Below are 108,995 nucleotides of genomic sequence, written 5' to 3'. Positions count from 1 at the left end.
TACTAAGTCTCAAGACTTGGGAGAGTAGGTCACTGCAAGGTCTGCCAAAAACACATCGTCTCTTTACGATACAAAACAAACAAAAGGCCCGGTTCGAAAGAACCGGGCCTTTTGCGTTTACAGCCCAGATCACAAAACGAGCCTTCGGATTCGAGGACAAGCTCAAGTGGAAACCGACTTTTCCGCCGACTGCGGCAAGTGTTTTGCCCTTTGTTGCACCGCGCTGTCCTTTCAGCGCGGCAGTCAGTTCGGGCATGACAAGCTCGCCGGAGAACCCTGCCAGTATCTCGCGGGTGACTTCCGCTGCAAGATTCACGCCCGGCGTGAACAGCTAGGTTACGATGGCTGTGAGGCTTTTGACTGCCTAGGCGCCGGACAGCGGGCATCGGCGATCTTTGCGGGTGAGAATTGGCGGCGTGATCCGGCCGTTGCGCGGCGGCTTTATGCCAGTTTTTCGCTGCTGTTGCGTATCCAGGAAATGCGGCGGGCGCTGGAGACGGCGGCGGATCTCGATCTGCGCGCCGATCTCCATGATGAGCGGCTGGAGCTGCTCCGAACGCTTTCGGCCCAAGGCGAGAGCCGGCGCGAAGATATTGCTGACGAAGCGAGCCGGACCCTTAAGGAATGCCGCGCGTTCCTGAAGCGGCTAGCATCGGAGCTTGCGGCATAGGCGAGGAGGCCGGAGCGTGGCTGCTCCAATAAAGACTTAGAGATACGCGCCATAGATCGTGACAGGTCCTCCCCTGTGCTGCGCGGGCCTCTGACATTGACTGCTGTTGCGCATCCCGCAAATGCGACGAGCGCTGGAGGCCGTGGCGGTCTCGATGTCCATCCTCTAGCTGCATAAAAGTGGCTTGTCTTTCTTGGAGCACTTCCGACCTAGGGCAGAGGCTGGCGTGAAGATGTCCTCGGTGAGGCAGGCTGGAAGCTCAAGGAATGCCAAGCGTTTCTGACGCGACTGGCATCGGAGACCGGCGGCGTAGCGCGTGGGGTGGAGCGTGGCCGTGTTCGAACAAGGATCGGAAGGTTCGAGGCCAAGAATGATTGCCGGTGCAACGTGTTCCAAAGGCGTCTGGCATGTGCTGCTGTTGCGTGTCCAGGACATGCGGCGGGCGCTCGAGACTGAGGCAGATCTTGATCTGCGGGCCGATCTCCACGATGAGCGGCTAACCCTTCTCGATACGCTCTCGGCGCGGGCCGAGAGCCAACGCGAAGACGTTGCGAATGCAGCGAGCGGGACGCTCAAGGATTGCCGTGCGTTTCTGAAGCGACTGGCATCGGAGCTAGCGGTGTCGGCAGGAGACAGGGGCTGTGGGTTTCGGTTCGCGGTCGGGCGGACGCGCTGTGACGTCTGCAAGGCATCGCAGTATGCACAACTAGTCCGTGCTTGTTCTTCGCGCTTTCTCACCTCTGATGTGCAATCTCCAAATGCGGCAAACAAGGCGCTAGAGGGACGTCGAACGTCGCTGGGCGCGTGGCATCGGGGTGCGCGGCGTAGGCGGGTGACAGGATTGGTTGTTAGTCCCCAGCGCCCGCCGAGGGCACGCGATGACATATCACGGCCGATACGGAATGGTCCGGCTGCCGGTTGGCATCGAAATCCTTTCTCGCCGGGCAGCAGTTCGGATGTGCTGAGGCAGGCGGCCGCGAACCGATAGCAGCCAATGCCCGCTTGCCAGTGGTGCTTTCGTCGCTGCTACCTGGCAAATGCCCGTGACTGTACATTCATGCTGGTGCGAACAGCCCATCCACGATGGTTGTTAGTAGACCGTAATGCCCCCGGAGCAGGGCGAAAGTCGTTGGCCATCTCTGCGGCACGCCCTGACGCTGGAAGGCGACCATGTTGCAGAGGGTTGATGGCGATTTCTTCTGGTCTTCTTCTGCAAGAAATGCACAGGACGCGCTTGTGACGGCGTCCGGGTTCGACGTCACACGCAGATAGCCGTTAGGAGGATATGGCCACAGGTAAATAATGCGGTTTGTGCCCGCCGGGAATTTTCGTGCCGTCGGCAATTGTCGCACAGAGAGCGGGCCTGCGTGCAGTGACGCGGTTTAAGGTTCGGATACGTGTTGTTCCTAATGTGCGCGCGTGCCCTTTGCAGTCATTCGCATCACGGACCATGATCGGGAGCTTTGCGACGAGCACGGTATGGTCCTGATCCGCTCCCAGTTCGTTGATCTGCTCAAAGCCTGCTCCGGGTCTCAGGTGCTGCTGTACCAAAGTGTTCGACAATCCGAGAGGGCGAAGGTCCCAGTCGGCTATTTCGCTTCAGCTTCCATCGATAGTATTCTGCCCGGTGCCGATGGGTCGAGGCACGTGGTCTTCCTGAGGAACATTCAGAAACTCGATCGACAGTTCGACGAAGATATCGGCGATTCAGACCCCAGCGCAGAGGCGCAAGGATGGTTTGCTGCTGCCGATGTTCGCGAAGTCACCGAGGAGCACTATGCGCGGTTGATCTCGACTGCGTCCCAACCAAGATTTGTGATGCCTACCAGCGGAGACCGGGTCACTATTCCGCGCTTTCGCACGCGCCGTGAGCGCATGCGCGATCGAAAGTTCAGGGAGCGTGTTTACAGGGCCTATGCCGGCCGCTGTGCCATTAGCGGAGACACGCTCATGTCCTTGGACGGACTATGCGGTCTCGAGGCCGCACACATTGTACCAAGGTTGCTTTCGCCTCACGAACGGGCTTCGGCGGGCATTCTCCTCGCGCCGACCTGGCACTATCTGTTCGACTGCGGAAACATCGTCATTCATGACGATTTCCGCTGGTCGCCAGTGGTCGAAGATCGGAATACGCGGGGCATCGTGGATAGGCGGCTGTTTCTTCCGGCATTTCAGCATGACTGGCCTGATCTGGCGCTTCTTCAACAAAAACGCGCGCTGTTTGGCCGGTGAAGCCGAGCCTCCAACTTCCCAACCGAAGGGAGTTGCGGAGCATTACGGATGTCTGATGAAGCACAGGGCAAGGTACTGCAACGCAGAGGCCTCTGATCTTCAATTATTATAGCATGACGCCATCACGCCATAAAGTGACGGTTCCTGCGGAACATTACGTAGTGAGCTGGCAGAGAGGGTCGCTGCGGACGCGGGCACGCGGGAATATCGTGGTGCTTGGGGTTGACCTCAGGCCGAGGAGCGCCATGCTGAGGCCCATTTTGATCGTCATTGCGATGGCTATGCAGCTGCTCTTCCGTCTTTTCTTCTTCGTAATCTTGCTCGCAACGCCCGCGCTTGGGCAGGCGCCGGCGTCCACGAGTACACCAGCCGCCACCGAAACCACTGGCGCCGAATCAAGCCAGGTCGTCGATGATCTCGTGCGCATTCTTGAGGATGACACGGCGCGGGCGGCGTTGATCGAGCGGTTGAAGCAGGCGGCGCCGGCGGCGACCGAAGAGACCGCGACTGAGGAAATCCTGCCCGATCTCAGCATTGCACGGCAGTTGGCGGAATATACGCGCAGCGTGGCGCAGGGGGCGTCGGCGACGGTCCGGGCGGTCGGCGGGATTTTCGTCAACTTTCGCCAGGCGGTCGATGGCACGCTCAATGCGGACTATGAGATGCTCGGGGCGCTGGCGGTCAATCTGGGGATCGTGCTGACGGGGCTTTTTGGCAGTTTCTGGCTTTTGCGGCTGGCAACGCAACCGCTCATGGCGCGGATATCGCGCGGTGCGGCCAATCGCAATATCTGGCAAAAACTCGGGATCATTGCCGCCGGGACACTGGTCGATACGCTGAGCGTTATCGTGGCCTGGGCGTTCGGCTACGTGCTGGCGCTCAATTTCGGCACGACGCCGCGCGGCGAGATGGGCATCAATCAGAGCCTGCTTCTCAACGCCTTTCTCGTCGTGGAAGTGTGCAAGCTGGCGGTGCGAATTCTGCTGGCGCCGCGACATACGAGCCTGCGCTTCCTGCCGGTGACCGATGACAATGCGGCTTATTGGTCGTTCTGGTTGGCGCGGCTGGTTTCGTTGCTGGGCTATACTTTCATGTTCGTGTCGCCGATGCTGGCCTCGGCGATTTCTCCCGCGGCCGCCACGGCCGTGCAGATTCTGATCATGATTACGGTGGTGACCGTGGGCGTCATCATCGTCTTGCAGAACAAGGACGATGTGCGGGTCTGGCTTTCTGAACTCGCCGTGCGCCGGGGCAATGCCGGGCTCTGGCGTGTACTGGCCGCCGTGGGGCAGCAATGGCATGTTCTGGCAATTGCCTATCTGCTGGCGCTATTGGTTGTCTGGTTCGCCAATCCCGACGAGGCGCTGCCTTTCATGCTCGGGGCGACGGTGCAGTCGTTGCTGGCGATTGTCATCGGCTCGCTGATCGCCGGTTTCATCGGTCGTTTCGTCAATGTCGGCCTGCGGCTGCCGCCAGATATCAGCCAGCGCCTGCCGCTGCTCGAGAACCGGCTGCAGGCCTTCGTGCCGGCCGTCATGGCCGTGGTGCGCTGGGTGGTGATCGCGGGGGTGGTCATCTCCGTCGGGCAGGCCTGGCAATTGTTCGATTTTGCCAACTGGATCGGCAGCGACGAAGGACTGGGCGTAGCCGGGTCGGTGGTTTCGGCGGCGCTGATCGTGCTGATCGCCATTGTTCTCCACGTGGTGGTGGCGTCCTGGGTAGAATATCGGCTGAGCGCGAGTTCGGGTAAAGCGCCGACGCCGCGCGAAAAGACGCTGCTCAATCTGTTCAAGAATGCTTTTACGGTGGCGCTGGTGATCTTTGGCGTCATGCTGGCCCTGGCGCAGATCGGCGTGAATATCGCGCCGCTCCTCGCCGGTGCGGGTGTGGTCGGTCTTGCCATCGGTTTTGGCGCGCAAAAGCTGGTGCAGGACATCATCACCGGCATCTTCATCCAGTTCGAAAATGTGATGAACGAGGGCGATGTTGTGGAGGCGGCCGGGCGCTCGGGTGTCGTCGAAAAGCTGACGATCCGTTCGGTGACCATTCGCGACATGACGGGGACGGTACACCTGATCCCGTTCTCCTCGGTGGACCAGGTTTCCAATATGATGCGCGGTTTCTCCTTCTATATTTCGGAGGTCGAAATCGCCTATGACAGCGACATCGAGGGCGCCAAGCAAGCCATGCGCGATGCCTTTGCGCTGGTCATGGAGCATCCGGACTATAAAAATGTCATTCTGGACGATCTCGACCTGCAGGGGCTGATCGCCATTACGCCGGCTTCGGTGACACTGCGCTCGCGCATTAAAACGCTGGCGGGCAAGCAATGGGGCGCGGGGCGTTTTTATAGCGAAACGCTGATGCGGCTTTTTGGCGAGCGCGGCATTGAAACGCCGACGCCGAAGATGCGTTATGTGCCTGGCAAGGACGGGAAAAGCCTACCCGAACTGCCGCCGGTGGACGACGATCAGGGTTGAAATCATCGTGATCAGGCCAGGGCCTTTGCCTTAAGGTGATCTTAATCGGGTGCGTTAATTCTTTGATACGCGCGCCCGATGCTGTTCAGCCGGCGCGCCCGTGACTTTCAGGTAGCGCGTATCACGAGGCTCGACATGATCCGATCCAGCGGACTTTCCGCCTTTGGCAAAGCCATTGTGGCTTTTTCCCTTGTTCTTGGCATGGCTGCGCCGGCCCATGGCAATAGCGCCGATTTCGTGCGCGGCCTCTGGCCGGATGCGCAGGCCATTGGCGTGAGCCGGCAGGCGTTCGATGCCTCTTTTGCCGGCTATTCCCCGAGTTCCAAGGTGATGGAGTTGACGCGCAAGCAGCCCGAATTCTCCCAGACCGTGCAGCAATATATCGACAAGCGCGTGACCGCCGCACAGGCGGGCAAGGGCGCCGCGATGCGCAAGGAATGGGCGCAGACCCTGGCGGGGGCGCAACAGCGCTTTGGCGTGCAGCCCGAGATCGTGCTGGCGATCTGGGGCATGGAAACCAATTTCGGTGGCTTCATGGGTGGCAACAATACCATCCATGCGCTGGCGACGCTGACCGAGGGCGGATATCGCGCCGACTTCTTCCGCAAGGAGCTGCTTACCGCGCTGCGCATCGTCTCGGACGGGCATATTGCGCCCAACCAGATGGTCGGCTCCTGGGCCGGAGCCATGGGGCATACCCAGTTCATGCCTTCGAGTTTCATGCGCTATGCGATCGACTACAATGGCGACGGGCGCAAGGATATCTGGAATTCGGTGCCCGATGCGCTGGGTTCGACCGCCAATTATCTCAACGCCTTTGGCTGGCGACCGGGCGAGACCTGGGGCTATGAGGTCAAGATTCCGGCCGGTTTCGACTTTGCGCGCGCCCGACAGATGGAAAAGGCGCCGCTGAGCCAATGGCAGGCGATGGGGATTTCGCGCGTTTCCGGGCGGGCCTTTCCACGGGCGGGCGATGTGGGGCGGCTCTATATGCCGGCGGGCGCGAGCGGCCCGGCCTTTTTGCTTTTGCCCAATTTCGATGTGATCAAGCGCTACAACAATTCGGACAGCTATGCGCTCGCCGTGGGTCATCTGGCCGACCGGATCATCGGCGGCGGAAGTTTTGCGACGCCCTGGCCGACGGGAGACTATGCACTCAACAAGGCGCAGCGGGCCGAAGTTCAAAGCCTCCTGAGCCGCGCCGGCTATGATGTCGGGACGCCCGACGGCGTCGTCGGGCCCAAGACGCGGGCGGCGGTCATGGCGTTCCAGGCGCGGGCCGGATTGCCCGCGGATGGGCATGTTTCGGGGCTGCTGCTCGATCGGCTGAAGCGCTGATCATGGTTCTGGCGCTCCAAAGCGTGATAATCTGTTAACCTCTCGTTAACCTTTGGGGGCGCAGACTCCCGGGGCTTAAGTAGAGGGCAGGCCAGCGCCAAGGACGGTGCGCCTGCCCTCGCCCATTCCGGGCTGGAGCTTTCCCAATCTTTCCCGTCATGGCATGGACCACCGGGACAAACCCGGTGGTGACGATGGAAGAGAAGATTTCAGATCGCCGCCTTCATTCTCCCACGTCACAAAATGTCCGGCATTACTCCTCATAGTGCCGCCAATCTCCCAGCCATCATCAGTTTCGCAATGATCAGACTTCGTATTCTCTCCGCGCTTGTGGTTCTTGTCTCGCTGCTGCCTGTACAGGCCTTTGCGATTTCCATGATGGACCCGTTCAACCTGCCGACATCGATGGATGCTGGCACGTCCAAGATCGGGGACGCCATTCCCTATGCCGATGGGCCGCGGCACAAGCTCGACATTTATGGGCCGGAACAGCGCGGGGCGCCGGCGCCGGTGGTGTTCTTCATCTATGGTGGCGGCTGGAACCGGGGCGAGCGCAGCGACTATCAGTTTGTCGGCCGGGCCCTGGCCTCGCGGGGCTTTATCACGGTGATCGCCGATTATCGGCTGGTGCCGGAAGTGCGGTTTCCGGATTTTCTCTATGACAGCGCAGCGGCGATGCGTTGGGTACAGGACAATATCGCCAATTATGGTGGCGACCCCAATCGGCTGTTTCTCGCCGGGCATTCGGCCGGCGCCTATAATGCGGTGATGCTGGCGCTCGACCCGTCCTACCGGCAGGAATTTGGCGTGACCATGCCGATCCTGGCCGTTGCGGCGCTGTCGGGGCCCTACGACTTTTACCCCTTCGAATATAGCGAAGTGCAGGAGGCCTTTGGCTATGCCCCAAATCCGGAGGGGACGCAGCCGATCAACCTCATCACCTCGTCGGCACCGCCCATGTATCTGGCGAGCGGCACGACCGATCCGATCGTGCGCGTGCAAAATACCAATCATTTTGCCGAACGGTTGCGGGCGCAGGGTGTTTGGGTGACGACGCAGTATTATGAGGGCTTTGGACATATGGAGCCGGTGATCGCCATGGGCGCGCTCTGGCGCTGGCGCATGCCGGTGCTCGACGATATGGTCGGGTTCTTCCAGCGCTTTGGAGCTTTCCCGAGCGGGGTGCCCTATTTGGTGGCGACGCCGGAAGCGCCGGAACAATTGCCTGAGGCAATCGCGCCGATGGATCAGATCGTCTCGCAGCTTAATTCGATGTTCCAGCCGATCGAGGAGTGAGGCCGTTCCGTCGTCACCACCGGGCTTGTCCCGGTGGTCCATGCGGAGGCGAGATGGATGGCCGGGACAAGCCCGGCAATGACGACAGGAGGAGGAGCCGGTGCTGGCCTAGAAGCTTCAGTGCTGCGGTTCGATAACCACCGACGCAGCCGAGCGTTTGTTGGGGCCGTGGTAGACGGCTTCGATATTGTTGCCGTCGGGATCGATGACGAAGGCAGCGTAGTAGCCGGGGTGGTAGTCCCTTTCGCCCGGAGCGCCGTTGTCGGTGCCGCCGGCGGCGAGCGCGGCTTCGTAAAAGGCGTTCACGGTCGCCTGGTCCTTGGCCTGGAAGGCTAGATGGACGTGGCTTGGGAGAATGTCGTCCTCGGTCTCGTCGACGAAAAGCTCATCGATCTGGAACCAGTTCTTGCCCGAAGCGGTGATGGGGATGTTGAGAACGGCGAAGACGGCTTTGTAGAATTTCAGCGTCTTTTCGAAATCGTGCGCCCGCAGATGCACATGGTCGATCAGGCGGCCGGTGTGGAAAGCCATTCTTTGTCCCTTTGTGCTGGCCCGGGAATGGCGATCTATGCCATCCGGCCGCTCTCAAGATGGGCCCCGGCCTTCGCCGGGGTGACAGTCAGCGGTGGAACCGCCGGACAGCAAAACGCCCGGACGAGCCGGGCGTTCCTGGGGCTTTATTAGACATCGCTGGACGGAAACCGGTTTCCACTTTTCCGCGCGATGCCTAGATCGAAAATCGCCTATTCGGCTTCGTCGGCCGAGGCCGAATTGAGCTGGCCATACTTTTCCGGGCCGATCTTTTCGAGGAGATCGAGCTGGGTTTCGAGGAAGTCGATGTGACCTTCCTCGTCCGTAAGAAGGGCCTCGAACAGGTTCTTGGAGACATAGTCGCCAAGCTGTTCGCAGAGCTCGCGACTCGCCTTGTAGGCGGCGCGGGCATCATATTCGCCGGCAAGGTCGGCTTCGAGAACTTCCTTGATGGTCTGGCCGATTCTGAGCGGGGCCACGCGCTGCAGATTGGGATGACCTTCGAGGAAGATGATGCGCTCGATCAGCCGGTCGGCGTGATGCATCTCTTCGATGGATTCAGCGCGTTCCTTGGCTGCAAGTTTCTTGTAGCCCCAATCATCCAGAAGGCGGAAATGCACCCAATACTGGTTGACGGCGCCGAGTTCGAGAAAAAGGGCTTCGTTAAGCCGCTCGATGACTTGTGCTTCGCCTTTCACGACGTACTCCACTGCGTTGCTGCTTAAGCTTCTCCAGCCCAGTCTGGAACGTCAAAACGTCCCCAGGCGGATGGGCATGCTGGGCGTGATAATTCTCTGTGACCTGGACGATAATGTCCACCACATTCGGCACACAGCCCGCGCATTTCGCACGTCGGTTGAGCTCAGAATAGACCTTTGCGGGAACCACCAATTGCCATGGGTCTGCCTTGAGAAGATCCAGAACAATGTCCTCGATCTCTTGCGAGGTGATCATATTGCACTGGCAGACAAGCATTGGTGGGGCCGGAAAGTCGTCTCAACGGGCGGCAATAAACGCCCAACATAGTTGAATGTCAACATCATAAATTGCCGCAGCGCGGGCCTGCGAACCTCGGTGGGGCCGGGCCGCATCGCCGGTTCAGCTGCCCGCCAGGGGCGCTGCGTCCGAAAACTGGCGCCCTTTGGCAACCCCCTTGCCGTGTGCCCGTTAAGCACGGACGATTTCGGTTTTCGCGACGGGCACTTATGCAACAGACAGCGCCGCACCGCTTTCACATCATCCTCAATGCCAATTCCGGAACGGTGCTCGCGACCGGCATTTCCGTCGAAGCGCTCAAGGCGCTGTGCGCGGAAGCCGGGCTCGATGCCGAGGTGGATGGCGATGTGGAAACCCCGCTGATGCAGAGGGTGGAAAGAGCGGTAGAGGCCGGTGCCGAGGTGATCGTGGCGGCAGGCGGGGACGGTACGATAACGGCGCTTGCCGGCGCACTGGCGGGGACGGAAAGAGTGCTGGGCATATTGCCGCTCGGGACGGTCAATGCGCTGGCCAAGGATCTTGGCATACCGCTCGAGGTGAAAGCGGCCATTGCCGCGCTGGCCTCGGGCGTGACGCGGCAGATCGATGTGGGCGAGGTCAATGAGCGCGTCTTTCTCCATAAGGTGGTAATCGGGGTGATCCCGTCGCTGGCGGCGGCGCGCGAGCATATTCGCGGGCAGGGCACCTGGAGCTCAAAGTTTGCCTTCATGCGTTTCCTGCTGCACCGCTTGTCGCGGGCGCGGCGCATGGCGGTGGCGATCAACCCGGAGGATGGTCCGGAGCATATCGTGCGCGCCAAGGCCGTCGCCGTCGCCTGCAACGAGTATGAGCAGGGGCTGGGAAAGGTCTTTTCGCGTAGCGAGCTCGATGGCGGACGGCTCACCATTTATACGCTGAGCTCGTTGACGGTGGGCGATTTCGTGCGGCTGGCGAGCGGAATGGTGCTCGGCACCTGGAGGGATGCGCCGGCGCTGAGCATCGAATCTTCGCGCGCCGTGATCATCCGCAGCCGCAAGAAACTGCTCAAGGTGATGTTCGACGGCGAGGTGGAGACGCTGCATAGCCCGCTGCGCTTCAAGATAAGGCCACAGGCACTGACCGTGCTGGTGCCGGCCGGGACCGGAGACAATGCGCAAGGAGGGGCAGCATGAGGATCGTCCATATTTCCGACCTGCATTTTGGGCATCACGATCCGGCGGTATCGGCGGGACTGGCGCAGGATATCGAATTGCAAAAGCCGGACCTCGTTGTCGCAAGCGGCGATTTTACCCAGGTCGGCACCAAGGCCGAATTCATCGCGGCGCGAGAATTTCTGGACACGCTGACGGCCCCGGTCTTTGCGGTGCCCGGCAATCACGACGTGCCGGCGATCAACATTTTTCGACGGTTTTTAAATCCCTATGGGCTCTATCGGCGCTATATCGCGAGGGAGCTGGAACCGTTCCTCGAAATGGACGGCGTGGCGTTTGTCGGGATGAAGACCTCGCGGCGGGCGCGGCTCGAATGGAACTGGGGCCATGGGACGATTTCGGAAGATCAGCTCGAACATCTCGAAAGCCGTTTCGCCAAGGCCTCGCCCGATGCGCTCCGGGTGATCGTCGCACACCACCCGGTGATGTTTCCCACCGAGGCCATGGTGCAGCGCACCAAGCTCGTCAAACGGGCCGACGATGCCCTCGCGACGTTTTCGCGGCTGGGTGTGCGGCTGGTGCTCTCGGGGCACTTTCACCTCTCCTATGTGCGCAAGCACGAGCATCCCGGCGACATTAGGGAAGGCGCGCCCACCGGCATGCGGACGGCAGCGGCGGCGCCGATTCTCGTGGCCCAGGCTTCTTCGGCCATTTCGACCCGGCTGCGTGGCGAGCCCAATGCCTATAACCTGATCGACATCAGCCCGGAGAAAATCACCATCACGGTGCGCGAATGGCGCGACATGAAGTGGTTTACCCGCGAGAAGGCTTCCGAGCCGACGTGACGGGGCGGGGCGCATCCCGCCATTCGCCGGGCGCTAGGCCCTCCACCGTCCAATCGCCGATCTGCCAGCGCACGAGCCTGAGGGTCGGAAAACCGACGGCGGCGGTCATGCGGCGGACCTGGCGGTTGCGGCCTTCGGTGATGGTGAGGGAGAGCCAGGTGTCGGGAACGCTCTTGCGATAGCGCACCGGCGGGTTTCGGTCCCAGAGTTCAGGCGGGTCGATCAACTTTGCCTTGGCGGGAAGCGTGGGGCCGTCGTTGAGGATGACACCCCTACGCAGTTTTTCGAGGGCTTCTTCTGTAGCAGTGCCTTCCACCTGCACCAGATAGGTTTTGGGCAGCTTGAAGCGGGGCGAGGAAATCTCGGCCTGCAGTTTTCCGTCATCGGTGAGAAGCAGGAGGCCTTCGCTATCCTTGTCGAGGCGCCCGGCGGGATAGACTTCGGGCACTTTTACGAAATCAGCCAGCGTCTCGCCCGGATTGCCGCCGGAAAATTGCGAGAGCACGTTGAACGGCTTGTTGAGAAGGATGAGGCGGGCCATGGCGCAGTGATAATCGATCACGGCGGTGTTGACCACGCTCAAGCATTTGTTGGCCTGAGGTCTTTTGTTGGTCGCAATGGCTGGGCTAACATCGGATGGCGGCCTCAGTGTGCAGTTCTTTTGGGAGAGAGCGATGAAAGCGATCCGTACTTCGAGACGAGCCGTGTTGGTGCTGGCATCAGCCGGTGCTGTGCTGGCTCTGCCGGCAGCGCCGGTGCTGGCGGGCCCCGCCTTTGACGCCTGCGCCGCGGAGGCGTCGAGCCAATATGAGGTGGGGTTTGAATCGATCGGGCGGGAAACCTGGGACATCGACACCTCGGCCGCGATCAAGGCCTGCAGCGAGGCGCTGAAGGAAGAACCCGATTCAGCCCAGGTCAAGGGCTGGCTGGCGCGCGCTTACTTTGCCGATGGCGATACCGAGAAGGCCGTACCGCTTTTCCAAGAGGCGGCTGAGGGCGGCCATGTGATCGCGCTCGCCATCTATGGCGACATGCTGACGACGGGCGATGGCGTCGAGACCGACATGGAGCGCGGGGCGCAATTGCTGCTGGAGGGCGCCGAGGCCGGCTTTGCCCTGGCGCAGAACTCCATGGGGCTCTCCTATGATTTCGGCGAGGGCGTCGAGCAGGACTATGACGAGGCGGCGCGCTGGTATCGCGCGGCGGCCGAGCAGGGCATGGCCAAGGCGCAGTCCAATCTGGGGCTGATGTACCAGGAGGGCCTGGGCGTGCCGCGCGACTATGTGGCGGCGGCGGCCTGGTTCGAAAAGGCCGTGGCGCAGGGGGACGTGTCGGCGCAGGTCAATCTCGGAAAAGTTCTGCAGGATGGGCTGGGGCAAGATGTCGATATGGGCCGCGCCGTCGAGCTCTACCGGCTCGCTGCCGACCAGGGCGACATGTATGGCCAGAACAATCTGGCGTTCCTCCTGGAAAACGGCGAGGGCGTGGAGCAGGATGTGGCGGAGGCCGCGGAACTCTATCAACTGGCGGCCGACCAGGGCATGGCGCTCGCCAAGCACAATCTGGCGCTGCTCTATGAAGATGGGCGCGGCGTGAAGCAGAACTATGCCAAGGCGCTGCAGCTTTACGAGGAAGCGGCCGAGGGCGGGGAAATGCGCGCAGCGGTCAATCTCGGCCTCCTCTACATGGATGGGCTGGGGACCGAGGTCGACTATGCCGAGGCGCTGAAATGGACCCAGATTGCAGCAGACAAAGCGCAGCCGATCGGGCTCAATAATATGGGCCATATCTATGAAAACGGGCTCGGGGTCGACGTCGATCTCGACCGCGCCAAGAGCTATTACCAGCAGTCGGCGGATCTGGGCTATCAGCTCGCCGTGGACAATCTGGCGCGGCTCAATAGCGGTGGCAGTTCGGGTAGCGGCAAGACCAAGTCGAAGTAGGGTCTTGCGGAAATCGACAGAGGGGCCTCGGCTAGAACTCGCCGGGGCCTTCTTCTTTTTTGATCTCGCTTTCGGCCAGCTTTTTCCTATGCCGCGCGGCGATGACGGCGGCGGAAGCGGCGGTGCGGTGGGCGGTCGAGAAGAATTCGCGGTGGGCGAGGATCAGGACCGTGGCAAGGCAGGCGGCGACGGCCAGCCATTCGGAGATGAACCAGGCGACGGTGGCGACCGAGAAATAGTAGGCGCGGATGCCGGAATTGAAATTCTTGGCGCCGAGCGCGTTCATGCGGGTGATGGCGTCGATCTCTTCCTCAGAGGTGACCCGGTCATGTTCGAGGGCGCCGAGCATGATGCAATAGTGGTTGAACTGGCGCAGCGACAGGGTGAAGGCGAAGAAGGCCAGGACGAACATGGTCAGCATGACCATGAGGTGGATTTGCACGTCGGCGGTGGAGAAGGTGTGGTCGACCGAGATGGTATCGAGTGTTTCCATCAGCGTCGGCAATTGGCCGAAGACGGCGAAGACTGCGAGCACCAGCAGCACCGAAGTGGAGGCCAGGAAGCTCACCGAGCCCATGATATTGCCCGACAGGATAGCGTCGAAGGGGCTTTCGCGGCGCGTCGCATTGGTGACCCAGCGACGGCGCTGCATGTTCATTATGGTCGAGAGCGAGGGGCGGCGGCGCTCGATCAGCGGCACGATGAGATTATAGGCGTAATAGGCGACGAGCGGAAAAAGCGAAGTGAAAAGCGTTGCCGTCATGCCGGGCCCCCGAAGCGTTCCAACACAGTTTATAGCGGGCGCGGGTGGCGGCGGAAGAGTGCGTCGATCTCGCCGAGAACTTCGGGCGAGAGCGTCAGGTTTACCGCGCCGAGATCGACCGCCAATTGCTCGGTGCTGGTGGCGCCGATGATGGTCGAGGTCATGAAGGGGCGGGTGCGGCAGAAGGCGATGGCCATCTGGGCGGGGTCGAGGCCGTGTTTGTTGGCGAGGGCGAGGTAATCGCGCGTGGCGGCCTCGGAAAATTCGTTCTGGCGCCAGAACCCCTTCTGGTAGTCCTTGCGGCTGCCCTTGGGCGTCTGGCCGCCGAGATATTTGCCGGTCAGCATGCCGGCGGCGAGGGGGGAATAGGCGAGGAGGCCGACATCTTCGTGGTGGCTCAATTCGGCCAGGTCATGATCGAAGAGGCGACGGAGGAAATTGTATTCGTTCTGCACGGAAGCGAGGCGCGGAAAGCCCTTGGCTTCGGCGATGCGCAGCCACTGGGAAATGCCCCAGGTGGTTTCGTTGGAAACGCCGATGGCGCGGATTTTTCCTGATTTGACCAGTTCTCCAAGGGTTTCGAGCATGTCTTCGAGATTGGCGAGAATGTCGGCGGTGTCCTGCTTGTGCGGGGCGTAGCGCCAGTAGTTTTCGAAGTGATAGTGTCCGCGGCTCGCCCAATGGATCTGGTAGAGATCGATATAGTCGGTCTTGAGGCGTTTGAGGCTCCCGTCGACCGCGATGCGGATCGAGGCGCCGTCGGCGCGCTTGCCTTCGCGGAGGAACGCATTGCCGCCGCCGCCGATCTTGCTGGCGAGGACCCAGCTTTCGCGGTCCTTGTTGGCGGCGAACCAGTTGCCGATGATTTCCTCGGTGCGGCCCGAGGTTTCGGGGCTCCCCGGGACGGCATAGAGTTCGGCCGTGTCCATGAAATTGATGCCGGCATCGCGGGCCATGGCGATCTGGGCGTGGCCTTCGTCTTGCGTGTTCTGGCTGCCCCAGGTCATGGTGCCGAGGCAGATGTCGGTGACCTCGATGCCGGTACGGCCGAGTTTCTTCATTTCCATGGTGGGGCGTCCCAAAGTGCTCAATTGCAGCGGGCTGGACAGTAGATCGTCCAGCGTGCGGGACGGTAGACCGTTCAACACGAAGGGGAAAAGACGGGAACCGCGTTCGTAGAAGTTTTCCACATGCCTTGCGCTGCAAAGCCCTGATTTTCCTGATGTTGGGGCCGGATGTCAAAAAACCGTCACCCGCGCCGCTTTGGGGGTTGAGGTCTTGGAAACTACCCCCTATATAGCCCTCACACCGCGCCGAGGCGCAGTGATTGACGCGGGATGGAGCAGCCCGGTAGCTCGTCAGGCTCATAACCTGAAGGTCGCAGGTTCAAATCCTGCTCCCGCAACCAATAAAGGCCCACAAGACAATTCGTCTTGTGGGCCTTTACCTTTTTGGGCCATGTGTTTCGCTGATCTGTGGCAAAGGCCTGTTGCTTCGGCTAAGGGATGGACAGTCTCGAATAAAAGCGCGGGTCCGTTCCTTGTCAGCCATTGTTCCTGTCATTCTCGCCGGGGGTCAGGGGACCCGTCTGTGGCCGAAGTCGCGTTCGGCGCGGCCCAAGCAGTTCATCGATCTCGTGGGGGAGACGAGTCTCTTTCAGCAGAGTCTGGAGCGCGTGAAGGATGCCGGGCGCTATGGGGCGCCCATCGTCATCACCAATGCCGAATATCGCTTCCTTGTCGCCGAACAGGCGCAGGAGCGGGGGATTGCGCTGGGGGCGATTCTACTCGAACCCGTGGCGCGGAATACGGCGGCGGCAATTGCTGCGGCAGCGCTGGTGGCGGTGAGCCAGGATGAGAATGCCGTCATTCATGTGCTGGCATCGGACCATCTGATCTCGGCCAGTGCCGAATATTTTGGTGCCGTAGACAATGCTGCGCTGGCAGCACGGGACGGGAACCTTGTCACTTTCGGCATTACGCCTGACCGGCCGGAAACCGGCTATGGCTATATCGCCATTGGCGAGGCACTGCGCCATGGCGCGCACAAGGTCGGGGCATTCGTTGAAAAGCCCAATCTTGAAAAGGCAGAGGCCATGCTGGCCCAGGGTGGTTTTGCCTGGAATTCGGGCATGTTCATGCTGCCGGCAAAACTGTTCCTCGCTGAATGCGAAAAGCTCGCGCCCGAAGTCTATTCTGCGGCGCGTGGCGCAGTGGCCGGGGCCAAGAGCGATCTCGATTTCATCCGGCTCGATGAGGCGGCGTTTGCGGCCTCGCCCAATATTTCGGTCGACTATGCGATCTTTGAACGCACCGACAAGGCGGCGGTGCTGCCCGTGTCGTTCGAATGGTCTGACCTCGGCGCCTGGGATGCAGTGTGGAAGGGGCAGAGCCGGGACGCGGCTGGCAATGCCGTTTCCGGGCCGGCGATGATTTCCAATTCGACCAATTCGCTCATCGTTACCGAGACGGCGCATGTGGTCGTCGATGGGCTCGATGATGTGGCTGTTATCGCCACGGAAGATGCGGTTTTCGTCGGGCGGTTGAGCCAGGCGCAGAATGTCGGGGCGATAGCCAAGGCGCTGAAGGCCGATGCGGCGACGCGGGCGCTGACCGAGACACACAAGACTTCCTATCGGCCCTGGGGCGGGTATTCGTCGATCCTGATGGGTGATCGGTTCCAGGTGAAGAAGCTGTTTGTGAAACCTGGCAAGAAGCTGAGCCTGCAAAAGCATCATCACCGGTCCGAGCACTGGGTGGTGGTGCGGGGCACGGCGGAGGTGACGGTGGATGGTCAGGTGACCATGCTGAGCGAGAACCAGTCGATCTACTTGCCGCTCGGCTGCACGCATCGGCTGGCCAATCCGGGCAAGATCGAGCTGGAGCTGATCGAGGTGCAGACCGGGTCTTATCTCGGCGAAGACGATATTATTCGCATTGAGGATGAGTTTGGGCGGAACTGATTAGCTTCGCCAGCGTCAACCACAGTGTCATCCCCGCGAAAGCGGGGATCTCCGTTTCTGAAACAGGGATTCCCGCTTTCGCGGGAATGACACCGTGGAACATGCGACGCGCTGACGCCGTACTTCAGCAGGCGACGACATTGACGGCCAGGCCACCCTGGCTGGTTTCCTTGTATTTTTCGCTCATGTCATTGCCGGTCTGGCGCATGGTTTCGATGCAGGCGTCGAGAGTGACGGCGTGGATGCCGTCGCCCTTGAGGGCGAGTGAGGCGGCGGTGACGGCTTTTACGGCGCCAAAAGCGTTGCGCTCGATGCAGGGGATCTGGACGAGACCGCCGACGGGGTCGCAGGTCATGCCCAGGTGATGTTCGAGAGCGATTTCGGCGGCGTTTTCGATCTGTTCGGGCGTGCCGCCGTGAATGGCGCAGAGGCCGGCGGCGGCCATGGACGAGGCGGAGCCGACTTCGCCCTGGCAACCCATTTCGGCGCCGGAAATGGACGCGTTATGCTTGAGAATGCCGCCGATAGCGGCGGCGGTGAGGAGAAAATCGTGCACAGCGGTGCGGCCCATGCCGGGCAGGAATTGCGTGGCATAGCGCAGGACTGACGGAATGACGCCGGCAGCGCCATTGGTGGGCGCGGTGACGACGCGGCCGCCGGCAGCGTTTTCCTCATTGACCGCCATGGCAAAAAGGCTGAGCCAGTCATTGCCGCTTAAGGGGTCGATCTCGTTGCGACGCCATTTTTCGGAGAGCTGCTCGTGCAGCGCCTTGGCGCGGCGGCGAACCTTTAAGCCACCGGGCAATTGCCCATCCTGGGTGAGGCCGCGGTCGATGCAGCCGGACATGGCGGTCCAGACTTCGTCCAGGTCCTTGTCGAGCTTCTGGCGCGAAAGGCGCACTTCCTCATTGGCGCGCTTCATGGCGGCGATGGAAAGGCCGGAGCGTCTGGCCATGTCGAGCATTTCGGCCGCATTGGCGAAGGGCCAGGGCACGTCCTGCTTGATGGTGGGGGCGTCCTTGAGTGCAGTCAGCTCGTCCTGACTGACGACAAAGCCACCGCCGATGGAGAAATAGACCCGGCGCAGCAGCAATTGGCCGTCGCCATCGAGAGCGCAGAACTGCATGCCATTGGGGTGGCCGGGGAGCGGCGTGCGCGTATCGAGCACGAGATCGACGGCGGGGCGGAAGCGATAGGCTGGGTGGCCAGGCGGCTCGATCTGACCGGTCTCTCGAATTCTTGCGACGATCGGCTCCATCTGGTCGGGATCGACATCGCGCGGGTTTTCTCCGGCGAGGCCGAGGATGACGGCGCGGTCGCTGCCATGACCGATGCCCGTATAGGCGAGGGAGCCGTGGAGGCTCGCGGTAATCGCGGCAGGCCGGGCCTGTCGGGCGCGGGGCCAGTTGCCCTCGCGCAATTCATCGAGGAAACGGCCGGCAGCAGACATCGGGCCCATGGTGTGGGAACTCGATGGTCCGATACCGATCTTGAAGACGTCAAAGACAGACAGGAACATGGCCCATCATACTCATTGTTCCAGAAGCGGCAACAGAGCGTGGCAGGGAAGCGCAATTGCGTTCGGGCCGAACATGCCGATATCGCTGGGAGCAAGAGCAAGGAGACGCGTTATGACCGCATATCAATTCCGTTCTGCCGAAGGTGCGGCCGCCGACGCGCCGCTGATCTTCCTGTTCCATGGCACTGGCGGGGATGAAAACCAGTTCTTTGATTTCGCCGCTGAGCTCGTACCCGGCGCGGCGCGAGTGGCGCCGCGTGGCGATGTCAGCGAGCAGGGCGCGCTACGCTATTTCCGCCGCACCGGGGAGGGCGTCTACGACATGGCCGATCTCGCTCAGCGCACCGCAGCGATGACCGCGTTTTTGCGCGCGGAAGTGGCCAGGCGCCGGCCGGCAAAAGTGCTGGGGCTCGGCTATTCCAACGGCGCCAATATTCTGGCCTCGGTGCAGTTCGGGGCGCCGGACCTGTTCGACGCCACCGTGCTCATGCATCCGCTCATTCCCTTTGCGCCGCCGGTGGCCGACTTTACGGGGCGAAAAGTCCTCGTGACGGCAGGACAATATGATCCCATAGCACCGGCAGGGTCGAGCCAGGCGCTGGCCGACTATTTCACCGCCAATGGCGCCAGCGCCGAAGTGGTCTGGCACAATGGCGGGCATGAAATCCGGCGCGAAGAACTGCTGGCGGCGCAGACGTTTTTACGCACTTAGTTATTTGTTTTTTCCTGCCCCATCGGCCTATTAACGAAGTCTAGAGGCCCGCGCCGCGATAGTGACGGGTGGGCCTCAGCCATTCTGCCGTCATGGGTCGCCGCATATGTCGCTTCTTCGCCTCTTCACCGACAGTCTGCGCGCCCGCGTGTTGCTGCTGGTGTTGCTCGGTTTCGCCAGCGTTGCCGTGCCGGCTTTTTTTGCTTTCCAGTGGGTCGTCAATTCGACCGTCGTGCAATTGGGTACGCTCTTTGCCGAAAAGCAGGTGCTTTATGACCGGCATCGCGGGCTCGGCACGCTGGTGCGCGAGGTATCGCTCGCCGAAGCGCTGGCGGGCAGCCAGGCGGTGCGCGACTGGGCGCAGGACGAAACCAATCCCGAACGCCGGGCACGCGGCATTGCCGAACTGGAGCACTATCGGCGCTACTTTGCCGATGGCTCCTATTTCTTCGTCGTCGCGGCCTCGGGAAACTACTATTTCAACGATAGCGCCAATGCCTATGCGGGCAATCAGTTTCGCTACCGCTTGCGCGAGGAAAACCCGGACGATGCCTGGTATTACTCGACGTTGGCTTTGGGCGAAGGGTGCCATCTCAACGTCAACAATGACGCCAACCTGAAGGTCACCAAGGTCTGGATGAACTGCGTGATCCGCGAGGGGCGCGAAGTTCTGGGGCTCCTGGGGACCGGCATCGATCTCACGTCCTTCATCCAGGAAGTCGTCAATGTGCCGCAACGCGGCGTCACCTCGATGTTCGTCGACCGGCAGGGGATGATCCAGGCGCACCGGGACGAGACGCTGGTGAGTCTCGCTAATTTCGGCGATGAGGTCGGCAGCAAGCGATCTGTATTTTCGCTGGTCTCGGGGTCGGGGGATGCGACGACGCTGCAAAGGCTCTTCGACGATGTGACCGGGGGCGACATGCTCGCCGATTCCGCCTTTGTGACGGTCAATGGCAAGGAAACGCTGGTGGGCGTCGGTTATCTCGACAAGCTCGGCTGGTACAATGTCACCTTCATGGACATTGATACGATCATCGACCGTCGGTTGTTCGTGCCCATCGGGCTGCTTCTCGCCACCATGATGGTGGTGGTTGCGGTGGTGCTGGTGCTGATGTTCCGGAACCAGGTGCTCGACCGGCTGACCAAGCTCGAACATGTGGTGCGCAAGGCACGTGCGGGGGATTATGGACCGGCGCTGAGTATGGGGGCGGGGCGACAGGACGAAATCGGGCGGCTGTCATCGGCGCTGACGCAGATGGCGGCGCGGGTGGACGACCACACGCGGCTGCTCGAAGCGAGGGTGCGCGAGCGCACGCAGGAACTTGAAAGCCTTGCCTTCCGCGACGGGCAATCGGGCATTCTCAATCGCCGCGGCTTTGCGGCCGCCCATGGCGATCTGGCGGCCAGCAGCGCCGGCTACGGCATTCTTCTCGTCGATGTCGACCATTTCAAGCAGATCAATGACAGCCACGGCCATGCGGCCGGCGACCTCGTCATCGTTGCGGTGGCGCGGCGTATTCAGGAGACGGTGGGGGCCGGGGGGGCTTGCGCACGCTGGGGCGGCGACGAATTCATCGTGCTCTTGCCCGATTGCCGTCCGGGAGAACTGCGTGCGCGCGCGCATGACATCATGCGGGCGGCGATCGGCGAACCGATCGCCACGACCCCGGGACGCTCGATCGTGGTGTCGCTCAGTATCGGGGCGTGCCTTGCCGAAGGCGGGGACAAGCTCGAAGTCGCGACCGACATGGCCGACGCGGCACTCTATACCGCCAAGCAAGCGGGGCGCGGCCGGGTCGTGGTGTTCGACAAGGACATGCGGCCGGACCCTCGCCGCAACGTCGCCTGACTTTCGCACATATAGATCAAAACTTGACGCCCGGCTCGATTGGGGCCAACCGGGTATTGCCAATTTTTGAAGGGATGAGAGATGTTTCGCTTCGCCTTGCTGTTCGCCATGGCTTTCTTTGCAAGCTTCAGCCTGCCGGCGGTGGCGGCGAGTTTCGATTGCGCCAAGGCCGCAACGCCCTTCGAGCACGCAATCTGCGACAGTCCCGAGCTTTCGAGGGCCGATGATCGGCTGGCCAAGACCTATCAGACTTCCATTGGCGGGCTTTCGGAAGCAGCCCTGGCTGATGTTAGGGGCGATCAGCGGGCCTGGCTCGATTTTGCGCGGCGCGCCTGCGCGCCCGATGCCAAGCCGATGACCAGCGGCAGCTATGACGAGAATCGTCTGCGTTGCCTGATCAATGTCTTCAATAGCCGCAGCTCTGCGCTCGAAGACAGCCGAATGATCAATGGCCGGCGCTTTTATATGCGGGCCTTGTTTGCCGCCATGCCCGATCCCGATGCGGAAAATGCCGATGCCTTCTGGGCTGTTGCGCAGCATGAACTGAGCTATGTGCAGGTCGATTCCGCTGAGCCGTTTGCCGCGGCCTTCAATGCCTATGTCAAGGAAGAGGCGCTGAAGCTGTCGGGGGTTTTTGGTGCCAATGGCGAAATCAATGATGACGGTTCGAGCGATACCAGCAATTCGATCAGCGTCGCCGAGGCCAGCGGCAGCCGGGTCGATCTCAATGTCGGCACCTATTGGTATGGGCATGGCGCAGCGCACGGAAACTACTCCAAGACCTATCTGCACTACCTCGTGCATGAAAACCGGCCGCTGGCGGCACGCGATATCTTTACCGGCAAGCGTTGGCAGGCCGGGTTGCTCGACCTGACCGTCGAAGCCCTGAAGGCCGAGCATGGCGACGCGCTGATGCTCGACGATACCAGCTACATTGCCGATGCCGTCACGGATCCCGCGCGCTGGGACCTTTCCGATCCCTATGCGCTGATCCTGCAATTCCAGCCCTATGAAGTTTCGGCCTATGCCTATGGCGCGCCGACGGCGCGGATCAGCCTTGAAAAGCTGGCGCCCTATGTCTCAGAGGATTCGGACTTCTTCCGCTACTAGTGCGCGAGTTCTGGAAAGAGGCTGCGTTCGGAGAGAAACGGGTGGACGGCAAGGGCGGCCTTGATGGCGACCAGGGCTTCGTCCCGCCGGCCCATGGTGTGGTATATGAGGACACGGCCGGCGAGGGCGCCGAAGTGGCGGGGCTCGCGGGCGAGGGTCTCGCTGATATCGGCGAGGGAACCCTCGTAGTCGCCATTGAAGAATTTTGCGGTGGCGCGCAGGTTCCAGCCTTCGGGATAGTCCGGATAGTCAGCGATCAGCGCGTCGATCAGGGGTATCTGTGCGCCGGGACCGCCGAGGCCGAACTGGCTGATGATTGCGGCAAAGCGGGCGGCAACCATCTTGTCGTCGGGCGCCGTCCAGAGTGTCCAGATTTCCTCGGCAATGGCACGGGCGGTGGCTTCGTCGGGCGCGATTCTGAGGTTTTCGAAGAGGATGTCGAAGCTCGCCTCCTCGTCTTCGCTCCAAAAATTTGATTGGGCCAGCACGATCTGGGCCGGCGTCACGGCCAGCAGCATTGCGGCAAGCAGGGGGCGGACAAAGGGGCGCATGGACGAAGCTTACGCCTTCTGTGGGCGAGGACAAGCGGGAGCGCGATTGACAGAGCAGCCGGCCTCGGCATGCTGAGGAGGCAATTGCCAAAGGGACGACCACGCCATGAATGACCTCATCCACCATATGATCTCCTCCGGCCCGCGGCCGGTGGCGCCTTTCAGTCATGCGGTGGAGGCGGGCGGCTTCGTGTTCGTGACCGGGCAGATGCCCACCGACCCCGCAGCGCCGGACGCGCCGCTGCCCGAGGGCATCGAGGCGCAGACGCGGCGTGTGATCGACAATCTCAAGGTGGTGCTGGGCGGCGTCGGCCTGGGCCTCGGCGATGTCACCATGGCGCGCATCTATCTGACCCATTTCGAGCGTGACTATGCGGCGCTCAATGCGCTCTGGCCGAGCTTTTTCGAGCCGGGCAAATTGCCGGCGCGGACCACGGTGGGGGTGACGGCGCTGGCCGTCGGGGCACTGGTCGAGATCGATCTCGTGGCACGGCGGCCGGCCGTCTAGTGCGTCTGGCGTGGGGCGCATTCGGGAGAGGCACCTCACAAGTCATTTCGTGTCTTGCAAATTTTCCGCGAACTGCGATCAACTGTGACGATCATACGAACGACGGGGAGGGTCGGGCGTGTCATTTGCTTTGCGTGTCACGAGGGTGATCGACGAGATCAGCCGTCGCGTTGGACTGGTCGCGGTGTGGCTGGTTCTGTTGTCTGCCTTGGTCAGCGCCTTCAATGCCATATTCCGCTATTCGATCAGCGCCATGATTTCGCTCGAGCGCAGCATGGGTGGCGGCGTTTTCGGCGGCATGGTCTGGATCTATACCAACTATTCCAACGTGCTCTCCGAGAGCGTTTGGTACATGTTCGGCGGCATGGTCATGCTTGGCGGCGCCTGGACGCTGAAGATGAACGAGCATGTGCGCGTCGACCTCCTCTATGGCGCGGTGAGCGAGCGGACACGGACCTGGATCGATCTTTTGGGCGGGCTCTTCTTTCTGATGCCGCTCTGCATTTTGCTGATCTATTTCACCTGGCCCTGGTTCATGCAGGCCTGGGTGCAGAACATCACCTCCAATGCCGCGGGCGGGCTGCCGCGCTGGCCGGTGCGGCTGATGCTGCCGGTCGGTTTTGCCGTGCTGATGCTGCAGGGCATTGCCGAGATCATCAAATGCATCCTGGCGCTGACCACCAACTATGTCCGCGAATTTGCCTATGAGAAGCCCGTCCAATGATCGATCTTATTCGCGAGAACATGGCGCCGATCCTCTTCGGCGGCCTGGTGTTGTTCCTGCTCATCGGCTACCCGGCGGCCTTTTCGCTGGCGGCGGTGGGGCTCTTCGGCGGGCTTGCCGCTATTGAGCTGGGGCTGATCGCCCCGACCTTTCTCGGCAATCTCACTTATCAACTTTATGGCGTGCTCTCGAACGAGCTGCTGCTGGCCATTCCCTTTTTCACCTTTATGGGTGTCATTCTCGAAAAGAGCGGGCTAGCGGAGGATTTGCTCGACGGGTTTGGACAGCTCTTTGGTGGCATTCGCGGCGGGCTCTCCTATGCCGTGATCATCGTCGGGGCGATCCTCGGGGCCATTACCGGCACGGTGGCGGCTTCGGTGATCGCCATGGGCCTGATCTCGCTGCCGGTGATGATGCGCTATGGCTATAATGTCCGGCACGCGACCGGCGTGATTGCGGCTTCGGGCACGATTACTCAGCTCATTCCGCCTTCGCTGGTGCTGATCGTTCTGGCCGATCAGCTGCAGCGCTCCCCGGGTGAAATGTATATCGGGGCGACCGGGGCCTCGATCGTGCAGGTTTTGCTGTTCATGGGCTGGGTCTTTATCCTCTCCATCATTCGCCCCGAACACGTGCCGGCGCTGCCGCCCGAGGCGCGGACGCTGCGCGGCTGGCCGCTCTGGGCGAAAATCATCCGTGGCACGGTGCCCTCGCTGGCGCTGATCTTCATCGTGCTGGGCACGATCCTCTTGGGGCTGGTGACGCCGACCGAGGCGGGGGCCATGGGTGTTGTCGGCGCCATGCTGCTCGCCTGGATGAATGGGCGGCTCAAATGGCAGGTTACCTGGGATGGCATGGTCTCCACCATGCGCCTCACGGCCATGGTGGTTTTTATTTTGCTCGGCGCGCGCGTCTTTACCCTGGTGTTCCAGGGCGTGGGGGGCGGTCACTGGATCGAGGAACTGCTGTCGAACCTGCCGGGCGGAGTCGTTGGCTTTCTGATCTTCGTCAATATCTTCGTCTTTATTCTGGCCTTCTTCCTCGATTTTTTCGAGATCGCCTTCATCGTCATTCCGCTGCTTGCGCCGGTGGCGGATTCGATGGGCATCGATCTCGTGTGGTTCGGCGTGATGATCTGCGCCAATATGCAGACGAGTTTCATGCATCCCCCGTTCGGTTTTGCGCTCTTTTACCTGCGGGGCATTGTGCCGCGCGACAAGGTGAAGACGACCGATATCTATATGGGCGCGATCCCCTGGCTGGTGCTGCAACTGATCCTCGTGGGAATCTTGATCGCGTTCCCGGAGCTGGTGACCTTCTTCCTCGACAAGGGGCCGGAGGTTGATCTCAATTCGGTGGAGATCGTCTTGCCGCCGATGGGTGGCGGCGAGGTAACGACGCCGAACTTCACTGCACCGCCGCCGCCGAGCTTTGGGGCGCCGCCAGCACCGACGTTCGAGGCTCCACCGCCGCCGAGTTTTAATTGAGGGCTCGGCCTTCTTTCCTCTCCCGCTTGCGGGAGAGGGGGACCGCGCGTCGCGCGGTGGAGAGGGGTGCTAGAGGGTGGAGGTTGGGTTGCGGGCACCGGACTTCATACGCGACAGGGCAAAGACTCTGCGGCGGGCGATGACGCAGCCGGAGCGTACTCTTTGGGCGATGCTTCGGCGCGATCAGTTGGGGCTACATTTTCGGCGGCAGCACCCGGTCGGGCCCTATGTGCTGGACTTCTATTGCGCCAAAGCGAAGCTTTGCGTCGAGGTGGATGGGCCGTCACATGCGGATCGTTTGGAGTACGATCAGCGCAGGACGGTTTGGCTGGCTACCGAGGGCATCCGCGTATTACGGTTCACGGACGACGAGGTAGAGCAGCGCCCAGCGGTGGTCATCGCTGCGATCCTGCGCGCGGCTCCCCCCTCCACCGCCTGATGGCGGTCCCCCCCCCCCGCAGGCGGGGGAGGAGTCCAGACTGAGGGTCTTGCGTTAGAGCGCGTTGGCGCGCTGCTGGCTTTGCATGAAGGCGTCGTAGTTCAGTTCGGCGATCTGGTTCCAGAGGTAGTGATCCTTGCGGAAGGCCTTGATGGAGTCCCAGATGGTCTTGAAGTGTGGGCTCGATGCTTCGAGTTCAGCATAGGTTTCATTGGCGGCCTTAAAACTGGCTTCCATGATTTCCGGGCTGAAGGGGCGGAGCTGGGCGCCTGCGGCCACCAGCTTCTTGATGGCGGTGGGGTTCACATAGTCGTATTTGGCGAGCATGTCGGCGCTGGTCGCCTGGCAGGCGGTCTTGAGCAGCGACTGGTAACTGGCCGGCAGCTCTTCGAACTTGGTCTTGTTGATCAGAGCGTGGACGGTCGGGCCGCCTTCCCACCAGCCGGGATAATAATAATAGGGCGCGACCTTCTGGAAGCCGAGCTTTTCGTCGTCATAGGGGCCGACCCATTCCGCCGCGTCGATGGTGCCTTTTTCGAGCGCATTGTAGATTTCGCCGCCGGGCATGGGGGTCGGGATGACGCCGAGCTTGGAGAGGATGGTGCCGGCAAAGCCGACGCGCATTTTGAGGCCCTGTAGGTCGGCGACGGAGTTGATTTCCTTGCGGAACCAGCCGCCCATCTGCGCTGCGGTATTGCCGCAGGGGAAGCCGACGATGTTGTAATTGGAAAGGAACTCGTTGGTGATGTCGAGGCCGCCGCCATAATAGTACCAGGCGCTCATGCCGCGGGCATTGAGCGAGAAGGGAATGGCGGCCATGGCGGCCCAGGCGACGTCCTTGCCCGAGAAATAGTAGCCCACGGTATGAGCCATTTCGATCGAGCCTTCGGATACCGGATCGACCACTTCGAAAGCAGGCACCAGTTCGCCGGCGGCGAAGACGTCGATGGTGAAATTGCCGTCGGAGGCTTCGCTGACATATTTGGCCAGCGTTTCGCCGCCGCCATAGATGGTGTCGAGGCCGGGTGGGAAGGACGAGGCCAGGCGCCAGGTGATTTTGGGCTGGCTTTGGGCAATGGCCGGCATGGCGAGGCCGGCCGACGCAGCAACGGCGCCAGCGCCAACGGCACCGGCCTTGGAAAAGAATTTCCGACGATCCAAAATGGTTCTCCCTCAATGGGGCCGGCTATCCTCCTGCCAGCCTTACTGAAACAATACACGGCGGCGTGAGCGAGTAAAGCGGCGGCGAAACGCGGAAACGCGGGTGGATGGACTGGCGGGGCAGGCGCCGAAAATGCTAAGGGCAGGCCGGAACATTGAGGGAGAAGAGCATGTTCGTTGTCGGTGGAGAAAGCCTGGTCGATCTGGTGCCGGTATCGGCGGCGCCGGGAGCGGAACGGCTGGCTTTGCCGGGAGGCTCGCCCTTTAACTGTGCTATTGCGCTGGCCAAGCTCGGTAATGAAACCGGCTTTCTGTGTCCCATCAGCCAGGACGAATACGGCGAGTTGTTGCTCAGGCCTCTGGCTGAGGCTGGTGTTTCGCTGTTGCTGAAAGATCGTGTGCCGGAGCCGACGACCAAGGCCGTGATCACTTTTAACGCCAAGATGCAGGCAAGCTATGTGTTCGAGCGCGGCGCCGATCGCGCTTTTACGCGCGAAGGCCTGCTGGCGGCGCTGCCGCCCTCGCTTGAGCTCTATCAGATCGGCGGCTTTGCCCCGATGCTGGAAGAGGACGCGGAAAAGTGGCTGCCGGTGGTGAAGGCCGCCATTGGCCGCGGGGCGACGATTTCCTTCGACATCAATGTGCGTAAGGTGGATGACGAGGACGGCTATCGCCGCAGGCTCGAGACGTTCCTCGACCTCGCCCACATCATAAAGCTCTCCGAAGAAGATCACGAATGGCTGGAGCCGGGCATTGATATCGAGGAGCATGCAAAACTACTCCTCGACCGGCCCAATTGCGAGCTGGTGGTCGTCACCCTCGGCGAGCACGGCTCGCGGGCGTTCTCCAATGTCGCCAGCGCCGAGGCGGGCATTTATGCGCCGCCGGTCTTTGGCGACACGGTGGGCGCAGGCGATAGCCTGATGGCTGGCATTCTCACCTGGCTCAACGAAACCGGGGCGCTGAAGCTTGGAAAGCTGGGCACTCTGGACGAGGCGGCGTTGAAGACGACGCTACGCTTTGGCGCAGTGGTGGCTGGGCTCAATTGCGCCGAAAAGGGGTGCAAGCCGCCGACCCGTGCACAGGTCGATGCTGTACTCGCAAGCAGTTGACCACTGATACCATTGCGATTTTCGACTCGCTCTGATGTGATCGCCCAACGTCGTCCGGGGGACAGTCATGAAGAAGCGTTGGTTGGCCTTGGCTGTCGTCGCGGTGGTGGGGGTCGGGGTTGCAGCCTATTTTCTCAAGCCCGTCGAGGGGCCGGCGCGCGACCTGACGCTTGTCGGTGATGCGGCGCGCGGTGACTATGTCATGCGGCTGGCGGGCTGCGTTGCCTGTCATACCAATGCCGCCGATGGCGGAGCCGAGCTGGCCGGCGGGGTGGGGCTCGAAACGGCTTTCGGGACTTTTGTGCCGCCTAACATCACCTCGGACCCAGAGGCAGGCATTGGCTCCTGGACGCTAGAACAGTTTTCCGACGCGCTCAGCAATGGCATGGGGCCGCAGGGGCACCTTTATCCGGCTTTCCCCTATGAAAACTATACGCTGATGACCGATCAGGACGTGGTCGATCTCTATGCGGCGATGATGGCGACGGAGCCCGTGGCGACGCCGTCTGCGCAGAGTTCCGTGCAGTTTCCGTTCAATGTGCGGTTGCTCATGGCTGGCTGGAAAAACCTGTTCTTTTCGCCGCGGCGGTTCGAGCCGGAGGCGGAGAAGGACGAGGTCTACAATCGCGGCAAATATCTCGCCATGGGGCCGGGCCATTGCGTTGCCTGCCACACGCCGCGCAATGCCTTGGGCGCTCTGGAATGGGACCAGGCTTTTGCGGGATCGCCCGGCGGCACGGGCGGCCGGGCTCCGGCGCTGACGCGCGAGGCTTTGGTTGCTGAAGGCTATGACGTAGCGACCCTGGCGCAGACGCTCAAGGACGGGTTTACGCCGGGCTTTGACGTGTTGGGCGGAGCGATGGGCGAGGTGATCGTGGATTCGACCTCGTTCTGGACGGACGAGGATCTGAATGCGGTCGCGGCGTATCTGATGGCGGAGTAGACAGTACGCTACCACCGGCCCTTGGCCCCGAGCCGGGCGAAGAACTGCTCGCGGTGCCAAGCCAGAGCTTCGCGATCAGGCCAGGTCGCAACCGCATCGTTGAGCGCCAGCAGGCCCGTACGATTGACGGTGTCGGCAATGTCCGGCCGCATCGCGTGCATGTTTATGATGATTTCGAACTGCGGGCCTGCGGTCCAGGCAAAGCGCTGGAACAGCACCCCCGGCTCGGGGTCGAGAAACAGAAAATTGCTCACATGCAGTTTGCCGCCTCTGTCGGGCGGGCGGATGATGCAGGCGACGCCATTGTCAGTGGGCACATCGGAAAAGCTGCAGCGCCGCTCATACTGGCGCGCCAGTTGGTTGGTGAATTGATAAATTGCGACGACGAAGTTGTCGCTGGCCGGAGCGTCGTCGATCTCATTCTGGCCGAGGGACCGCGCGATAATCTGCTCGAAGTCGTTTTCGGAAAGTTCCACGATGCTCGTATCCGTCCGAGGTTCGTCGATGAACGAGAGCGTTTCGGGGAAAAGGCGCAGACTGGCGATATGAACTAGCGCTCCACCTTCGCCATCCTCGCTCAGGCGGTCGAGAATGCCGAGTGCCACATAACCCTGCTGGGCAGACGGCGGGATAGACGCGACGATGATCTGTTCTCCAAGCCGCGCCGCGAGGGACAACATGGGGTCTGTGGTACATGCGAAAAGCTCGGTACCGCCATCGAAAAGCGGTCTGTCGAGACTGGTGAAGAGGATAAGCTTCGACAAGGAACGCCCCCCGACGTTCCCTTATCTTTAAGCAGGAATACTACCCGCACAACTACGTAGTTGCGTGGCCGTGCGGGAAGCGAAAGACCCCAGCGTGGTCGGCGGGGTCTTGAAGGGTGTCAGGCGATCGAAATGGTTCAGGCGGTGTAGGCCCTAACGTTCTGCCTCTGCTCGCCGAGGCCTTCGATGCCCAGGTGCATGACATTGCCCGGCTTGAGCCAGACAGGTTCGGGCTTGATGCCCATGCCGACGCCCGGAGGGGTGCCGGTGGTGATGATGTCGCCGGGCTGCAGGCTCATGAACTGGCTGACATAGGAAACGACCTTGGCGACGCCAAAGATCATCGTCTTGGTGGAGCCGTTCTGGTAGCGGTGGCCGTCGACTTCAAGCCACATAGAGAGGTTCTGCGGGTCGGCGACTTCGTCCTTGGTGACCATCCAGGGGCCGATGGGGCCAAAGGTGTCGGCGCCCTTGCCCTTGTCCCAGGTGCCGCCGCGCTCGGTCTGGAAGTGCCGCTCGGAGACGTCATTGCAGACGCAGTAGCCGGCGACGTGATCAAGGGCGTCGGCCTCGTCGACGTAGCGCGCTTCCTTGCCGATGACCACGGCGAGTTCGACTTCCCAGTCCGGCTTGATGGCGTTCTTGGGGATGATGACATCGTCATTGGGGCCGATGATGGCGCTCGTGGCCTTCATGAAAATGATCGGCTCGGCTGGGATCGGCGCGCCGGTTTCGGCGGCGTGGTCGGCATAGTTGAGGCCGATGCAGATGAATTTGCCCACGTTCGCGACGCAGGGGCCGATGCGTTCGGAGGCGTCCAGCCTGGGCAGGAGATCGATGTCCGTTGCTGCAATTTTTGCCAGGCCTTCGGGGAGAAGGGTCGCACCGCCAATGTCCGATACGACGCCGCTGAGGTCACGAATGGAACCGTCCTTGGCGATGATGGCAGGCTTTTCTGACCCTTTGGGGCCAACGCGAAGCAGTTTCATGGGGCAAAGCTCCTCTTTCTCTGGCCTCGCTGATAGAGGCTAACATGTTAGTCTGTCGAGTGCGACTTTCGCTTGGTGCGTTCGCTTCTCACGATTTGGGACGAATGATGCCCTTCTTGAGCAGGATATTGCCATAGAGCCGGGTTTCGCCTGACTGAACAACCGCAGCGGCCTTCTTGGCGCGATCGTAGAAAGCGAAGCGTTCGACGGTCGAAAAGCGCATTTCCGGTTCGTGGCGCGTGATGATCGTCTGGAAATCGTCGTAGATGGGCTGGCGGGCATGGGGATCGCCGACGACGGCCATGCCGATGGCGGCCTGATCGACAAAATCGTCGAGCGGCATGACGGTCAGGATCGCTTCGAGGAGGTCCGTGGCGGAAATGCCGTCGGCGCGGTGGACGGTCGGCCCAAGAAATTCAGCGGGGAAATTGGCGTCGGCAATGACGATCTCGTCGCCATGGCCCATGGCGCGCAGGGTGGCGAGGAGTTCCGGGCCGAGCAGCGGCGGAATGTTTTTCAGCATTTTGGTCTCCGGGAATTGTCTGTTGTCGCGTCAGCCGAACGGGAAATAGTCGGCGTCGAGCACGGTTTCGGTGCCGTCGGCAAAGATGCCGGGGTTTTGCTGGGCGAAGGCAAAAAGCTCGACCATGACGGCGTCGATATGGGCGCGGATGGCGGCGATGGCCTGGGGCGTATCGGCAGCGACGATGCCGTCGAGAATCGCCTGATGTTCGGCGATGGTCAGAGCGAGGCGGCGCGGGGTGATGATGAGCCGGCGGGCGCGGTCGAGATTGGCGCGGGCCTTGTCGATGATGGCCTTGACCTTGGTCATCCGCATGGTGCGGAAGATGATGTCGTGGAAGGCGACGTCGATCTGGTGGAAGGTTTCGGCATCGTCGCGGGCGGCGGCGTCGCGTTGCTCGGCCATATTGGCGTGCAGCGCTTCTATGACCTCGGCGTCGTGCTTGCCGATGAGGACGCGCAGGGCCTCGCTTTCGAGGCCCTTGCGGATCAGCATATATTCGCGGACATCGGCGATCTTCACCAGCGATACGGTCGAGCCGCGCTGGGGGGCGATGTCGACGAGGCCTTCTTCGGCAAGGCGGGCAAAGGCCTCGCTGACCGGGAAGCGCGAGACTTCGAACTGGGCGCAGATGGCCGACTTGTCGAGCACCGCGCCGGGGGGCAGGGCCAGGGTGACAATGGCCTGGCGCAGGGCCTGGGTGACCTCGGCGGTCACATTGCCGCGCGCGAGGGTCGGGGGCCGTGTCAAAAAAGAGTAGGAACTTGTATGGTTGTTCATGCTAACATGTTAGTTAGTGTGCAGCCGTACCGCAATGGCCCCAATCTGACTGCGATGCGGAACGGCGTAAAGCACGAGTTGAGACCTCATACCACCGGAATGACGCCGATGTCCGAGACCATGACCCGCCCGCAGGGCAAGACACTGACGCTCAACAGCGCCGACAATATCGCCGTGGCGCTGGCCAATCTCGATATCGGCGCCGAAACGGCGCAGGGCGTTTCCATCGTTCGCCGCGTGCCGCGCGGGCACAAATTTGCCACAAGGCCCATTGCGGCCGGCGAAGCGGTGGTCAAGTTCGGGCAGATTATCGGTTTTGCCAAGGAAGGCATTCCGGCCGGCGACTGGGTGCATGAGCACAATTGCGGCATGGGCGGGCCGGATGGCTCGCTGGAGCATGATTATGCTTTTGCCGAGGGTGTGGTGCCGGTCGAGTTTCTTACAGGCACGCAGCAGGCGACGTTTCAGGGTTATCGCCGCTCCAATGGCAAGGTGGGCACGCGAAACTATATCGGCATTCTCACCTCGGTGAATTGCTCGGCCACGGTCGCAAAATTCATGGCGCAGGCGATCAATAATTCGGGTGTGCTCGACGACTATCCCGAGATCGACGGCATCATTCCCTTCGTCCATGGCACGGGCTGCGCCATGGACAATCAGGGCGAGGGCTATCAGATCCTGCGGCGGACGCAGTGGGGCTACACGGCCAATCCCAATCTTGGGGCGGCGCTGCTGGTGGGCCTCGGCTGCGAAGTGTTCCAGATCGAGCGCATGAAGCAATCCTATGGGATGACCGAGACGGATACGTTCCGCACCATGACCATCCAGGAGATTGGCGGCACGGCCAAGATGATCGAATGGGGTGTCGAAAAAATCAAGGAAATGCTGCCGATCGCCGCCAAGGCGCGGCGCGAGACCATTCCGGCTTCGGAACTGACACTGGCGCTGCAATGCGGTGGTTCCGATGGCTATTCTGGGATTACGGCCAATCCGGCGCTGGGTGTTGCCGCCGATATTCTGGTGCGCAATGGCGGCACGGCGATCCTGTCGGAAACGCCAGAGATTTATGGGGCCGAGCATCTACTTACCCGCCGCGCCGTCAATCGTGAAGTCGGCGAAAAGCTGATTTCGCGCATCAAGTGGTGGGAGGATTATACCCATCGCAATGGCGGCGAGATGAATAACAACCCGTCGCCGGGGAACAAGGCGGGCGGGCTGACCACGATTTTGGAAAAGTCGCTGGGTGCGGCGGCCAAGGGCGGTACCTCGCCGCTGACAGCGGTCTATGAATATGCCGAGCCGGTGACCGAAAAGGGCTTTGTGTTCATGGACACGCCCGGCTTCGACCCGGTTTCGGCGACGGGGCAGGTGGCGGGTGGCGCTAATATTCTGGCGTTCACGACGGGGCGTGGCTCTGCCTATGGCTGCAAGCCGGTGCCTTCCATTAAGCTGGCGACCAATTCAGAGCTTTATGGCCGCATGACCGACGATATGGACGTCAATTGCGGGGATATCGTCGAGGGTGTTTCCATCGAGGACAAGGGGCAGGAGATCTTCGATCTCATGCTGCGCGTCGCCTCGGGCGAAGAGACCAAGTCGGAAAAGCTTGGCTATGGCGACAATGAGTTCGTGCCCTGGCAGGTTGGGGCGGTGATGTAGGAAGCGCCGCTGGCGGCACCTCGCCCTCATCTTCTTCCCTTAGCCTGGAGGGGATGGGGGTACACGCTAGGCTCGGAACAGCAAATTGGCGCAGCCCCCAAAAAGCAACAGGGCCCGCACCGGAGTGCAGGCCCTATGAAATCAAACCGTGAACCGGTTCTCAGCCCTGGCGGGCCTTGAAGCGCTTGTCCACCTTGTTGATGATGTAGACGCGCCCGCGACGGCGGACGAGCTTGTTCGCGCGGTGGCGCGTCATCAACGCCTTCAGCGAGTTGGTGATCTTCATCGTCTTATTCCCTGGTCAAATAAAAGGGGCGCCAGAGCGCCCAAAAACTGCGCTCTTCATAGGGAAAAGCCTCCGGTCTGTCAACGCGCCCGACAAAGAGTTTTACCCCTTTCGACTCCGGCCATCCCTCGCCCCCGTTAACCGGCAGGTCAGCCTTGATAGGCTAGAGTTTTTGCCGGTTCCAGGGGGCTGGGAATGGACAAAATAGTCAAGCACGGCGTCGTCGTCGCCGATCCGGTAGAGAACATGGCTTCGCTGATCGCTGCCATGGTGCGTGGCCTCGGCCATCGCATGGTCCTGGAAATCACGAACCCGCGCGAACTGAAAGCTGTCCTAGACAGCCGCTCCTATAGCCTGATCATCCTCGATGATATGATGGGCCAGCCGGACGCCGTCGAACTGGTCCGCCAGATGCGGACCGATATCGAAAGCCCCAACCGCACGACAGCTGTCATCATGATGTCGGCAGCACCGGACATAACCCGCATCGCCGAAGCGCGCGATGCCGGGGTCAGCGAATTTCTGAAGAAGCCTTTCTCGGCCACCGATCTGCAAAAGCGCATTGCCGGCCTCGACATCATGCCGCGCGAATTCATCGATGCCCCCGACTATGCCGGCCCCGACCGACGGCGGCGCAAGCTCACCGCCGGCATCGAGGATCAGCGCACAATCTCGGAAACGGAAACTTAAGCGCCAGCCTTCGGCGCGCTACGCGGCGGAATGTCGTTCGAATAGATATTGTGCAGGCCGACATTGAGAATGTCGCGCTCGCCGCACAGAGCCATTGTGGTGTCGAGCTCCTTGCGGATGATTTCGAGCACGCGCGTCACGCCCGCTTCCCCGCCAGCCCCGAGACCATAGAGCATCGGCCGGCCGATAAAGGTCGCCTTGGCGCCATAGGCCAGCGCCTTGATGACGTCCTGGCCCATGCGAATGCCGCTATCGAGATAGACTTCCGTCTGGCGGCCGACCTTGTCGACGATCTCGGGCAGAACCCGGATGGTCGAAGGCGCGCCATCAAGCTGACGACCGCCATGGTTGGAAACAACGATCGCATCAGCGCCGTTGTCGACCGCCGCCTGCGCGTCATCGACATCGAGCACGCCCTTGACGATCACCGGACCGCCAAAGCGCTCCTTGATCCAGCGTACGTCCCCCCAATTGAGCGTCGGATCGAACTGGCTCGCCGTCCATGCCGAGAGCGAAGCAAGATCGTGATCGCCGCTGACATGGCCGACAATATTGCGGAAGGTGTGCCGCTTGGTCCCCAGCATGCGGGCGCACCAGAGCGGGTGTTGCATCATCTGCCAGATCGAGTAGGGCGTGAATTTTGGCGGCGTCGACAGGCCATTCTTGATGTCCTTGTGGCGCTGCCCGAGGATCTGCAGGTCCATCGTCAGCACCAGCGCCGAGCACTTGGCCGCCTTGGCGCGGTCGATCAGGCGATTGATGAAGTCGCGGTCGCGCATCACATAGAGCTGGAACCAGAACGGCGCCGTGGTGTTCTCGGCAATGTCCTCGATCGAACACACGCTCATGGTCGAGAGCGAAAAGGGAATGCCGAACTTTTCAGCAGCCTTTGCCGCCTTGATCTCCCCATCGGCCGTCTGCATGCCGCCGGTCGCAGCCGGCGCGATGGCCACGGGCATGGTGATTTCCTTGCCCAGCATTTTCGTCTTGAGGTTACGACCCTCAAGATTGACCGCCACCTTCTGGTTGAGCTTGATCTTGTTAAAATCGCTCTCGTTCTCGCGATAGGTGCCCTCCGTATAGGAGCCACTATCGGCATATTCGAAGAACATTTTTGGCACGCGCCGGCGCGCCACCCGCATCATTTCGTCAACGGTGAGAATCTTGTCGATGGCGGTCATGGCCGAGGCTCCAAAAGCGCGTTCGACCTGCCCTAGCAACTAACATGTTAGTCGTCAACTTTGAGGCGTCCCGCAGGGCAAATCGCGCCGGTGGCGCGATTTGAGCCGAGAAGGCCATGAGCGCTATGCGCGAATGGCGCAGCATTGAAGACCGAGAGCCACCCTCAAATCACCCCACCGGCGCCGTCGATCGCCTGCCGATCATCAGCGTCGAAAAAATCACCAGGAACGCGAAGACCACCATGCTCCCGGCCACCACATGCGCCTTCTCCCATTCCAGTCGCTCGACAAAATCGTAGATGGCGATGGACAGCACCTTGGTCTGGCCCGGAATATTGCCCCCGATCATCAGCACCACGCCGAATTCGCCCATAGTATGAGCAAAGGCCATGATGGCACCGACGAGATAGCCGGGCATGGCGAGCGGCAGCGTCACGCGCAAAAATCGCTGTCTCGGTGAGGCGCCCAGCGTATCGGCCACCTCCATCACCTCGGTATCGATAGCGGCAAAGGCATTGCGCAGCGGCTGTACCATGAAGGGGAGCGAGGCAATGGCGGCGCCGATAACGAGACCGCCAAAGGAAAAGGCAAGGGTCCGCGCGCCCCACAGCCCGGCAAGAGCGCCGCCCGGGCCATTGGGCCCGAGCGCGAGAAGAAGATAAAAACCGAGCACGGTTGGCGGCAGCACCAACGGAAGGGAGACGACAGCTCCCACCGCCTCCTTGCCGCGCCATTGGCTGCGCGCCAGCCACCAGGCAAGAGGCGACCCGACCACCAGCAGGACCACCGTGACGCTGGCGGCCAGCGCCAGCGTCAGCAGAACTGCGGAAAGCAGCGGGTCGCCACCGATCATGGTACCGAATAGCCTGACGCTTCGATCACCGAAACGGCTTCGTCGGACTTGAGGAAGTCAAGGAAAGCGACGGCAGCCGGATTGTTCTCGCCGGTCTTGAGCAGCACCGCGCCCTGCGCGATCGGCTCATGCAGCTCAGCCGGCACCAGCCACTGGTCGGCCTTGCCGAGCACCTGGCTTGCCGCGACAAAACCCAGTTCGGCATTGCCGCTTTCGACGAATTGCAGCGTCTGGGAAATGTTCTCACCCTGCACAAGTTTCGGCGTCAGCGTTTCAAGCAGACCGAGTGCGGTCAAGGTTTCAATCGCCGCCTTGCCATAGGGGGCCGCTTCCGGATCGGCAATGGCGAGCTTGTTATAGTCGCCCTTGAGCGCTGCCTCGCCATCGGTCACGTCACGCCCCGGCGCATAGAGCGCCAACCGGCCCTCGGCATAGACAAAGGCAGTGCCTTCGACGCCAAAACCCTCGTCGATCGCCTTCTGCGGACGCGTATCGTCAGCCGCAAGGAAAACGCCAAAAGGGGCAGCCTGGGTGATCTGGGTATAGAGCTGGCCGGTGGCCCCAAAGCTCAGCTCGACCTGATGCTCGCCCTTGGCCTCAAAGATTTCGGCGAGCTCTTCCGCCACGGCAGTGAAATTGGCGGCGACGGCGACATTGACGGTTTCGGCAAAGGCCGGGACGGAACTCATGGCCACAAGGGCAAGGGAAAGCAGCAGGCGGGACACAGAAGCCTCCGATATGTTTGGGTGGCCATATCGATGGAGGAAAGGCCTCGCTTTCGCAAGCGATATGTTCATGTGGAAATATCGGAAACCACTGCCCTCAGGGCTTTGACGTCATTGGCGATAGCGGCTTCCGTCGCCTTCTCCATGGCGCGATAACGTGCCAGCACATCTTCCCCGAGCGGGGTAAGCGACGCGCCACCCTGCGCCGCTCCACCACGGGCGGTTTCGACCAGCGGTTTTCCGAACCCCTCGTTGAGCGCCTGCACCAGGCTCCAGGCCCGCTTATAGCTCATGCCCATTTCCTTGCCGGCAGCGGAAATGGAACCTGTCCGAGCGATGCCTTCAAGCAGGTCGGCCCGGCCGGGCCCGACATAGGCCTTGTCCGTGAGGACAATGCGGAGATGGCCGAGGCCGGAAGGGGGCGAAGGCTTGTTCATGCGAAAACCCGAGCCCCCGAATGACTTAGCCGCGCAGTGCGCTCGCTTCCTTGGCCAGCGCCTCAATACGGGCAAAATCGCCGCTTGCCAGCGCATCGGCCGGCATGATCCAACTGCCGCCCACGCAGATGACATTGGGGAGGCTCAGATAGGTCTTGGCCTTGGCCGGATCGATGCCGCCGGTCGGGCAGAAGGTGATATCGGGCAGCGGCGACGCAAAGGCTTTCAGCACCGGCGCGCCACCCAGCGCTTCGGCCGGGAAGAATTTGAGGAACGAGTAGCCACGCTCGGCCGCCGCCATGGCTTCGGTCGGGGTGCCGATACCGGGCAAAAGAGGAATGGCGACGTCGTCGGCCGCATCGAGCAGACGCGGCGAAGCGCCCGGCGATACCATGAAGCGGCAACCGGCATCGACCGAAGCCTTCATATGCGCTGCGTGCCGCACCGTGCCCGAACCAACGATTGCACCGGTCACCTTGGCCATTTCTTCCATGACCTTCAGCGCATTGGGCGTGCGCAAAGTCACTTCCAGCACCGGCAGGCCACCGGCCACCAGCGCCTCGGCCAGCGGCCGCGCCTGGGACACATCATCGAGAATGATAACGGGCACGACGGGCGCCAGCGAGAGAATGGAACGAATGGCGTTTGCGTCCTGCGGCATGGGCATCACTTCCAGAAAAGCAAAGGAAAGGTTCGCCGAAGGGTTAGGCCCAAGGCCCCGCTCCTGCAAGCGCCATTGCGCAAAAAAACCACGCAAGGTTGCCTATGTCGCTGGGCGACCGTAAATATTGCGAAGGCCCGCAAGAGGAGATCGCATCATGCAATTCGACAGCTTCACTCTCGACGGCCTCAGCGTCACGCTGATCGGCCTCGGCATCCTGCTCATTCTGGTTCTGTTCGCCGGCGCCAAGACCATTCCGCAGGGCTACAATTATACTGTCGAGCGTTTTGGCAAATATACCCGCACGCTCAAGCCGGGCCTTAACCTCATCATTCCCTTCATCGACACGATCGGCAAGAAGATCAATGTCATGGAGCAGGTGCTCGACGTCCCCCACCAGGAAGTCATCACCCGCGACAATGCTTCCATCACCGCCAATGGCGTCACCTTCTACCAGATCCTCGATGCGGCCGCCGCCGCCTACGAAGTCTCCAATCTCGAGAATGCCATTCTCAACCTGACCATGACCAATATCCGTACGGTCATGGGCTCGATGGATCTCGATGAACTCCTGAGCCACCGCGACGAAATCAACGAACGCCTGCTGCGCGTCGTCGATACGGCAGTATCGCCCTGGGGCGTGAAAATCACCCGTATCGAAATCAAGGACATCGACCCGCCCAAGGATCTCGTCGATTCCATGGGCCGGCAGATGAAGGCCGAGCGCGAAAAGCGCGCCACGATTCTGGAAGCCGAAGGCCGTCGTCAGGCCGCCATCCTCAAGGCGGAAGGCGAAAAGCAGGCTCAAGTGCTCGAAGCAGAAGGCCGCCGCGAAGCCGCCTTCCGCGATGCCGAGGCCCGCGAACGGTCGGCCGAAGCCGAAGCCAAGGCCACCCAACTCGTGTCCGACGCCATCGCCTCGGGCAATGTGCAGGCGATCAACTACTTCGTCGCCAACAACTATATCGAGGCCCTGGGCAAGCTCGCGACCTCGCCCAACCAGAAGGTGCTGATGCTGCCAGTCGAAGCGTCGAGCGTCATCGGTGCCATTGGCGGCATTGCCGAAATCGCCCGCGAAACCTTTGGCGGCAGCGCCCCTACACCCCCGGCCCGCCCGGCTTCGCGTCCGCCCACCGCCGGCCAGCCGCCGCGCGAACCCGACCAGTTCTAGGCGAGGCACCATGGCGCTCATCGCGTTTCTTGCCGCCAATGCCCCATGGGCCTGGATCATTGCCGGGCTCATCCTTCTCGCGCTCGAACTCTTCGTGCCGGGCGGCTATCTCCTGTGGCTGGGTATCGCGGGGCTCATAACCGGGCTTGTCGTGCTGTTCGAGCCCATCGCCTGGCCCTATCAGTGGCTGATGTTCGGTGTGCTGGCCCTCGTCGCCATCGTCCTCTGGACGCGCTGGAGCCGCAGCCGTCCCAGCCAGTCCGACCGACCCTATCTCAATCGCCGCGCCGACAGCTTTGTCGGCCACGAAGCCGTGCTCGAGCAACCCATTGCCGGGGGCTTCGGCCGTCTGACCCTAGGCGATACGATCTGGCGCATTTCCGGGCCCGATCTGCCCGCGGGGCAGCGCATTCGCATCACCGGCAGCGAAGGCGCCGTGCTGCTGGTCGAGGCAATTTGAGACAGAAGGCAAGTATTCGTTAACCATAAGCTGAAAGGATCGCGCGCGGGGCGCCCTCTTTGCCCCCGGTTTTTCGGAGCGCGATTTGCCTTTGTCGCAGCATATCAGGAGCCTGGCCTTGGGCCTGGTTGCCGGCCTCATGGCCGGCACGGCTTTTGCTGCGCCTGCACTGCTCGCAACCGAACCGGTCGATGAAACGACCACCGGCGGCATTGCCGCGCCGCGCCCCCAGACCGCCTCCGATCCCACGCTTTCCAATGCCCGTCTGCGGCCGGGCGTCTACCCCGCCCAGCCGGTCCCGCCCGAATTCGCCATTGGCCCGGAAACCAGCGAAACCGCGCCGCTCGACTGGTCGGTGGGCCTGCGCGGCACCTATCTCAATTCCAATGGTACAGGCAGTTTCGTCACCCATTTCCTGCCGCGCTTCACCTATACCCATGCCGGCGGCATCGCCACCATAGTGGTCGATGGCAGTGCTGATATAGCCAAGACCGGCGGCCAGGATTTGCCGACCCTCGCCTCTGGTAGCCTGACCATTTCGGGCTCCGCGCCGATCGATTCGGTCACCACAGCCTCGGTCTCCGCCAATATCGGCCTCAGCCAGGACCTGCCGGGCACGGCCGGACTCTCGCCCTCGATCATCACCCCGCCGCAGATTTTCACAGGCGGCGCCGAATTCGGCGTTACCCGCCAGTTCGGCAAGTTCAATGTCGGCGTCGGCGCGGGCATCGACCGCACCGTCTATGGCCCAACCGACCGCACCGATACCGGCCTAACCGACAATGCCGAACAGAACTATTGGGCCGCCAGCGCCAATCTCCGGCTCGGCTACCAGATCACACCCATCTTCGAGGTATTCGGGGAAGGCGAAGTGCAGCGCGATATTTTCGATGTGCCGACGGCCAGCCTCGGCACCTATCCCAACGCCACCAATCGTTCGCTGCGCGCCGGCATTGCCGGCAAGTGGAACAACATCTGGTCGGCCAGCGCCTCGGTGGGCATTGGCGAACGCGTCTTCGATGAAGCGACGCTCGGCGCCATTCGCGCCCAGCTCTATGGGGCAGAAGTCAGCTACACGCCCGATTCAACGGTGAAACTGACCGCCGGGCTCGAAACCGCACTCGCCCCGGCCGGCGCCGACAATCCGGGCAATGCCCGCATCCAATATACCGCCTTCACCAATGCCCAGTATACGGTCAATACATGGCTGCGCCTGCGCGCCTCGGCCAATTGGAGCAATTCCGAACTCGTCGGCACCGGCACCACCGAGCGCCGCCTCGGGCTCGGGGCTGGTGCCGACTATGTCTTCAACGCCCATACGAGCCTGAATGCCGATTACGGCTACGGCAATACCGACAATTCCAACGGCAACACCCAGACCCATCAGGTGAGCCTGGGCGTCACGATCGCACGCTAGGGAAAGAGGGAGGCTCCCCCTCGCCCGGCGTCATTCCCGCGGAAGCGGGAATCCCTGTTTTACGCCAAGATTGAGATTCCCGCTTTCGCGGGAATGACACCGTGAGATTGTCCCGCTTCGCCCTAGAGCTGCTCTTCGAGATCGAGCTTACGAAGTTCGCGGATGAAGCCGGGACGAATGTCGTCGCGCTCCAGCGCATAGACCACATTGGCCGTCAGGAAGCCGATCTTGGAGCCGCAGTCGAAGCTCTTGCCGACATATTTGACGCCGGTGAAACTCTGCTGGTGCATCAGGGTCTGCATGGCGTCGGTGAGCTGGATTTCGCCGCCCGCGCCCTTGGTCTGCTCAGCAAGCAGCGAGAAGATTTCCGGCTGCAGGATATAGCGGCCCGAAATGATGAGGTTTGACGGCGCGTCTTCCTTCTTGGGTTTTTCGACCATCTGGGTCAGCTTGAAACCCGTGTCCGGGCCATCGCCGCGCCCGATGACGCCATAGGACGACACCTCGTCATGCGGCACTTCTTCCACCGCGATGACATTGCCGCCAGTTTCCTCATAGGCATCCATCATCTGCTTGAGGACGCCCGGCTCGCCCTTGAAGAGCATATCGGGCAGGAGCAGCGCAAAGGGATTGTCCCCAACAATATCGCGCGCACACCAGACGGCGTGGCCGAGGCCCAGCGGCTCCTGCTGGCGAGTAAAGCTGGTGCGGCCCGCCGAAGGCAGATCCTTTTGCAGTTCACGCAAGGCTTCGTCCTTGCCGCGCACTTCCAGAGTCGTTTCCAGCTCGAACTGCCGATCGAAATGGTCCTCGATGACGCCCTTGTTGCGGCCGGTGACGAAGACGAAATGCTCGATCCCCGCTTCGCGCGCTTCGTCCACCGCATATTGAATCAGCGGACGGTCCACCACGGTCAGCATTTCCTTCGGCATCGCCTTGGTGGCAGGCAGGAAGCGGGTTCCGAGGCCAGCGACAGGAAAGACGGCGGTGCGGACGCGTTTTGACACGGATTGTTCCCTTGCTTTGTCGATCTGAACTTAGGCGTAGACCTAAATCGACATCTGTTACATATCCTTGCACAACAAAAGAGCTTTTGCGGCAGGAGTACGGCCAATGACGGTTTTGGTCACAGGTGGTGCAGGCTATATCGGCAGTCACATGGTTCTCAATCTGGCCGATGCCGAACAGGACGTGGTTGTCCTCGACAATCTCGTCACCGGCTTCGACTGGGCCATCGACGGTCGCGCCCAGTTTGTACAAGGCAATGCGGGCGATATCGACTTCGTCGTCAGCCTTATCGAAAAATACGGCATCACCGAAATCATTCACTTCGCGGGTTCGATCGTCGTTCCTGAATCGGTAACCAATCCGCTAAAATACTATGCCAACAACACCGCCACCTCGCGCAATCTCATCGAGGCAGCAGTCAAGGGCGGGGTAAAACACTTCATCTTCTCCTCGACCGCCGCCGTCTACGGCATGACCGGCCTGGCTCCCGTAGTGGAAGATACCCCCCTCAACCCCATGTCGCCCTATGGCCGCTCAAAACTCATGACCGAGTGGATGCTGGCCGACGTCGCCGCAGCCCATCCCATGACCTATGGCGTGCTGCGCTATTTCAACGTCGCCGGCGCCGACCCGCAAAAACGCTCGGGCCAGTCGACCCCGCTCGCCACCCATCTCATCAAGGTCGCCTGCCAGACTGCCCTCGGCCAGCGCGAAAAGATGGACATCTTTGGCACCGACTACGAGACACCAGACGGCACCTGCATCCGCGACTATATCCACGTCACCGACCTGATCGCCGCCCACGCCCTCCTCCTCTACCATCTGCGAAAAGGCGGAGAAAGCACGACGCTCAACTGCGCCTATGGCCAGGGCTATTCCGTGCGCGAAGTGGTCGAGACCGTCCGCAAAGTCTCGGGCATCAACTTCCGCGCCGACGAAGGCCCGCGCCGCGCCGGCGATCCCGCCTCGATCACCGCCACCGGACAGAAGGTGCGCGCCCTGCTCGGCTGGAAGCCCCAGCATGACGATCTCAACGAGATCGTCGAAACGGCCTATGCCTGGGAACGCCACCTGATGACCCGCAACCGCTGAGGTCTGCCATGCGCCGCTTTGCCGCCCTGCTCGTCTTGCTGATGACCAGCCCGGCACTGGCGCAGTCCGATTTTTCCGGTTTTCTAGCCAGCCTCAAACCCGAGGCCGTGGCCTCGGGTGTCAGCGCCTCGGCCTATGACGCGCTGACCTCCGGCCTCACGCCCGATCCACGCGTCCCAAAACTCGTCGAAACCCAGCCCGAGTTCACCACCCCGGTCTGGGACTACATCGAGACCCGCGTGAACGCCGGCCGCATCTCCCGCGGCCAAGCCGCGCTCGAGCGCAACGCGACCCTCTTCTCCACCATCGGCCAGCACTTTGGCGTCGATCCCTACCTCCTCGGCGCCATCTGGGGCATCGAGACCGATTATGGCGCCGTGCTCGGCAATACCGACCTGATCCGTCCCATCGTCCGTTCGCTGGCCACGGTCACCTTCCAGCACCGCTCCCGTTATGCCGAGGACAAGGCCGATTTCTTCGCCGCCCTGCGCCTTGCCGAACTCAATGGCGGCACCTCGCCCATCGGCTCCTGGGCCGGCGCCATCGGCCACCTGCAGGTCAACCCCAGCAATGTCATCGCCCATGGCGCCGACGGGGATGGCGATGGCCGCATCGACCTCCACAATTCCCTCGCCGATGCGCTGGCGACCTCAGCCAAATTCCTGCTCGACCTCGGCTATCAGCCCGGCATGGATTGGGGTTTTGAGGTCGAAGTTCCGCAAGGTTTCGATTATCTCCTCGCCACCCGCGACCAGCTCCGCCCGATCAGTTTCTTCGCCGAACGCGGCATTACCCGCGTCTCCGGCCGCGCCTTCGCCAATCCCAATACCCCGGTCTTCCTTTATGTCCCGACCGGCCATACCGGCCCCAAATTCCTGATGACCGGCAATTATCTGGTCTTAAAAGGCTATAATTTCTCAGACAGCTACGCCATGGCCGTTGCTCACCTGACCGACCGCCTCAAGGGCGGCGGCAGCTATGTCACGCCCTGGCCCCGCGACACCGCCTTCCCCAATCTCGCCCAGCGCCAATCCATTCAGCAGTCCCTCAAGGCACTCGGCCTCTACGATGGCGCCGTCGACGGCCGTCTCGGTCCCATCACCCAGGCCGCCTATGCCCGCTTCCAGGCAGCCCGCGGCGAGATCGCCGACGGTTTTATTACCCGCGCCGCCGCCGAAGCCCTCTCCAGCGCAACACGGTAACGCCATGGCGAGCGCATGGTTTTGTTGACCTCTGTCTGCTAGACCCAAAAGGAATATCGGACCGAGCCATGAAGCGAATTTTTGCCCTTTTGCTGATCGCCCTCATCGCCACCGTTGAAGTGGCACCGGCTTTCGCGCAGGCAGAAACACGCATCGAGGTCGCCCAGCAGCAGAAGCGCCGCACGCTCTTCGACGTCCTCTTTGGTGCCGAACCGCAACAGGCTCCGCCTCCGGTGCAGCAGACCCAGCCGCGCCAGGCCGCCCCCGCCGCGCTGCCCCCGCCCAAGCCACAGGTGGAAAAAGCCGAGAACGCCACGCGCCTCGCCGTCTTCGGCGATTCCCTCGCCGTCGACCTCGCCAAGGCGCTCGAACGTTTTTACGCCGAGGACCCCAATCTTCTGGTCATCAACCAGGGCGTCGGCTCCTCGGGCTTCGTCCGTGACGACTATTTCAACTGGAACAAGACAATCGGCGAGCAGATCGCCGCCGACAGTTTTGATCTCGCTGTCGTCATCATCGGCGTCAATGACCGGCAGGAAATCCGCGTGGACGGCCAGTCCTACAATTCCCTGACCCCGCAATGGACCGCGGCCTATCAGGCCCGCCTCAACGACTTCCTAGGCCAATTGCGCGCCGCGCGAAAACCGGTGATCTGGGTTGGCCTGCCGCCCATGTCCAAAACTGAATATTCCGCCGCCATGAGCCAGATCAGCGCCCTCTACAAGATGGCAGCCTTTTCCGGCGGCGCCGAATATCTCGATATCTATGAGCGCTTCCTCGGCGAAGACGGCAAATATTCGTCGCAAGGCCCCGATGTGAACGGCCAGAACGCCCGCATGCGCAAGGATGACGGCATTCATTTTTCTACCGCCGGCGCCGACAAGCTGGCTTTCTATATCAGCCAGTCCATCCGCACCTTCTATCGCGGCGGCGGCATCACCGTCGCCGTGGCCGACCCGCTCCTCGGCACCGACGCAGCTGCCATGCTCCGCCCGCCCTATCAGGGCCAGGGCCAGACCCGTCTTCTCGAAGTCGCCGGTGCCGTGGTCCCGATTAGCCGCGCCCCGCAGCGCGCCGCCGATCTTCTCGTTGCCACCCCGCAGCCGGCTTCAGATATGGGCTTCTCCTTGGAGCAATTGATGGCCGCCCCTATAGGCCGCGCCGACGCCTTTGGCGTCGGCATTGATCCCAGCGAAACGGAGAACGAAGGCCAGCAATAGGGTCGTCAGCTTTCGACATCCTTCTGGGACCAATGCCACTTCGCGTTGCTTGCAACTCTCCAAAACAAAGGCCCCGAACGCTGTCCGGGGCCTTTTCCAATTCAGTCGCGCCATTCGAGAGTAGCTCTTATGGCCTTCTCACCTAAATCGCTCCACCGGAGCGATTGCCTTTGGCACGGCGCGAAGTCAGCTCGAACCGGCGCCATCCTGGCGGACAAAGGCGATGCGCAGCATGTTGGTGGCGCCCGGCGTGCCGAGCGGAATGCCCGCTGTGATGGCGATGCGGTCGCCGGGGCGGGCAAAGCCTTCCTGGTAGGCGATGACGCAGGCACGGTCGACCATGTCTTCGAGGCTGACGGCATCTTCGGTCTGCACGCAATGGACGCCCCAGACCACCGACATGCGGCGGATGGTGCGCATATTGGGCGAGAGCACGATGATGGGCTTGCTCGGCCGTTCGCGGGCAGCACGGATGCCGGTGGAACCCGAAGCTGTGTAGGTGACGATGGCGGCGAGGTCTAGCGTCTCGGCAACCTGGCGCGTGGCGGCCGAAATGGCGTCAGCGGCGGTGGCTTCCGGTTCGGTCTGGGCGGCGCGGATGATGCCGCGATAGTTGGCGTCGCTTTCGACGGCAACGGCCACCTTGTTCATGGTCGCGACGGCTTCGATCGGGTACTGGCCCGAAGCCGACTCAGCCGAGAGCATGACGGCGTCGGCGCCTTCGAAGACGGCGATGGACACGTCGGACACTTCGGCGCGGGTCGGGACAGGCGCAGTGATCATGGATTCCAGCATCTGCGTCGCCACGACCACTGGCTTGCCATAGCGGCGAGACATGCGAATCATGCGCTTTTGCAGGCCCGGAACAGTTTCGAGCGGCAGTTCGACACCAAGGTCGCCACGGGCGACCATGATGGCGTCGGAGAGTTTTACGATTTCTTCGAGGCGATCGATGGCCTGCGGCTTTTCGATCTTGGCCATGACGCCGGCACGGCCCTGCACGATCTTGCGGACATCGATGATGTCTTCAGGACGCTGCACGAAGGAGAGCGCGATCCAGTCGGCCTCGGCCTTGAGGCCTTCGAGAAGGTCGGCGTGATCCTTTTCGGTCAGGGCACCGGTCGGCAGCAGGGTGTCGGGCAGGGAAACGCCCTTCTTGTCCGAGAGCTTGCCACCATAGATGACTTCGGTCTCGATGACGCCGCCTCCGACTTTAGTAGCCTTGAGCTGCAGCTTGCCGTCGTCCAGAAGGAGGCGGTCTCCGACAGAGACGCTTTCGATGATTTCCGGATGCGGGAGATAGACGCGCTCGGAATTGCCGTTGTCGTTCTTGTCGCTGTCGAGCGTGAACTTCTGGCCCTGGACCAGGTTGACCGAACCTTCGGCAAACTTCCAGACGCGCAGCTTGGGACCCTGCAGGTCGACCAGAATGCCGAGCGGGTGCTTCAGGCGCGCTTCGACGCTGCGGATGCGCGCGACGGTCTGGTGCAGAAGCTCGTGACTGGCATGGCTCATATTGATGCGGAAAACGTCCGCACCGGCCTTCGCCAGTTCCTCGATCATCTTTTCCTCGTTGCTTGCGGGCCCGAGGGTGGCGAGGATCTTCGCGCGTCTGATCCGTCTCATTGCGTATCCGTGCTCTATCTGTTCGGCGGTGGCGGCGGGAGAGGCACCACCTGGTCGGCATCATTTTCGGGGTCAACCAGGAAGGCCGGCTCCTCAAGATCTTCACCTGCATCCGGACCGACCACATTTGGCGCGCCCGCGCTTTCGGTCAGCTGCAGCGTCCAGTCCGTCCGGTTCTGGGTATCGATTTCAAAGAACCCGGTGCGCTCATAGCCCCGCGCGAGGCAATCCTCAACCCCGAATATTGTGAAGGTTTCGTCACGCGTGCACATGAAGACCTGGCCATCCCAGGCGCCGCCGCCGATATCGTCGACGGCGTAGAGGTAATAGAAGCGCCGTTGCAGGTCGCCCTGGTAGAGCGTGCGGCAATCGCCGGGCGGGGTCTGCCACCAGCCTTCACTCATCCAGCCACGTTCGGCGCGATAGCCAAGGGCCACGGAGAGGATGTTTGCGGTCTCGTTGCAGATGCGCAGATCGGCATAGGCCGGCGCAACCGGGGCCAGAAAAAAGCCGCCCGCAAGCAGTGGCAAAATCGTCAGGCCGAGGCGGAAGCGATGCAAGGGCGAGCCCTGGGTCATGGAAATACCGGAGTGTTTGAGCCGATGGACGGAGGCGGGTCAATGGCTATTGCGGGGATTTGACCGAATTGCGGGCATGCAATGCGCGCTTCTGTAGAGAATCGGTCAGTCAAGGGCTTGAACCGCGCCGGCCCTTGGGGTTCAAGACAGCCAGAACAAAAAGAGGTTTACGATGGCCGTCGAAGACAGCGTCGCCCAGGACCAGCTCCGCGCCTTTATCGAGCGCATCGAGCGGATGGAAGAAGAAAAGGCCGCCATCGCGGCTGACATCAAGGAAATCTACGCCGAAGCCAAGGGCAACGGCTTTGATACCAAGATCCTCAGGAAGATCGTGACGATCCGCAAGCAGGACGCCAATGAGCGCATGGAGCAGGAAGCCCTGCTCGAACTCTACATGTCGGCTCTCGGCATGGTCGAAGGCGCTTCCGACCACTGACATTTTATGCGGCTCAGCCCGGTCAAGCCGGGCTGAGCGAGGCAGCGGTAAGTTTTATCGAGCGCCAATAGGTGTTCGAGACCCGTTTCCCCGGCGAGATGGCATCGGGATAGTCGAATTTCAGGTCGACAAAGCCATCGTCATCCAAAGCACTTGCCGGGATTGAAATAGCAAAACGCTCGGTCTTGTCGGGCGTTACGGCGATTTCGCCGATGTCATGGTCATTGGCAGAGATGAGCACGCGTTGCTGAGCCGGGCCGGGCAGACCGACGCCGGTTAATTCCAGCATCAGCGTCAGTGGGCCTTTTGCGTCGATGGCAAAGCGGAGGCGCGAGGTTTCGCCGACCGAATGGGTGCCGTCGCCGGCTGGGCCGGTCCAACCGCAAGGACGGAGTTCACGGGTTTCGTCGCCCTCGGAGCGGAAGTTCAGTTCCGTGCCCAGCACATATTCGCCGGTAACCGGCTGCTGCAGGCAGGTGGTGGTGCGGTCGATATAGTAAGCGCGGTAATTGTCCGAGACATTGGGGTGTATTGCCTGCCAGAGGACGGCGAGTTCGAAGAGCGCCAGGATGGCGGCGAGGGCATAGGCACCGAGGGCGAGCGGCGAGCGATCAGACAAGCGCAATATTGCCTCCGAGCCAGGCGAGGGTAACGCACCAGGCGCCGATGATCAGGCCCAACAGACTGATGGCGAACACCATGCGGTTTTTGCCGAGGATCGTCGCCGCGGTGATGGTGATCGGGGCCATGCCGGCCATGAAGCGGAGCATGGAGGCGAGACCCGCGGCCAGCGGAATGACGATGCAGAAGAGGCAGAAGACCACGGCTGGCCACTGTTTTCGGACGGCGAGGACGGCGGTGATGATCAGGCCGGTGACGGCAGCAAGGGCGAGGATCTGCGAATTGCTGAGGAGTGCGCCATTGTCGGGCCAGTTCACGAGGCCTTCCCAGAGATAGGTCGCGGGATTGGCGATCATCCGGCCCCAGGCGCGCTGGGTGTGGCTGAAGGCAAGGCCGTCGCCGACCCAGTAATTGAGGAAGGCGACATAGGTGAAAAAGCCGAGCGGGGAGATGAAGATGGCAAGGACCAGTTTGGGCTGGCCGAGGAGGCCGCCGATGACGCCGCGCCACGTGACCTTGTCCCGCCGATAATCCATCAACGCCCTAATGCCTATGGAGAGCGAGGCGAAGACGCCGACGATACGCGTGCCCGAGAGCAGAGCCGAGGCTGCGGCGGCGCCGAGATAGTCGGAGCGGCCAAGGGAGCGAAAGACCAGGGTCGTCAAAAGGACGAACATCACCTCGGTGAAGAAGGTGGTGAAATAGAACGAGACGGGGCCCGAAAGCATGAAGGCGGCGTAGAGTGTATAGGCCCTGATGTTTCGACCCAGCAACGGCCAGGCGATGACGACCGCGGCATAGGCCGTGACGATCGAGAGGAGGCTGGCGAGCACGATGGTCGGTAGCGGGATCAGCTTGCCGATCAGCCCGACAAGGATCGGATAGAACGGAAAAAAGGCCCAGTTGCCGGCCGAGACGCGTGAGGGGACCGGGAAGGTGTCGTAGCCGGTTTCGGCCATGCGCACATACCAGGTGCAATCCCAGCGGCAGAGTGCGCTGAAATATTGTGTCCATTCGGTATCGGGCTGGGCATAGCGGAAGGCGAGGAAGCGGATCAGCGTGCCGCTCAGCACGAAGACGAGCGGCAAAAGCAGGATGAGCGCTGTCGGCCTATCCTGCCTGAAATCGGTATTGGGCGAATACACGGCGCCTCCAGCCATGAGAGAATGCGTGACTTTGCATAAAGCGTAGCGGCGGACATCTGCGCGCCGCGCAACCCTGCCATGAAATCTATCCCACGCAACTTTAAGTGCGTGTCGTGCTTTTAAGGAGATGCCCGCAGCCAGAGTGCTCCAGAAAAATGTCGAACGGCCAGATCCAAGAAGCCAGCGTCGCACTTCAGACCAATTTCCGCCCCCCGCAGCTCGCCGTCATCGTCCCCTCCTATAATGAGCGGGGCAATATCGAGTTGCTTTACGAAAAGGTCGCTCTGGCGCTTGGCGACACGCCTTGGGAGATGATCGTCGTCGACGACAACAGCCCCGATGGCACGGCCGACGTCGTCAACGAGCTGAGCCGCGTCTATGCCAATATCCGCTGCGTCCGGCGTTTTGGTCGCCGGGGTCTGGCCTCGGCCTGTATCGAAGGCATGGCCGTTACCGCGGCGCCCTATGTCGCCGTGATCGATGCCGATCACCAGCACGACGAAACCATTCTGCCGCTGATGTTGACCGAAGCCCTGAACGGCGCCGATCTTGTCGTCGGTTCGCGCTTTGCCAAGGGTGGTTCGGCTGGTGATGGCCTCAGTGCGACGCGCCTCTCGGGTAGCAACCTTGCCAATCGTCTTGCTGGCATGATTGCCGGGCAGGCGGTGAGCGATCCGATGAGCGGCTTTTTCCTGATGCGCCGAGAGGCGGCACTGGAAGCGGCGCCGAAGCTTGCCAGCGACGGCTTCAAAATCCTCATCGACCTGATCGTGACCTCGGCCCGCATGGGCAAGCCGCTCAAAATCGCCGAAGTCCCCTACACCTTCCGCCCGCGCCATGCGGGCGAGAGCAAGATGAACCCGCTGATCGTGATCCAGTATTTGGGTCTCTGGGTTTCGAAGATGACCGGTGGCGCGCTGCCGCCGAGTTTTTTGCTGTTCGGTCTCGTGGGCGGCACGGGCGTCGTGGTGCACCTGGCAACGCTGTGGTTCTTCACCACGGTGCTGATTCAGGGCGAGGTCGTTTCGCAGACAACCGAGTTTCTGGTATCGCAGATCGCCGCGACCCTGATCGCCATGGCCTGGAATTTCGTGCTCAACAACAACCTGACCTATGCCGATCGCAAGCTCAAGGGCAGGCGGCTGATCACGGGTTTCCTGAGTTTTTGTGCGATCTGTGCGCTGGGCGGCATTGCCAATATCTCGGTCGCCAATGCGATCTATCAGTGGGATCACCAGACCTTTGTCGCCGGCCTTTCGGGCGCGATCATGAGCTCGGTGTTCAACTACGCGGTGACCCGCGCTTTCACCTGGAAGTAAGGCGAGGCTGCTTCCCAAAACAAAAATCCCCGCGCGAGCGGGGATTTTTTATGCGCGGTGCGAGATGGCGTCAGGCCTGCGCCAGAGCGGCTTTCATGGCCGCTTCGTCGTAGCCAAGGGCTGTGAGCGCCGTCTGGACGATGCCGTGGCGATCAAGGCCGGCGGCGGCGTACATGTCGTTCTGGCTCGAATGTTCGTCGAAGCGATCGGGGATCATCAGCGGGCGGAAACGCACCTTGCCGTCTAGAAGGCCGTTTGAGGCGAGGAAGGTCGCGACATGGCTGCCGAAACCGCCAATGCTGCCTTCTTCGGTGGTGATCAGCACGTCGTGGGTCTGGGCGAGGCGAGCGGTCAGCTCTTCGTCGAGCGGTTTCAGGAAACGTGCATCGGCGATGGTCGGGTTGAGGCCGAGGGCTGCGAGTTTGTCGGCGGCGGCCATGACCTCGCCGAGGCGGGTGCCATAGGACAGGAGGGCAATGGTGCTGCCCTCGCGGATGATACGGCCCTTGCCGATGGGCAGAATCTCGCCGTGGGCGGGCATGTCGACGCCCATGCCGTCGCCGCGCGGATAGCGGAAGCTGATCGGGCCGGCGTCATAGGCGGCAGCGGTTGCGACCATGTGGCGAAGCTCGGCCTCGTCTGAAGCTGCCATCTGCACGATGCCGGGAATGGCGCCGAGATAGGCATTGTCATAATTGCCGGCATGGGTCGGGCCGTCGGCGCCGACAAAGCCGGCGCGATCGATGGCGAAGCGCACCGGCAGGCCCTGAATGGCGACGTCGTGGATCACCTGGTCATAGGCGCGCTGCAGGAAGGTCGAATAGATGGCGCAGAAGGGGCGCATGCCTTCACTGGCAAGGCCGGCCGCGAACGTGACGGCGTGCTGCTCGGCAATGCCGACGTCGTAGATGCGCGTCGGAAAAAGTTCGGCGAACTTGTCGAGGCCGGTGCCGTTGGGCATGGCGGCGGTGACGGCGACGACGCGCTTGTCGGCTTCGGCTTCCTGAATAAGGCTCGAGGCAAAAACCGAGGTATAGGAGGGCGCGTTGGACGGCGCCTTGGTCTGGGCGCCAGTGATGACGTTAAATTTTGAGACGCCGTGATACTTGTCGGCCGAGTTTTCGGCCGGGGCATAGCCCTTGCCTTTCTTGGTCACGACGTGGATCAGTACCGGGCCCTTTTCCATCTCGCGCACATTGTCGAGCACCGGCAGCAGGTGGTCGAGATTGTGCCCGTCGATGGGGCCGACATAGTAGAAGCCGAGCTCTTCGAAGAGCGTGCCGCCGGTGAAGAAGGAGCGGGCAAATTCTTCCGTCTTGCGGGCCGGCTCGTGCAGCGGCTTTGGGAGCTTGCTGACGATGGATTTTGCCGCGTCGCGTGTGCCGCGATAGGCCGGGCTCGACACGAGCTGGGCCAGATATGCCCGCAGCGCACCGGTTGGTGGTGCGATGGACATGTCGTTGTCGTTGAGGATGACCACCAGACGGGCGTCCATGTCGCCGGCATTGTTCATGGCTTCATAGGCCATGCCCGCGGACATGGCGCCATCGCCGATGACGGCAATGACATTGCGCGGGGTGCCGAGATGCTCGCTGGCGACCGCCATGCCGAGGCCGGCGGAAATCGAGGTCGAGGAGTGGCCTGCACCAAAGGGGTCGTATTCGCTTTCGGCGCGGCGGGTGAAGCCGGAAAGCCCGTCCTTCTGGCGCAGGGTGCGGATGCGGTCGCGGCGGCCTGTGAGAATCTTGTGCGGATAGGCCTGGTGGCCGACGTCCCAGATGATGCGATCGTGCGGCGTATCGAAAACCGCGTGCAGGGCGACCGTCAGTTCGACCACGCCGAGGCCGGCGCCGAGATGCCCGCCGGTGACGGACACCGCGTCGACCATTTCGGTGCGCAGTTCATCGGCAAGCTGGCGCAGCTGCTCACGCGGAAGGGCGCGCAGGTCGGCGGGCGATTGGACCGTGTCGAGCAACGGGGTCTGCGGCTTTTCGGCCAAGCGGGGGCTCCTTGGGAAGCGGCGGCAACACGAGTTGTTTAGGCGCGTGCCTGTGCCAATGCAAGGACCGGCACCACGAGGCACCGGTCACATCAAACGCTTGAAATCAAAGAAAGTGGCGTGGATGCGGCGCCTATTCGCGTTTTAGTTGGTTGCCGGTGCGAAACGGGCATTGCCGCCCATGGTCGTGTCTTCGCCGGCACCCATGACGATGACATAGCGGCCCATTTCCGGGGTCGGATCGAAATCGGCCTCGTCGCGATCGAAGATCACGGCAAAATGGTTCGAGCTCAGGCTTACCGGGGTCGCAAAGACGTCGGCGACGTGTTCGAAATCGGGGGCGACGAGGTCGGGTTTGCGCATGCCGCCAGCAGCGACAGGGCGCGAGACATGGTTGGTGAGCGCGGCGACGAGGTCGGACGGCTTTGCGGCTTCGACGGCGTCAAAGGTGCCGGAGAAGAGGTTTGCCATCTCGGTGGGCGAGGGCGGCAATGCCGTCAGCTCGGTCGGCATCGGCGTGCCGACGGAAGCGAGGACGGAGCGCTGCGACGCGGGCGGAATGGAGCCGGTCACGGTTGGGCCGAGCGAGGCGATAACCGGACGGCCGAGGCCTGTGGGCTGCGGTGCATAGGCGGTGAGGGTGACTTCGGGCTCGTCGGCGCGTGGCGGCATGGGGACAGGCGCGTCGGTAAGCGCGGCGAGCGCGGTGACAGCATCGCCGGCGGGCAGGGCGGCGGCCGTGGCGACGCGCAGGGTTTCGGACTTCATCAGCGGGATCGGCGCCGTGGCTGGAGTCGTCAGTTCCGCGGCATCGAGCGGTGCGCTGCCGACTGTCGAGAAGGGCATGAAAGCGGGATCCGCCGGAACGGGAGCGGCGGCCGCTGCCTGCGGCGCGACTGCGGCAACAGTCATGCTGGCCGGGCGCTGCGCGGGGATTGGCGCCACGTCGGGCGTTGCCATCTGGGGAGCAACAGAGGCGACCTGAACCGGAGCCGGTGCTGCTGCAGCGACGGGGGCCGGCGCACTGCCCGGCTTGCCGCCGAAGAGGACGTCCATCAGCGTCTTGCCGTTACCGCCGCCGGCATCGGCGACCATGGTGCCCGAGGAACCGCGGCCATTGCAGGGATAGGCATGGCACTGTTTCCACTCGGCGAGGGCGATGTTGTAGCCTTCCTGCGAGAGCGGCTTGCCGTCGGTCGGCAGGTGCATGGTGCGGCCGTCGGGGAAAATTTCCTTGAGCTGGGCGCGGGTCATGCGCGGCCAGGCGCGGACGGAGCCGACGTCGAGATGGACGAAGGGGCTGCCCGAGGTCGGATAGTAGCCGACGCCGCCGACCTGCTTACTCATTGCCACGGCACGCAATTTTGAGAGATTCACGCCGGGGATGAAAAAGTCCATGGCGGTGCCGCGCATATGCTGGGAATTGTCGGCAACGCCCGAAGATGTTTCTGCAAGCATGGCGTTGGTCTTGGGGGAGCGATAGGCGGAAACGATATTGATCGGCTGCGTACCGCCAACCTCTTGATAAACCTCCCAAATCAGGTCGAAGAGGCGGGGGTCCATCTTGGTGGGTTCGTTGCGGCGCCAGTCGCGCAGGAACTGGTTGAGCTCGTTAAGGCCCGATTGCACATATTTGCCGTCGCGCTTGAAGACGATCCGCGCCGTTTCCTTGGTGTGCGTATAGTAGAGATAGAGGGCGCGCTCGGTGGCGGCCATGGCGGGTCCAACGGCAAAAATGCCGGTCGCACAAATAGTTACAAGCGTTACTGCGACAAAACGCAGAAAAACACCACGCTGCAAAAAGGAAATCCCCGTCACGCCTAACTCTGCCCGGTTCAATGCCAGTATCGTTCGACGTTAGCGTAAAAATCGTGCGATTTTATTAACGCTAACCAGGTGTGAACCGACCAGGTGGCCCCCTCACGCCTTCGTTATTAAGGGCAAAAACGGGCGCAACCAAGGCGAAAATGCTAACAGACTGTTACCGCTTGGCGTAACCGGGGCCACAATCGGTCAGGGCGAAAGCTCTTCGGGGACGTTTTCGACCTCGGCCACGATGGTCGGAGGGGCGGAATGGGCGAGGCCCATGGCTTCGATGAGCTTTTCATTGTGCCCATAAACGTCGCCATAGGAGCGGATCGCTCCGTCGGCGCTGACGCGCAAAGTGAAGTAGGCGAGGTGGACCGGAATCTGGGTTTCCGGGTTCACCCAGCGCTCATTGGGGCCGAACATGGCTTCGAGCGAGGCGCGGCTGATCTTTGGCTCGTTGACCATCAGGGCGTCGGCAAATTCCATCGGGTTCTCGACGCGGATGCAGCCATGGCTGAAAGCGCGGAAGGAGCGGGCGAAGAGCGACTTGGACGGCGTATCGTGGAGATAGACGTCGTGCTTGTTGGGGAAGAGGAATTTGATCTGGCCCAGGGCATTGCCGGCGCCGGGGCGCTGGCGGACCTTGAAGGGGAAGTAGGAGGTGGAGACCTGCGACCAATCCACCTGCCAGGGGCTGACCGGGGTGCCGTTATAGAGGAGGTCCATATTGTGGCTGTCGGTATAGCCGGGATTGCGCAGCACGGCCGGCGCGATCTCGCCCTTGATGATCGAGGACGGGACGTTCCAGTAGGGATTTACGACCAGGTGCCGGATATTGTCCGAAAAAATCGGGGTCTGGTTCTTGGTGGTGCCGACGACGACGCGGGTGCCGTATTCCTCGACGCCATTGCGCTGAATGGAGAGGCGGAATTCGGGGATGTTGACGAAGACGTTGAACTGGCCGAGATCGGCCGGCATCCAGCGCCAGCGTTCCATATTGGCCAGAATGTCCTCGCGGCGCGTGGCATTGCCGCCGTTAAAGGCCGCGATGGTCGCCGAGCCGATGATGCCGTCGACTTCGAGGCCCTGGCTTTCCTGGAAGGATTTTACGGCAGTGACGAGGGTGTCATCATAAACATTGGTGGCGCCTGCCGGCAGCTCGAGGCGGGCGCGGATGGCGTGAATGCGAGCGTCGGAATTGCCGGGGCGCAGCGTCGGACCATTGTCGATTGGTAATGGGCGCACGGTGGCGCTGGCGCCGAAATTGGCGAGAGCGGCCTTGAGGGCCAGGAATTCAGGGTGCTTTGGCTCAAGCTCGGCAAGGATCGGGGCCGGGTCCTGGCTCTGGGCAAGGCGCTCAAGGAGGGCTGCCTGATCGAGAGGCTTTGGGGTGATGTCGAGGTTTTCGCTCACCGACTGGGGGCGGATGCGGCCATTGTAGATGTGATTGGCATAGCGCAGGACCGCGCCGGAGAAAGCCGTTTCGAGGCCGGCGAGTGCCAGCGGGTCGGTGCTGCTGGCGCGGGCGAGGTCGATATCCGATGTCAGATAGTCGCTCGGACGCAGGCCTTCGGTATCGGCCTTTTCAAAGAGGGCGATGATCTTCTGGGCGGCTGGCGAGAAGGTGACCTTGCCGCCGACGCCTTCGCTGAGCCAGATCGGTTCGAAATGGCGTTCGCCATAGAGGAAATAGAGCTTTTGCGCCTCTTCATAGGCGCGCGAGCCGGCCTTGGCCGCGCCATAGGCGGAGGAGAGACCGGTCTTGATGGTGCGGGCGAGATCGTTTTGCGGCGGAGCGATGACCACCGGCTGAATGGCAGGGGCGGCCACTTCCTGGCCGATTGCCGCCTGGCCAATGGAGGTCGCAGCAAGCACCGCAACGAGACTGACCAATAGCTTACGCATCTTCGCTCCTAATCACGCCGGAAACGCCTCAGAATCCAAGAGATTCGGGCACATCAGGGGTAAATTCATTACTCATGAAACCTTAACGGGAGCAATCGCTCCCATAAACGTGATGTTCATCTGTGGCGGAGACGCAACGCGGCCGCGGCGGGCGTCATCCGGGCGCGCGATCCAAGCCCTTGAAATTTATCGACTTGGGTAAGGCGGGCGGCCTTTGGGCTGTGCGCGGCCTGTCGAACGGCAAGGCGGATTGACTCGATATATGCATGGATATACATATGCATCATGATGCAGGAAGACGTGTTTCAGATGTTGGCCGACCCCACGCGGTTTCGGATTGTCGAAGCGCTGGCGGACGGAGAGCGGGCCGTGGGCGATCTGGTCCGGGCGGTCGATATCGATCAGTCCGGCGTTTCGCGGCACCTGCGGATTCTGGGCGAAGCCGGCTTTGTCGCCATGCGACCCGATGGGGCGCGGCGGCTCTATTCGCTCAAACCCGAGCCATTTCAGGCGATCGAGGACTGGGTGCGAAACTATCGCAAGCTTTGGGAAGGTCGGCTCGATCGCTTCGATGCGGCGCTGGCGCGACGGCAGGGAGAGCGGCAATCGGGGGAGGAGACGTGATGGACGAGGGCAGCGCATTGGGCGCGGATACGATCCGGTTCGAGCGGGTCTATGACGCGGCGATAGAGGACGTCTGGGCGCTCTGGACCACCAAGGACGGGCTCGAAGCCTGGTTCGGTCCGGAGGGCATGCGCATGGAAGTGTCTGTTCTCGATCTGCGGGTCGGTGGCGCCTTCGAACACGTGATGACCGCGGTGGGCGGCGAGCAGATCGCTTATCTCGCGAACCTCAACAGGCCGCCGAGGGCAGAGGTGCGCGGCCGCTTCGTCGAACTGGCGCATCTGCGGCGGCTGCGCATTCGCTTCGATATCGATTTTGTGCCCGGGGTCGAATCCTATCCCTATGACATGTTGGTCGAGCTTCATGCCGAAGGGGGGCGCGTTCGGATGGTGCTGACGGCCGATCGTCACCCAGACCCCGAAATGACGCGCGGCGCCACCATCGCCCTCGTCAGCCAGCTACAGCGCTTTGATCTGGCCCTCGCGGCCCGCGCGACAAGGGAGCAATGAAGGCCATGAGACCTCTTCTCTATTCGATCAACGTGACGCTCGATGGTTGCGTCCATCACAATGCGATACCGGCAGATCCGGCGCTGCAGGAGGAAATGCTGCGGGCAACGCATCGCCATGCGACCGAGAGCATCGGCCGGGCCGATGCGCTGCTCTTTGGCCGCGTCACCTATCAGATGATGGAAGGCGCCTGGCGGCTGGATACGCGAACATCGACGCCGCCGGACTGGACGGAGCCTTTTGCCCGGAAGATCGATGCGATGAAGAAATATGTCGTTTCGTCAGCGCTCGACCGGGTCGACTGGAATTCCGAGCTCGTGCGGGGAGATCTCGGCGAAGCGGTAACAAAACTCAAGCAACAGCCGGGCGGCCCGATTTTTACGGGTGGGGTGAAACTGCCCCTGGCGCTGGCGGAGCTGGACCTGATCGACGAATATGAATTCGTAATGCAGCCCATACTCGCCGGTCACGGACCCACCTTGTTCGCCGGGCTCTCCAAATATGTCGAGCTGAAACTGCTCGACCGGAAGGAGCTCAGCTCCGGCGCTGTGGCGCTGCGCTACGAGCCGAGACGATAGCCATTCCGCCGCCAGAGATGCGCTACGGCTACGAGAATTGATCCCTCGCGTCCAGGAGGGATGGCACAGGCGGCTTGCCAATTGGCACTGGTGGGACCAATCTTGCGCCGGAAGACGCGCCCTTGGCGCGCCAGGGAGCAAATCGAGATGAGCTTGATCGATGCTGGCGACGGTGCCGGAGCGGGCACTGCCACGAAACCATTGGGCTTTAGCCGCCGCTCTTTCCTTATAGGCCTCGGCGCATTTGGTGCGCTGGGCCTTGCCGGATGCGCGGCGACCGGGGGAATGAGCGTAGCCGAGGCGGAGCGGGTCTATGGGCCGCTGCCCAACGAGCGCTTTCCGGTGCCGGCGGTCAACCTCAACAAGGTCGATCCCAAATATCTTCGCCGGCGGGTGCGCTATGATTCCAAGGAGGCGGTCGGCACGATCATCGTCGACCCCCGCCACTACTACGTCTATCGCATCGAAGGCGATGGTTACGCGACCCGCTATGGCGCCAATGTCGGGCGGGCGGGGTTCCTGTGGAGCGGCGAGGCCTATATCGGGCGCAAGGCCGAATGGCCGATATGGACACCGCCGAAGGAAATGATCGCGCGCCAGCCGGAGGCCGCACCCTATGCCAATGGCATGAAGCCGGGGCTCGACAATCCGCTAGGGGCGCGGACGCTCTATCTCTACCAGAACGGCGCCTATACGCTTTACACGATCTATAGCACGATCATGCCCGAGACGATTGGCAAGGGCATTTCCAGCGGCTGCGTGGGCCTGCTGACGCAGGACATGGTCGATCTCTATGAGAAGACGCCGGTCGATACCAAGGTGATCGTGCTGAAGGCCTAGTTGCCTCGTGATGAGTTGCGGGCAGGGCCGCGGCTACGAGCTCGACTGTCCCTTTTCCCACCGCGTCATTCCCGCTTTCGCGGGAATGACGCGGTGTTTTTTTGAAGGCTTTGGTCGCTCTATTACTGCGGGGCCTTGCCGAAGACCAGGGCGGCATTGACGCCACCAAAACCGAAGGAATTGGAGAGGGCGTAGTCGATTGCCTTGGCGCGCGGCTGGTTGGGGACGAGGTCGAAGGGGGCGGCTTCTTCGATCGGGTCTTCGAGATTAATCGTGGGCGGAAGCTGGCCGGTTTCGAGCGCCTTGATGGAGAAAACGGCTTCGAGGGCGCCGGCAGCGCCGAGGAGGTGGCCGGTGGCCGACTTGGTCGAGGAGATGGAGAGGTCCTTGCCGCGATTGGTGAAGACGGCGGCGAGGGCGGCGATTTCGGCCTGGTCGCCGACGGCCGTGGACGTGGCGTGGGCGTTGACATAGCCGATCTGCGACTGGTCGAGGCCGGCCATGGAGAGGGCATTGCGGATGGCGACCTGGGCACCGGCGCCATCGGGCGCGCCGGCAGTCAGGTGATAGGCATCGGCGGAGGTGCCGTAGCCGGCGAGAACGGCGAGCGGCTTGGCGCCGCGGGCGCGGGCATGGCTGAGCTTTTCAATGACGAGGGTGGCGGCGCCTTCGGAAAGAACAAAACCGTCATGGCCCTTGTCGAAGGGGCGCGAGGCCTTGGCGGGGTTGTCGGCGTGGGAGGCCGAGAGGGCGCGGGAGGCGCCGAAGCCACCGAGCGAGATCGGGTCGACCGAGCCTTCGGCGCCGCCGACGACGGCCACTTCGGCTTCGCCGGTCATGATCAGGCGCATGCCATCGCCGATGGCCTGAGCCGAGGCGGCGCAGGCGGTGACCGGGGTGCCGATGGGGCCGCGGAAGCTGTGGAGGATGGAAAGCCAGCCGGCGGCGAGATTGGCGAGGAAGGAGGGGACCGTGAAGGGCGAGAGGCGGCGCGGGCCCTTGGTGTTGATGGTTTCAACGGCGCGGGCCATGACCGGGGAGCCGCCGACGCCGGAGCCGATGATGGTGGCGGTTGCGGCCTGATCGGCCGGGTTTTCGGGGTGCCAATTGGCCTGGTTCAGGGCTTCGGCGGTGGCGGCGATGGAATATTGGATGAAGACGTCCATCTTCTTGATCTCCTTGCCGTCGATGTGATCGGCAGGATCGAACCCGGCTTCATCATTGGCCTTGGAGGGGACGAGGCCGGCGATGTGGGAGACGAAGTCGGTGGTGTCGAATCGGTCGTTGCGGACGACGCCGCTGCGGCCGGCGAGGAGACGCTGCCAGTTGGTTTCGACCCCCACGCCAAGGGGGCTCACAACGCCCATGCCGGTGACGACGATGGGGTCCTGGGGATCGGGGCGCAGCATGATTTTTGGTATCTCCTGTGTATATGCACGATGTGATGTGCAATTGGGGCGAATTGAGGGTGTTCGCCTAGAGTTTGGCGAGGTGGCGGAGGCCGGTGAGGGTCGTCTGGAAGTCGGGGTTCGTCAGCACGGTGCGCAGTTCGTCCTGGGCCTGACGCCAGATGGGGACGGCGGCGTCGAAGATTTTTCGGCCTTCGGGGGTGAGGGCGATGCGGCGCATGCGGGCGAGATCGCCGGGGCCGGCGGAGACCAGTTTGCGGCGTTCGAGTACGGCGAGGTTTCTTGAGAGGGTCGTGCGGTCTACGGCGAGAAAGGCGGCCATTTCGGTGATCGAGGCGGCCGAATTGGTGCTCAAAGCGCCGAGGATATTGAACTGGGCGGCGGTGATGCCGACGCTGCGCAGTTGGTGATCGGCGCGACGGGTCAGAGCCCGCGCCGCCTTGCGCGTGTTCATGATCAGGCAGTCGTCGAGCGCGTAGTCCATGGCGCTGATTTAGGTCGTGCATATGCACATGTCAAATTTGCGCGGGGTGTAGACAAGGTTTTTGGGCGTCATACACTCGTCATGATCGCGGTTGGGCGATCTTGCGCGGTGGCCCGTGTGGTCATCGCCGGTAGAGGGTAAAAATATGAAAGCCAGACGTTTGGGATCGTCGCTGCTTGTGGCCGGCGTCGCGATTTTTGCTGCAAGTGTCGCTGTGAGGGCAGAGACCGTGGATGAAGTGACGGTACAGAACGGGGCGCGGGCTGTGCCGGCGACGGTGGTGGTGCCGGATGGGGAAGGGCCGTTTCCGGCCGTGGTGATGAACCACGGGCATGGCGGCGGGCGACAGGAGAATGGCGGCTTCGGCCGGATTGCCGAGGCGCTGGCCGACAAGGGCATTCTGACGATCCGCATGGATTTTGCCGGATCGGGCGACAGCAAGGTGCCGTTCACCGAGGGCTATCTCACCAATATGATCTCGGATTCCAATGCGAGCCTTGGCTATATTCTGGAGAACTATGCAGTCGACAAGGATCGGCTCGGGATCTTTGGCTACAGCATGGGCGGGCGCATTGCGCTGACCATCGGGGCTTCGAGCGACAATCCCTACAAGGCCATCGGGCTGCTGGCGCCTTCGGCGGACTGGGGGCAGGAGATGATGGTTGGGTTCCTTGGCGGGCAGGCAGAATATGACCGGCTTTATGCGGAGTCTGGCGGGGACAAGGGATATGCCGAGTTCACGACGCAATGGGGACAGGTGCAGCAACTGAGCCGGAAGTGGTTTGACGACATGATCGCGTCAAAGCCGCTGGAGCTGGCGGGAAGTTTTAAGGCCCCGATGATCGTGGTGCATGGCGACAAGGATGATGTCGTGCCGGCGGCGGTCAATGAAGCGGTGATTGCCGCCTATCCCGAGGCGAGCTTGGTGGTCGTGCCGGATGCGGATCATGGCTATGGGTTTTACAGCGACCAGCCGGATGTGACGACGCAGATCGACACCACTTTTGCGGAATTCTTCGCCGGAAATCTCTGATAGACCTTGATGGAGGGTGGCGACTTCGCTGCCCTCCGCTTAGAATATATGCACTGCGATATCGTCGCTATCGGATTGATATTGCGTCATTTTGGTGGTGCAATAGACATATGTTTCGAAACCGCGTCGATCTTCAGCACGGCTTTCCTGAGGCGGCGTAGCTGATGTTTACCTATATTCTCAATCGCCTGGGCATGATGCTCGTCACCCTATGGGCGATCGTCACCCTGACGTTTTTCCTCATGCATGCGGTGCCGGGCGGGCCGTTCGTTTCCGAGCGCATGCTGGCGCCTGAAATCGCGGCGGCGCTCAATGCCAAATATGGGCTGAACCTGCCGATCTGGGAGCAGTATCTCAATTATCTCGGGCGGATTCTGACCTTCGACCTCGGGCCCTCGTTTAAGTATCCGGGCGTGTCGATCAATTCGATGATCGCGGCGGGCTTGCCGGTGACACTGCAGACGGGGCTGCTTGCGGTGATCTGCGTCGTGGCGCTGGGTGTGCCGTTGGGGGTGATTGCGGCGCTCAATCGCAATCGCTGGCCGGATACGACGGTGATGTTCATCGCGACGCTCGGGGTGGCCATTCCGAGCTATGTGATCGCGACGGTTTCCATCTACGTCTTTGCGCTAAGGTTGGGTTGGGTGCCGACCTTTGGGCTCGATGATTGGCGCGGCTACTTCCTGCCGGTCTTTGCGCTGTCGGGGTTCTGGATTTCCTTCGTTTCGCGGCTGACGCGCTCGTCGCTCCTCGAAACGCTGGAGCAGGACTTTATGACCACGGCGCGGGCCAAGGGGCTGCGGAAGGGGCAGATCCTTTTCAAGCATGGGCTGCGCAATTCGTTGTTGCCGGTGGTGACGGTGCTGGGGCCGGTGGTGGCCAATCTGATCACCGGGTCCTTTGTCATCGAGCAGATTTTTGCCCTGCCGGGGATCGGGCGGCAGTTCGTGCTCTCGATCACCAATCGCGACTATACCGCGATCATGGGCATCACCATTTTCTACGCCGCGATCCTGATGGTGATGATCCTGATCGTTGATCTTCTCTATGTGTGGCTCGATCCGCGCATCAAACTGACCAAGGCTGCCGCATGACCGATATTTCACCGGAAATGTGGGCCAAGGTGCCGGCTGCGGAGAAGGTGACGCCCGTTGCGCCGCCCGCGCCGACCTATGGGCAGGAAGTGCGTCGCCGGCTTTGGGCCAACAAGCCGGCCGTGGTCAGCATTGTCTTCATCATCCTCTTGGTGATCGCGGCGTTCTTTGGGCCGTATCTGTCGCCGCACACCTATTACAAGCAGGACTTGAAGCTCGCGAATATTCCGCCGTTCTTCGAGACTTATGCGGTGACGGATGGGGCGGGGGAGACGACGCGGTTTTTCCTCAATGCTTCGAACTTCAACCTCTATGAGGTCGATGCCGAGGGGAACATGCTCGGGCTCTTGCGTGGCGGCCGCAAGGACATGATCAAGAAAAGCCAGCCCTATGAGTTTGGCGATCAGACGCTGACGCTCGACTATTCGAAACTGCCGGTGCGGCTGCTGCTCGAAGATGGTAGCGAGGTGCGGCCGAGTGGCTGGAGCTGGAACAAAACCTATCTCTTCGGCACCGATCAATTGGGGCGCGATATCCTGGTGCGTCAGCTTTACGGGGCGCAGATTTCGTTGACGGTGGCCTTCGTCGCGACGCTCGTGAACTTCTTCATCGGCGTCTTTTATGGCGGCATTGCCGGCTATATGGGCGGCAAGGTCGATGCGGTGATGATGCGTTTTGTCGAGATCATTTCGACCATTCCGCTGACGCTTTATGTCGTGCTGCTCATGGTGGTTTTTGACTCGGGGCTCCTGTCCATCATCGTTGCCATCGGCTCGGTATTCTGGGTGGATATGGCGCGGATCGTGCGCGGGCAGATCCTGAGTTTGAAGAGCCAGGATTATGTCGCGGCGGCGCGGACGATGGGGGCGTCGCCGGCGCGCATCCTGACGCGACATCTGCTGCCCAATTCCATCGGGCCGATCATTGTCACCCTGACCATGCTGATCCCCTCGGCCATCTTCATCGAGAGTTTCATGAGTTTTATCGGGCTTGGCGTGACGCCGCCGCTGGCGAGCTGGGGTTCGCTGACTTCGGAGGCGGTGGAGACGCTGCGGGCCTATCCGCATCAACTTTTCTTCCCCGCAGCGGCGATTTCGCTGACCATGTTTGCCTTCAACTTTTTGGGCGATGGGCTGCGCGATGCGCTTGATCCGAGGGTTGGGCGATGAACCAGCCAATTCTTTCGGTTCGGGATTTGACGACCTCGTTCTTCACGCGGCGCGGCGAAGTGCAGGCGGTGCGTGGCGTCAGCTTTGACGTGCATGAGGGCGAGATGCTCGGGCTCGTCGGCGAAAGCGGCTCGGGCAAGTCGATCACCTGCATGTCGGTGCTGCGATTGCTGAAGGCCGGCGGAACGATCAAGGCGGGGTCGGCGACGTTTGAGGGGACGGATATTCTGTCGCTCGACGAAGAGGCGCTTTCGGACCTGCGGGGCAATCGGATCGGGGTAATTTTCCAGGACCCGATGACCTCGCTCAATCCCACTTTGACGGTGGGCGAGCAGGTGATGGAGGCGGTGCGGCGGCATCGCAAGGCCAGCGCGGCGGAAGCGCGGGCGCGGGCGGTGGAGCTGTTCGAGCTGGTGCGCATTCCGTCGGCAGCGAAGCGGCTTGATTCCTATCCGCATGAATTTTCGGGCGGTATGCGGCAGCGCGTAATGATTGCCATGGCGCTGGCCTGCGATCCGAAACTGCTGATTGCCGATGAGCCGACGACGGCGCTGGATGTGACCATTCAGCGGCAGATTCTGGCGCTGCTCAAGGATTTGCAACGGCGGCTGGGCATGTCGGTCATTTTGATTACGCATGACCTTGGTGTCATTGCCGAGGTGACCGACCGGGTGCTGGTGCTTTATGGCGGGCTGATCATGGAGACGGCGCCGGTGCGCGATCTCTTCGCCCGCCCGGCGCATCCCTATACAGTGGGGCTCCTTGGGGCGGTGCCGGATCTGCGGGATGATACGCATCGGCGGCTGACGCCTATTCCGGGGAGCCCGCCGAACATGCTGGCGCCGCCGCCGGGTTGTCCGTTTGCGCCGCGCTGTCCGCATGCGATGAGCCAATGTATGGCGGCTTTGCCGCCGCTGTTTGGCGGGACGCATCAGTCCCGGTGTTGGTTGCAGCACCCTGAGGCGCCCAAGGTAGATGCGGTGCATGAGGTGGCGGCATGACACAGCCTCTTCTTCAACTGCGTGATCTTCACAAGCATTTCCGGCTTCCCGCTGCGCCGTTTGCGCCGAAGCCTGTTTTGCGGGCGGTGGATGGGGTCGACCTCGATCTCATGAAGGGCGAGACGCTAGGGCTGGTGGGCGAGTCCGGTTGCGGAAAGTCGACGCTGGCGCGGACGGTTATTCGGCTGCATGAACCGACGTCGGGCAGCATTGTCTTTGACGGGCAGGAGGTCGGGAAAGCGCCGGAGGGGTTGCTGGGGAATTTCCGGCGGCGGGTGCAGATGATCTTTCAGGACCCCTATGCCTCGCTCAATCCGCGCATGAGCGTGGGTGACCTCATTGCCGAGCCGCTTGAAATTGCCGGGGTGGGGACGGCGGCAGAGCGGCGCAAGAAGGTGACGGGATTGCTCGATCGCGTGGGCCTGCCGAGCGACTCGGCGCAGCGCTTTGCGCATGAATTTTCTGGCGGGCAGCGGCAGCGTATCGGGATTGCGCGGGCGATTGCGCTCGAGCCTGATCTTGTCATTTGCGACGAGCCGATTTCGGCGCTCGACGTGTCGGTGCAGGCGCAGGTGGTCAATATGCTTGAGGACCTGCAGGCCGATCTGGGGCTGACTTATCTGTTCATCACCCATGACCTTTCCATGGTCCGGCATATCTCGGACCGGATCGGGGTGATGTATCTCGGGAAAATCGTCGAGCTGGCGAGCAGTGCCGATCTCTATCATCGGCCCTCGCACCCGTATACGCGGGCGCTGCTCTCGGCCATTCCGGTGCCGGACCCGGAAGCGGGGCGGGCGGCAGAGCCCATGCAGGGGGAAATTCCGAGCCCGATCGACATTCCATCCGGTTGCCGCTTCCGCACGCGCTGTCCGCTCGCCACAGAGCTTTGCGCGAGGCAAGAACCGCAACTGACCGATATTGGTGGGGGGCATCTGGCCGCCTGTCACTTCGCCGGGGAACTGGCGCAACAAGCAAACGGGGTAAGGGCCCCGCTACAGGAGAGAGTGCAATGAAGAGACTGGTTCTGCCGCTCATAACGGCGGCGCTGCTGGCTTCGGCCGGCTCGGCCTTTGCCGCCGGCGAATTGACCTATGTGGTCAACAATGAAAGCGCCAAGTACGATCCCGGCACCACGGCCGAGACCTTTGCTTCCCCGATCATCGGCAACACCTTTGAAGGCCTCGTGCGCCTGAGCCCCGAGGGCGAAGTCGTGCCGGCTTTGGCCGAAAGCTGGGACATCTCCGAGGACGGCCTGACCTATACGTTCCACCTGCGTGATGCGAAGTGGTCGGATGGCGAGCCGGTCAAGGCGTCGGACTTCGTCTATGCCTGGAAGCGCGTGCTTGATCCGGCAACCGGCGCGATGAATTCGCAGATGCTCTATCACATCGTCGGCGCCGAAGAGGCTTTCGGCGGCGGGGACGCTTCGGCGATTGCCGTGTCGGCGCCCGATGACAAGACGCTGACCTTCACGCTCAAGCAGCGCGTGCCCTATATGCTGCAGCTTCTCAACTACCCGACTTTCTATCCGGTGCGTGAGGATGTGGTTTCGGCTGATCCCGAAGGCTGGACGCGCAACCCGGCGACCTTTATCGGCACTGGCCCGTTCCGCGTGACGGCGTTCAATCAGGGAGAGTCGGTCGTCTTTGAAAAGAACCCGAACTATTATGACGCCGATGCCGTCAGCCTCGACAAGCTGACCTTCCGCCTGATCCCCGATCCCGCGACGGCGCTGGCCGCGTTTGAGGCGGGCGATGTCGACGGTATCGAAGCCGTGCCGGCGCCGGAAATTCCGCGTCTCTCGGTTGAATCCGAAGGTTTTATGATCGTGCCGGCTCTGGGCACGACCTATGGCTTCTTCAACCCGCACCAGGCGCCGCTCGACAATCTCCATGTGCGCAAGGCGCTCTCCATGGCGATCGACCGCTCGGAAATCATCGAATTCGTGCTGCAATCGGCCGACACGCCGGCCCTCGGCCTCGTGCCGCCGGGCATGAGCCTGGCTGGTGAAGATTTCACCGAGGGTCGCGATACCTTTGGTCTCTCGGAAACCGCCGATGTCGAAGGCGCCCAGGCGGAACTGGCCGAGGCCGGCTATCCCAATGGCGAAGGTTTCCCCAAGACCGTCTATGTGACCTATTCCTCCCCGCCGATCGAAAAGCTGCTCGAAGCCATCCAGCAGATGTGGAAGGAAAACCTCAATATCGACGTCGAAATCCAGGCCACCGAATGGCAGGTTTTCTATCCCGAAGTGCAGAAGGTCGAGTACCAGATCGCGCAGATGGGCTGGGGCGCCGACTATCCGCACCCGATGACCTTCCTCGACAACTTTGTCACCGGCAGCGCCAACAATCTCAACAACTGGTCGAATGCCGACTATGACGCGGCGATCGAAGCGGCGAAGGCCGCCAGCGACGAAGCGACCTCGCGCGATGAAATGCGCAAGGCCGAGGCTATCCTGATGAACGATCACGTCATCCTGCCGCAGTACCACCGGTACAATTACATGATGATGAGCCCGGAAGTGACCGGCTTCTGGCGTTCGCCGCTCAACGTGCCTTATTTCCGCGACGCTCAGATCGCACAATAAACCAATCGCTCCCGCCGGGTTGTCCGGCGGGAGCTCTCTTTCATGTCTGGACTTTTAACGTGACCATCCCTGTCATTCTCGAAACCGAACTCGGCAATTTCACCATCGCAGTCGACGAAAAGAACGCGCCGATTACGGCTGCCAATTTTCTTGCTTATGTCGATGGCGGCTATCTCAACGACGCGACGGCCTATCGCATCGTGACCGATACCAACGAGCCGCAGAAGCCGATCAAGATCGAGGTGGTGCAGTGGGGTTATCGCGCGTCGGAAGAAAAGCCGGCGCCGTTTGCTCCCATTGCGCACGAGACCAATGATGTCTCGGGGATCAAGCACAAGAACATGACCGTCTCCATGGCGCGCTTTGCGCCGGGCTCGGCGGCTTCGGAGTTTTTCATCTGCATCGGTGATCAGCCCGAGCTGGACTTTGGCGGCAAGCGCAATGCCGATGGGCAGGGGTTTGCGGCGTTTGGGCAGGTGACCGAGGGCGAGGATACGGTGCGGAAGATTTTCGCGAAGGCTGCGGCCGAGAGCGATCATCCGGACGTGCCGGTGAAGTTTTCGCGGGTGGCGCGGGCCTGAGGGCTGCTATCGGGGCGGTGCGTGTGGCTCCACCCCCTCCCAGCCTCCCCCATCTAGGGGGAGGTGTTGCATCGAGTGTGGGTGGGGCTTCCACTCACACGATGTCATTCCCGCGAAGGCAGGAATCCCGGGCTTGAAACAGAGATCCCCGCTTTCGCGGGGATGACACCGTGGGTGGGGGAGCGGCGGTGTTTAGACCCGCTGTCTGCGTTGTCCGGCCATCAGCAGATCCGGATCGAAAATGCCCGTCGCAATGACCTGTTCGATGCGGGCTATGTCGTCCGCGATGTCGATGCCCTGCTGGGCCAGCCACTCATCGGAAAAATAGGTTTGGGCGTAGCGTTCGCCGCTGTCGCAGATCAGGGTGACGATGGAGCCGGCTTCGTTGTTTCGCGCCATTTCCGATGCGGCCCAGAGGAGGCCGATGAAATTGGTGCCCGTCGAGCCGCCGACGCGGCGGCTGAGGCGTTTGGAGAGGACGCGGGTGGCGGCGATCGAGGCGGAGTCGGGGATTTTGAGCATGGCGTCGACGACGTTGGGCACGAAGGAGGCTTCCATGCGGGGGCGGCCGATGCCTTCGATGCGGCTGCCGCGCTGGCAGCGGCAGGCCGTGTTCGTCTCTGTCCAGCCTTCGTAAAAGGCGGAAAATTCGGGGTCGGGCACGCAGAGCTCAGTCTCAAAACTCTTGTAGAGAATGTAGCGGCCGATGGTGGCCGAGGTGCCGCCGGTGCCGGGGCTCATCACCACCCAGCGCGGGATGGGGTGACGTTCCATGGCCATCTGGCGGAAGATCGACTCGGCGATATTGTTGTTGCCGCGCCAGTCGGTGGCGCGCTCGGCAAAGGTGAACTGGTCGAGATAGTGGCCGCCGGTGCGGGTGGCGAGGTTTTTGGCCTCGTCATAGATTGCCGAGGGCTCATCGACGAAGACGCATTCGCCGCCATATTGCTCGATGGCTTCGATTTTTGTGCAGGAGGTCGTGCGCGGCAGCACGGCGTAGAATTTGAGGCCGAGGAGGCGGGCATAGTAGGCTTCGCTGACGGCGGTGGAGCCGGAGGAGGCTTCCACCAAAGCCGTATCGGGGCTGATGACGCCGTTGCAGAGACCATAGAGAATGAGCGAACGGGCGAGGCGATGCTTCAGGCTGCCTGTTGGGTGGCAGGATTCGTCCTTGAAGTAAAAGTCCACGCCGGGAAAGCCGGGCAGTGCCACGGGGATGAGATGGGAATCGGCAGAGCGCTGGGCATCGGCGTCGAGCATGCGAATGGCTCGGCTGGTCCAGGAATCTTTGTGTTCTAAATGATTTGTCATTTTGGGAACAAATTGCCATCAGAAGTTTATGTAATGGTACATTGTTCTTTTGGTTCGGTCAATTTTAGATTCTGATAGGGCCGGTTGAACCTCGGCTGCGCCGGAGGTTGAGGGCCGCCATTTGCGGAGCCCGGGGAAATGGTTCTGCAGCGCGAGCGCATGCTAAAGCACGCAGCTTGATCAAAATTTCGTTCTAAAAATCTCGATTAACACACTTGAGTTAAGTTAATCGGGCTCACATAGTCCTGTCTTGAAGCTGTCATATCGGCCGGCCGGAGGGGCCGGTGACGAGGGCAGCGTAAGGAGAGGACCCTAGTTTATGCCACGTTTGACCCGTCGAACTTTCATTGCGTCGGTGCCGCCGCTCTTGGCTGCCACGCAGATTCCCGCCTGGGCGGCTCCCGCCTCCGATCTGGAGCTGATTGCGGCGCAGAAAGGTGAGCCGGCAATCGTAAAGCTCTATCGCCAGCTCGAACGCCTGACCTCGACGGTCACTTTCATGACGACCGGCGCGCATCCTGACGACGAGCCGAGCGGCATGCTGGCGGCCTTGCGCCACGTCTATGGTATTCGTCCGGTGCTCTACTGCATCACGCGCGGCGAGGGCGGGCAGAACGCGATCGGGCCGGAACGCGGCTCGGTGCTGGGTGTGCTGCGGACGCGCGAAATCACCGAGGCTTCGCGTTCGCTCGATGCGTCGCTGGCCTTTGGTAGCCAGGGCCACCACGACAATATGCACGATTTCGGGTTTTCCAAGGATCCGAACCAGACGATCGACCGCTGGGGCCGCGACCGCGTGATCGAGCGCATGACCTGGGCCGTGCGCCAGTACAAGCCCGACGTGATCATGAACTGCTTCCTCGACGTGGGCGGGCAGCATGGCCACCATCGTGCGGCGAATGTGGCGACGTTTATCGTCGCCGGGATTTCGGGCAATGCCGAGGAATTTCCGGACCAGATCGCGGCCGGGTTGAAGACCTGGACCGTGCCAAAAATCTACCAGCCGGCATGGGGTGGCGGCGGCGGCGTCTATGATGACGAAACCCCACCCCCGCCGACGACGCTGGTGGTGCGGGCGCCCGAGCGTGATCCGATTTCGGGCGCTACCTTCCCGCAGATGGGCGAATGGTCGCGTTCCTGCCACCTGACGCAGGGCATGGGCCGCTGGCAGCCCAAGCCGCAGACCGAATGGCCGATCAACCTCTCCTGGGCCGCCGACGGCCAAGCCGGCAGGGAAGAGAGCGACATTCGCGATGGTCTCATTGCCACGGTCGGCCACATTGCCGAACTCGATGGCATGCCGGTGGCTTCCGCCGACGCGCTGCGCAATGCGCAGGGGCTGATCGACGAGGCACTGGCTGACTATGGCGATCCGGTTGAAGTGGTGAAGCGCTTGGTCGAGATCGGCAAGGCTGTGGCGGAAGCCCGCTCGACGCTGCCGGCCGAGTTGGAAGACCAGGTGGCGCATCGCCTCGATCGCAAGATTAAGGAAGTCGATCTGGCGCTCGCGACCGCGGCGGGCATGCAGGTGCGCGCCTATACCGATGGTACCGATCTGCATCCGGGCCAGGACATCATCGTCAAGGCGATGGTCGATGCGCCTGATACTATCACCGTGGATTCGGTTGAGGTGATTGCCCGCGCTGGCATTACCAGCGAAACGGCCGAGGATGGCGTCAAGGTGAGCGTGGCGGCAGATGCTGCGCTGACCAATCCGCTGACCGAGCAGTTCGATCCGCTGGGCGGCAATGGCGACGCGTTCGTGCGCCTGACGGCGACGATTGCCGGCCACAAGGCCGTGCTCGATGTGGACCTCGAAGACGCGCTGCGCGTGCTGCCGGAAGCTTCGCTCGAACTGAAGCCGGATGCCGTGGTGTTCAATACCGAAAGCGAGATTTCGCCGGTTGCCTTCACGGCAGTGGTTTCGGGCGGTACGACGGCCGATCTCGACTTCAACCTGCCCGAGGGCTGGTTGATGGCGGCCAAGGGCGACACCGGCCTTGAAGCGGGCTCGTTCGAACTGACGCCGCCGGCCGAGCTTGGGACGGAACGCATCACCATTGCGCCCAAGCTTTTGGGCAAAGAGGCTTATGCCATCAACGTCTTCACCTATCCCCATATCGGGCGATCGGTGGTGCCGACGGAAGTGGCGGTGCCGGTGCAGTCGGTTGGTGCGGTCATCCCAGAGGGCAAGATCGGCTATATCGGCGGTGGCAATGATAATGTTGCTATCTGGCTCAAGCGCCTTGGCGTTGACCTCAAGGAGCTGAGCCCGGCCGATATGGAGGCGGGTGCCTATCGCGATCTTGATACGCTGGTCGTGGGCATCTTTTCCTTCGGTCGCCGGCAGGATCTCGTTGCGGCGCTGCCGGGCGTGCATGAATGGGTCAAGAAGGGCGGGCATCTCTTGACGCTCTACCATCGTCCATCGGATGGCTGGACGCCGGAAACGACGCCGCTGGCCTTCCTCAAGATCGGCTCGCCCTCGATCCGCTATCGCGTGACCGATGCCAAGTCGGCGGTGGATGTGCTCGAGCCCGACCATCCGCTCCTCACCTATCCCAATGCCATTACCCAGGAAGACTGGGACAATTGGGACAAGGAGCGCGGCCTCTACTTTGCTTCTGAATGGGACGAGGCCTATGTGCCGCTGCTCGCCATGGCCGATGCGGGCGAAGAACCGCTTACGGGCTCGCTGCTGTCGGCCGAAATCGGCGAGGGACGGCATACTCATACCAGTCTCGTGCTGCATCACCAGCTCGACAAGCTGACCCCGGGTGCCTTCCGCATCATGGCCAACCTCATCCAGCCAGCGAAACGCTGAGGCTGAAAAAGCATCCGGCTCGCGCCACCTCCCAGCGCGAGCCGTCGCCGCCCTGTAGTTGCGGCGGTCACCCCCGGCCTTGCCCCAGGCCGGGGGCTTTTGTTTTTGGGGGTGCTTTGCCGTGAATGCCGGGCCGGTCCCGATGGTCCCTTGCGGAGGCGAGATGGATTGCCGGGACAAGCCCGGCAATCACGATGGAGGGGGAGGTCGAGGCACTGAAGCCTCCACTCGCTCGACCTCGTGGTTCGAGACTTCGCTTTGCTCCGCACCTCACCATGAGGTCTTCGGGAGTGGGCTCAGCTCTTGGGAGGCCTCGGGTGGTCGAGGCGGGTTGTCAGCACGAGGGCGCCGATGATGATGGCGGTGCCGATGAGTGTTGTGGGGGCGGGCACTTCGCCGAAGGCCAGGAAACCGGCTGCCGTGGCGAGGACGATTGAGAGATAGCCGATGGGGGCGAGGAGATTGGCGGAGGTCGATTGATAGGCGCGCAGGAAACAGTATTGGCCGATCTGGGCGAGGACGCCGATGGCGAGAAGCAGGGGCCAATCGGTTGGGGCGACCGGCTGCCAGGCGAGGGCGGCGGGGATCGCGGTGAAGACGCTTAGGCCGACCGTGTAAAAAACCATCAGGACGGTGGTGTTTTCTTTGGCGAGGGCGCGGGTCTGGACGGTGGCGAGGGAGCCGAAGAGGACGGAGCCGAGGGCGGCTAAAATGCCGAGATTCCAGGTGACTTCGCCGGGGGCGACCATGACGAGAACGCCGAGAAAGCCCACGGCGGCGCCGATCCAGCGCCAGGGGCCGGAGCGTTCGCCGAGGAGAAAGGTTGCGAGAGCCAGGACGACAAGCGGGCGCATGAAGCCGATGGCATTGGCGAGGGCCATGGGCAGGGCGGTGAGCGCGGCGAAGTTGGTGTTGAGGGCCAATGTGTTGCAGAGCACGCGGAAAGCGTGGCGACCCCATTGTTTCGTTTCCCGCAGCGCCTGACGGTGGCGCCAGGCGAGGGGAGGACGCTGACGAGGCCGATCAGGGAGCGGATAAAGACCATCTGCACGGCGGGATAGCTGGCGCCGCCTAGCTTCACAAGTACGGTCATAACCGTGACCAGAATCATGTCGCTCGCGAGCCAAGCATAGCCGGCTCGCGAATGTGTGGTCTGCATGTCAGGCCGATTGCAAAAGATTGGCCATCAGGCGGAAGGCGCCGGGGACGAGCTTGTCGAGCTGGTGATGGAGGACAAGGCTTGTGTGGGTGTGGCGGCCCTCGCCGATCTTTGCCGAGAGCAGGGAGCCGGTGAGGGGCTTTTCGCCGGCATCGCTCATGGCGAGAAGGGGAATGTAGGCCTCGTCCCAGGCGGAGGCGAAGTAGAGGCCGCGTTCCTTGTCCCAGCCGGAAAAATCGTCCGCGGTGATGCGGTTGGGGCCGGAGAGGAGTTGGTGGTCGGGATCGAGGAATGTCACTTCGGCGGCAGGATTGGTGGTGCGCCAGCGGAGCGACGGGCTGCCTATGGTGAGGGGGCGGGGCGGGGTGGCGTCGGGTGTCCAGCCATCGCTGGGGCGATGGTAGAGGGTGACGAGATGGCCGCCGGCTTCGACCCAGCGGTGGAATTTTTGGGTTGCGGCCTTGAGGTCGGGGCGGAGGCCGAAGGCGAAGATGCCGATGACGATCGTGTCGTAGGTGGAGAGATCGCCGGCAAGGGCTTCGGCGTCGAGTTCGGTGACGTCGGCGCCCATGCGGCTGAGCCAGAGGCCGACGCGGTCGGAGCCGCCGCCGATATAGCCGATTTTCGTGTCGGGCACGGTCAGGTTCAGCGCCAGAATGTCGAGGGATAGCGGGCGGGCGAAACGGGTGCGGCCGATATGGGGATAGGCGATGGGGGTGACGCCATAGGCGGGCGCGCCATCGACGAGGAGGGGCAGGCTATGACGGCCGGCGGTGAGCAGCACGTCGGAGGTGACGGCAAAGGTGGTTTTGTCGCGCTCGATGGTCAGGCTCGGGGCGCTGGCGATGGTGAGGCGCTCGAGGGCGATGTCGGATTTGATGGTGACGGTTTTGGTCGTGGGGGCCGACAGGGGGAGAATCAGCGCGTCGGGATTGATCGCGACCGAATAGGCCGGGGCGAGTTGCAGGTCTTCCTCGGTGTCGCGGGTGAAGCGTATCAGTTCGCCGTTCACTTCGGCTTCGAGGAGGAGCGAGACACTGCCGTTATTGCCGAGGTTTTGCCAATCGGGGCGGACGGGGTTTTCGATTTTTGCCCCGGCGCGGGCGGTGAGTTGAATGGTCAGGCGATCGCCTGAGATTTCTACCGATTCGGTGGGAGCGAAGGCGGCTGAGGTGATCGGTGCTACGCGGATTGATTGGGCGGTGCCGCGCTCTGCTTCGAGGATGAGATCGACGGTTTCGCCGGGGCCGACGCTGTCTGAGGAGACTGAGGCGTAGATTTCGATTCCGGCGGCGATGGCTGTGGCGGCGTCGAGTTCTTCAAGCTTTCGCGTGAGGCGGTGGGCGTGTTCGGGGGCGATGTCCTGCTGTGCGCCGCGGATGGCGCGGCGGGCGATGCTGAGGGCGGGGAGAATGGCCGCGCTATTGGGGAAGGCGGCGAGGGCCTGGGCCATGGCCGCGTCGGCTGCCGCGAGAAAAGGCGAGGGGCCGAGATCGGCGAGGGTTTTGGGCAGGTCGTCGAGGAGTTCGCTTTGCGCATTGGCGCCGACGCGGTGGAGCGGCCACTCGGTTTCGCCGGGATGGCGCCAGTGGCCCATGTTCTGGCTGGCATGGAAGGCGCGGGACGCTTCGCCGAGCTGCCAGAAGGGCATGCCGGTGGCAAAATCGCTGCCGCTGGCCGTTACGAAAAGATTGGCTTCGGGCGGGGGGACTTCATCGTCATAGGTGTCGCCGCCGCCGGACCAGGCGGGAAGGCAGAATTTTGTGACGGTCCAGGGCGCGAGGCCGTCGGTTTCGTAAGCGGGATCGGCCGCGAGGGCCAAGGCGCGTTCGGCGGCTTCGGTCATGGCGCGGTGGTGGCCGTGCTGGCCGGGGACGTCTAGGAAGGTGGGGATGACCACGTCGGGGCGGAATTGGCGATAGGCGCGGACGAGGCGGTCTATGGTGCGCTCTTCGCCCCAGCGCGACAGGGTGTCCTTGCCGGATTTGGAGAAGCCGAAATCGTGGACCGGGTCATCGGGGCCGTGGCCGAGCCAGGCGACGTCGGCATCGAGAGCGCGCGCGGCTTCTTCCATTTCGCGCGAGCGCAGGACGCCGAGGGCGCCGCCGCGTTCCGGGCCGAGGGTGTTCTGGCCGCCTTCGCCGCGAGTGGAGCAGGCGACGACCACGCGCATGCCCATCTCGTGGCGCATGGTGGCGAGCATTTCATTGTGCTCGTCGTCCGGATGGGCGCCGGTGTTCATCACCGTCACGGTGGATTTGAGACGCGACAGGGCGCGGGCCAGGGTGACGAGACGCGGGTTTGCCGCGCGACGGCGCAGGCGTTCGGGGGCGGTGAGCATGGGTGGTCCAGATATTTAAGTGGATGCTTTGTGGAAAGGCCCCCTCACCCGGCGCTATGCGCCGACCTCTCCCCCAAAGGGAGAGGTGAAGAGGCCAAAAAATCAGGTGACGGGGTCGGCGACGCTGAGGTGGGGTGAAACCGTGTCGAGGAGCGGCAGGGCGGCGGCGCCGAGGGCGGCTGTGAGCTGACCGGTTTGGCCGCGGATGGCGCGGGGCAGGGTGCGCTTGCCGCGCGTCGCGACGGAAACGGGGAGCGGATCGAGCGCCGATATAACCGCTTCGAGGACGGAATCCGGAAGGCCGCCGCCGAAGATGACGGTTTCGGGGTCAAAAATGTTTTCGAGCATGGCGACGGTGGGTGCGAGATAGTCGGCGGCCATCTCGATCCATTCGGCAAGGGTCGGATTGGCCTCGTCGTGGAGCTTTTGGATGTCGTCCACCGTGGCGGCATAGATGCCGGCCATGGCGAGGCGTTCGCGCAGGGCAAAGACCGAGACGAAACGTTCGAGGGCGCCGGCGGGTCCGTAATGGGCTTTGCCCTTGCGGGGGACGAGGCCGACATGGCCGATTTCGCCGGCATTGCCGAAGGCCCCGCGCAGGGGGCGGCCTTCCTGGATGACGCCTAGGCCGAGGCCGACGCCGAAATAAAGGTAGCAGAAGCTGCCGAGCTGACGACCAGCGCCATAGAGACGCTCGCCGACGACGGCGGCGGTGGCATCGTTTTCCACAACCACATGCTGGCCGGTGGCCTTGGCAAAGAGCGCGGTGGCATCGACGCCGGTCCAGCCGGGGAGCGTAGCGGGGCCGACGGAACTCATGCCTTCCACCTCGAAGGGGCCGGGCATGACGACGCCGATGCCGAGGAGCTTGCTGCGGTCGGCGCCGAGCGAGGCTTCGAGGCGCCGGACTTCGGCGGTCACCTTGTCGGGGACGGTATCGGGGCCGGTTGCTTCCAGGGGCAGGATGGATTTGGCACGGACGCCGCCTGAAAGGTCGAGAAGGGCGGTGACCATGTGGTCGGCGGCGATTTCGACGCCGGCGGTGAGCGGGCCATTGGGATTGACGGCGAACTGAATGGGCGGCTGGCCGCGGCCGGAGCGGAGGCGGCCGAGTTCGACGAGAAGGCCCTCTTCCAAGAGTTCATCGACGATATTGGCGACGGCCTGGGGCGTGAGCTGGGCGCGGCGGGCGATCTCGGTGCGGCCCAAATGCTCATGGAAACGAATGACTTCGAGCACCACGCGCCGGTTATGCGCGCGGTTGCGCTCGGGATTGGACCCGATGGCGACTCGCTGACGAAGCTCTTTCTTGCTGCGGCCGTTCAATTCGTCGCCTCCCTCCATATGTCTCGCTAGCACGGCAATGGAGGAGGAGACTAGCCGGGGAACAAGATAACGCAAGTAGATTATGTTATTGACAAGGCACTGTCACATATTGGACGGTGGAGACCTGTCAGGCGGCGTGGGCCGTGTTTTTGACATGAGAGAGCTGTCGGAGGATCGACGCTCCAATGGAGGGACTTTATGCGTAAGGCATATGTGGCCGGGCTTGCAGCCGGCATCAGCTTCATCGCAATGGGCGCTGCCCAGGCCGTGGAAATCGAATATTGGCAATATGTCTTCGACAGCCGCGTCCAGGCCATGGACCAGCTGATCGAGAAGTTCGAAGCAGCGAACCCTGATATCACCGTCAAGCAGACCACTTTCCCCTATGCGGACTACCAGACGCGCGTTGTCGCCGCCAAGGTAGCCGGCCAGGGTCCGGACGTGGTGCAGCTGTTCTATGGCTGGACCGACCAGTTCGTGAATGGCGGCCTGATCCAGCCGCTCGATCCGGCCGTGTTCCCGCATGCCGAAATCGAAGCCGACTTCTTCCCGATCGTTTCGGCGATGAAGCGCGGCGAAGACTATTATGGCCTGCCGACCGCCGTGCGTTCGCTGGCCCTGTTCTACAACAAGGCCCTGCTCGACGAAGCCGGTGTCCAGCCGCCGAACACGCTTGACGAATTGCTGGCGGTCGCCGAGGCTACCACCAAGCGCGATGGCAGCGGCAATATCACGACTGCCGGCATCACCATGGACATGGCTGGCCAGGATCACCACTGGTGGCGCGAAGTGCTCATCCGCCAGAACGGTGGCGTGCCTTATGACGCCGAAGGCAATGTTGCCTATAACGATGCTGCCGGCGCTGCGGCGCTAAAATTCTATACCGATCTTCAGACCGAAAAGAATGTGGGTCTCGTTGGCTTCATGGATGAAGGCCAGGCCGCGTTCCGCGCCGGCATGGCGGCCATGACGATCGACGGCACGTTCCGTCTCGGCGCTTTTGCCGGCAACCCGTTCGAATGGGGCGTGGTGGAACTTCCGGCTGACGCCAATGGAATGCGCTCGAACTATTCGAGCTACTTTGCCAATGGTATCGGCGCGACCTCGACCGGCGAAGAACTCGTCGCTGCGCAAAAATTCCTCCAGTACATTTCTTCGCCTGAAGCGATGGAAATCTGGCTGAACACGGTCGGCGAACTGCCGGCACGTCGTGACGTGGCCCTGACCGAGGCGAACCTGGCGGATCCGATCCGCGGGCCGTTCCTCAAGGGTCTCGAATACGCCCAGACCACCCAGTTCTATGACGAAGCCGCACAGCGCCAGACCGCCATCGACATGGTCAATCGCGTGCTGCTCGAAGGCCAGTCGATCGAAGACTCGATCGCCCAGGCGGCTGCGGCCGAACAGGCGATCATCGATCAGGGCCGTCAGTAAGGGACTAGCTCTTCAGGAGCTCGAACTTCGCCACGACACAGACTGTCACCCCGGCCTTCGCCGGGGTGATTGCAGGTGATATTTTGGCGCTTCGGAAACTCCCTGGCATCTCATCGCAGGAGCGAACATGGCGTCGGCGAACGCACTTCCACAGACAGGCCCGGTTCGCTTCTGGGACCGTCTGAATATCAGCACCAAGCGGGTCATCTGGGCCTGGGCGTTCCTCGCCGTGCCGATCATCTTTTATGCGGGCATCCGCTTTTACCCGACATTCCAGGCTTTTTGGCTGTCTCTGACCAATTGGGACCTGCTGCGGCCGGCCCAGTTCATCGGTTTTGCGAACTATCAGAAAATGTTCGCCGATCCGGTTTTCTGGAAAGTGTTCCAGAACACGTTCCTGTACCTCATCATCGGCACGCCGGTGAGCCTCGTGGTCTCCTTCGTGATCGCCTACTATCTCGATCGCGTGAAGCTGATGCACGGCTTTATCCGCGCCCTCTATTTCCTGCCGTTCCTCACCACGGCCGCGGCCATGGGTTGGGTGTGGCGCTGGTTCTATCAGCCGGTGCCGATTGGCGTGATCAATGGCTTTCTGTCGTCCTTCGGCATTCCGCAGCAGCCATTCCTGCGCTCGGTCGATCAGGCGCTGTTTTCGATCCTGATCCCGGCTATCTGGGCGGGGCTGGGGTTCCAGATCATCATCTTCATGGCCGGCCTTCGCGCCATTCCCAATACCTTCTATGAGGCCGCCAAGATCGACGGGCTGGGGGATTGGGCGATCCTGCGGAAAATCACCATTCCGCTATTGAAGCCGACTACCGTCTTCCTCGTGGTGTTCTCCTCCATCGGTTTCCTGCGCATCTTCGACCAGGTCTACAACATGACCTCGAACGATCCGGGCGGGCCGCTCAATTCGACGAAACCTCTGGTGCTGATGATCTACCAGACCGCGTTTTCGTCCTACCAGATGGGCTATGCGGCCGCGCAGACTGTGGTGCTGTTCACCATCCTGCTCATCGTATCCCTGCTCCAGCTCTATGTGCTGAGGGAAAAGAAATGACCATGGCCTCGACCAAAGAGCTGGCGGCCAATAGCCGCGATATCCGCCCCGGGCGCATCATTACCTGGACCCTGCTGCTTATCGGCGGGCTGATCATGATCACCCCACTGCTGTTCATGTTTTCGACCTCGCTGAAGACGTCGGGCCAGGTCTATGACTTGCGCCTGATCCCGGCTGCGCCGACGCTCGACAACTATATCAAGGTTTTGGGCGATGGCCGCTTCATGCAGTGGTTCTTCAACTCGACCTTGATCGCCGTGACCGTGACGATCTCGAACGTGTTCTTTGATAGCCTCGTTGGCTACACGCTGGCCAAGTTCGAGTTCCGCGGCCGCTATTTCATCTTCCTCGCCATTCTCTCGACCCTGATGATCCCCACCGAAATGCTGGTGATCCCGTGGTACCTGATGTCGAGCCAATTGGGTTGGCTGAACTCCTACTGGGGCATCATGTTCCCCGGTATGATGACCGCCTTTGGCACCTTCCTGATGAAGCAGTTTTTTGAAGGCGTGCCGAACGACTTCCTGGAAGCCGCGCGTGTCGACGGGCTCAACGAATTCACCATCTGGTGGAAGATCGCCATGCCCATGGTGGTGCCGGCCATCTCGGCGCTCGCCATCTTCACCTTCCTCGGCAACTGGACGGCGTTCTTCTGGCCGCTGATCGTCACGACCTCCAAGGAGCTCTATACGCTGCCTGTGGGCATTTCGAGTTTCTCGGCGGAGGCTTCCATTCAATGGGAGCTGATCATGACCGGCGCCGCCATCGGCACCATCCCGACGCTTCTCGTCTTCCTTCTCCTGCAGCGCTACATCGTTCGTGGCGTGATGCTGGCCGGCCTCAAGGGTTAAGCCATGACCGATCCACGTTCTGCCGATCAGTCGGTTTTTCCCGATCCCGTATACAAGGAAACTGTCCTGGCGCCGCTGTTCGACGGCGCCAAGGACCACCATGTCGAAGGCTTTAGGGCCATCGACCGTGCGCATCTGGTGATGCTCGCCGAGACGGGCATTCTGGACGCCGGTCAGGCGCGTGATATCGCGGCGGCGCTCGATAGTATCGATGCGGAAATTGATCCTTCAAAACTCGTTTATACGGGTGAGGTGGAGGACTTTTTCTTCCTCATCGAGAAGGAATTGAAGAAGCGCGTCGGCCCCGATCTCGGTGGTCGCCTTCATACGGCGCGCTCGCGCAACGATATCGACCATACGCTCTTCAAGCTTGGGCTGCGGGAGCGACTCAATGTCTTGATCGGCAAGGCGCTGAAACTGCATGCGACGTTGATCGAAGCGGCGGAGCGCGAGAAGGAAACGCTCATCGTTGCCTATACTCATGGGCAGCCGGCGCAGCCCACGACCTTTGGGCACTATCTCTCGGCGATCGTCGAGTTCGTGGGGCGCGATATCGAGCGGCTGTTTGAGGCCTATCGGATCGTCGAGCTTTCGCCCATGGGCGCGGCGGCGATCACCACGACGGGCTTTCCGACCGATCGGGCACGGGTGGCGGAGTTGCTGGGCTTTGCGGCGCCGCTGCAGAACTCGTATTCATGCATTGCCGGGGTGGATTATATCACCTCCACTTATTCGGCGATTGAGTTGATGTTCCTGCATCTGGGGCGTCCCATCCAGGATTTCCAAGTGTGGACCAGCTTTGAGGTGGGGCAGATCTATGTGCCCAATAGCCTCGTGCAGATTTCATCGATCATGCCGCAGAAGCGTAATCCTGTGCCGATCGAGCATCTTCGCCATTTGGCGAGCCAGACGGCCGGGCGGGCGCAAGCCATGCTCACGGTGATGCACAATACGCCCTTTACCGACATGAATGACAGCGAGGGCGAAACGCAGGCCATGGGCTATCAGGCCTTTGCGAGTGCCTATCGTGTGCTCGACCTGTTGGCGGCGCTGGTGCAGCAGATCCGAATCGATCCCAAGCGGGTGCGGGACAATATTTCGCGCTCCTGCATCACGATTACGGAGCTGGCTGACTCTCTGGTGCGTCGGGAAGGGCTCTCCTTCCGTGAGGGGCATGAGATTGCGGCGTCGGTTGCGAAGGCCGTGGTCGCTATGGGTGGCGATCTCGTCACTGACGGTTTTGGGCCATTCACTGCTGCTTTCGAGAAGGCGACAGGGCGTCCTTCTTCGCTTGATGAGACCAGCTTCGCTGAAATCGTCTCGCCGGAATATTTCGTTACCGTGCGCACCCGCTTTGGTGGGCCGGCGCCCGAACCGCTCAATGCGGCCATATCAGGTTATCGGCAGGACGCCGAGCGGCTTGCTCAAAATCATGGAAAAATACTGCGCCGCCAGGCTGATGCCGCGCGCATGCTGAAAGAGCGCTTCGGCGCATTGAAGGGAACCGCCTGATGGCCAAGATCGAACTGCAGAAACTGGTCAAGGAATACGGCAAGACCCGCGCCGTGCATGGCATCGACCTCACCATTGAAGATGGGGAATTCGTTGTCTTCGTCGGGCCCTCGGGCTGTGGCAAATCGACGACGCTGCGCATGATCGCCGGGCTCGAGGATATTTCGGGCGGCAATCTGCTGATTGGCGGCGAGGTGGTGAACCAGCGCGAGCCCAAGCAGCGCAATATCGCCATGGTGTTCCAGAACTACGCCATCTACCCGCATATGACCGTGGGCCAGAATATCGGTTTTGGTCTTTATACGTCGAAGCTGTCCAAGGCCGAAAAGCAGAAGCGGATCGAAGAGGCCGGCAAGACGCTTGGTCTTGAAAAACTGCTCGATCGGCGTCCGGCGGCTTTGTCGGGTGGCCAGCGCCAGCGCGTTGCCATTGGCCGCGCCATGGTGCGCGATCCCGCGGCTTTCCTTTTTGACGAACCGCTCAGCAATCTTGACGCGCAGCTGCGTTCGCAGATGCGCATGGAGATCAAGAGCCTCCATCGCCGGCTTGGTACGACCATCGTCTATGTGACGCATGATCAGGTGGAAGCCATGACCATGGCCGACAAGATCGTCGTCATGCGCGATGGCAATATCCTGCAGGTGGGCTCGCCGACCGATCTTTATGAAAACCCGGTCGATGTGTTTACCGCGCGGTTTATCGGCAGCCCGTCGATGAACATGGTCGAAGGCACGATTGCTGGTGGCAATCTGAGCGTCGAGGGTGCGGCGATTTCGGGCCTGACATTGCCGGCTCATGAGGGCAAGGCGCTGATCGGCGTGCGTCCCCATGATCTGGTTGTCGGCGAAGCGACGGGCGCGGGGCTTTCCGCCACGGGCACGGTCGAGGCGGTGGAGCCACTGGGTTCCGAAACGCTGGTGCATCTCACCATGGGCAAGGCGCAGGTCATCGCCACGGCGCCGGGGCGTGTCGTGCCCGCCATTGGCAGCGCGGTTTCGGTTCATGCCGGTGTTGGGTCGCTCTATCTCTTCGATGCCGTCAGCGAAAAGGCTCTGGGCCGCGCATGACTTCTACTCCTCCACGCGCCGGGGCGGTTCTGAACCTCGGCCGCATCTATTGCGACATGGTGTTTCGCGGGCTCGACGGTATGCCCCAATTGGGGCGCGAGCTCTTTGCCCGCGATTTTGCCATTACGCCGGGCGGTGGTGCGCTGATTACGGCGGCGCACCTGGCTGCCCTCGGGCGGCACTCGGCGCTGCTGGCACGCTTTGGTACCGATGCGCTGTCTTCGGCACTGTCCGAGCAGATTGATGAACTCGGGCTCGACCTGCAGTTTCTCGATCGGCACGAGACGGCAGGGCCGCAGTTGACCGTGGTCATGGTGCATGACGGGGATCGTGCATTCCTGTCGCGCCGGGCCGGGCATGCACGGCCGGCCGGGTTCGAGGCCGCGGTCGCCTCTCCCGGGGTGGCGCATTTGCATATTGCCGAATATGCGACTTTGCATGAAATGCCCGATGCCATTGCCAAGGCCAAAAGCCATGGGCTGACCGTGTCGCTCGATCCGAGCTGGGACGATGCGCTTATCCGCGATCCCCTGTTTTTCGAGCGGGCGGCGGGTGTCGATATCTTCCTTCCCAATATGGAAGAGGCGGAGGCGCTGACCGGCATGAGCGATCCCGGCGCGGCGCTGGCAGTGTTGCAGCGGCATTTTCCGGTGGTGGCGCTGAAGCGCGGCGGCGAAGGCGCCATTCTGGCGGCGGGCGAGGTGATCATCGATCTGCCCAGCCCGCGTGTCGAAGTGGTGGATACGACCGGGGCAGGTGATGCCTTCAATGCCGGCTTCCTGCACGCCTGGCTCAATGGCGCGGACAATCGCACCGCCTTGATGGCCGCCATCGAGGCCGGCACAAGCTCGGTTCAGGCGTCGGGCGGCACCGGCAGCATTCGCAGCGCGAGCTGACTTTTTTTCCATAGAGACCCATGACCAAAGCTCAATTTCAGGTTTTTGCCTCGCCGGAGGCAGTGGCTGAGGCGGTTGCCGCCCATATCGCCGAAGCGGTTCGGGCGCGTCCTGAGACGGTGCTTGGGCTTGCCACCGGCAAGACCTTTGTGCCGATCTATGAAGCCCTGGTGCGGGTGAGCGTCGAGACGGGGCTCTCCTTTGCGGAGGCGTCCAGTTTTAATCTCGACGAATATGTCGGGCTGGCACCGAACCATCCTGCTTCGTTCCGGCGCTATATGGAGGAGAATTTCTTCCGCCATGTCGATCTGCCAGCGGCCCGGGCGCTGTTGCCCGAGGCCGATGGTGATGCGGCAGCAGCGTGCCTTGCCTACGAAGCGGCGATCACGGCGTGCGGTGGAATGGACGTGCAATTGCTCGGCATCGGACGCAATGGCCATATCGGGTTCAACGAGCCAGGCTCGGCCTTTGATGGCCGCACGCAGGTTGCGAGGCTGACGCCATCCACCATTGCCGCCAATACCAGCGATTTTCCGCCGGGCGAGGTGCCGCCGCCGGAAGCGATCACCATGGGGATAGGAACCATTCTCGAGGCGCGGGAAATCGTGCTGGTGGCAGCGGGCGACGGCAAGGCGGAAGCCCTGGCCCGGGCTTTTCTGGCGCCGCCGGATGAGACCTGTCCCGCTTCAGCCCTGCAGGGGCATGGTCACGTGACCGTGTTCTGCGACGCGGCAGCTTTTGCGGGGATGGGGCACCAGGCAGAGGCGTGAGTTAGCAGCGCGTTTACCAAGCCGTCTCAAGGTGGTGGGGCTGCAGTGCAGTGACCTTTTCCCCGAAGACCGAGGCCGAGAGCGTGATGCCCAGACTCCCATTCATTGCGCTTTGCCTCTTGCTCGCAACGCCAAGCCTTGCTGCCGACTGGAAATATGAAGGCGGCAATGTGCCGATCGCCTATTTCGACAATGGCGATGCGCAGTTCCAATTCGCCTGCCGCGGCGGCGATCTCGCCATGGCTTATTGGGTGCGCAAGCCGAGCCGGGAAGTGGCCTCGGCAACAAGTTTGAGCCTGGCCATTAATGCCAGTGGACCGGCCTCCGGCAGCCTCGCTGCGACAGGCGGCACGATTTTCGCGCAGGATTTTCCACTCATCCATAGCGATGGCAGCTCGATCCTGGTGCGTGGACCGGTGGCAAGGCAATGGGCGGGGATCGCACAACGTGCGGGTGATATGATCCGGGTCGGGTTCGTCCGGCGCAAGGCAGAGGGCGGGCTGGAAGTATTCGACGGGCACGAATTCGGCGCCAGAGGCTCCAATGCCGCAATCGCCAAAGTGCTCGGCCAGTGCGGATAAGACAAAAAGCCCCGTCGGCGATGCCAACGGGGCCTTCTTATGTGAGCTGCTGCTTTTCGGCCTTGGCTTAGAAGCTGTAATTCACGCCGGCGCGGATGACGCTGAACTTGTGGCCGATGTCGCGGGCGCCGCCCGGGAGACCGCCATAGGACTGGCTGCCGAGGTCGACATAGAGGTATTCGGCCTTGACCGAGATATTGTCGGTGGCCTTGGCTTCGATGCCGAGACCGGCGGTCCAGCCGAAATGGGTGGCCGACTGCGAGGTGGTGACGCCGCCATTGACGACCTGGGCGGTGCCGCGACCGAAAGCGGCGCCGAGGGTTACATAGGGCATGACCTGGCCGAAGGTGCCGCCAGCGCGGGCGCGGACGGTGCCGAACATGTCGAGCTTGGCTTCAAAGGTGCCGGGGGTGACGGCCGGCTCGCTGTAGGCGAGGTTGGCCCATTGCAGGTCGCCTTCGGCGCCGATCACGAGGCCGCCCATGTCGGCGTTGAAGCCGGCCTGGGCACCAGCAGTCCAGCCGGAGCTGTTATTGTTGGTGTTGACGATGGCCGGGGAATTGGTGGTGTTGCCCCAGGTGTAGCCGCCGTTGACGCCGGCATAGAAGCCGTTCCAGTCGGTGACCGAGGTGGACGAATACATCGGCGACGTGGCCGGGGCGCTGTTCCAACCCAGATCGGCGGCTCCGGCCGACGCCGTCAGCGCCAGGAGAGCAGAAATCACAATGGCGGAACGCTTCATTTTGGGCCTCGTCGATATACGCCTAAACATGAGGCCCAAAATCGTCTCAAGGTCTTAATGATCGGGTAAGGAATAAGGTTAACGCACCGGGTTTTATCGATTTGTGAAAGGTAGCGTTAGGGAGTCCAAGGCTTTCCGGCTTTTTCACTTCGTCGTCATTGCCGGGCCTGTCCCGGCAATCCATCTCGGGGAGGCCCGCCATCCTGCGGATGGCATGGACCACCGGGACAAGCCCGGTGGTGACGAAGGCTGAGATGGCTTTGGAAGCGCCGCTCGGTGGGGGCGTAGAGCAGTGCTTGTTCAGCTATGCAGACCCGGGGCTTCACGGCCGGTGGACTGCACATATTCGGTATAGCCGCCGCCATAGGCATGGACGCCTTCGGGGGTGAGTTCGAGCACACGGTTGGAGAGCGCGGCGAGGAAGTGGCGGTCGTGGCTGACGAAGAGCATGGTGCCCTCATATTGGCTCAGCGCCGTGATCAGCATTTCCTTGGTGGCGATGTCGAGGTGGTTGGTCGGCTCGTCGAGGACCAAAAAGTTCGGCGGATCGAAGAGCATCATGGCCATGACGAGGCGGGCCTTTTCGCCGCCCGAAAGGACGCGGCACTTCTTTTCGATTTCGTCGCCGGAGAAACCAAAGCAGCCGGCAAGGGCGCGGAGCGGGGCCTGGCCGGCCTGGGGGAAGGAATATTCGAGCTGCTGGAAGACGGTCAGGTCGCCATCGAGCACATCCATGGCGTGCTGGGCGAAATAGGCCATTTTTACCGAGGGGCCGCGCGAGACCGTGCCTTGGTCGGGCTCGGTGGTACCGGTGACCAGTTTCAAAAGCGTCGATTTGCCGGCGCCGTTGATGCCCATGATGGCCCAGCGCTCGCGGCGGCGGACGTGGAAATCGAGGCCGTCATAAATGGAGCGGGAGCCGTAGCTTTTTGACACGCCCTTCAAAAGCGCGACGTCTTCGCCCGAGCGCGGGGCGGGGCGGAATTCGAACTCGACGGTCTGGCGGCGTTTTGGCGGCTCGACGCGGTCGATCTTGTCCAGTTTCTTGACGCGGCTTTGGACCTGGGCAGCGTGGGAAGCGCGGGCTTTGAAGCGGGCGATGAAGTCCAGTTCTTTGGCGAGCATGGCCTGCTGGCGCTCGAACTGGGCCTGCTGGTTCTTTTCGGCGATGGCGCGCTGCTGCTGGTAGAATTCGTAATTGCCGGAATAGGTGGTGAGCGAGCCGGCGTCGATCTCGACGATTTTGGTGCAGATGCGGTTCATGAATTCGCGGTCGTGCGAGGTCATGAACAGGGCACCCTGATAATTCTGCAGGAAGGCTTCGAGCCAGATCAGGCTTTCGAGGTCGAGGTGGTTGGAGGGTTCGTCGAGCAGCAGCGCGTCGGGGCGCATGAGGAGGATTTTGGCGAGCGCGACGCGCATCTTCCAGCCGCCGGAAAGGGCGCCGACATCGCCATCCATCATTTCCTGGGAGAAGCCGAGGCCATCGAGGACTTCGCGGGCGCGGCCATCGAGGGAATAGCCGTCGAGCTCTTCGAACTGATGCTGGATTTCCCCGTAGCGTTCGATGATGGCGTCCATCTCGTCGGCTTTGTCGGGATTGCCCATATCGGCTTCGAGGGCGCGCATTTCGACGACGATGGCGCTGACGGGGCCGGCGCCATCCATGACCTCGGTGACGGCGCTGCGGCCGGACATTTCGCCGACATCCTGGCTGAAATAGCCGATGGTGGTGCCGCGCTCGACCGAGACCTGGCCTTCATCAGGCTGTTCCTCGCCGGTGATCATGCGGAAAAGCGTGGTCTTGCCGGCGCCATTGGGGCCAACGAGGCCGATCTTTTCGCCCTTGAGGAGCGTTGCCGACGCCTCGATGAAGACAATCTGCTTGCCGTTTTGCTTGCCGATGCTTTCGAGGCGGATCATTTTTGGGCCTTCTGAGAAATTCAGTAGGCCTCAACAGTGCGGTGCCACGTCCTCGTGGTTCGAGGCTGCGCTAACGCTCCGCACCTCACCATGAGGACTACTGGGGTTGCCGATGTTGCCCGTGCTCTAAAGCACGGCCCTGCTAGAGCGCAAGGGCCGTACGGACACAGCGGCTATGCGGCGATAAACTTCGTTTACGCGGCGTCGTTGATGAGGCCTTCGGCCATGCCGTATTCGTGCAGTTTTCTATAGAGCGTCGAACGGCCGATGCCGAGGGCGCGGGCGACGCGGGACATGCGGCCGCCGTGATAGTCGATGGCAAAGGCGATGGCCTCGCGCTCGATGTCTGACAGGGCCTGCAGGTCGCCGGTTGAATTGAGGAAGCGGTCCTGCACGGGCTGGACGGCCGGTTCGGTCCGGAGACGAGCCGGGGCACTGTCGATATGGATGGGTGCGGCGAGCACTGCTGCCTGTTCAGTGGCGCGGACGGCTTCATCGCGGCCGGCGGATTGAGCCAGGATCTGCGGGAAATCGTCAGCTTCGAGGAAGGCGGCGTCGGCCAGGACGACGGCGCGATAGCAGGCATTTTCGAGCTGGCGGACATTGCCCGGCCAATCATAGGAAGCGAGGAGGTCGAGGGCCGCGGGCGTGGCGCCGAGAACGCGTTTGCCGGCTTCGGCGGCGAAGCGGGCGATGAAGTGGGAGACAAGCGCGGTCAGGTCTTCGAGGCGTTCGCGCAGCGGCGGCACGTAGATGGGGAAGACGTTGAGGCGGTAGAAGAGGTCCTCGCGGAACTCGCCGGTTTTCGCGAGATTGAGCAGGCGCCGATTGGTGGCCGAGATCAGGCGGACATTGACCTTTTCGGGGCGCGTGGCGCCGACCGGTTCGATCTCGCCCTCCTGGAGGGCGCGGAGCAGTTTGACCTGGGTATCGAGCGGCAGCTCGCCGACTTCGTCTAGGAAGAGCGTGCCGCCATGGGCCTCGGCGAATTTGCCGGGCTGGTCGGCGATGGCACCGGTGAAGGCGCCCTTCTTGTGGCCGAAGAGCACGGACTCGACGAGATTGGGCGGGATGGCGCCGCAATTGACGGTGATGAAGGGTTTGCCGGCGCGGTCGGAGCCGCCTTGGATGATGCGCGCGACCAGTTCCTTGCCCACGCCGGTTTCGCCCTCGATGAGGACGGGGATCGGGCTTTTGGCCGCTTTTGCAGAAAGCGCGAGCACGCGGGCCATGGCCGGAGCGCTGGCGATCATGTCCGACGGAGAAAAAGTGCCGGAGCGGCGGGCGTGTTCGGAGCGGATGGCGGCTTCGAGCGTGTCGAGTTTGAGCGCATTGCGCAGCGAGACGACGAGGCGCTCGGGCGAGACGGGTTTGACGAAATAGTCGGCTGCGCCCTGGCGCATGGCGGAGATGACGGTTTCGAGCGAGGAGTTGGCCGTCTGGATGATGACGGGGGTGGTCAGGCCCTCGGCGCGCATGGCGGACATTACGCCCATGCCGTCGAGATCGGGCATGACGAGGTCGAGGATCATGGCGCCGATCTGGCGGTCGTCGCGCAGAATGGCAAGTGCCTGTTCGCCGCCCGTGGCGGTCAGCGGCTTGAAGCCGGCGCGGTTGGCGATTTCAGCCGTGAGGCGGAGTTGCACCGGATCATCGTCGACCACAAGAACGCGCGTCATGCCTATCCCAAAGTTCATGTCGTTGCTCGGCACGAATCGGGTGTGCCGTTTTGGGAGAGAATGAGGAAAGTGACTTAAGAGGGTGTTAATCCTAATGATTTGTGCTTCTGGGGTGTCAGGGCAAATAAAAAGGGCCGCGGAGAAATCCGTGACCCTCAAGAATTCAGTGTGTCTGGTCGTCCAACCGGATCAGTGCCGCTCCATCACATTGAAGCGGGCAATTTCGTCTTTTACTTCCAGCTTTTTGCGCTTGAGCGCTGAGACCATCAGGTCATCAATCTGGCGATTCTGCATCTCTGCCTGAATCTGCCGGTCCAGTTCCTGATGGCGCCGTTCCAGCGCTGCGATGTGGCCTTCAGTAGTCATAGACAACTCCTTCGACATCGTGGACGAGGGGATAGTCACAAATCTTTCACGCTTTGTCGACTGCCTCAAAAGAGGGTGATCGAATTGAGATGCAAATCGTCATCCGATGCGTTAACCAAGTGTGAGTTGGGGCGGGACTATTGGTTTTTCTATGCTGCAGCTCGACAAGGAACAGGAAGCCCAATTCGGGCTGGAGCTGGCGACCAAGCGCCAGGAGCATGCAGACCTGGATGCCGCCATCCACACGCTGACGCAGTCGCAATTTGCCGACCGGATGCTGGTGCAGCGGCTGAAGAAGCGCAAGCTGGCGCTAAAAGACCGCATCGTGCAGCTCGAAAGCATTCTTCTTCCAGACATTATCGCCTGACGGTTTTGGCGCTAAAGCGTAAACACGCTTCAGCTTTCTTTGTGGGCATGTCTTTGCCCCGAAACCGGTGACCACTTTCGGGAGACATGCTTGAGGCGCCTTGAGCGCTGGCGTTTTTTAGGCTAGATGCGCGCTTTGCGGAGCGGCAGGGGGAGAACTCGCCATGCTCAAGCCACCAGTTGCCATCGTCATGGGCAGCCAATCGGACTGGCCCACCATGCGGCTGGCCGCCGAAACCCTCGAAAATCTCGAGATCGAATATGAGGCGCGGATCGTTTCGGCGCATCGTACGCCCGAGCGGCTCGTTGACTTCGCCATGAATGCGCGGGCTGAGGGGATCAAGATCATCATTGCTGGGGCCGGGGGCGCGGCGCACCTGCCGGGCATGATCGCCGCGATGACGCCATTGCCGGTGTTCGGCGTGCCGGTGCGTTCGAAGGCGCTGAGCGGCATGGATAGCCTCTATTCCATCGTGCAGATGCCGGGTGGCGTGCCTGTCGGGACGCTGGCCATTGGCGAGCCGGGCGCGATCAATGCGGCGCTGCTGGCCGCTTCCGTGCTGGCGCTGAACGATGATGAGCTGGCCGACCGGCTCGATGCGCATCGCGCGCGGCAGACTGCATCCGTCCCGCAATTTCCTTCCGATACCGAGTAAAGCCTTGTCCGATACCCCCGTCTCGCTGCGTCCCGGTTCGACCATTGGTATTCTGGGGGGCGGTCAACTTGGTCGCATGCTGGCGCTAGCCGGGGCAAAGCTGGGGCTGAAGAGCCATATCTATTGCCCGGACCCGCAGAGCCCGGCATTCGATGTGACGCCGTTCAAGACGGTGGCGGCATATGACGATGAGGCGGCGCTGCGCGAATTTGCGGCGCAGGTTGATGTCATCACGTATGAATTCGAGAATGTGCCCTCGGCGACGGCGGAAATTTTGGCAAGCCTGAAACCACTGCGGCCGGGCGTCAATGCGCTGGCGATCTCGCAGGATCGGCTGGCCGAGAAGGGATTTTTGGCTTCGAAGAATATTCCGGTGGCGCCTTATCGCGCGGTGCATTCGCTGGAAGATTTGAAGGCTGCCGTGGCCGAGCTTGGCCTGCCGGCGGTGCTGAAGACGACGCGGCTGGGCTATGACGGCAAGGGGCAGCGGGTGCTGCGCGAGCCGGGCGATGCCGACGCCGCGTTTGCCGAGCTGAAGCCGCATCCGCTGGTGCTGGAAGGCTTTGTTCCTTTTGAAAAGGAAATTTCGGTTGTCGTGGCGCGTGGGGCCGATGGCTCGGTGAGGGCGTTCGACCCGGCCGAGAATGTGCACCGGCACCATATTCTCTACACGTCCACTGTGCCCGCCGACATTTCGGCGGGTCTCGCCAAGCATGCGGCCATGCTCGCCAAGGTGATTGTCGTTGCGCTCGACTATGTCGGCGTACTTGGCGTCGAATTCTTCGTGCTCGGTGGCGAGCGGCCAAGTCTGGTGGTCAATGAGATTGCGCCGCGCGTGCACAATTCGGGGCACTGGACGGAGGCTGTGTGCCTCACCGACCAGTTCGAGCAGCATATGCGGGCCGTGGCCGGCTGGCCGCTGGGGGATCCCAAGCGCTATGCCGATGTGGTGATGCAGAATCTCATTGGCGATGAGGTCGACGTGGTGCCGGGTGGCATCGATGGCGACACCCAGCCGCATCTTTATGGCAAGGCGGAAGCGCGGCCGGGGCGGAAGATGGGGCACATCAACCGGATCGTGCGGGCGGACTAGCTAGCGGGCGAGCCAGTTCCCAAAAGCGTCGGCGACGGCTTTGGGGTTTTCCATGGTCGGCAGATGGGCACTTCTAGCGAAGCGGACGATGTCGGCGTGAGGGACGGTTGCGGCCATTTCCTCGGCCAGTTCCATGGGCGTCAGGACGTCCTCAGTGCCGACGCCGATCAGGGTTGGGACCTTGACGTCAGCGAGGTCGGGGCGGGAATCGGGGCGGCCCAAAATGGCCTGTTGCTGGCGGATATAGGCTTCCTGGCCCAGGCGCTCGGCCATGGCCTGCACTTCTTCGGCGAGCGACGTGTTGAGATTGCGTTTGGCGACGAGGCTTGGCAGCAGGCTGCGCGAGACGCCGATGAACTTGCCGAGTTTGACGTTCTCGATGCCTTTTCGGCGCGCTTCGCGGCGCTCGTCGGTGTCGGGGCGGGCGGAGGTGTCGAGGAGAGCCAGATGCGTGACGCGATCGGGCGCCTGACGCATGATTTCGAGCGCGACATAGCCGCCCATGGAAAGGCCGGCCAGGGCGAATTTGGGCGGTGCTGCGGCCAGCGTCCGGCTTGCCATGCCGGCGACGGAATCATCGAGTGTGAGGTCGGCGACCATGGGCGCGACCGTATCGCGCAGGGGCAGGACAACGTCGCGCCAGAGACGGGCATCGCACAGCAGGCCAGGCAGGAGGACGATGGGAGTGAACACGGATCCAACCTCTTGAGAGCAGCCAAGAAGCGGTAGACCGCTTCGGAATATCAGGCAATACGCCGAATTTCCTGACTCGGATGTGGACAAGTCCCAAGAGGCGAGCTATATAGCGCGCCACGGTGACCGGCTCGGCTGGTCGGCGAAGTGGTTGTTATGGCTGTTTCGCTTCTATCCAAACAATTTGCCAAGCTTTGAAGGGGCAGTTGACCTTTGCAAGTAGTCGTTCGCGATAACAATGTTGACCAGGCGCTGCGCGCCCTGAAGAAGAAGCTGCAGCGCGAAGGCGTCTTCCGCGAAATGAAGCTGCGCAACTACTACGAAAAGCCCTCTGAAAAGAAGGCTCGCCAGAAGGCCGAGGCCGTCCGCCGCGCCCGCAAGCTGGCTCGCAAGCGCGCACAGCGCGAAGGCTTGATCGCCGCGCCGGCGCCGCGCAGCTAGTCAGCGCGAAGCGTCAAGAATTTGAAAACGCCGTCCTTCGGGGCGGCGTTTTTGTTTTTGGGTTTTTTGTTTCCCTACGATCGTCACCACCGGGCTTGTCCCGGTGGTCCCAAGCCACCCGCAGGATGGCTGGCCTGTGACGAGATGGATTGCCGGAACAAGCCCGGCAATGACGATGGAGGGGATAGGGTTGATGGGCGCTGGCTCTAGGCCCGGCGCAGGCGCCGTAGGTCGGTCAGCGCGAGAACGATCGCGAGGGCGGCAAGGCCGGGCATGAGGGTGACGAGGGCCGTGCGGGCTTCGGGGAAGAGGATCGTGCCCGCGAGCGACGCCAAGAAGCCGCCGCCCATCTGGAAGAAGCCTGTCAAAGCGCCTGCCGAGCCGGCGATCTCGCCGAAGCCGGACATGGCGGCCGCTGTGGCGCTGGGGCTGAGGCAGGCGAGTGAGAGCATCCAGAAGCCGACGGGAATCATAACGGCCAGGACTTCGTTGGGCCAGAGGCGCGGAGCGATGGCGTAGCCGAGGCCGGCGAGGGCGATCAGGACGAGGCCAATGGCGACGAGCTGCCAGCCGTCGAGATGCTTTGAGAGGCGGGCTGCGATGATGTTGCCGGTGATGAAGGAGCCGGTCTGGATCAGCATGGCCATGGCGAACTGGAACGGCGTCAGGCCGATCTGGTCGATGAGAACGAAGGGCAGGAGGGCGGCCGAGGCGTAAAAGCCGCCGAAGGCGGCGGCGAGGGTGCCGGCGGGCAGGAGGAAGGCTGGCGCGCGGAGGAGGCGGCCGTAATTGCCGATGATGGTGGACGGCTTTAGTTGGACGCGCCGGTCTTCGGGCAGGGTTTCGCGGGCGGAGAAACCGAGGAGGGCGATGATGGCGAGGCCAAAACCGGCCATGACCATGAACATGACGTGCCAGGTGCCGACGAGCATGATGACGCTGCCCAGCGTCGGGGCGACGGCAGGTGCGACGGTCAGCACGAGGTTGATGAGGGTGAGAATGCCGATGGCTTCGCGACCGACAAAGAGGTCGCGTACCATGGCGCGCGACAGGGCGACACCGGCGGAGACGCCAAAGCCCTGCAGGATGCGGCCGAGGAGCAGGACTTCGAGGCTTGGCGCGAAGGTCGCGACGAGGCCGCCCAGCACGTAGATGGCGAAGAAGGCAATGCCAGTGGCGCGGCGGCCGAAGCGATCGGAGAGCGGGCCGCAGATGAGCTGGGCGAGCGCAAAGGCGGCGAAATAGACGGTGAGGGTCAGCTTGCCGCCGGCATCATTGGTGCCGAGATCGGTGACGAGGGAAGGGAGAGCCGGGGCGTAGAGCGTGAGGCTCAGGGGGCCCGTCGCCACCATGAGCCCGCCGATGATGGCTGTGCGACGGCCGGACATGGCGGATTGGGTTGTGCTGGTTTGGTCGGTCATTGGTCTAGGAAGTCGGTGTCAGTTTGCGGCGCCGGCGCGGGTGAAGAAAGCCTTGGCCTTGTCCCAGATGCCGGCGTCCCAGAGATCGGAATGGCCGGCGCCGGGGACGATCCAGAGTTCGTCGGGATTGGGGGCGAGGGCGTAGAGGCGCTCGCCATTGGAGACGTCAATGGTGGTGTCGGCGGTGCCGTGGGCGACCATGACGGGTTCGCTGACATCAGCGATCCACTCGTCGGAACGGAACTGGTCGAGCATGACCCAGTAGACCGGCAGGATGGGATAGCGCTCGGCGGCGACATTGACGGCGGAGAGGAAGGGCGTTTCGAGGAGAAGCGCCTTGGCGTCGCGGATGCTGGCCACATAGGTCGCGGGGCCGGTGCCGAGGGAGCGGCCCCAGATGACGATGGGGAAATTCTTTTCCGCAGCCCAGTCATAAGCGGCGGTGGCGTCGGCCAGAATACCGGCTTCGCTGATGGAGCCGGGGGAGGCCGGAAAGCCTCTGTAGTCGAAGGCGAGGAAGCCAAAACCTTCGGAGACGAAACGCTCATAGCGCTCGTGTTCCTCGGAAAAGCTCTTGGAATTGCCCTTGCAGTAGATGATCAGCGGCTTGCCGGGCTGAGGCGCCTGATACCAGCCATTGATGACGGCGCCATCGACGGGAATGGCCACGTCGACGGCCTCGGGAAGGGCGACGTCGGCCAGGGGAAATATCTCCCCCTTGGCCTCATATTGCAGGGCGCGCTGGTTGAAATACATGTAGCCGACGGCCCCCGTGTAGACCACGAGGACCAGGGCGATAAGCGCAATGGCGCTAATACGGAGCAGCTTCACCGGTATTTCCCGAACAGTTTGCTGCTCTGCCTATAACAGGCCCAGAGCGATCAGAGTTCGGAAATCGTCTTTTCGAGGGCTTGGGCAAAAACTTCGTCGGGCTGGGCGCCCGAAAGCGCGTATTTCTCGCCAAAGACGAAGAAGGGTACGCCTCGGATACCCTGCTGGGCGGCCGAGGTGGCGAGCTGTTCGGTGATCGAGAGCTCGTTGGCGTCGTTCATGGCATCGAGCGCATCACCACGATCCCAGCCGAATTTTACCGCGACATCGGCAAGCGTGTTGTCGTCGTTGATCTGCTGGTGGTCGAGGAAATAGGCCTCGGCAATGGCATTGGCCAGTTCGTGCTGGTTACCATTGGCTTTGGAGAGCCGGGTGATGGTGTGCGCCTTGGCTGTGTTGAACATGCGCGGCTGCTGCGACAGGTCGAGATCGATGCCGGCCTTCTTGGCTTCGCCTTCGACGCGGGCCCACATTTCCTTGGGGTCGCGGCCGTACTTCTGCTTCAGCATCTCGCCCACATCGACGCCTTCGGGCGGCACGGTGGGGTCGAGATAGAAGGGATGGTTTTCAACGACGACGTCGATGTCATCGGGAAGTTTGGCGAGGGCCTGGTCGAGACGGGCAGAGCCGACGAGGCACCATGGGCATACGACGTCGGTAAAGACGTCGATCTTGAGAGTGCGAGCCATTAGGCGCTCCAGAGCATGAGGTTGCCCTCACATGGAACCGGTGGGCCCGGCCTGCAAGAAGGCACTTTGGGGTAACCTTGCCTCAGGTGGCGACGGGCGCAGGATTTTGGGCCGTGATCAGGGCAAAGGGCGGGCTCCAGGCGGCAGCGACCGCAAGGCCGAGGGCGGCGCCAAACCCGATCCAGATAAGGACCGGAACCATCAGCCAACCGCCAAGGCGGGAGGAGGCGGCGATACGCAGGCTGGTGGCGAGGGCGAGGAGCAGGACGGTGGTCATGACCAGCGCCAGAGCGAGGGAATCGAGCGCCGCGGCCGGGAAAGGAAAGGCGATCATGGCGGCGACAAGCGCGGTGCCCCAGGGCAGAACGGCGCGGTTCTTGTTTGCGGCAAGGCCAATGGCGAGACCGACGAAGAACAGGAGGACGAGGTGAATGGCGGCGCCAGCCCAGCCGGGCAGGCCGATGGGGGAAAAGAAATAGGGCTGCAGACCGATGGCTTCGGCCATGAAATTGACGGCGCCAAAGGCGGCGAGCGCTAGAACGGCAGCGAGCATCGGGCGTGCCAAGGCGCCGAAATCCACGGTGTGGGCGGTCGAATGGATATTGCTCTGCTGGCCTGTGATGGTCGCCATTTTGCGGCTCCCGCTGTTCCTGTTTCGGGGAGTCAATGGCGTTGGGCGGAGAAGGGTTCCCTATACGTTAACACGCTCGCGTGTGTGGATGGCTTGCGAAGGGGCACGCCGGAGACTATCTGGGGCCGGTCTTTCGAAAGGAAACCGACATGGCCGATCACGATCAAAGCGAGCGGCTTGAGCGCCTCGAAAGCCGGGTCGCCTTTCAGGACCAGACGATCGAAGACCTCAACGCCGTCATCACCGAGCAATGGACGGTGATCGAGCAATTGCGGCGCAAGCTCGAAGTGATGGAAGAGCAGGTGCGGAGCGGCAGTTTTATTGCTGATCCTTCCAGCGAAAAGCCGCCTCCGCATTATTGAGACCAGGCATGCTTCAGCCGTCGGATGCCTGAACGGAGATTCCCGTTTTCGCGGGAATGACACCGCGGGTGGGGCTGAGACAAAGCGCGTGGTGGCTAGCGGCTCAGCGTTTCTGCCAAGAACGGCAGGCTGATGTCCATGCGGTAGTCGACGCTGGAATGGTTGTCGGGGAATTCCTCGTAGCGGTGGGGAATGCCGCGCTGTTCGAGCGTGCGGTGGATGCGGCGGGAGCCGTAGAGGATGTTGTATTGATCCTCGGTGCCGCAATCGAAGTAGAAACCCTTCAGTTTGGCGATTGATTCTGCGTGGGTTTCGACCATGCGGGCGGGGTCCCATTTGAGCCAATTGGCCCAGCGCTCTTCGATGAGTTCACAGGTATCCAGGGTGACCGGCAGGCGCAGGCCGAGGAACGTGCTCGGCTCCGGATCGGGATCGAAGCTGGCGGCCTGGGCGAGGATCATCAGCAGGAGCGTGTCCTTGCCGTCGATCTTCTGCTTGGCTTCGAAGGCGCGCATCCAGGTTTCGATGGAATTGTCGGATTTCGCCAGCATGCGCAGGCTGTTGGGGAATTCCGGGATGTAGAGGTTTTCAAAGCCGGCATCGCCCGAGTGGCTGGCGGCGGCGGCCCAGAAATCGGCATGCAGCATGGCGTGGACCAGCGAGCCGAAGCCGCCCGAGGATTTGCCGAAGACGCCGCGATGGCCATCTCCGCCGCAGGAGAACTTTTGTTCCACAAACGGGACCATCTCGGCGGTCAGAAAATCCTCGTAATTCCCAAGGATCGGGCTGTTCACATATTGATTGCCGCCGAGGCGGGAGAAGCAATCAGGGAAGGCGACGACGACGGGCGGCATCTTCTTGTCGCCGATCAGGCGATCGAGCCGCTCTGGGACGTTTTCGCCAAAATTCTTCCAGGCGGTGTGGGCGGGGCCGCCGGCGGTGTAGCCGACGAGATCGACCAGCAGCGGCAGGCCTTCGCCGGTGTGGCCGGCGGGGATGTAGACGTCGACAAGGCGCTCTGTCGGGTCGCCGAGGCGATTGCCGGCGAGGGCCTTGCTCTCGATGGTGAGGCGATGGACGGTGCCGGGGGCATGGGTCGTGCGGCGCATGGCGTACTCCAAAATATTGGCCTCGTCCCCGGTTTGCCGGTTCGTGTCCGGCTTGGCAAGGTTTTAGGCCATCATGTCGACGAGTGAGCCGGGCTCGGCATCGTCCTTGCCGGTGAGGGCTTGCATCATGCGGCGGCTGATTTCGTCCTCGATGGCATCGCGCGCTTCCGGGTCCATTGCGGCAACGGAATCCTCGCTCATGCCCATGCTTTCGAGGATCTGCATGCGCAGGCGTTCGGCCGGAGACATGCGGGCGATTTCAAGGAATTCTTCCTCGACATTGGGCTTGATCTGGTTGGTGACCTTGCCCGAGCTCATGGTGAGCGGGGAATTGATGAGGGAGATGGGGCTCAAGGAGGACGTGATCATGACAGACCATGACAGGAGGGATGGTGTCTCAATCAATGCAAGGAGCTTGCCAGCGCAGGACGGCCGCAATTGCTGGGGTTCGGGGGTGTTGATCCTCTATCGCGGCAGAAGCTGCCGTGCCGAAATTGCCGTGCTGCCTGAACCGGGCGGCTGATTTTGCCGTTGTGGAGAGTCTGATGGATAGACCTGTTATCGACCGCAATCTCTATGTGCCTGCCATCGATGCCTGGATTGATCCGTCCGAGCCGAAGGCGCGGGCAATCATTACCCATGGCCATGCCGACCATGCGCGCTCGGGCCACGGGGCCGTGCTGGCGACGCCCGATACGATCGAGATCATGAAGGTGCGCTATGGCGAGGATTGTGCCGGACGGTTCGAGGCGCTGGATTTTCGCGAGCCACTGAAGATGGACGGGGCGACGGTCACGTTTTTCCCGGCGGGGCATATTCTGGGGTCGGCGCAGGTGCTCGTCGAGGCCGAGGGGCAGCGGGTGGTCGTTACGGGCGACTACAAGCGGCTCAGGGATCGGACGGCGCAGCCCTACGAGCCGGTCAGCTGCGATCTGCTGGTCACCGAGGCGACGTTTGGGCTGCCGGTGTTTCAGCATCCCGATCCCAAGGATGAAATTGCGCGGCTCCTCAAATCGGTCGCGGCGCAGCCGGAGCGGAGCCATCTCATTGGTTGCTATGCGCTGGGGAAGGCGCAGCGGGTGATTGCGCTGTTGCGCGATGCCGGGTGGGATCGGCCGATTTATCTGCATGGGGCGATGATCCGTCTTTGCGAGCTCTATCAATCGCTGGGGGTCGAGCTAGGAGAATTGTTGCCGGCGACGGGCATGGGCAAGGCGGAGATGATGGGAGAGATCGTCATCGCACCGCCTGCGGCCATAAGGGATCGCTGGAGCCGGCGGTTCCCTGATCCGGTGGTGTGCCAGGCTTCGGGCTGGATGAGTGTCAAGCAGCGCGCAAGGCAGGCGCTGGTGGAGTTGCCGCTGGTGATTTCGGACCATTGCGACTGGGGTGAACTCAATGTCTCGATCCTCGAAAGCGGAGCGGAGACGGTGTGGGTGACGCATGGGCGCGAGGATGCGCTGGTCTACTGGTGCAAGCAGCAGGGGCTCAATGCCGAGCCGCTGGCGCTGCCGGGGCTTGATGACGATGGCGGGGAGGGCGGGGAATGAAGCGTTTTGCCGATCTCCTGGAACTCCTCGCCTTGACGCCATCGCGCACGCGAAAAATCGAGGCGTTGAAGCGGTATTTTGCCGAGGTGCCGGACCCGGATCGCGGTATCGCGCTGGCGGTTCTCACAAGCGAGATGGATATCAGCAATGTGAAGCCGGCGCTGTTGCGCGAGACGGTGCTGGCCGAGGTCGACGAGACGCTGTTTGCGCTGAGCTATGACTATGTTGGCGATCTCGGGGAGACGATTGCGCTGATCTGGCCGCACAAGGCCGAGGGGGAGTTGCCGGGGCTTTCCGCGCTTGTCGATCTGCTCAATCACACCAGCAAGGCGGAGCTGCCACGGGTGATCGGTGGGCTCTTGAGTCAGGCTGCAATTCATGAGCGCTGGGCGCTGGTGAAACTGGCGACGGGGGCACTGCGGATCGGGGTTTCGGCCAGGTTGGCGAAGACCGCGCTGGCGGAGATGAGCGGGGTCGATCTGCAGGAGATCGAGGAGGTTTGGCATGGGCTGAAGCCGCCTTATGCCAATCTCTTTGCCTGGCTCGAAGGCAGAGCGGGGCGGCCGGATATCGACAATGCGGCGCGGTTTCATCCGCTGATGCTGTCCAATCCGATCGAGGACAAGGACTTTGAGAAGCTCGATCCTAGGGATTTTTCGGCAGAGTGGAAATGGGACGGCATTCGCGTTCAGCTCGTTATGGGGAAGCAGGGTGTCTCGATGTTTTCGCGCACGGGGGATGAGATCAGCGCTTCGTTCCCCGATGTCGTGGACAATGTCATGGGCCGGGCGGTGCTCGATGGCGAATTGCTGGTTGGGCACGATTTTGAGGCGCGCAGTTTCAATGACCTGCAGCAGCGGTTGAACCGGAAGGTGGCGCAGGCGAAGCAAATGCAGGAGTTGCCGGCCTTCGTGCGGGTCTATGACATGCTCTTCGATGGCGTGGAGGATATTCGGGCGCTCGGATGGGAAGAGAGGCGGGCGCGGCTGGAGACGTGGTTTTCCAAAAATCCGCAGACGCGGCTCGATCTTTCCGAGGTGCTGCCCTTTGGAGATTGGGACGATCTCGGAAAACTGCGCCGGCAGGGCGCGGACGAGCATGGCCATGAAGGGGTGATGATAAAACTCAGAACGGCGCCCTATGTGCCGGGGCGGCCCAAGGGGTTCTGGTTCAAGTGGAAGCGCGATCCGAATGTGGTGGATGCGGTGCTGATGTATGCGCAGCGCGGGCACGGCAAGCGTAGTTCCTATTATTCGGATTACACGTTTGGGGTGTGGAAGGGGAACGAGATCGTGCCGATCGGGAAAGCGTATTTTGGTTTTACCGATGAGGAGTTGAAACAGCTCGACAAGTGGATCCGCGCCAATACGACGGGCAGTTTCGGGCCAGTGCGCGAGGTGAAGAAGGAACTGGTTTTTGAGGTGGCGTTCGACTCGGCGCAGAAGAGCGGTCGGCACAAGTCGGGAGTGGCGCTGAGGTTTCCGCGGATCAGCAGGATCCGCTGGGACAAGCCGGCGCAGGAGGCGGCGCGGCTTGAAGATATGGATGCGTTTGTGGGAGCGACGTGAGGCTTTGGGGTACGCCCTCGTCCTTCGAGGCTACGCTACGCTTCGCGCCTCAGGATGAGGTCTACTGGACAAGGTGGGTTTGCTGGTCGTCGTGCGCTTAGGCGACGGCGCGCCTCAACCCCGAGGTTGGGAATTTGCGGCCGGCCTTGATCAGCTTGCCATCAAGGCCCAGCATCTTGTCCCAGAGCGCGATAACCAATGGGCTTGGGGCCACATTGGGGAAGGTCTTGAAGATGGTCTGACCCGCCTTATCGGCAGGCAGATAACGCGAGAGAATACCCAAGGCTGTGGCGGCGCCGCGGGTGCTGCCCTGGAGGCAGTGGATCATTAGGCGAGCATCTTTTGGCAGGCCATCGACGAAGGCCGTGATCTCTTCGATATGCGCGCGGGTTGGGGCGCCCGGAGCGGCGGGGTCGGCGACGTCCTCGAAGCGGGCGTGGAGTTGCTTGGTCTGATCGAAATCGGGCAGGCCGAGATAGCGACTTTCCGGGCCGTAGATGGAGATGATGTGGCTGGGGGCCCAATCGACGCCGTTGCGCCGGGCTTCGGTCTGGCTGCAGACCAGCATGGCGCAGGGCCAGCGATTGGGATGGCCGGTACCGTCTGTCAGGGACGCGAACAATTCTGACATGGCCTAACTCGCAGGGGAGACTCGATCCCGGGCAAGTTTGCGGATTTCTTGCAGTTCGGCAATCGTGGTTTGCAGGTCAGCCAATTGTTGTTCAAGCAATTCTAAACGCTCGTCCACTTTTTCGGCGAGCAAGTTTACCTGTTGGCCACGATCAGCGTCATAGAGCGCGAGATAGTCGGAGATATCGCGCAGCGAAAAGCCGAGCCTTTTGCCGCGCAGGATCAGGATCAGCCGGGCGCGATCGCGGCGGCGGAAGACGCGGGTGGCGCCCAGCCGTTCGGGGGAGATCAGCCCCTTGCTCTCGTAAAAACGAATGGCCCGGGTGGAGATGCCGAACTCGCGGGCGAGGTCGGCGATGGAATAAAGATCCGGGCTATCGGCGTCGGGGGAAGTCACTGCTTCTTGGCTTTCTTCTGGGCATATTCTTCGCGCAGCTCTTTCTTGGAGAGCTTGCCGATCAGGGTCTTGGGCAGAGCGTCCTTGAAGATGATTTCCTTGGGCATCTCGATCTTGTTGAGCTTCTCGCCAAGGAAGTGCTTCAGGTCGGCTTCGCTGGCGCTCTTGCCTTCGCGGAGTTTTACATAGGCGACGGGCGCTTCGCCGCGATAGTCGTCGGGCACACCGATGACATTGGTTTCCTCGACGGCTTCGTGGGCCATCAGCGCTTCCTCGATGGTGCGCGGATAGACGTTGAAGCCGGAGCAGATGATCAGGTCCTTGATGCGGTCGACGAGGAAGACATAGCCGTCTTCATCGACATGCCCGACATCGCCGGTGCGCAGCCAGCCGTCGTCGAAGGCCTCTTCTGACGCTTCGGGATTGTTGTAGTAGCCGGCCATGACCTGGGCGCCCTTGACCTGCAGTTCGCCATTCTCGCCGATGCCGACTTCCTTGTGCTTGTCGACATCGACAAAGCGGATATCGGTGCCCGGCAGCGGGAGGCCGATGGACATGGGTTTCGAGGCGACACGCAAGGCGGCGCAGCAGACGACGGGCGAGGCTTCGGTGAGGCCATAGCCTTCGGCGAGGATGGCTTTCGACTTTTTCGCGAAGGCATGGCGCACTTCGTCGGGCAGGGCCGCGCCGCCGGAAATGGCGACTTCGAGGCTTGCCAGGTGTTCTGATGTCGCCGTGTCGGCGCGGGCGATGGCGTTGAGGAGCGTCGGCACGGCCGGAAGCACATTGGCCTTGGTGCGCATCAACAGGTCGAGCAGCGCCTTCAATTCGAAGCGCGGCAGCATGACGACCTGGGTGCCATTGCAGAGCGGCACGTTCATGCAGACGGTCATGGCGAAGATGTGGAAGAAGGGCAGGACGGCGACGACTTTTGAGGGCGGGTAGAACAGTCCGCAGCCCCATTTGTCGATCTGGCTCATATTGGCCGCGATATTGGCGTGGGTCAGCAACGCGCCCTTAGGGATGCCGGTGGTGCCGCCGGTATATTGCTGCACGGCGATGTCGGTCTTGGGGTCGATGACGACGGCGCTCGGGGTGTGCTTTGCCGCGATCAGCTCGTCGAAGGCGCGGATTTTTCCGGCGTGCTGGGATTTTGAGGGATTGGAGAGGTCCTTGCGCTTGAAGAGCGAGTAGAGGATCTTTTTCGCCAGCGGCAGGGCGTCTGGGAAATGGCAGACGACCAACGAATCGACATGGCGGGCTGCAAGCAGAGCCTCGGCCTTCTCGAAAATCTGCTTGAGATCGAGCGTGATCAGAATGTCGGCGCCAGCATTCTTGGTGATGTGGCTCAGTTCCGGGACGGTATAGAGCGGGTTGCAATTGACCACGGTGCCGCCGGCCCGGAGGACGCCGTAATAGGCGATGGGATAGAAGGGCGTATTGGGCAGCATGAGCGCGACGCGGCTGCCTTTCTTGACGCCATATTGGGATTGAAGGGCACCCGCGAAGGCGACGATCTTCTTGGCGAGGTCGCCAAAGGTGGTGGTGCCGCCGAGGAAGTCGAGTGCGACGGCCGAGGGATTGCGGGCGCAGGCGGCCAGGACCTGTTCGTGCACCGGGGTCGTATCGATCTCGGTCTGCCACTCGATCCCTTCGGGATAGCTGGCGATCCAGGGACGGACGCGGTCGGGCGAATGAGTCTCGGTCGACATGCCTTGTTTCCTCCTCGTGATGCCGGCAGCGCGGTATGTTCCGTCACTTCCTCCGCCAGCATGCAGGAAGAACTATTTCATGGCTTTACGTTAGCGTCAAACAACTGCCCAAGTGGTTTGATCGTTTTCTGTGCTTGGAGCCACGTTGAGAGGAAGTGGGTATGGCGGAATTCAGCTTCGTTGCCGAAGTCATCCATTGGCGCGGGCCAGCGCCGTACTACTTTGCGCGGCTGCCGGAAGAAGTGTCGGTCAAAGTCGCGGAAATGGCGAAATCAGTCTCCTATGGCTGGGGCGTCATCCCTATCGAGGCCGCGATCGGCGATGTTGGGTTCCGCACCTCTCTCTTTCCCAAGGACCGCGGTTATCTGCTGCCGCTTAAGGATGCGGTGCGCAAACGGATCGAAATTCCTGAAAATGGCGTGATTGAGGTCGTGATGGTCGTGGGGCCGTCCTGACGGCACATCGCCACCGATCAGGAGAAGCGCGGCGCGGTTCTGCTTGGCCCAGTCGATCCTGGGAGGTTTGATGACCCCGTTGCAGCATGTAATCGGGCTCTGGGTTGGCGCTCATCGCGTGCGGTTCAACGCCAATGCGGCGTTAGGAAACCTCGCCTAAAGAATCCGAGCGTATGCTGGGTTTGGGAGAGGCGTCGCGTCGAACCAAATGGACGTTTGCGGCGTTTAGTTGACGTTTACGTAAAGCTTGCTAGAGTGACGTCAACAAATGCCCCGCCATGGTCTAGGGTGGTGTGAGGCATAAGGGCTGGTTCTGCGGAAATCGGCCCAGTGGTTTGGCATGGCGGGCGACGCCTCCAATCTTGGTGTCGCGCCGTCCGAGGAGGACAGTGCAGTGACCCTTTTGCTCATTTTGATCGCCATTGCGGTGTTTGCGACGCTGGCCATGCGCGAGAGCCCGCTCTGGCAGTGGGGTGCGGCGGCAATCGCTATCGGTCTCCTGTCCGGCGTGCAGTTTGCGACGAGCGGAGCGACCTTTGGGCTGGGATTCGGTAGCTGGGTGCTGATTGTCCTCGGTGTCATCCTACTGGCGCTCAGCCTTGAGCCGGTGCGAAAAGCCGTGCTGATCACGCCGATCTTTGGGGCCGTGAAATCCATCCTGCCCAAGGTGAGCCGCACGGAGCAGGAGGCGCTCGATGCCGGCACGGTGGGCTGGGATGCGGAACTGTTTTCGGGGCGTCCGGACTGGGGCAAGCTGACGAAAATCCGGCCGCTGACGCTATCGGCGGAAGAGCAGGCCTTTCTCGATAATGAGACCGAAACCGCCTGCAAGATGATCGACGATTGGGACATCCGCCATAACCGGGCGGACCTGTCGCCCGAGCTTTGGCAGTTCCTGCGCGACAAGGGCTTTTTGGGCATGCTCATTGCCAAGGAGCATGGTGGCCTCGGCTTTTCGGCACAGGCGCAGTCGATGATCGTGTCGAAGATCGCCAGCCGCTCGGTGGCGGCGGGGATCACCGTCATGGTGCCCAATTCACTGGGGCCGGGTGAACTGCTCGAAAAGTACGGGACGCCGGCGCAGAAGGAAAAGTATCTCCATCGCCTCGCGACCGGTCAGGACATTCCGTGCTTTGCGCTGACGGGCGTGCATTCGGGTTCGGATGCAGGGGGCATGCGCGATATCGGTATTGTCACTAGGGGTATGTGGAATGGGCAGGAGGTGCTTGGCGTCAACCTGACCTTTGATAAGCGCTATATTACGCTGGCGCCGATTGCGACGCTGGTGGGCCTCGCGTTCCTTCTCAAGGACCCGGATAATCTCTTGGGTCGCGGCGAGGATATCGGCATTACGCTGGCGCTTATTCCCAGCGATCATCCGGGGCTTGATATCGGCCGCCGCCACTATCCGGCGCGGCAGGCCTTTATGAATGGGCCGGTGCGCGGCAAAGAGATGTTCGTGCCGATCGATTATCTGATCGGCGGCACCGACTATGCGGGGCAGGGCTGGCGCATGCTGATGGAGTGTCTGGCTACGGGCCGCGCGATTTCGCTGCCGGCCATCGGCTCGATCTCGATCAAGGCGACGCTGCGCGCCACTTCGGCCTATGCCCGCGTGCGCCGTCAGTTTGGTATTCCGGTCGGGATCATGGAAGGCGTGGCTGAACCGCTCGGCGAGATGATCAAGCGCGCCTATAGCTTTGAGGCGGCGCGGCGGCTGACGGCGTCAATGGTCGACGAGGGCCAGCGGCCGGCTGTTATTGCGGGACTGCTGAAGTACACGACGACCGAAGCCATGCGCGACAGCATGGACGATGCCTTCGATATCCAGGGTGGTCGTGCCATTCAGGATGGGCCGGGCAATTATCTCTTCGGCGCCTATCAGGCGCTGCCGGTGGCCATCACGGTGGAAGGCGCAAACATTCTGACGCGCACGCTGATGACCTTTGCGCAGGGCGTGCTGCGCGCGCATCCGTACCTGCTCAAGGAAGTTGAGGCAGCGCAGAACAAGGATCGCAGGGCCGGTATTGACGCCTTCGACAAGGCTTTTGGCGGGCACACGGCCTTCATGCTGCGCAATATTGTCGCGAGTTTCCTGCATGGTCTCACCAATGGCGCCTTCGCCTCCTCGCCAAATGACGGGCCGATGGCTGGTTGGTATCGCAAGCTCCATCGCTATTCGCAGGATTTTGCGCTGGTGGCTGACTGGACCACGGTGGTTCTGGGCGGTGCCCTGAAGCGCAAGCAGAAGCTTTCGGGCCGTATGGCCGACCTTCTGGGCGATCTCTACCTGATGTCGGCGACGCTGAAGCGTTTTGACGAAGAGGGGCGGATTGCCGAAGACAAGGAACTGGTTGAGGCCATCATGGCGGACCGGATCGCGTCGATCGAAAAGAGCTTTGGCGAAGTGTTCGACAACTTCCCCAATCCGTTCTTTGCCTGGGCCATGCGCATTCTCTGTTTCCCGCTCGGGCGGCATGCCAAGCGGGCCAGCGACCGGGTCAACTATCGCTTTGTGCGTGCCGTGCTGCGGCCAGGTGCGTTCCGCGACCGGCTGACGACGGGTGTCTATGTCACGACGGACCCAAATGATGTCACAGGCGTTCTGGAAGATGCCTTCATCAAGGTGACCGAGGCCGAGGATATCGAGGCCCGGTTCATCAAAGCATCGCGTCGTGGCGTGTTCGAGCGTCGGCTTGATCGCGATGCCATCGTCGATGCGGTCAAGGCCGGGGTCATCAATGACAACGAAGCCGGGATCATGCGGGCAGCGG

The 108,995-nt window shown here is 62.0% G+C and carries 103 protein-coding genes and 1 tRNA gene (1 of these 104 only partly in view); 58 read left to right on the top strand and 46 right to left on the bottom strand.

Annotation, left to right across the window (positions count from 1 at the left end; all coding sequences use genetic code 11):
* Positions 1 to 166 precede the first annotated feature (166 nt).
* The 5 genes from J7557_RS15625 to J7557_RS15605 all read left to right on the top strand — a co-directional run bounded on the left by J7557_RS15625 (position 167) and on the right by J7557_RS15605 (position 8,016).
* Positions 167 to 670, top strand: a complete 504-nt coding sequence (locus J7557_RS15625; protein WP_291420962.1) for a hypothetical protein — start codon at positions 167 to 169, stop codon at positions 668 to 670.
* A gap of 1,479 nt (positions 671 to 2,149) precedes the next feature.
* Positions 2,150 to 2,902 (top strand): HNH endonuclease, encoded by a 753-nt coding sequence (locus J7557_RS15620; RefSeq protein WP_291420961.1) that lies wholly within the window; start codon positions 2,150 to 2,152, stop codon positions 2,900 to 2,902.
* A 245-nt stretch (positions 2,903 to 3,147) separates the two neighbouring features.
* Positions 3,148 to 5,382, top strand: coding sequence for a mechanosensitive ion channel domain-containing protein (locus J7557_RS15615; protein WP_291420960.1), 2,235 nt, complete (start codon positions 3,148 to 3,150; stop codon positions 5,380 to 5,382).
* Between the two features lie 135 nt (positions 5,383 to 5,517).
* Positions 5,518 to 6,720, top strand: coding sequence for a lytic murein transglycosylase (locus J7557_RS15610; RefSeq protein ID WP_291420959.1), 1,203 nt, complete (start codon positions 5,518 to 5,520; stop codon positions 6,718 to 6,720).
* Between the two features lie 300 nt (positions 6,721 to 7,020).
* The gene (locus J7557_RS15605; RefSeq protein WP_291420958.1) at positions 7,021 to 8,016 is read left to right on the top strand and encodes an alpha/beta hydrolase; all 996 of its coding nucleotides are present in this window, start codon (positions 7,021 to 7,023) and stop codon (positions 8,014 to 8,016) included.
* Positions 8,017 to 8,133: 117 nt separating this feature from the next.
* Here J7557_RS15605 and J7557_RS15600 read toward each other — a convergent pair whose 3' ends face one another.
* Positions 8,134 to 8,547: a VOC family protein gene (locus J7557_RS15600; RefSeq protein WP_291420957.1), complete on the bottom strand. Its 414-nt coding sequence runs from the start codon at positions 8,545 to 8,547 to the stop codon at positions 8,134 to 8,136.
* A 212-nt stretch (positions 8,548 to 8,759) separates the two neighbouring features.
* Positions 8,760 to 9,245: a bacterioferritin gene (gene bfr / locus J7557_RS15595; RefSeq protein WP_035086236.1), complete on the bottom strand. Its 486-nt coding sequence runs from the start codon at positions 9,243 to 9,245 to the stop codon at positions 8,760 to 8,762.
* A gap of 507 nt (positions 9,246 to 9,752) precedes the next feature.
* On the opposite strand from bfr, the gene J7557_RS15585 reads away from it, so the two are divergent.
* Both J7557_RS15585 and J7557_RS15580 read left to right on the top strand, forming a co-directional pair.
* On the top strand, positions 9,753 to 10,694 hold the full coding sequence (locus J7557_RS15585; protein ID WP_291420956.1) for a diacylglycerol kinase family protein: 942 nt from the start codon (positions 9,753 to 9,755) through the stop codon (positions 10,692 to 10,694).
* Complete coding sequence (locus J7557_RS15580; RefSeq protein ID WP_291420955.1) at positions 10,691 to 11,518, top strand: metallophosphoesterase; 828 nt, start codon at positions 10,691 to 10,693, stop codon at positions 11,516 to 11,518. The genes J7557_RS15585 and J7557_RS15580 overlap by 4 nt, the downstream gene beginning before the upstream one ends.
* Here J7557_RS15580 and J7557_RS15575 read toward each other — a convergent pair.
* Positions 11,487 to 12,095 (bottom strand): pseudouridine synthase, encoded by a 609-nt coding sequence (locus J7557_RS15575; protein WP_291420974.1) that lies wholly within the window; start codon positions 12,093 to 12,095, stop codon positions 11,487 to 11,489. The genes J7557_RS15580 and J7557_RS15575 overlap by 32 nt on opposite strands.
* 97 nt (positions 12,096 to 12,192) lie before the next feature.
* Between J7557_RS15575 and J7557_RS15570 the strand changes: the two genes are divergently transcribed.
* On the top strand, positions 12,193 to 13,461 hold the full coding sequence (locus J7557_RS15570; protein WP_291420954.1) for a tetratricopeptide repeat protein: 1,269 nt from the start codon (positions 12,193 to 12,195) through the stop codon (positions 13,459 to 13,461).
* Positions 13,462 to 13,492: 31 nt separating this feature from the next.
* On the opposite strand, the gene J7557_RS15565 is transcribed toward J7557_RS15570, so the two are convergent.
* Together J7557_RS15565 and J7557_RS15560 are read right to left on the bottom strand one after the other, a co-directional pair.
* Positions 13,493 to 14,224 (bottom strand): DUF599 domain-containing protein, encoded by a 732-nt coding sequence (locus tag J7557_RS15565; protein WP_291420953.1) that lies wholly within the window; start codon positions 14,222 to 14,224, stop codon positions 13,493 to 13,495.
* A 29-nt stretch (positions 14,225 to 14,253) separates the two neighbouring features.
* Positions 14,254 to 15,291, bottom strand: a complete 1,038-nt coding sequence (locus tag J7557_RS15560) for an aldo/keto reductase (protein WP_291420952.1) — start codon at positions 15,289 to 15,291, stop codon at positions 14,254 to 14,256.
* 264 nt (positions 15,292 to 15,555) lie between these two features.
* On the opposite strand from J7557_RS15560, the gene J7557_RS15555 reads away from it, so the two are divergent.
* Together J7557_RS15555 and J7557_RS15550 are read left to right on the top strand one after the other, a co-directional pair.
* Positions 15,556 to 15,632 (top strand) — tRNA-Met (locus tag J7557_RS15555).
* 132 nt (positions 15,633 to 15,764) lie between these two features.
* On the top strand, positions 15,765 to 17,186 hold the full coding sequence (locus J7557_RS15550; protein ID WP_291420951.1) for a mannose-1-phosphate guanylyltransferase/mannose-6-phosphate isomerase: 1,422 nt from the start codon (positions 15,765 to 15,767) through the stop codon (positions 17,184 to 17,186).
* A gap of 124 nt (positions 17,187 to 17,310) precedes the next feature.
* Here the strand turns inward: J7557_RS15550 and J7557_RS15545 are convergent, their stop codons facing one another.
* On the bottom strand, positions 17,311 to 18,705 hold the full coding sequence (locus J7557_RS15545; protein WP_291420950.1) for an L-serine ammonia-lyase: 1,395 nt from the start codon (positions 18,703 to 18,705) through the stop codon (positions 17,311 to 17,313).
* A 112-nt stretch (positions 18,706 to 18,817) separates the two neighbouring features.
* On the opposite strand from J7557_RS15545, the gene J7557_RS15540 reads away from it, so the two are divergent.
* The 3 genes from J7557_RS15540 (at position 18,818) to J7557_RS15530 (ending at position 22,379) form a co-directional block, all read left to right on the top strand.
* A complete protein-coding gene (locus J7557_RS15540) occupies positions 18,818 to 19,417 on the top strand; it encodes an alpha/beta hydrolase (protein WP_291420949.1) in 600 nt (199 codons plus the stop codon).
* Positions 19,418 to 19,523: 106 nt separating this feature from the next.
* The gene (locus J7557_RS15535) at positions 19,524 to 21,269 is read left to right on the top strand and encodes a diguanylate cyclase (RefSeq protein WP_291420948.1); all 1,746 of its coding nucleotides are present in this window, start codon (positions 19,524 to 19,526) and stop codon (positions 21,267 to 21,269) included.
* An 81-nt stretch (positions 21,270 to 21,350) separates the two neighbouring features.
* On the top strand, positions 21,351 to 22,379 hold the full coding sequence (locus tag J7557_RS15530; protein ID WP_291420947.1) for a DUF3298 domain-containing protein: 1,029 nt from the start codon (positions 21,351 to 21,353) through the stop codon (positions 22,377 to 22,379).
* Here the strand turns inward: J7557_RS15530 and J7557_RS15525 are convergent.
* The gene (locus J7557_RS15525) at positions 22,376 to 22,930 is read right to left on the bottom strand and encodes a hypothetical protein (RefSeq protein ID WP_291420946.1); all 555 of its coding nucleotides are present in this window, start codon (positions 22,928 to 22,930) and stop codon (positions 22,376 to 22,378) included. The two genes, J7557_RS15530 and J7557_RS15525, sit on opposite strands and share 4 nt — an antisense overlap.
* A 127-nt stretch (positions 22,931 to 23,057) precedes the next feature.
* On the opposite strand from J7557_RS15525, the gene J7557_RS15520 reads away from it, so the two are divergent.
* The 4 genes from J7557_RS15520 (at position 23,058) to J7557_RS15505 (ending at position 26,088) form a co-directional block, all read left to right on the top strand.
* The gene (locus J7557_RS15520) at positions 23,058 to 23,438 is read left to right on the top strand and encodes a RidA family protein (protein WP_291420973.1); all 381 of its coding nucleotides are present in this window, start codon (positions 23,058 to 23,060) and stop codon (positions 23,436 to 23,438) included.
* 118 nt (positions 23,439 to 23,556) lie between these two features.
* A complete protein-coding gene (locus J7557_RS15515; RefSeq protein ID WP_291420945.1) occupies positions 23,557 to 24,162 on the top strand; it encodes a TRAP transporter small permease subunit in 606 nt (201 codons plus the stop codon).
* Positions 24,159 to 25,649: a TRAP transporter large permease subunit gene (locus J7557_RS15510; RefSeq protein ID WP_291420944.1), complete on the top strand. Its 1,491-nt coding sequence runs from the start codon at positions 24,159 to 24,161 to the stop codon at positions 25,647 to 25,649. Before J7557_RS15515 ends, J7557_RS15510 begins: the two co-directional genes overlap by 4 nt.
* A 76-nt stretch (positions 25,650 to 25,725) precedes the next feature.
* Entirely contained in the window at positions 25,726 to 26,088 is a 363-nt protein-coding gene (locus J7557_RS15505; RefSeq protein WP_291420943.1) for an endonuclease domain-containing protein, read from the top strand.
* Positions 26,089 to 26,142: 54 nt separating this feature from the next.
* Here J7557_RS15505 and J7557_RS15500 read toward each other — a convergent pair whose 3' ends face one another.
* Positions 26,143 to 27,249 carry a TRAP transporter substrate-binding protein gene (locus tag J7557_RS15500; RefSeq protein WP_291420942.1) on the bottom strand — a complete coding sequence of 369 codons (1,107 nt, stop codon included), beginning with the start codon at positions 27,247 to 27,249 and terminating at the stop codon, positions 26,143 to 26,145.
* 170 nt (positions 27,250 to 27,419) lie between these two features.
* On the opposite strand from J7557_RS15500, the gene J7557_RS15495 reads away from it, so the two are divergent.
* Both J7557_RS15495 and J7557_RS15490 read left to right on the top strand, forming a co-directional pair.
* Complete coding sequence (locus tag J7557_RS15495; RefSeq protein WP_291420941.1) at positions 27,420 to 28,361, top strand: PfkB family carbohydrate kinase; 942 nt, start codon at positions 27,420 to 27,422, stop codon at positions 28,359 to 28,361.
* Between the two features lie 67 nt (positions 28,362 to 28,428).
* Complete coding sequence (locus J7557_RS15490) at positions 28,429 to 29,304, top strand: cytochrome c (RefSeq protein ID WP_291420940.1); 876 nt, start codon at positions 28,429 to 28,431, stop codon at positions 29,302 to 29,304.
* Positions 29,305 to 29,312: 8 nt separating this feature from the next.
* Here the strand turns inward: J7557_RS15490 and J7557_RS15485 are convergent, their stop codons facing one another.
* From J7557_RS15485 to J7557_RS15470, 4 genes are all read right to left on the bottom strand, one after another.
* The gene (locus J7557_RS15485; protein WP_291420939.1) at positions 29,313 to 30,068 is read right to left on the bottom strand and encodes a hypothetical protein; all 756 of its coding nucleotides are present in this window, start codon (positions 30,066 to 30,068) and stop codon (positions 29,313 to 29,315) included.
* A 137-nt stretch (positions 30,069 to 30,205) separates the two neighbouring features.
* Positions 30,206 to 31,057 carry a fumarylacetoacetate hydrolase family protein gene (locus tag J7557_RS15480; RefSeq protein ID WP_291420938.1) on the bottom strand — a complete coding sequence of 284 codons (852 nt, stop codon included), beginning with the start codon at positions 31,055 to 31,057 and terminating at the stop codon, positions 30,206 to 30,208.
* An 88-nt stretch (positions 31,058 to 31,145) separates the two neighbouring features.
* Positions 31,146 to 31,580: an RbsD/FucU domain-containing protein gene (locus J7557_RS15475; protein ID WP_291420937.1), complete on the bottom strand. Its 435-nt coding sequence runs from the start codon at positions 31,578 to 31,580 to the stop codon at positions 31,146 to 31,148.
* Between the two features lie 30 nt (positions 31,581 to 31,610).
* A complete protein-coding gene (locus J7557_RS15470) occupies positions 31,611 to 32,330 on the bottom strand; it encodes a GntR family transcriptional regulator (RefSeq protein WP_291420936.1) in 720 nt (239 codons plus the stop codon).
* A gap of 150 nt (positions 32,331 to 32,480) precedes the next feature.
* On the opposite strand from J7557_RS15470, the gene J7557_RS15465 reads away from it, so the two are divergent.
* On the top strand, positions 32,481 to 34,019 hold the full coding sequence (locus tag J7557_RS15465; protein WP_291420972.1) for a UxaA family hydrolase: 1,539 nt from the start codon (positions 32,481 to 32,483) through the stop codon (positions 34,017 to 34,019).
* 160 nt (positions 34,020 to 34,179) lie between these two features.
* Here J7557_RS15465 and ykgO read toward each other — a convergent pair whose 3' ends face one another.
* Positions 34,180 to 34,305 carry a type B 50S ribosomal protein L36 gene (gene ykgO / locus J7557_RS15460; RefSeq protein WP_035086881.1) on the bottom strand — a complete coding sequence of 42 codons (126 nt, stop codon included), beginning with the start codon at positions 34,303 to 34,305 and terminating at the stop codon, positions 34,180 to 34,182.
* Between the two features lie 195 nt (positions 34,306 to 34,500).
* Here ykgO and J7557_RS15455 point away from each other — a divergent pair, with 195 nt between their 5' ends.
* Positions 34,501 to 34,995, top strand: a complete 495-nt coding sequence (locus J7557_RS15455; RefSeq protein ID WP_291420935.1) for a PleD family two-component system response regulator — start codon at positions 34,501 to 34,503, stop codon at positions 34,993 to 34,995.
* Here the strand turns inward: J7557_RS15455 and J7557_RS15450 are convergent.
* The 5 genes from J7557_RS15450 to eda form a co-directional block, all read right to left on the bottom strand.
* Positions 34,992 to 36,167 (bottom strand): alpha-hydroxy acid oxidase, encoded by a 1,176-nt coding sequence (locus J7557_RS15450; protein ID WP_291420971.1) that lies wholly within the window; start codon positions 36,165 to 36,167, stop codon positions 34,992 to 34,994. The two genes, J7557_RS15455 and J7557_RS15450, sit on opposite strands and share 4 nt — an antisense overlap.
* Positions 36,168 to 36,345: 178 nt before the next feature.
* Positions 36,346 to 37,029 (bottom strand): molybdate ABC transporter permease subunit, encoded by a 684-nt coding sequence (gene modB, locus J7557_RS15445; protein WP_291420934.1) that lies wholly within the window; start codon positions 37,027 to 37,029, stop codon positions 36,346 to 36,348.
* Positions 37,026 to 37,754 carry a molybdate ABC transporter substrate-binding protein gene (gene modA, locus J7557_RS15440; RefSeq protein ID WP_291420933.1) on the bottom strand — a complete coding sequence of 243 codons (729 nt, stop codon included), beginning with the start codon at positions 37,752 to 37,754 and terminating at the stop codon, positions 37,026 to 37,028. Before modA ends, modB begins: the two co-directional genes overlap by 4 nt.
* Before the next feature lie 68 nt (positions 37,755 to 37,822).
* Positions 37,823 to 38,191 (bottom strand): winged helix-turn-helix domain-containing protein, encoded by a 369-nt coding sequence (locus tag J7557_RS15435; protein ID WP_291420932.1) that lies wholly within the window; start codon positions 38,189 to 38,191, stop codon positions 37,823 to 37,825.
* A gap of 25 nt (positions 38,192 to 38,216) precedes the next feature.
* A complete protein-coding gene (gene eda, locus J7557_RS15430; protein WP_291420931.1) occupies positions 38,217 to 38,852 on the bottom strand; it encodes a bifunctional 4-hydroxy-2-oxoglutarate aldolase/2-dehydro-3-deoxy-phosphogluconate aldolase in 636 nt (211 codons plus the stop codon).
* 157 nt (positions 38,853 to 39,009) lie between these two features.
* Between eda and J7557_RS15425 the strand changes: the two genes are divergently transcribed.
* The 3 genes from J7557_RS15425 to J7557_RS15415 all read left to right on the top strand — a co-directional run bounded on the left by J7557_RS15425 (position 39,010) and on the right by J7557_RS15415 (position 41,900).
* Positions 39,010 to 40,023 (top strand): SPFH domain-containing protein, encoded by a 1,014-nt coding sequence (locus J7557_RS15425; RefSeq protein ID WP_291420930.1) that lies wholly within the window; start codon positions 39,010 to 39,012, stop codon positions 40,021 to 40,023.
* Between the two features lie 10 nt (positions 40,024 to 40,033).
* Positions 40,034 to 40,483 (top strand): NfeD family protein, encoded by a 450-nt coding sequence (locus J7557_RS15420; RefSeq protein WP_291420929.1) that lies wholly within the window; start codon positions 40,034 to 40,036, stop codon positions 40,481 to 40,483.
* Between the two features lie 118 nt (positions 40,484 to 40,601).
* The gene (locus J7557_RS15415; protein ID WP_291420928.1) at positions 40,602 to 41,900 is read left to right on the top strand and encodes an outer membrane beta-barrel protein; all 1,299 of its coding nucleotides are present in this window, start codon (positions 40,602 to 40,604) and stop codon (positions 41,898 to 41,900) included.
* Positions 41,901 to 42,022: 122 nt separating this feature from the next.
* Here J7557_RS15415 and galU read toward each other — a convergent pair whose 3' ends face one another.
* Positions 42,023 to 42,907 (bottom strand): UTP--glucose-1-phosphate uridylyltransferase GalU, encoded by an 885-nt coding sequence (gene galU, locus J7557_RS15410; protein ID WP_291420927.1) that lies wholly within the window; start codon positions 42,905 to 42,907, stop codon positions 42,023 to 42,025.
* 106 nt (positions 42,908 to 43,013) lie between these two features.
* Here galU and galE point away from each other — a divergent pair, with 106 nt between their 5' ends.
* The 3 genes from galE (at position 43,014) to J7557_RS15395 (ending at position 46,422) form a co-directional block, all read left to right on the top strand.
* Positions 43,014 to 44,000, top strand: a complete 987-nt coding sequence (gene galE / locus J7557_RS15405) for a UDP-glucose 4-epimerase GalE (RefSeq protein ID WP_291420926.1) — start codon at positions 43,014 to 43,016, stop codon at positions 43,998 to 44,000.
* 8 nt (positions 44,001 to 44,008) lie between these two features.
* Positions 44,009 to 45,202 carry a lytic murein transglycosylase gene (locus tag J7557_RS15400; protein WP_291420925.1) on the top strand — a complete coding sequence of 398 codons (1,194 nt, stop codon included), beginning with the start codon at positions 44,009 to 44,011 and terminating at the stop codon, positions 45,200 to 45,202.
* 68 nt (positions 45,203 to 45,270) lie between these two features.
* A complete protein-coding gene (locus J7557_RS15395; RefSeq protein WP_291420924.1) occupies positions 45,271 to 46,422 on the top strand; it encodes an SGNH family hydrolase in 1,152 nt (383 codons plus the stop codon).
* A 186-nt stretch (positions 46,423 to 46,608) separates the two neighbouring features.
* Here J7557_RS15395 and pyk read toward each other — a convergent pair whose 3' ends face one another.
* Both pyk and J7557_RS15385 read right to left on the bottom strand, forming a co-directional pair.
* The gene (gene pyk / locus J7557_RS15390) at positions 46,609 to 48,048 is read right to left on the bottom strand and encodes a pyruvate kinase (protein WP_291420923.1); all 1,440 of its coding nucleotides are present in this window, start codon (positions 48,046 to 48,048) and stop codon (positions 46,609 to 46,611) included.
* 14 nt (positions 48,049 to 48,062) lie between these two features.
* Complete coding sequence (locus J7557_RS15385; protein ID WP_291420922.1) at positions 48,063 to 48,626, bottom strand: DUF1036 domain-containing protein; 564 nt, start codon at positions 48,624 to 48,626, stop codon at positions 48,063 to 48,065.
* Between the two features lie 172 nt (positions 48,627 to 48,798).
* Between J7557_RS15385 and J7557_RS15380 the strand changes: the two genes are divergently transcribed.
* Positions 48,799 to 49,062, top strand: a complete 264-nt coding sequence (locus tag J7557_RS15380) for a DUF2312 domain-containing protein (RefSeq protein ID WP_035086903.1) — start codon at positions 48,799 to 48,801, stop codon at positions 49,060 to 49,062.
* Positions 49,063 to 49,084: 22 nt separating this feature from the next.
* On the opposite strand, the gene J7557_RS15375 is transcribed toward J7557_RS15380, so the two are convergent.
* Positions 49,085 to 49,687 carry a hypothetical protein gene (locus J7557_RS15375; RefSeq protein WP_291420921.1) on the bottom strand — a complete coding sequence of 201 codons (603 nt, stop codon included), beginning with the start codon at positions 49,685 to 49,687 and terminating at the stop codon, positions 49,085 to 49,087.
* Positions 49,674 to 50,828, bottom strand: a complete 1,155-nt coding sequence (locus J7557_RS15370; RefSeq protein ID WP_291420920.1) for a hypothetical protein — start codon at positions 50,826 to 50,828, stop codon at positions 49,674 to 49,676. Before J7557_RS15370 ends, J7557_RS15375 begins: the two co-directional genes overlap by 14 nt.
* 155 nt (positions 50,829 to 50,983) lie before the next feature.
* On the opposite strand from J7557_RS15370, the gene J7557_RS15365 reads away from it, so the two are divergent.
* Positions 50,984 to 52,147, top strand: a complete 1,164-nt coding sequence (locus tag J7557_RS15365; RefSeq protein ID WP_291420919.1) for a glycosyltransferase family 2 protein — start codon at positions 50,984 to 50,986, stop codon at positions 52,145 to 52,147.
* 70 nt (positions 52,148 to 52,217) lie between these two features.
* Here the strand turns inward: J7557_RS15365 and dxs are convergent, their stop codons facing one another.
* From dxs to J7557_RS15350, 3 genes are all read right to left on the bottom strand, one after another.
* Entirely contained in the window at positions 52,218 to 54,146 is a 1,929-nt protein-coding gene (gene dxs / locus J7557_RS15360) for a 1-deoxy-D-xylulose-5-phosphate synthase (RefSeq protein ID WP_291420918.1), read from the bottom strand.
* A gap of 144 nt (positions 54,147 to 54,290) precedes the next feature.
* Complete coding sequence (locus tag J7557_RS15355) at positions 54,291 to 55,862, bottom strand: DUF882 domain-containing protein (RefSeq protein ID WP_291420917.1); 1,572 nt, start codon at positions 55,860 to 55,862, stop codon at positions 54,291 to 54,293.
* A 297-nt stretch (positions 55,863 to 56,159) separates the two neighbouring features.
* A complete protein-coding gene (locus tag J7557_RS15350) occupies positions 56,160 to 57,860 on the bottom strand; it encodes a L,D-transpeptidase family protein (protein WP_291420916.1) in 1,701 nt (566 codons plus the stop codon).
* Between the two features lie 285 nt (positions 57,861 to 58,145).
* On the opposite strand from J7557_RS15350, the gene J7557_RS15345 reads away from it, so the two are divergent.
* The 4 genes from J7557_RS15345 (at position 58,146) to J7557_RS15330 (ending at position 60,411) form a co-directional block, all read left to right on the top strand.
* Entirely contained in the window at positions 58,146 to 58,484 is a 339-nt protein-coding gene (locus J7557_RS15345; protein ID WP_291420915.1) for a helix-turn-helix transcriptional regulator, read from the top strand.
* A complete protein-coding gene (locus J7557_RS15340; protein WP_291420914.1) occupies positions 58,484 to 58,993 on the top strand; it encodes an SRPBCC domain-containing protein in 510 nt (169 codons plus the stop codon). The genes J7557_RS15345 and J7557_RS15340 overlap by 1 nt, the downstream gene beginning before the upstream one ends.
* 5 nt (positions 58,994 to 58,998) lie before the next feature.
* Complete coding sequence (locus J7557_RS15335) at positions 58,999 to 59,571, top strand: dihydrofolate reductase family protein (protein ID WP_291420913.1); 573 nt, start codon at positions 58,999 to 59,001, stop codon at positions 59,569 to 59,571.
* Between the two features lie 147 nt (positions 59,572 to 59,718).
* Positions 59,719 to 60,411 (top strand): L,D-transpeptidase, encoded by a 693-nt coding sequence (locus J7557_RS15330; RefSeq protein WP_291420912.1) that lies wholly within the window; start codon positions 59,719 to 59,721, stop codon positions 60,409 to 60,411.
* A 122-nt stretch (positions 60,412 to 60,533) separates the two neighbouring features.
* On the opposite strand, the gene fabF is transcribed toward J7557_RS15330, so the two are convergent.
* Positions 60,534 to 61,820 (bottom strand): beta-ketoacyl-ACP synthase II, encoded by a 1,287-nt coding sequence (gene fabF / locus J7557_RS15325; RefSeq protein WP_291420911.1) that lies wholly within the window; start codon positions 61,818 to 61,820, stop codon positions 60,534 to 60,536.
* 67 nt (positions 61,821 to 61,887) lie between these two features.
* Positions 61,888 to 62,304: a MarR family transcriptional regulator gene (locus J7557_RS15320; RefSeq protein ID WP_291420910.1), complete on the bottom strand. Its 417-nt coding sequence runs from the start codon at positions 62,302 to 62,304 to the stop codon at positions 61,888 to 61,890.
* A 145-nt stretch (positions 62,305 to 62,449) separates the two neighbouring features.
* Between J7557_RS15320 and J7557_RS15315 the strand changes: the two genes are divergently transcribed.
* The 7 genes from J7557_RS15315 to J7557_RS15285 all read left to right on the top strand — a co-directional run bounded on the left by J7557_RS15315 (position 62,450) and on the right by J7557_RS15285 (position 69,775).
* Complete coding sequence (locus J7557_RS15315; protein ID WP_291420909.1) at positions 62,450 to 63,337, top strand: alpha/beta fold hydrolase; 888 nt, start codon at positions 62,450 to 62,452, stop codon at positions 63,335 to 63,337.
* A gap of 164 nt (positions 63,338 to 63,501) precedes the next feature.
* The gene (locus J7557_RS15310; RefSeq protein WP_291420908.1) at positions 63,502 to 64,431 is read left to right on the top strand and encodes an ABC transporter permease; all 930 of its coding nucleotides are present in this window, start codon (positions 63,502 to 63,504) and stop codon (positions 64,429 to 64,431) included.
* A complete protein-coding gene (locus J7557_RS15305) occupies positions 64,428 to 65,600 on the top strand; it encodes an ABC transporter permease (RefSeq protein ID WP_291420907.1) in 1,173 nt (390 codons plus the stop codon). Before J7557_RS15310 ends, J7557_RS15305 begins: the two co-directional genes overlap by 4 nt.
* On the top strand, positions 65,597 to 66,601 hold the full coding sequence (locus J7557_RS15300) for an ABC transporter ATP-binding protein (protein WP_291420906.1): 1,005 nt from the start codon (positions 65,597 to 65,599) through the stop codon (positions 66,599 to 66,601). Before J7557_RS15305 ends, J7557_RS15300 begins: the two co-directional genes overlap by 4 nt.
* A complete protein-coding gene (locus J7557_RS15295; RefSeq protein WP_291420905.1) occupies positions 66,598 to 67,617 on the top strand; it encodes an ABC transporter ATP-binding protein in 1,020 nt (339 codons plus the stop codon). Before J7557_RS15300 ends, J7557_RS15295 begins: the two co-directional genes overlap by 4 nt.
* Positions 67,614 to 69,194 carry a peptide ABC transporter substrate-binding protein gene (locus tag J7557_RS15290; RefSeq protein ID WP_291420904.1) on the top strand — a complete coding sequence of 527 codons (1,581 nt, stop codon included), beginning with the start codon at positions 67,614 to 67,616 and terminating at the stop codon, positions 69,192 to 69,194. Before J7557_RS15295 ends, J7557_RS15290 begins: the two co-directional genes overlap by 4 nt.
* 59 nt (positions 69,195 to 69,253) lie before the next feature.
* Entirely contained in the window at positions 69,254 to 69,775 is a 522-nt protein-coding gene (locus tag J7557_RS15285) for a peptidylprolyl isomerase (RefSeq protein ID WP_291420903.1), read from the top strand.
* A gap of 192 nt (positions 69,776 to 69,967) precedes the next feature.
* Here the strand turns inward: J7557_RS15285 and J7557_RS15280 are convergent, their stop codons facing one another.
* Positions 69,968 to 71,086 carry a PLP-dependent cysteine synthase family protein gene (locus J7557_RS15280; protein ID WP_291420902.1) on the bottom strand — a complete coding sequence of 373 codons (1,119 nt, stop codon included), beginning with the start codon at positions 71,084 to 71,086 and terminating at the stop codon, positions 69,968 to 69,970.
* Between the two features lie 319 nt (positions 71,087 to 71,405).
* Here J7557_RS15280 and J7557_RS15275 point away from each other — a divergent pair, with 319 nt between their 5' ends.
* Positions 71,406 to 73,910, top strand: coding sequence for a PIG-L family deacetylase (locus J7557_RS15275; protein WP_291420901.1), 2,505 nt, complete (start codon positions 71,406 to 71,408; stop codon positions 73,908 to 73,910).
* Between the two features lie 296 nt (positions 73,911 to 74,206).
* Here J7557_RS15275 and J7557_RS15270 read toward each other — a convergent pair whose 3' ends face one another.
* The 3 genes from J7557_RS15270 to J7557_RS15260 all read right to left on the bottom strand — a co-directional run bounded on the left by J7557_RS15270 (position 74,207) and on the right by J7557_RS15260 (position 78,736).
* Positions 74,207 to 74,833, bottom strand: coding sequence for a DMT family transporter (locus tag J7557_RS15270; RefSeq protein ID WP_367272903.1), 627 nt, complete (start codon positions 74,831 to 74,833; stop codon positions 74,207 to 74,209).
* 237 nt (positions 74,834 to 75,070) lie between these two features.
* Entirely contained in the window at positions 75,071 to 77,410 is a 2,340-nt protein-coding gene (locus J7557_RS15265; protein WP_291420900.1) for a PIG-L family deacetylase, read from the bottom strand.
* A 102-nt stretch (positions 77,411 to 77,512) separates the two neighbouring features.
* A complete protein-coding gene (locus tag J7557_RS15260; protein WP_291420899.1) occupies positions 77,513 to 78,736 on the bottom strand; it encodes an ROK family protein in 1,224 nt (407 codons plus the stop codon).
* A 198-nt stretch (positions 78,737 to 78,934) separates the two neighbouring features.
* On the opposite strand from J7557_RS15260, the gene J7557_RS15255 reads away from it, so the two are divergent.
* The 8 genes from J7557_RS15255 to J7557_RS15220 all read left to right on the top strand — a co-directional run bounded on the left by J7557_RS15255 (position 78,935) and on the right by J7557_RS15220 (position 86,907).
* Complete coding sequence (locus J7557_RS15255; RefSeq protein WP_291420898.1) at positions 78,935 to 80,170, top strand: extracellular solute-binding protein; 1,236 nt, start codon at positions 78,935 to 78,937, stop codon at positions 80,168 to 80,170.
* A 127-nt stretch (positions 80,171 to 80,297) separates the two neighbouring features.
* Complete coding sequence (locus J7557_RS15250; protein ID WP_291420897.1) at positions 80,298 to 81,230, top strand: carbohydrate ABC transporter permease; 933 nt, start codon at positions 80,298 to 80,300, stop codon at positions 81,228 to 81,230.
* Positions 81,231 to 81,232: 2 nt separating this feature from the next.
* Positions 81,233 to 82,081 carry a carbohydrate ABC transporter permease gene (locus J7557_RS15245; RefSeq protein WP_291420896.1) on the top strand — a complete coding sequence of 283 codons (849 nt, stop codon included), beginning with the start codon at positions 81,233 to 81,235 and terminating at the stop codon, positions 82,079 to 82,081.
* A 3-nt stretch (positions 82,082 to 82,084) separates the two neighbouring features.
* Positions 82,085 to 83,593 (top strand): argininosuccinate lyase, encoded by a 1,509-nt coding sequence (argH, locus tag J7557_RS15240; protein ID WP_291420895.1) that lies wholly within the window; start codon positions 82,085 to 82,087, stop codon positions 83,591 to 83,593.
* Positions 83,593 to 84,660, top strand: a complete 1,068-nt coding sequence (locus J7557_RS15235) for an ABC transporter ATP-binding protein (RefSeq protein WP_291420894.1) — start codon at positions 83,593 to 83,595, stop codon at positions 84,658 to 84,660. Before argH ends, J7557_RS15235 begins: the two co-directional genes overlap by 1 nt.
* A complete protein-coding gene (locus J7557_RS15230) occupies positions 84,657 to 85,556 on the top strand; it encodes a carbohydrate kinase family protein (protein WP_291420893.1) in 900 nt (299 codons plus the stop codon). The genes J7557_RS15235 and J7557_RS15230 overlap by 4 nt, the downstream gene beginning before the upstream one ends.
* Before the next feature lie 20 nt (positions 85,557 to 85,576).
* Positions 85,577 to 86,326, top strand: a complete 750-nt coding sequence (locus J7557_RS15225) for a glucosamine-6-phosphate deaminase (protein WP_291420892.1) — start codon at positions 85,577 to 85,579, stop codon at positions 86,324 to 86,326.
* An 86-nt stretch (positions 86,327 to 86,412) separates the two neighbouring features.
* A complete protein-coding gene (locus tag J7557_RS15220) occupies positions 86,413 to 86,907 on the top strand; it encodes a hypothetical protein (protein WP_291420891.1) in 495 nt (164 codons plus the stop codon).
* Between the two features lie 67 nt (positions 86,908 to 86,974).
* Here J7557_RS15220 and J7557_RS15215 read toward each other — a convergent pair whose 3' ends face one another.
* The 4 genes from J7557_RS15215 to J7557_RS15200 all read right to left on the bottom strand — a co-directional run bounded on the left by J7557_RS15215 (position 86,975) and on the right by J7557_RS15200 (position 91,617).
* Positions 86,975 to 87,649: an outer membrane protein gene (locus tag J7557_RS15215; RefSeq protein ID WP_051961148.1), complete on the bottom strand. Its 675-nt coding sequence runs from the start codon at positions 87,647 to 87,649 to the stop codon at positions 86,975 to 86,977.
* Between the two features lie 300 nt (positions 87,650 to 87,949).
* On the bottom strand, positions 87,950 to 89,572 hold the full coding sequence (locus J7557_RS15210) for an ABC-F family ATP-binding cassette domain-containing protein (RefSeq protein ID WP_291420890.1): 1,623 nt from the start codon (positions 89,570 to 89,572) through the stop codon (positions 87,950 to 87,952).
* 194 nt (positions 89,573 to 89,766) lie between these two features.
* Positions 89,767 to 91,251, bottom strand: coding sequence for a sigma-54 dependent transcriptional regulator (locus J7557_RS15205; protein ID WP_291420889.1), 1,485 nt, complete (start codon positions 91,249 to 91,251; stop codon positions 89,767 to 89,769).
* Positions 91,252 to 91,440: 189 nt separating this feature from the next.
* Entirely contained in the window at positions 91,441 to 91,617 is a 177-nt protein-coding gene (locus J7557_RS15200; protein WP_084587863.1) for a DUF465 domain-containing protein, read from the bottom strand.
* 151 nt (positions 91,618 to 91,768) lie between these two features.
* Here J7557_RS15200 and J7557_RS15195 point away from each other — a divergent pair, with 151 nt between their 5' ends.
* The 3 genes from J7557_RS15195 (at position 91,769) to J7557_RS15185 (ending at position 93,732) form a co-directional block, all read left to right on the top strand.
* The gene (locus tag J7557_RS15195; protein ID WP_035086956.1) at positions 91,769 to 91,984 is read left to right on the top strand and encodes a DUF465 domain-containing protein; all 216 of its coding nucleotides are present in this window, start codon (positions 91,769 to 91,771) and stop codon (positions 91,982 to 91,984) included.
* Between the two features lie 163 nt (positions 91,985 to 92,147).
* Positions 92,148 to 92,639: a 5-(carboxyamino)imidazole ribonucleotide mutase gene (purE, locus tag J7557_RS15190; protein ID WP_291420888.1), complete on the top strand. Its 492-nt coding sequence runs from the start codon at positions 92,148 to 92,150 to the stop codon at positions 92,637 to 92,639.
* Positions 92,640 to 92,643: 4 nt separating this feature from the next.
* A complete protein-coding gene (locus J7557_RS15185; protein ID WP_291420887.1) occupies positions 92,644 to 93,732 on the top strand; it encodes a 5-(carboxyamino)imidazole ribonucleotide synthase in 1,089 nt (362 codons plus the stop codon).
* On the opposite strand, the gene J7557_RS15180 is transcribed toward J7557_RS15185, so the two are convergent.
* The gene (locus tag J7557_RS15180; RefSeq protein WP_291420886.1) at positions 93,733 to 94,425 is read right to left on the bottom strand and encodes an alpha/beta fold hydrolase; all 693 of its coding nucleotides are present in this window, start codon (positions 94,423 to 94,425) and stop codon (positions 93,733 to 93,735) included.
* A gap of 213 nt (positions 94,426 to 94,638) precedes the next feature.
* Between J7557_RS15180 and rpsU the strand changes: the two genes are divergently transcribed.
* The gene (gene rpsU, locus J7557_RS15175; protein ID WP_035086964.1) at positions 94,639 to 94,866 is read left to right on the top strand and encodes a 30S ribosomal protein S21; all 228 of its coding nucleotides are present in this window, start codon (positions 94,639 to 94,641) and stop codon (positions 94,864 to 94,866) included.
* A gap of 206 nt (positions 94,867 to 95,072) precedes the next feature.
* Here rpsU and J7557_RS15170 read toward each other — a convergent pair whose 3' ends face one another.
* The 4 genes from J7557_RS15170 to J7557_RS15155 form a co-directional block, all read right to left on the bottom strand.
* Positions 95,073 to 96,287, bottom strand: a complete 1,215-nt coding sequence (locus J7557_RS15170) for a multidrug effflux MFS transporter (protein WP_291420885.1) — start codon at positions 96,285 to 96,287, stop codon at positions 95,073 to 95,075.
* 18 nt (positions 96,288 to 96,305) lie between these two features.
* Entirely contained in the window at positions 96,306 to 97,118 is an 813-nt protein-coding gene (locus tag J7557_RS15165) for an alpha/beta hydrolase (protein ID WP_291420884.1), read from the bottom strand.
* A gap of 50 nt (positions 97,119 to 97,168) precedes the next feature.
* Entirely contained in the window at positions 97,169 to 97,807 is a 639-nt protein-coding gene (locus J7557_RS15160; RefSeq protein ID WP_035086966.1) for a DsbA family oxidoreductase, read from the bottom strand.
* Between the two features lie 82 nt (positions 97,808 to 97,889).
* Positions 97,890 to 98,438: a hypothetical protein gene (locus tag J7557_RS15155; protein ID WP_291420883.1), complete on the bottom strand. Its 549-nt coding sequence runs from the start codon at positions 98,436 to 98,438 to the stop codon at positions 97,890 to 97,892.
* Positions 98,439 to 98,587: 149 nt separating this feature from the next.
* Between J7557_RS15155 and J7557_RS15150 the strand changes: the two genes are divergently transcribed.
* Positions 98,588 to 98,800, top strand: a complete 213-nt coding sequence (locus tag J7557_RS15150; protein WP_291420882.1) for a SlyX family protein — start codon at positions 98,588 to 98,590, stop codon at positions 98,798 to 98,800.
* A gap of 95 nt (positions 98,801 to 98,895) precedes the next feature.
* Here the strand turns inward: J7557_RS15150 and J7557_RS15145 are convergent, their stop codons facing one another.
* Both J7557_RS15145 and J7557_RS15140 read right to left on the bottom strand, forming a co-directional pair.
* Positions 98,896 to 99,909: an alpha/beta hydrolase-fold protein gene (locus J7557_RS15145; protein ID WP_291420881.1), complete on the bottom strand. Its 1,014-nt coding sequence runs from the start codon at positions 99,907 to 99,909 to the stop codon at positions 98,896 to 98,898.
* Between the two features lie 63 nt (positions 99,910 to 99,972).
* Positions 99,973 to 100,278 carry a hypothetical protein gene (locus J7557_RS15140; RefSeq protein ID WP_291420880.1) on the bottom strand — a complete coding sequence of 102 codons (306 nt, stop codon included), beginning with the start codon at positions 100,276 to 100,278 and terminating at the stop codon, positions 99,973 to 99,975.
* A 176-nt stretch (positions 100,279 to 100,454) separates the two neighbouring features.
* Here J7557_RS15140 and J7557_RS15135 point away from each other — a divergent pair, with 176 nt between their 5' ends.
* Both J7557_RS15135 and J7557_RS15130 read left to right on the top strand, forming a co-directional pair.
* The gene (locus J7557_RS15135) at positions 100,455 to 101,459 is read left to right on the top strand and encodes a ligase-associated DNA damage response exonuclease (RefSeq protein ID WP_291420879.1); all 1,005 of its coding nucleotides are present in this window, start codon (positions 100,455 to 100,457) and stop codon (positions 101,457 to 101,459) included.
* The gene (locus J7557_RS15130; RefSeq protein ID WP_291420878.1) at positions 101,456 to 103,027 is read left to right on the top strand and encodes a cisplatin damage response ATP-dependent DNA ligase; all 1,572 of its coding nucleotides are present in this window, start codon (positions 101,456 to 101,458) and stop codon (positions 103,025 to 103,027) included. The genes J7557_RS15135 and J7557_RS15130 overlap by 4 nt, the downstream gene beginning before the upstream one ends.
* Positions 103,028 to 103,124: 97 nt before the next feature.
* On the opposite strand, the gene J7557_RS15125 is transcribed toward J7557_RS15130, so the two are convergent.
* From J7557_RS15125 to J7557_RS15115, 3 genes are read right to left on the bottom strand one after another with little or no spacing between them, the layout of a single operon-like run.
* Complete coding sequence (locus J7557_RS15125; protein WP_291420877.1) at positions 103,125 to 103,658, bottom strand: phosphatase; 534 nt, start codon at positions 103,656 to 103,658, stop codon at positions 103,125 to 103,127.
* Between the two features lie 3 nt (positions 103,659 to 103,661).
* The gene (locus J7557_RS15120) at positions 103,662 to 104,054 is read right to left on the bottom strand and encodes a MerR family DNA-binding transcriptional regulator (RefSeq protein ID WP_291420876.1); all 393 of its coding nucleotides are present in this window, start codon (positions 104,052 to 104,054) and stop codon (positions 103,662 to 103,664) included.
* Complete coding sequence (locus J7557_RS15115; RefSeq protein WP_291420875.1) at positions 104,051 to 105,766, bottom strand: long-chain fatty acid--CoA ligase; 1,716 nt, start codon at positions 105,764 to 105,766, stop codon at positions 104,051 to 104,053. The genes J7557_RS15120 and J7557_RS15115 overlap by 4 nt, the downstream gene beginning before the upstream one ends.
* A gap of 161 nt (positions 105,767 to 105,927) precedes the next feature.
* Here J7557_RS15115 and J7557_RS15110 point away from each other — a divergent pair, with 161 nt between their 5' ends.
* Together J7557_RS15110 and J7557_RS15105 are read left to right on the top strand one after the other, a co-directional pair.
* A complete protein-coding gene (locus J7557_RS15110) occupies positions 105,928 to 106,221 on the top strand; it encodes a DUF1905 domain-containing protein (RefSeq protein ID WP_291420874.1) in 294 nt (97 codons plus the stop codon).
* 394 nt (positions 106,222 to 106,615) lie between these two features.
* Positions 106,616 to 108,995: the 5' portion of an acyl-CoA dehydrogenase gene (locus J7557_RS15105; protein ID WP_291420873.1), read on the top strand. It continues 86 nt past the right edge of the window; the window shows 2,380 of its 2,466 coding nt (coding positions 1-2,380); its start codon is at positions 106,616 to 106,618; its stop codon lies off the right edge, out of view.

Source organism: Devosia sp. (genome assembly GCF_017744655.1).
In the GTDB taxonomy this organism is placed as follows: Bacteria; Pseudomonadota; Alphaproteobacteria; order Rhizobiales; family Devosiaceae; genus Devosia.
The sequence above is the reverse complement of the archived record's forward strand: the minus strand, read 5'-3'. Positions and strand labels throughout refer to the sequence as shown.

Bases quoted from the DNA above. Each gene is read 5' to 3' on its own strand.
- J7557_RS15135 (WP_291420879.1), top strand. From the start codon at position 100,455: ATGGATAGACCTGTTATCGACCGCAATCTCTATGTGCCTGCCATCGAT.
- pyk (WP_291420923.1), bottom strand. From the start codon at position 48,048: ATGAGACGGATCAGACGCGCGAAGATCCTCGCCACCCTCGGGCCCGCA.
- J7557_RS15605 (WP_291420958.1), top strand. From the start codon at position 7,021: ATGATCAGACTTCGTATTCTCTCCGCGCTTGTGGTTCTTGTCTCGCTG.
- J7557_RS15465 (WP_291420972.1), top strand. From the start codon at position 32,481: ATGACCCGCCCGCAGGGCAAGACACTGACGCTCAACAGCGCCGACAAT.
- J7557_RS15510 (WP_291420944.1), top strand. From the start codon at position 24,159: ATGATCGATCTTATTCGCGAGAACATGGCGCCGATCCTCTTCGGCGGC.
- J7557_RS15290 (WP_291420904.1), top strand. From the start codon at position 67,614: ATGAAGAGACTGGTTCTGCCGCTCATAACGGCGGCGCTGCTGGCTTCG.
- J7557_RS15340 (WP_291420914.1), top strand. From the start codon at position 58,484: ATGGACGAGGGCAGCGCATTGGGCGCGGATACGATCCGGTTCGAGCGG.
- J7557_RS15320 (WP_291420910.1), bottom strand. From the start codon at position 62,304: ATGGACTACGCGCTCGACGACTGCCTGATCATGAACACGCGCAAGGCG.
- J7557_RS15255 (WP_291420898.1), top strand. From the start codon at position 78,935: ATGCGTAAGGCATATGTGGCCGGGCTTGCAGCCGGCATCAGCTTCATC.
- J7557_RS15615 (WP_291420960.1), top strand. From the start codon at position 3,148: ATGCTGAGGCCCATTTTGATCGTCATTGCGATGGCTATGCAGCTGCTC.
- J7557_RS15205 (WP_291420889.1), bottom strand. From the start codon at position 91,251: ATGACGCGCGTTCTTGTGGTCGACGATGATCCGGTGCAACTCCGCCTC.
- J7557_RS15280 (WP_291420902.1), bottom strand. From the start codon at position 71,086: ATGACAAATCATTTAGAACACAAAGATTCCTGGACCAGCCGAGCCATT.
- J7557_RS15495 (WP_291420941.1), top strand. From the start codon at position 27,420: ATGTTCGTTGTCGGTGGAGAAAGCCTGGTCGATCTGGTGCCGGTATCG.
- galE (WP_291420926.1), top strand. From the start codon at position 43,014: ATGACGGTTTTGGTCACAGGTGGTGCAGGCTATATCGGCAGTCACATG.
- purE (WP_291420888.1), top strand. From the start codon at position 92,148: ATGCTCAAGCCACCAGTTGCCATCGTCATGGGCAGCCAATCGGACTGG.
- J7557_RS15210 (WP_291420890.1), bottom strand. From the start codon at position 89,572: ATGATCCGCCTCGAAAGCATCGGCAAGCAAAACGGCAAGCAGATTGTC.
- J7557_RS15400 (WP_291420925.1), top strand. From the start codon at position 44,009: ATGCGCCGCTTTGCCGCCCTGCTCGTCTTGCTGATGACCAGCCCGGCA.
- J7557_RS15335 (WP_291420913.1), top strand. From the start codon at position 58,999: ATGAGACCTCTTCTCTATTCGATCAACGTGACGCTCGATGGTTGCGTC.
- J7557_RS15600 (WP_291420957.1), bottom strand. From the start codon at position 8,547: ATGGCTTTCCACACCGGCCGCCTGATCGACCATGTGCATCTGCGGGCG.
- J7557_RS15620 (WP_291420961.1), top strand. From the start codon at position 2,150: ATGGTCCTGATCCGCTCCCAGTTCGTTGATCTGCTCAAAGCCTGCTCC.
- J7557_RS15610 (WP_291420959.1), top strand. From the start codon at position 5,518: ATGATCCGATCCAGCGGACTTTCCGCCTTTGGCAAAGCCATTGTGGCT.
- J7557_RS15310 (WP_291420908.1), top strand. From the start codon at position 63,502: ATGTTTACCTATATTCTCAATCGCCTGGGCATGATGCTCGTCACCCTA.
- J7557_RS15170 (WP_291420885.1), bottom strand. From the start codon at position 96,287: ATGACCGACCAAACCAGCACAACCCAATCCGCCATGTCCGGCCGTCGC.
- J7557_RS15145 (WP_291420881.1), bottom strand. From the start codon at position 99,909: ATGCGCCGCACGACCCATGCCCCCGGCACCGTCCATCGCCTCACCATC.
- J7557_RS15350 (WP_291420916.1), bottom strand. From the start codon at position 57,860: ATGCGTAAGCTATTGGTCAGTCTCGTTGCGGTGCTTGCTGCGACCTCC.
- J7557_RS15130 (WP_291420878.1), top strand. From the start codon at position 101,456: ATGAAGCGTTTTGCCGATCTCCTGGAACTCCTCGCCTTGACGCCATCG.
- J7557_RS15140 (WP_291420880.1), bottom strand. From the start codon at position 100,278: ATGATCACGTCCTCCTTGAGCCCCATCTCCCTCATCAATTCCCCGCTC.
- J7557_RS15125 (WP_291420877.1), bottom strand. From the start codon at position 103,658: ATGTCAGAATTGTTCGCGTCCCTGACAGACGGTACCGGCCATCCCAAT.
- J7557_RS15475 (WP_291420937.1), bottom strand. From the start codon at position 31,580: ATGCTGAAAAACATTCCGCCGCTGCTCGGCCCGGAACTCCTCGCCACC.
- J7557_RS15585 (WP_291420956.1), top strand. From the start codon at position 9,753: ATGCAACAGACAGCGCCGCACCGCTTTCACATCATCCTCAATGCCAAT.
- J7557_RS15535 (WP_291420948.1), top strand. From the start codon at position 19,524: ATGTCGCTTCTTCGCCTCTTCACCGACAGTCTGCGCGCCCGCGTGTTG.
- J7557_RS15345 (WP_291420915.1), top strand. From the start codon at position 58,146: ATGATGCAGGAAGACGTGTTTCAGATGTTGGCCGACCCCACGCGGTTT.
- J7557_RS15110 (WP_291420874.1), top strand. From the start codon at position 105,928: ATGGCGGAATTCAGCTTCGTTGCCGAAGTCATCCATTGGCGCGGGCCA.
- J7557_RS15200 (WP_084587863.1), bottom strand. From the start codon at position 91,617: ATGACTACTGAAGGCCACATCGCAGCGCTGGAACGGCGCCATCAGGAA.
- J7557_RS15215 (WP_051961148.1), bottom strand. From the start codon at position 87,649: ATGAAGCGTTCCGCCATTGTGATTTCTGCTCTCCTGGCGCTGACGGCG.
- J7557_RS15220 (WP_291420891.1), top strand. From the start codon at position 86,413: ATGCCCAGACTCCCATTCATTGCGCTTTGCCTCTTGCTCGCAACGCCA.
- argH (WP_291420895.1), top strand. From the start codon at position 82,085: ATGACCGATCCACGTTCTGCCGATCAGTCGGTTTTTCCCGATCCCGTA.
- J7557_RS15265 (WP_291420900.1), bottom strand. From the start codon at position 77,410: ATGCTCACCGCCCCCGAACGCCTGCGCCGTCGCGCGGCAAACCCGCGT.
- J7557_RS15195 (WP_035086956.1), top strand. From the start codon at position 91,769: ATGCTGCAGCTCGACAAGGAACAGGAAGCCCAATTCGGGCTGGAGCTG.
- J7557_RS15245 (WP_291420896.1), top strand. From the start codon at position 81,233: ATGGCCTCGACCAAAGAGCTGGCGGCCAATAGCCGCGATATCCGCCCC.
- J7557_RS15420 (WP_291420929.1), top strand. From the start codon at position 40,034: ATGGCGCTCATCGCGTTTCTTGCCGCCAATGCCCCATGGGCCTGGATC.
- J7557_RS15385 (WP_291420922.1), bottom strand. From the start codon at position 48,626: ATGACCCAGGGCTCGCCCTTGCATCGCTTCCGCCTCGGCCTGACGATT.
- J7557_RS15160 (WP_035086966.1), bottom strand. From the start codon at position 97,807: ATGGCTCGCACTCTCAAGATCGACGTCTTTACCGACGTCGTATGCCCA.
- J7557_RS15455 (WP_291420935.1), top strand. From the start codon at position 34,501: ATGGACAAAATAGTCAAGCACGGCGTCGTCGTCGCCGATCCGGTAGAG.
- eda (WP_291420931.1), bottom strand. From the start codon at position 38,852: ATGCCGCAGGACGCAAACGCCATTCGTTCCATTCTCTCGCTGGCGCCC.
- J7557_RS15490 (WP_291420940.1), top strand. From the start codon at position 28,429: ATGAAGAAGCGTTGGTTGGCCTTGGCTGTCGTCGCGGTGGTGGGGGTC.
- J7557_RS15250 (WP_291420897.1), top strand. From the start codon at position 80,298: ATGGCGTCGGCGAACGCACTTCCACAGACAGGCCCGGTTCGCTTCTGG.
- J7557_RS15365 (WP_291420919.1), top strand. From the start codon at position 50,984: ATGTCGAACGGCCAGATCCAAGAAGCCAGCGTCGCACTTCAGACCAAT.
- J7557_RS15480 (WP_291420938.1), bottom strand. From the start codon at position 31,057: ATGAAACTGCTTCGCGTTGGCCCCAAAGGGTCAGAAAAGCCTGCCATC.
- J7557_RS15525 (WP_291420946.1), bottom strand. From the start codon at position 22,930: ATGCGCCCCTTTGTCCGCCCCCTGCTTGCCGCAATGCTGCTGGCCGTG.
- fabF (WP_291420911.1), bottom strand. From the start codon at position 61,820: ATGCTGCGCCCCGATCCCCAGGACCCCATCGTCGTCACCGGCATGGGC.
- ykgO (WP_035086881.1), bottom strand. From the start codon at position 34,305: ATGAAGATCACCAACTCGCTGAAGGCGTTGATGACGCGCCACCGCGCG.
- J7557_RS15295 (WP_291420905.1), top strand. From the start codon at position 66,598: ATGACACAGCCTCTTCTTCAACTGCGTGATCTTCACAAGCATTTCCGG.
- J7557_RS15545 (WP_291420950.1), bottom strand. From the start codon at position 18,705: ATGTTCCTGTCTGTCTTTGACGTCTTCAAGATCGGTATCGGACCATCG.
- J7557_RS15395 (WP_291420924.1), top strand. From the start codon at position 45,271: ATGAAGCGAATTTTTGCCCTTTTGCTGATCGCCCTCATCGCCACCGTT.
- J7557_RS15330 (WP_291420912.1), top strand. From the start codon at position 59,719: ATGAGCTTGATCGATGCTGGCGACGGTGCCGGAGCGGGCACTGCCACG.
- J7557_RS15540 (WP_291420949.1), top strand. From the start codon at position 18,818: ATGACCGCATATCAATTCCGTTCTGCCGAAGGTGCGGCCGCCGACGCG.
- J7557_RS15275 (WP_291420901.1), top strand. From the start codon at position 71,406: ATGCCACGTTTGACCCGTCGAACTTTCATTGCGTCGGTGCCGCCGCTC.
- modB (WP_291420934.1), bottom strand. From the start codon at position 37,029: ATGATCGGTGGCGACCCGCTGCTTTCCGCAGTTCTGCTGACGCTGGCG.
- J7557_RS15115 (WP_291420875.1), bottom strand. From the start codon at position 105,766: ATGTCGACCGAGACTCATTCGCCCGACCGCGTCCGTCCCTGGATCGCC.
- J7557_RS15230 (WP_291420893.1), top strand. From the start codon at position 84,657: ATGACTTCTACTCCTCCACGCGCCGGGGCGGTTCTGAACCTCGGCCGC.
- J7557_RS15570 (WP_291420954.1), top strand. From the start codon at position 12,193: ATGAAAGCGATCCGTACTTCGAGACGAGCCGTGTTGGTGCTGGCATCA.
- J7557_RS15380 (WP_035086903.1), top strand. From the start codon at position 48,799: ATGGCCGTCGAAGACAGCGTCGCCCAGGACCAGCTCCGCGCCTTTATC.
- J7557_RS15305 (WP_291420907.1), top strand. From the start codon at position 64,428: ATGACCGATATTTCACCGGAAATGTGGGCCAAGGTGCCGGCTGCGGAG.
- J7557_RS15580 (WP_291420955.1), top strand. From the start codon at position 10,691: ATGAGGATCGTCCATATTTCCGACCTGCATTTTGGGCATCACGATCCG.
- J7557_RS15155 (WP_291420883.1), bottom strand. From the start codon at position 98,438: ATGGCGACCATCACAGGCCAGCAGAGCAATATCCATTCGACCGCCCAC.
- J7557_RS15150 (WP_291420882.1), top strand. From the start codon at position 98,588: ATGGCCGATCACGATCAAAGCGAGCGGCTTGAGCGCCTCGAAAGCCGG.
- J7557_RS15530 (WP_291420947.1), top strand. From the start codon at position 21,351: ATGTTTCGCTTCGCCTTGCTGTTCGCCATGGCTTTCTTTGCAAGCTTC.
- J7557_RS15300 (WP_291420906.1), top strand. From the start codon at position 65,597: ATGAACCAGCCAATTCTTTCGGTTCGGGATTTGACGACCTCGTTCTTC.
- J7557_RS15355 (WP_291420917.1), bottom strand. From the start codon at position 55,862: ATGGCCGCCACCGAGCGCGCCCTCTATCTCTACTATACGCACACCAAG.
- J7557_RS15315 (WP_291420909.1), top strand. From the start codon at position 62,450: ATGAAAGCCAGACGTTTGGGATCGTCGCTGCTTGTGGCCGGCGTCGCG.
- J7557_RS15560 (WP_291420952.1), bottom strand. From the start codon at position 15,291: ATGGAAATGAAGAAACTCGGCCGTACCGGCATCGAGGTCACCGACATC.
- J7557_RS15225 (WP_291420892.1), top strand. From the start codon at position 85,577: ATGACCAAAGCTCAATTTCAGGTTTTTGCCTCGCCGGAGGCAGTGGCT.
- J7557_RS15235 (WP_291420894.1), top strand. From the start codon at position 83,593: ATGGCCAAGATCGAACTGCAGAAACTGGTCAAGGAATACGGCAAGACC.
- J7557_RS15425 (WP_291420930.1), top strand. From the start codon at position 39,010: ATGCAATTCGACAGCTTCACTCTCGACGGCCTCAGCGTCACGCTGATC.
- J7557_RS15520 (WP_291420973.1), top strand. From the start codon at position 23,058: ATGATCTCCTCCGGCCCGCGGCCGGTGGCGCCTTTCAGTCATGCGGTG.
- J7557_RS15435 (WP_291420932.1), bottom strand. From the start codon at position 38,191: ATGAACAAGCCTTCGCCCCCTTCCGGCCTCGGCCATCTCCGCATTGTC.
- J7557_RS15565 (WP_291420953.1), bottom strand. From the start codon at position 14,224: ATGACGGCAACGCTTTTCACTTCGCTTTTTCCGCTCGTCGCCTATTAC.